Source organism: Mycobacterium sp. pUA109 (assembly GCF_041287095.1).
GTDB lineage: Bacteria > Actinomycetota > Actinomycetes > Mycobacteriales > Mycobacteriaceae > Mycobacterium.
On sequence record NZ_JBGGKS010000001.1, the window covers coordinates 57,412 to 166,934 of the forward strand.

The following is a 109,523-nucleotide window of genomic DNA, read 5'->3' on the forward strand; positions in this document are numbered from 1 at the left end:
CACCTGCTCCAGTGGCAGGTCGGCGAGCAACTCCAGCACGCTCAGGCGTTCGTAGGCGACCGCGCGCCGCCCGTAGTGGGTGGAGGAGGCGAACCGCAGTCCCCGTTGCGCCTGCCGCCAGGACGCCGCCGCCCCGAACGCGGTGGTCTTGGCGCCGATCCCGACCCACGGACCGCGGCCGACGTGTGCGGGCAGCGGCGGCGGGAACGCCGCGATGATCGCCGCGTCCAGCCGATCCGACAGGGTCCGGGCATCCTCGGAGCTGTAACACAGCAACGCCGTGTCGGCGCCGATCACGACCGAGCGGACCGGCTGGTCACCCAGTTCGCGCACGACGACGCGCAGCGCCTCGGCGGGCGAACCAGCCGACACCGCCAGCACCCGGACCTCGCGGCTCTCATCGAGGCCCAGCAGCCGGATCGCGCGTGCCCGTTCCGCGGGCGATTCGTTGTCGGACAGCACCACCTCCAGCAGCGCGGGATCCCCCAGCTGCAGCGACGCCGGACGCGTCGCGACCCGCCGCAGCGTGCGGCGCACCCGGTCCACCAGCACCGGGTCCATCCGCTGGGCGGCGCCGCCGCGTTCCAGCCACACCGTGGGGTCGTCGTGCAGCGGCGGCAGTTCGGTCGGGGTGTCCAGGGATCCGTTGGCGTCGCAGCGGATCACCGTGCCCGACGCCCAGCGCGCCCCGACCGCGCAGTCGGCCAGCGCCGCGGCCGACGCCAGCACCGTCTCGGCGCCGGCCGCCGACTCGTCGAGTTCGTCGAAGTAGGCGACGATCCGCAGCGCGGCCGCGGCCTCGGGGCCCAGCTCCGGGAAGCCACCAACACCCACCAGCGGAGGCTACCGCCGGGGCGTGGCGCTGCACGCAATTCAGTAGACGGATAGCCGATTCCGGGCCCGGGCAAACGTGAGATTACGCACGTGCCCGGCCGGCGGCCACCGGGTATCCAGTCAGCAAACACTAAGGAGTTGATCGAGATGATCGCCCGCACTCCGGCGATGCGGCGGTGGGTGCACCATCGGCACAGCCCCCAGTCGGTTGCGGTGGCGCTGGCCAGCCGGTTCGTGGTGAAGAACGCGGTGCGCGCGTGGGCGGTGCAACCGGACCTGCGGTGGCCGTTCGAGTCCGTCGACCGGTTTGCTGGGCTGCTGCCGTACCGCTCGTCAGCGAAGGTGGAAACCGTCCGGCTCGACGACTGCGCCGCCGAATGGATCCGGCCGGCAAAGCGGTCGTCGCGGCGCGCGATCCTCTACCTGCACGGCGGCGCGTTTTTGACCTGTGGACTCAACACCCACCGCGCGTTGGTGACCCGGCTGTCGCGGGCCGCCGACGCCGGCGTCCTCAATGTCGCCTACCGGATGTTGCCGTCGCATCGGATCGCCGACGCCATCGACGACGGCCTCGACGGGTTGCGCTGGTTGCTGCGGCGCGGCTACGCCGCCGACCAGATCGTCATCGGCGGCGACTCCGCCGGCGGCTACCTGGCCTTCATGACCACGCTCGCCGCGATCGAGCGCGGCCTGGCCACGCCGGCCGGGGTGGCGACGGTGTCGCCGCTGACCGACGCGGACCCGGACGCCAAGCTTGGTCACCGCAATGCCCGCCGGTGTGCGATGTTTCCCGGCGGGGCGCTGTCGGTGTTCGCCCGCTACCTGCGCCACCCGCAGGTGCCCTCCCCGGTGGACGCGGACCTGTCCCCGCTGCCGCCGGTGATGATCCACGCCAGCTCGGACGAATTGCTGCTGCCCGACGCCGAGCTGATGGCGCAGCGCCTGGACCGGGCCGGCGTCCGCTGCGAGCTGCACCTGTGGGATGGGCAGATTCACGACTTTCCGCTGGCCGCCGACGTGGTGCCCGAAGGCCGGCGCGCGATCCGCTACCTCGGCGATTTCGTCAAAGAGGTCACCGCCGCGGGCGCCGCCGCGGCTTAACCGCGCAGTTTGGCCAGCCGGTGGCGGGCGCGGCTCAGCGAGCGGGCATGTCGGCGCAGGTCTCCCCACGGATCGCTGCGTTCGGACATCCGCTTGGGGACGTCGCGCAGCGTGAACCGGTCGGCCCGCATGCCGCGGGCGCTGAGCTCCTCCCAGTCCAGCGGGGTGGCCACCGGTGCGCCGGGGCGGGCGCGCACCGCATACGGCGCCACCGCCGTCTGCCCGTAGGCGTTGCGCAGCACGTCCAGATACACCCGGTCGCCGCGCTTGTCCTTACGGATTTCCAGGGTGCGGTGCCCCGGGTCGTCGGCGACGACGAGTTCGGCGACGTCCCGGGCGAATTGCCGCACGGTGTCGAAGTCGGTGTGGCCGCGCAGCGGGGCCACCACGTGCAGGCCCCGCGAACCGGTGGTCTGCACATACGTCGCCAGGCCGAGGTCCTCGAGGATGTCGGCCACGGCACGCGCCGTCGCCCGCAGCACCGCGAACCCGCCGTCGGAGGGGTCCAGGTCGAACACCAACCGATCCGGGCTGTGCAACCGCGGCTGCCGGGACAACCACATGTGCGGGGTGATGCAGTCCTGGTTGGCCGCCCACACCAGCGCCTCGCGGCGCTGCGCGACCGGGTGCACCACGGTCGCGCCCTTGGTGCTCTTCTTGGCGACGTCGGCCCGCTTCATCCAGTCCGGCAGCGACGCGGCGAAGTTCTGCTGGACGAAGCCTTCCTCGTCGATGCCGCCGGGAAACCGGGTCAGCGTCAGCGGGCGGCCCTTCAGGTGCGGCAGCATCACCGGCGCCACCTCGGTGTAGTAGTCGACCAGGTCGCCCTTGGTGAGGCCGTCCGCGGGGAACAGCACCCGATCCGGGTGGGTGACCTCGACCTTGATGCTCATCGCAGCTCGTCCAGGGCGCGGTTGCGTACCGGCCGACCGCGCGGCTCGGGGCTGCGCCCGGCCGGTCGTTTGTGCCGGTATTCGCGAAGGCTCATAGTTGTCGCGTACCCGCGGGCGGTGGTGCGGCAAACCCGCGCCGCGCCTAGGCCCCACCCATTCTTGGCAATTCGGTAAGAGCCGCTAAGCTCGACACCCATGACGAGCGTTACCGAGCCCTCCGCACACTCTGCCGAGCCCGCCGCCGAGCACACCATCGACATCCACACCACCGCGGGCAAGTTGGCCGACCTGCGGCGACGCACCGAGGAGACCCTGCACCCGGTCGGTGAGGTCGCGGTGGAGAAGGTGCACGCCAAAGGGAAGCTGACCGCCCGGGAGCGTATCTACGCGCTGCTCGACGAGGGCTCGTTCGTCGAGCTCGACGCGCTGGCCAAGCACCGCAGCACCAACTTCGGCATGGGTGACAAGCGTCCCCTCGGCGACGGGGTGGTGACCGGCTACGGCACCATCGACGGCCGCGAGGTGTGCATCTTCAGCCAGGACGCCACGGTGTTCGGCGGCAGCCTCGGCGAGGTCTACGGCGAGAAGATCGTCAAGGTGCAGGAGCTGGCCATCAAGACCGGTCGGCCGCTGATCGGCATCAACGACGGCGCCGGGGCCCGCATCCAGGAGGGTGTGGTGTCGCTGGGCCTGTACAGCCAGATCTTCCACAACAACATCATCGCCTCGGGCGTGATCCCGCAGATTTCGCTGATCATGGGCGCCGCCGCCGGCGGGCACGTCTACTCCCCCGCACTGACCGACTTCGTCGTCATGGTCGACCAGACCAGCCAGATGTTCATCACCGGACCGGACGTCATCAAAACCGTCACCGGCGAGGACGTCACCATGGAGGAGTTGGGCGGCGCCCACACCCACATGGCCAAGTCGGGCACCTTGCACTACGTCGCCTCCGGCGAGCAGGACGCCTTCGACTGGGTGCGGGACCTGATGAGCTACCTGCCGCCCAACAACTACGCCGACCCGCCGCGCTACGCCGCGCCGGTCGCCGAGGGCCCGATCGAGGACAACCTGACCGACGAGGACCTCGAGCTCGACACGCTGATCCCCGACTCGCCGAATCAGCCCTACGACATGCACGAGGTGATCACCCGCATCCTCGACGACGACGAGTTCCTCGAGGTGCAGGCCGGCTACGCCGGCAACATCGTGGTCGGGTTCGGCCGCATCGAGGGCCGGCCGGTCGGCATCGTGGCCAACCAGCCCACCCAGTTCGCCGGCTGCCTGGACATCAACGCCTCGGAAAAGGCCGCCCGCTTCGTGCGGACCTGCGACTGCTTCAACATCCCGATCGTCATGCTGGTCGACGTGCCCGGGTTCCTGCCCGGCACCGACCAGGAGTACAACGGCATCATCCGCCGCGGCGCCAAGCTGCTCTACGCCTACGGCGAGGCCACCGTCGCCAAGATAACCGTGATCACCCGCAAGGCCTACGGCGGTGCGTACTGCGTGATGGGCTCCAAGGAGATGGGCGCCGACGTCAACGTGGCGTGGCCGACGGCGCAGATCGCGGTGATGGGAGCCTCCGGCGCGGTCGGCTTCGTCTACCGCTCGCAGCTGGCGCAGGCCGCCAAGAGCGGTGAGGACGTGGACGCGCTGCGGCTGCAGCTGCAGCAGGAGTACGAGGACACCCTGGTGAACCCGTATGTGGCCGCCGAGCGCGGTTACGTCGACGCGGTCATCCCGCCGTCGCACACCCGCGGATACGTCGCCAACGCGCTGCGGCTGCTGGAACGCAAGATCGTCCAGTTGCCGCCCAAGAAGCACGGGAACATTCCACTGTGAGCGAGGACGCCGTGAGTGACGAGCAGGCGGTGCACCAGCCGCACATCGAGGTGCTCAAGGGCAACCCCAGCGATGAGGAGCTGGCCGCGCTGATCGCCGTGGTCGGCAGCGCCGGCGGCGGCACCCCCGAGCCCGGACCCGTCGACCGCAACCTGTGGGGGCACCCGGTCGACAAGTTGCGGTACTCGATCTTCAGCTGGCAGCGCGTCACCTTGCTGGAGCGCACCCACATGCGCCGGTGACGATGCAGAGCGCAGCGATGCTGAGGAACGGCGCCATTCAGCGGCGCCGGTAGTGACCCGACTGGTACTCGGGTCGGCGTCCACCGGCCGGCTCAAGGTGCTGCGCCAGGCCGGCGTCGATCCGCTGGTCGTGGTGTCGGGCGTGGACGAGGACGCCGTCATGGCGGGCCTGGGTTCCGACATCGCGCCCGATGCCATCGTGGCGGCGCTGGCGTCGGCCAAGGCCGAGGCGGTGACGCGTCAGCTTCCGGTCGAGGTGGCCGCCGATTGCGTTGTGGTCGGCTGCGATTCGATGCTGCTGCTGGACGGGCAACTGCGCGGTAAGCCGGACACCGTCGCGACCGCTCGCGAGCAGTGGCGGTCGATGGCCGGCCGATCCGGCCACCTGCACACCGGCCATTGCCTGATCCGGCTGCAGGACGGCGAGGTCACCGATCGGCAGTGCGAAACCGTCGTGACCACAGTGCATTTCGGGACTCCGGCGGCGGTCGACCTGGACGCCTACCTGGGCAGCGGCGAACCGCTGCAGGTCGCCGGCGGGTTCACCCTGGACGGGCTGGGCGGCTGGTTCATCGACGGGGTCGACGGTGACCCGTCCAGCGTCATCGGGATCAGCCTGCCGCTGCTGCGGTCGCTGCTGGGGCGCGTCGGGCTGCCGATCGCGAAGCTGTGGGCAGCCAGCACGGGCCCCTGATGCGTCGAGATCGACGCTAACGTCACGCCTTCTCGCGATTCTTCACGCTCGCATCGATCTCGGCGCGCAAGACCGCGCACAAGGCGAGGCCGTGCTCCGTGACCCGATCGCAATCGAACTGCAACCCGGCACGCTGGACACGTTGCCCGGTTATGCCGTACCGCGCCGCACACTGGGGCGATGCCAGTCGAAGAAACCATGTGGGATGTGCGAGTGTCCCGGGACATCGACCGCTACGACACCGAGCGGCTGCGCGCCGAGTTGGCCAACGTGGTCCGCAAGCAACTGTCGCCGGGCAAACGGCTGCTGCGGGTGGTCACCTGGTGCCCCAACGGCGGCGCATTGTTCCGCCCGAAGGTCGACGCCCGACGCTTCGCGGTGGCCTACGAGGTCGCGCTCAGCGTCTGACCCCGGTCCAGCTTGGGCACCGCGTTGCCGGGCGCGGCGGGCAGCAACACCGTGCCGTCGCGGTCGACGATGCCGCCGCCGGTCAGAATCGTGGCGTCCATCGAGGCCTCGGCCAGGCGCATGGTGCCGACGTTCGGTGACCAGTCGCCGCTCAACCGGCACGCCTGTTCGGCGGCGGGCGTGCTAGAGCCGTACGGATTCGACCAGTACAGCCGCAAGTCGACGGTGAGCCGGTCGGTGCCGACACCACCGACCTTCGGGATGACCTCGCAGCCGCTCCTGGGCCGCGAATTCGGTTCGCCGGCAGCCGGATCGGCGCCGTCGGGCACCAGATAGGAGATGTCGATTTCGGCTCCGCCGAGATCGACGTTGTGCCGGCCGCCGCTCGCTCTTTTGCTGCGTAACGTCAGTCTCGACGCCACTACCGGCGGCGACATGGGTAGGCTCAATGACGTGCCCGTGCCCGCTGATCCCAGCCCAGTCCTGCAGTCCTACGCCCACCCCGAACGGTTGGTGACCGCCGACTGGCTGTCCGCCAATTTGGGTCGCCCCGGTTTGGCGGTGGTGGAGTCCGATGAGGATGTGCTGCTCTACGACGTCGGCCACATTCCCGGCGCGGTGAAAATCGACTGGGTCACCGACCTCAACGACCACCCGGTCCGCGATTACCTGGACGGCGCCAAGTTCGCCGAACTGATGGACCGCAAGGGCATCGCCCGCGACGACACCGTCGTCATCTACGGAGACAAATCCAACTGGTGGGCCGCCTACGCGCTGTGGGTGTTCACCCTGTTCGGTCACCCCGATGTGCGGTTGCTCGACGGCGGACGCGACCTGTGGATCTCGTCGGGCCGGGAAACCACGCTGGAGGTGCCGGCCCAGACCTCGACCGGCTACCCGGTGGTCGAGCGCGACGACGCCCCCATCCGCGCCTACAAGGAGGACGTGCTGGCGATCCTCGGCAAGCAGCCGCTGATCGACGTCCGCTCGCCGCAGGAGTACACCGGCGAACGCACCCACATGCCCGATTACCCCGAGGAAGGCACGCTGCGCGGCGGCCACATCCCGACCGCAGTGCACATCCCGTGGGCCAAAGCCGCCGACGACAGCGGGCGGTTCCGCCCCCGCAAGGAGCTGGAGGAGATCTACGGCTTCTTGACGCCGGACGACAAGACCGTCGTGTACTGCCGCATCGGGGAGCGCTCCAGCCACACCTGGTTCGTGCTCACCCACCTGCTCGGGATGGAGGGGGTGCGCAACTACGACGGCTCCTGGACCGAATGGGGCAACGCCGTGCGGGTGCCCATCGTCGACGGCCAAGATCCCGGAGGCGCACCGACCTGATGAGCATGCCCGCCCCGCTAGCCGAGGTGGTAGCGGACTTCGCCGAGGTCCAGGGCCAGGACAAGCTGGCGCTGCTGCTGGAGTTCGCCAACGATTTGCCGCCGATCCCCGCGGAGCTGGAGGAAGCGGCCATGGAGCCGGTGCCGGAATGCCAGTCACCGCTGTTTTTGCATGTCGACGCCGCCGATCGGCAGCGGGTGCGGCTGTTCTTCAGCGCGCCCGCCGAGGCCCCCACCACCCGCGGGTTCGCCTCGATTTTGGCGGCGGGCCTCGATGAGCAGCCGGCCGACGACATCTTGGCGGTGCCGGAGGATTTCTACGCCGACCTGGGCCTGGCCGCGCTGATCAGCCCGCTGCGGCTGCGCGGCATGTCGGCCATGCTGACCAGGATCAAACGGCGGTTGCGGGCCACCTAACCCACCCGGGTGCTCGCACCTTAAACTGCTGCGGGATACATTCTTAAAGACCTTTCTTAGAAACATTGCTTCAGGAGGCCCAGTGGCGACTCATGCCAGCTCAACGATCTCCAAGGTGCTCATCGCCAACCGCGGGGAGATTGCGGTCCGGGTGATCCGGGCCGCCCGGGATGCCGGACTGCAGAGTGTGGCGGTATACGCCGAACCCGACGCCGACGCGCCGCACGTGCGGCTGGCCGACGAGGCCTTCGCGCTGGGTGGTCAGACGTCGGCGGAGTCCTACCTCGACTTCGCCAAGCTGCTGGACGCCGCCGCGAAGTCGGGCGCCAACGCGATTCACCCCGGCTACGGTTTCCTCTCCGAGAACGCCGACTTCGCGCAGGCCGTCATCGACGCGGGGCTGATCTGGATCGGGCCGAGCCCGCAGTCGATCCGCGACCTGGGTGACAAGGTGACCGCCCGCCACATCGCCGCCCGCGCCCAGGCGCCGCTGGTGCCCGGCACCCCCGACCCGGTCAAGGACGCCGACGAGGTGGTGGCCTTCGCCAAGGAGTACGGGGTGCCGATCGCGATCAAGGCGGCGTTCGGCGGCGGCGGCAAGGGTATGAAGGTGGCCCGCACCATCGAGGAGATCCCCGAGCTGTTCGAGTCGGCGACCCGTGAGGCGGTCGCGGCGTTCGGCCGCGGCGAATGCTTCGTGGAGCGCTACCTGGACAAGCCCCGCCACGTCGAGGCCCAGGTCATCGCCGACCAGCACGGCAACGTCGTCGTCGCCGGCACCCGGGACTGCTCGCTGCAGCGCCGCTTCCAGAAGCTGGTGGAAGAAGCGCCGGCGCCGTTCCTGACCGACGCGCAGCGCAAAGAGATCCACGAGTCGGCCAAGCGGATCTGCAAAGAGGCCCACTACTACGGCGCCGGCACGGTGGAGTACCTGGTCGGGCAGGACGGCCTGATCTCGTTCCTGGAGGTCAACACCCGGCTGCAGGTGGAGCACCCGGTCACCGAGGAGACCGCCGGCATCGACCTGGTGCGCGAGCAGTTCCGCATCGCCAACGGCGAGAAGCTGGACCTCACCGAGGACCCGGAGCCCCGCGGCCACGCCTTCGAATTCCGGATCAACGGTGAGGACGCCGGCCGCGGTTTTTTGCCCGCGCCCGGCCCGGTGACCCGGTTCGACCCGCCCAGCGGGCCCGGGGTGCGGCTGGATTCCGGGGTGGAGTCCGGTTCGGTGATCGGCGGCCAGTTCGACTCGATGCTGGCCAAGCTGATCGTGTACGGCGCCTCCCGCACCGAGGCGCTGGAGCGCGCCCGTCGCGCCCTGCACGACTTCCACGTCGAAGGGCTGGCCACGGTCATCCCGTTCCACCGTGCGGTGGTGTCCGACCCGGCGTTCATCGGCGACGAGGACGGCTTCACGGTGCACACCCGCTGGATCGAGACCGAGTGGGACAACACCATCGAGCCGTTCACCGGGGGCGAGCCGATCGACATCGAGGACACCCTGCCGCGGCAGAAGGTGGTCGTCGAGGTCGGCGGCCGGCGGCTGGAGGTGTCGCTGCCCGGCGACCTGGCGCTCAACGGCGGCGGCGGTGGCGGCGTCAGCGGGGCTATCAGAAAGAAGCCCAAGCCCCGCAAACGCGGCGCGGCAGCCGGCGCGGCGGCCTCCGGGGACGCGGTCACCGCGCCGATGCAGGGCACGGTGGTGAAGGTGGCCGTCGAGGAGGGCCAAGAGGTGTCCTCCGGTGACCTGGTGGTCGTGCTGGAAGCCATGAAGATGGAGAACCCGGTCACCGCGCACAAGGACGGTGTCATCACCGGCCTGGCGGTGGAGCCCGGCGCGGCCGTCACCCAGGGCACCGTGCTCGCCGAGATCAAGTAGTTCCGGCTTAGCTGACGCCGCGAGCGTGCGCAGATGTACAGGAAAGACCCGCTGAGGCTGGCATTCTGCGCACGTTCGCGGTGAATTATGGACCCCGTCGAGATCAATGCCGGCGCCTGGTACCTGCGGGCGCTGCGCGCCGACGACCGAGTCGATGACCGGCCGGCCCTGGCCGACCTGGGCGAAACCGACCCCGACTACGTCGCGGGCAGCGCCGCCGGGTGGGCGGCCGACACCGGCTACAGCTGGGCGGTGTGTGAGCCGACGACCGGTGAGCTGCTGGCCGAAGTGACCCTCGACCCGGTGACCGGCCACACCGGCACCCGGGCGCGGGCCGGTCACGCGGATGCCGCCGCGGCGGCCGAAGCCTCGGTGCGCCGGTTCGCCGCCGCCTTGGGTGGTTAACGGCCGACGTGCGCCTCGGCCCGCAACCGGGCCACCATGTGCGGATAGTGCAGTTCGAACGCCGGGCGGGTGGAGCGGATCCGGGGCAGCTCGGTGAAGTTGTGCCGCGGCGGCGGGCAGCTGGTCGCCCACTCCAGCGAGTTGCCGTAGCCCCACGGGTCGTCGACGGTCACCGGTTCGCCGTAGCGGTAGCTGCGGAAGATGTTCCAGACGAACGGCAGCATGGACACCCCGAGGATCACCGCCCCGACGGTGGAGACGACGTTGAGCGGTTGGAAGCCGTCGGTGGGCAGATAGTCGGCGTAGCGGCGCGGCATCCCGGCGTCACCGAGCCAGTGCTGCACCAAGAAGGTGGTGTGAAACCCGATCAGCGTCAACCAGAAGTGCAGCTTGCCCAGCCGCTCGTCCAGCAGCCGGCCGGTCATCTTCGGAAACCACAGGTAGATGCCGGCGAAGGTGGCGAACACGATGGTGCCGAACAGCACGTAGTGGAAATGCGCGACGGCGAAATAGCTGTCGTGGACGTGGAAATCCAGCGAAGGGCTGGCCAGCAGCACCCCGGTCAACCCGCCCAACAGGAAGGTGACCAGGAAGCCGACGGAGAACAGCATCGGGGTCTCGAAGGTCAGCTGGCCCTTCCACATGGTGCCGATCCAGTTGAAGAACTTGATGCCGGTCGGAATGGCGATCAGATACGTCATGACCGAGAAGAACGGCAGCAGCACCGCGCCGGTGGCGAACATGTGATGCGCCCACACCGAGGCGGACAAAAACACGATCGCCCAGGTCGAATAGACCAGCGCGGTGTAGCCGAAGATCGGTTTGCGGCTGAACATCGGGATGATCTCGGTGACGATCCCGAAGAACGGCAACGCCACGATGTACACCTCGGGGTGCCCGAAGAACCAGAACAGGTGCTGCCACAGGATCGGCCCGCCGTTGGCGGCGTCATAGACGTGGGCGCCCAGGTGCCGGTCGGCGATCAGCGCGAACAGCGCCGCGGTCAGGATCGGGAAGGCCAAAAAGATCAGCACGCTGGTGCCCACAATGTTCCAGGTGAAGATCGGCAGCCGGAACATCGTCATCCCGGGGGCGCGCATGCACACCACGGTGGTGACCATGTTGACCCCACCCAGGATGGTGCCCAGCCCGGACACGATCAGACCCATCGCCCACAGGTCCGCGCCGGGGCCCGCCGAGTGCAGCGAGTCGCTCAGCGGGGTGTAGCCGGTCCAGCCGAAGTCCGCCGCCCCGCCGGGGGTGATGAACCCGCCCACCACCATCAGCCCGCCGAACAGAAACATCCAGTAGGAGAAGGCGTTGAGCCGCGGGAACGCCACATCCGGGGCACCGATCTGCAGCGGCAACACCAGGTTGGCGAACCCGAACACGATCGGGGTGGCATACAGCAGCAGCATCACCGTGCCGTGAATGGTGAACAGCTGGTTGTACTGCTCGTTGGACAGGAACTGCAGACCCGGGGCGGCCAGTTCGGCCCGCATCAGCAGCGCCATCAGCCCGGCGGTGAAAAAGAAACCGAACGCCGTCACCACGTACATCTGGCCGATCAGCTTGTGGTCGGTGGTGCTGATCAGCTGATACACCGCCGACCCGAACGGGCGGCGGCGCGCCGGGAACGGGCGCCGCGGCTGCACCGGGGTGGGGGTCGTCGCGGTCATGACGGCTACTTCGCGGCCGCCCGCAACTCCGCCAGCAGCGGCTCGGCCGCTTCCTTCAAGAATAGGTTCTGTGCGTCCCCACCGATCTGGACTAGCGCGATATCGGTGAAGCCGGCGTCCCAGTACGGGCGCACCGCGTCGACGATCGCCTCCAGGTCGGGTCCGCACGGAATGCTGTCCGCGACGTCCTCGGGCCGGACGAACTGGGTGGCGGCCGCGAAACTGGCCGGTGTCGGCAGGTCCGCGTTGACCTGCCAGCCGCCGCCGAACCAACGGAATTGGTCATGGGCGCGCTGCACGGCGGCGTCGCGGTCGGGATCCCAGCACACCGGCACCTGACCGACCACCCGGCCGCTGCCGGCCAGCCCGGCCGCCTGGCGCGCGGTGTGCCAACCATGCACCAGTTCCGGATCGGGTTGCACAGCGATCAGATGATCGGACAGGGTGGTGAATTTCGCGATGCCCTTCTCGCCGGCCATCGCGACGGCGACCCCGACCGGGACGTCGGGCAGGTCCCACAGCCGCGCCAAATCCACCTGGAAGTAGTCGCCGCGCCAGTTCACGGTGCCGCCGTCGAACAACGCCCGGATGATTTCGATCGCCTCGCGCAGCATGTCCTGGCGGCGCTGCACGGTGGGCCAGCCGTGGCCGACGACGTGCTCGTTGAGGTTCTCGCCGCTGCCCAACCCCAGGGTGAACCGGCCGTCGGACAGGATCTGCACGGTGGCGGCCTGCTGCGCGACGATCACCGGGTGATAGCGCACGGTCGGGCAGGTGACGTAGGAGTACAGGTCCGCCCGGTCGGTCGCCTGGGCGACCGCGCCCAGCACCGCCCAGGCGTTGGGCGCATGGCCTTGGGAGGTGAGCCAGGGACTGAAGTGGTCGCTGCACACCTCGAAGTCGAAGCCGCGTCGTTCGGCAGCAACGGCATAACGGACAAGGTCTTTGGGCCCGCTCTGTTCGGTCAGCAGGGTGTAACCAAATCGCGTCATACCAGCACGGGTACCCGAGCGGCGGCCGCCCAAACCGGGCCTCGGTCAGCATCGTGTCGCGGCGCGGATCCGACGCCGCTGCTCCTCGGTGTGGCCCCGGTCGGCTTTTCTGCGCAGCCGGGCGGTGACCTCTTTCCTATGTCGGCGGTCACGTGCTTCGTTCATGAGGATCCCCGAACTTCGTCGCATTGGGTGAGGGTCCCGGTGCCTATACCCGAGGACGCACGAAGTCATGCAGCGGTTCGCCGGGTTGCGGAGATTCGCTAGGTCGCCGAGATGGACGCTAGCGCGGCCGCTACTCGCGGTTTTGCGCGCTCACGTCAATCTCGGTGCGACAACGAGCCAGAACCATTAAGGGTCGCAGCGGTTTCCAGCATCAGTGCATGCACGCACGCCTGCGGCAGGTTGCCGCGCAGCTGGCGTTGGCTGACGTCGTACTCCTCGGAAAACAGGCCGGCCGGCCCGCACGCGGACCGGTTGCGTTCGAAGTAGCGGACCGCCGCCCAATCGTTGCCTTGTTGGTGTTCGGCCAGTGCCATCATGAACCCGCACAACAAGAACGCGCCTTCGGCTTCGCCGAGCTTGCGTTCATCGTGGCGGAACCGGTACACGTATTGCTCCACCGCGAGTTGCTCGCGGACCGCGGCCACCGTCGCGAGCGTGCGGGGATCATCGGCCGGCACGGCGCCGCGCACCGCCGGGAGCACCAGCGCAGCATCCACCCCGCCCAGCTCTGGGCTGCGACGCCAGTAGCCGTTCGGGTGCAGACCACCGCGCGCAGTCTCGGCGAGGATGGCGTCGGCCAGCACGGCATGTGTGGTCAGGCCCGTGACGCGGTCAGACAATCCCGCCACCGCACGCAATCCGGCGACGCAGGTCAGTCGCGAGTGAGTCCAGTTGCGGTTACCCAACTCCCAGATCCCTGCCTCCGCTTCGCGCCACCGCGCGTCGATCGCGGCCGCTGCCAGGTCAATGGCCCGCCAGCCGTCGGCGGGCAGTCGGTCCGTGCGTGCCGCGGTGGCCAGCAATTGCAGCGCGTCGCCGAGCGCGTCGAGCTGGAACTGGTTATTGACGCCGTTGCCGGTCTTGTCGGTGCCGCCGGGGTAGCCGGGCAGGTCGAGGGTCGACTCATCGGGGACCGGCCCGCCCGAAACGGTGTACGCGGGTTTGAGATGCGGCCCGTCGTCAAGGACCCGGGCGGTGACGAACTCGGTGGCCGCGTCGAACAGGTCGGAAGCGCCGGCGACGGCGGCCGCCAGCCCCGCGTAGCACTGGTCACGGATCCAGACATAGCGGTAGTCGTAATTCTTGTTGGTGTAAGCCCGCTCCGGCAGGCTGGTGGTCGCGGCGGCGACCATACCGCCGCTTGAACTGGTCAGCCCGCGCAGCACCGCCCACGCTTGCGTGGCGTCGTGGGGCGCAATGGTGTCGGCCAAGTTCGGTCGGTGTCGCGACCACGCATTTGCCGTTGCCTCCCACGCCAGATCCGGGTCGACCAAGCCTGCCGGCAGCTCCCGCTCGGAAACTTCGAAAACCAGGTCCTGATGGTCGCCTTCCGGGATGCACAGTTCAGCGACCAATACCGCACCGGCACTATCGGCGCTGGGTAGCGGGCGGGCCGCCGCACACCCGGCGAACCGCCAGCGGAGCGGACCGCTGCGGCCGGTCCACACCCCGTCGTGGCAGGCGAGATGCCCGCTGGCGTAGTGCCCGAAGCCGGCGCGGGGCTCCAGCATCACCGTGACGTCGGCGGTGCCGCGGACCGCGACGATGCGGCGCAGCACCACCACCCGGCTGGTGTCGGCGGGAAACGCTAAGGCCTCCCGGCATTCGATCTCGCCGTCGTTGGTGACCCAATGGCTGTGCCAGATCAGGCTGCCCGGTTCGTAATAGCCGCCCCACACATGCCGACCCTGTTTCGGGGTGACGGTGTAGCCGCCACCGCCGCCGATCAACGTGGCGAACACCGCGTCGGAATCCCAGCGCGGGGCGCACAGCCACGTCACCTCACCGTGCGGACCGATCAGGGCGCCGCGTTCGCCGTCGGCCAACAACGCGTATTGCCGCAGGACCTGCGGCGGGAATGCCGCAAGAAGGTCGACGCGATCATCGCGAGCCACATTCACCCCTTTCCGTCATCCGATTCCCCGGCACCGGCGTCTTCAAACGTCGGGTGGGTCGGGGCTACGCTGGAAGCGGTCTCGCCTCGTTGGGAGCAGCGGTATGACAACAACCACAACCAGTCCCGCCGGCGCCTTCGCGCACCCGGCGCTGTGCTACCGCTCGCAACAGGACTACCTGGATTGCCTGGTGCCGTTTATCCGCAGCGCGCTGGGGGCCGACTATCCCGTCCTGGTGGCGGTCCCGGAACCCAACCTTTCGGCACTGCGAGAGGCGCTGGGTGACGCCGCGGCCGCTATCACCCTGGTCGACATGGCGCGGGGCGGCCGCAACCCCGGCCATATCCTCGGCGGCGTGCTGGGCACCTTCGCCGCCAAGCACGCGCCCCGGCCGGTGCGGATGATCGGCGAGCCGATCTGGGCCGGCCGGTCTGCGGACGAATATGCGGCCTGCGTGCAACACGAGGCACTGATCAATAGGGCGTTCGCCGGCCAGGATGTGGCGATCGTGTGCCCGTACGATGTAACAGCGTTGCCGTCCAACGTGATTGCTGATGCTCACGGCACCCACCCGGTGCTCTGGGAAGTGGGTCTCCGCGAGCAGGACAGCCCCGCCTTCGCCCCGGAGGCGGTGTGGTCCCGGTATAACCAGCCGCTGCCGCGGAATCCCGCCGCGGTCAGCTACGCGATTAACCAGCTCGCGGATCTGAGTGAGGCGCGCGCGTTCGCCGCCAGGTACGCCCGCCGGTTCGGCCTGGGCGCGGACGGCATCGCCGATCTGCAGATGATCGTCACCGAATTGGCGGCCAACAGCGTGCAGTACACCCCCGGGCCGTGCACACTGGCGCTGTGGCGGCACGACGGCCATGTGGTGTGCGAGGTCCGCGATCCCGGATACCTCGACGATCCGCTGGCCGGACGCCGACCGATGGACCGCGACAGCGCGCGCGGGCGTGGGCTCTTCGTGGTCAACGCCGTCGCCGATCTGGTGCGTGCCCATATCACCCCGCACGGCACCACCGTGCAGGCTCAGCTTCGCCTGACCGACGAGACGTGCTGACCCGCCATCGCGGCCAGCAGTTCGGCCAGGTGCACGGCTTCCTTGTCGCCACCGCCGAATTCGTGGATCTGGGTGCGGCAACTGAAACCGTCGGCCAACACCACCGCCCGCGGGTCGGCGTCGCGGATCGTCGGCAACAGCACCCGTTCCGCGCAGGCCTTGCTGACCTCCAGGTGGCCCGGCTCGAAGCCGAAATTACCGGCCAGGCCGCAACATCCAGCGCCCAGCTGTTCGACCTCGACGCCCGCGTCGTGCAGCAGGTCGGCGTCGGCGTCCCAGCCCAGCACCGCGTGCTGGTGACAGTGCACCTGCGCCAACGCCGTCATCGGGCCGTCACCGCGCGGCGGCCGGTAGCCGGGGGTGTGCCGGGTCAGCAGTTCCGCCAGCGTCACGGTCTGGCCGCGTAACCGCAACACGTCTTGGTCGTCGGGGAACAACTCGGCAGCGTCGGAACGGAATACGGCCGTGCAACTGGGTTCGAGCCCCACCACCAGCCCGCCGGAGCGCAGGTGCGGGGCCAGCGCGGACACCGTGCGGGCCAGCACCGCCTTGCCGGTGCGCAACTGGCCGGTGGAGATCCAGGTGAGTCCGCAGCACAGCCGCGGCCGCGGCAACGTCACCCGCCACCCGGCGTCCTCCAGTACCGCGACCGCGGCCCGGCCCACCTGCGGATGGAAGCAGTCGGTGAAGGTGTCCGGCCACAGCAGCACGCTGCCGTGGCGGCCCCCGGGGCCGGGCTCCGGCCGGGCGGCGAACCATTGCCGCAGGGTTTGCGGCGCGAACCGCGGGATGTCCCGGTTTTCCAGGCCGGCGGCGGCCACCGCGGCGCGCCGCAACAGGGGCGCATGGGTGACGGCGTTGGCCAGGCGCCCCATCCGGGCCGCGGTCACCAGCCGAGCCGCGACCGGCAGCCACCCCATCGACAGGTCGGCGCGGGGGCGGCGCCACGGCCGACCCGCGTAGTAGTGCGCCAGGAATTCGGCCTTGTAGGTGGCCATGTCGACGTTCACCGGGCAGTCGGACTTACAGCCCTTGCACGCCAGGCACAGATCCAGCGCGTCTTTGACCGCCGTGGACCGCCATCCGTCGGTGATCGGTCCGTCGCCGTGCCCGTTGAGCATTTCGAACAACAGCCGCGCCCGGCCGCGGGTGGAGTGCCGTTCCTCCAATGTCACTTGGTAGGACGGGCACATCACCTGCCCGCCGCTGGTGTCGTGCTGGCGGCATTTGCCCACCCCGACGCATCGGTTGGCGGCCCGCACGAAGGAGCCGTCGTCGTCGGGGTAACCGAAGTGCAGGTCCTGCGGCGCCGCCGGGGCCCAGCTCGCGCCCAGGCGCAGGTTGGCGTCCAGCGGACGCGGGTCGACCACCTTGCCGGGGTTCATTCGGTTCTGCGGGTCGAAGATGTCTTTGAGTTCACCGAACGCGGCCATCAGCCGCGGCCCGTACATCCGGGGGAGCAGTTCCCCGCGGGTCTGCCCGTCACCGTGCTCGCCGGACAGCGACCCACCGAGCTCGGACACCAGATCGGCGGCGCGCTCCAGGAACCGGCGGTAGGCGGCCACCCCGTCGGCGGTGAACAGGTCGAACGGGATCCGGGTGTGGATACAGCCCTGCCCGAAATGCCCGTAGAGACTGGGCCCGGTGTCGCTGCTGTAGCCGAATTCCTCGTAGAGGGCTTGCAGCCGGCGCAGGTACTCCCCGAGCCGCTCCGGTGCGACCGCCGAATCCTCCCATCCCTCAAAGGTGTCCCGGTGTCCCGGGACGTGTGCGGTGGCGCCGAGCCCACCCTCCCGGACCTGCCACAGCTCGTCTTCGATCGCCGGGTCCTCCAGGAACGACACGTCGGGGGCGTGCTCGGTTTCATGCAGGCCGTCCAGCAGCCGCTGCCCCTGCGCGTCGGCCTCGTCCTGGTCGTGGGCGCCGAACTGCACCATCAAATACGCCGGGCCCTTGGGCAGCTTTTCCAGGGCCTGCGGGTTGAGGTGTTGAATCTTTTCGTCTTTGATCAGTTTGGCGTCCAAGCCTTCCAGGGCGGTCGGCTCGTACTTCAACACCGCCGGCACCGCGTCGCCGGCCTTATCCACGCTGGGGTAGCCCAGCACCACCAGGGTCCGCTTCTCCAGCACCTCCACCAGCTGCAGCTCGGCGCGCAGCACCGTCACCAAGGTGGATTCGCTGCCGACCAGCAGCCCGGCCACGTTGAAGCTGTTCTCCGGCAACAGCGAATCCAGGTTGTAGCCCGACACCCGCCGCGGGATCTGCGGAAAGCCGGACCGGATGTCGTCGGCGAACTCGTCGCGCAGCCGCCGCAACCGCCGATACACGGCGGCCCGCAGATCGCCGCGCGCCTCGATGCGGGCAAACTCCTCGTCGCTGGTTTCACCGCACCAAAACCGGGTGCCGTCATAGAGCAGCACCTCGAGCCGGGCGATGTTGTCGACCACCTTGCCGACGCGTTGCGCCGTTGAACCGCAGGCGTTGTTGCCGATCATGCCGCCCAGGGCGCAGTTGGCGTGGGTGGACGGCTCCGGACCGTAGCGCAGACCGGTGGGACCCAGTTGCCGGTTGAGTTCGTCGAGCACGATGCCGGGCTGCACCACGCAGCGCCGGGCGTCGGCGTCCACGGATTCCAACCGGTGGCAGTACTTGGAGAAGTCGAGCACCACCGCGGTGTTGGTGCATTGGCCGGCCAGGCTGGTGCCGCCGCCGCGCGCCAACACCGGTGCGCCGCACTGCCGGGCGACCGCGACCGCATCGACGGCCGCCTCCGGGGTGCGCGGCACCACCACACCGATCGGCACCTGGCGAAAGTTGGAGGCATCGGTGGCGTAGGCCGCGCGGCTGCCGTCGTCGAACCTGACCTCCCCGTCGACCCGGTCAACCAGCATGCTTTCCAATCGCGCCACGTCGACCTGCACCGCCCGCCGCTCCCTTCGTCGTCCCGGTGGGACTACCCCGCATCGGCCGCGGTTATGCGAACTGCACTCACCGGTTTGGTGAGCGGCCCCGCCGGGGTACCCGCCGGCGTGACCCTTGCACCGATTCGGAATGAACCGGCGTTGCCGGCCGCCTACGGACCGCTGTCGACGACGGTGCGCAATTGGCTGACCGGCCCCGCGCCCCATATCAGCGACTTCGACGGGCTGGCGAGCAACGCCGACCCCTACGGTCTGGATCTGCAGCTGGCGCTGTATCTGTGCTATGAGCTGCACTATCGCGGGTTCGCCGGGGTCGACCCGACCTGGGAGTGGAATCCGAGCCTGCTGCAGCTGCGCGGTCAACTCGAGCAGGTATTCCTCACCGGGGTGCGTCGTGACGTCGGACGGATCCCGCCGCGCGCCACCGCCGCCGACGAAATGGATGCGCTGAGCATCGAACCCGTCGACGGCACCGGGCTGTCCTGGTATCTGCGGGACAGCGGAACCTGGCAGCAGATGCGCGAATACTTCGTGCACCGGTCGCTGTATCACCTCAAGGAGGGCGATCCGCACGCGTGGACCATCCCCCGGCTGACCGGCCAGGCCAAGGCGTCGTTCGTGGCGGTCGAATTCGACGAATACGGCGCCGGGCGCGGCCCGCGACTTCATCAGCAGCTGTTCGCCGACCTGATGGCCGCGGCCGGGCTGGATCCGAACTACCTGGCCTATCTCGACGCGGCGCCGGCCGAGTCGCTGGCGGTGGTGAACCTGATGTCGTTGTTCGGGTTGCACCGCCGCTGGCGCGGCGCCGCGATCGGGCATTTCGCGGCCACGGAGATCACCTCCCCGCCCGGTTCGCGCCGGCTGGTCGCCGCCCTGACCCGGATGCGGGCGCCGGAACCGTGCGTCGCGTTCTACCGCGAGCACGTGGAAGCCGACGCGGTGCATGAACAGGTGGTGCGTACCGACGTGGTCGGCGACCTGATCGCCCGGGAGCCGCAGCTGGAAACCGATGTGGTGTTCGGGATCCGGGCCGCCGCGGCGGTCGAGGACCGCCTCGCCGAGAAGATGCTGACCTCGTGGCGGGAGGGGAACACCGCGTTACGGAGTCCCCTGAACTGACCGGCACCGCCGATGGCTGGTGTCGCACAGCGGGTAGTTCTTGCTGCGCCCGCAGGCGCAGATGGCCACCATGAAGCGGTCGGATTCGACGACGCCGTCGGGGGTCTCGATGTGCACCGGACCGGACACCAACACCGGGCCGTTACGCACCACCCGCACCTGCGTCATGTCCGTCATGGCTTGTCCGCCCGGATGACGACCAGCTGCTCTTCCCGGCAGCCGCGCTGGATGCGGCCGGTGCGCTCCAGCCACACCGCCCGCGCCGACAGTACCGGGCCGAACGGAATCACCTGCGATGCCGCAATTTCCGCCTCCAGGCCGGTCGACCGCAGTAACGCCAACGACCGGGGGACGTTGGCGAACACCGACTGCACCAGCAAAAGGGATCCCTGATCACGCAGCAGCCGGGTCGCCGAGACGCACAGCGGGTCGAGCACGGCGCGGCCGTCGACGCCGCCGTTCCACGACCACTCCGGGCCGCCGGCGGCCGGGACCGGTCCGGCGTCGGCGGGGGTGGGTACATACGGCGGGTTGGACACGATGACCTCATACGGCGGGTCGCCCAGCGCGCGGGTCCACGGCCCTTCCCGGACCTCGACGTCGACGCCGGCGTTGCGGGCATTGCTGCGCGAACACCGCACCGCCCGCGGGCAGATGTCGACGGCGGTGACGCTGGCCGCCCCCAGTTCGGCCGCCGCGATCGCGACGATCCCGCTGCCGGTACACAGGTCCAGCACGCGGCGCTGCCGAGCCAGGTCGGCATGCTCCATCGCGGCGATCAACAGCCGTGAATCTTGCTGCGGCGCATAAACACCGTCGACGGCCAGGATGTCGCACCAGCGGGGACCAGTGGTCAGCGTAGTCACCCGGCCGGATTACCCGGTGGCGATGCGAAGCAAACAGCGGCGGACGGTTTACCCGTCCCCCCAACGGGTAGAGAGCCCCTATGGGCAAACCGCAAGTGGTGGTGGTCACCGGTGCGAGCGCGGGAATCGGTCGGGCGGTGGTGCGGCTGCTGGCCCAACGCGGTGCCCGCATCGGCTTGCTGGCCCGTGGCGCCGCCGGCCTGAACGCCGCGGCCGGCGAGGTCCGTGCGGCCGGCGGCGAAGCGCTGCCGATCCCGACCGACGTGGCCGACTACGACCAGGTGGATGCGGCCGCAACTGAGGTGGAGGAACGGTTCGGCCCCATCGATGCCTGGATCAACGTCGCGTTTACGTCGTTGTTTGCGCCGTTCGCGGTGATCGGCCCCGACGAATACCGGCGCGTCACCGATGTGACGTATCTGGGGTTCGTGTACGGCACCATGGCCGCGCTGCAGCGGATGCGCCCGCGCGATGCCGGGGTGATCGTGCAAGTCGGCTCGGCGTTGGGGGTGCGGGCGATCCCGCTGCAATCGGCCTATTGCGGCGCCAAGCACGCGGTCAACGGGTTCACCGAATCGCTGCGGACCGAACTGCTGCACGACAAAAGCAAGGTCCGGATCACGGTGGTGCAGATGCCGGCGGTGAACACCCCGCAGTTCTCCTGGGTGCGTTCCCGGCTGGACCGCCATCCCCAGCCGGTGCCGCCGATCTATCAGCCCGAGGTCGCCGCCCGCGGTGTTCTGCATGCCCTCGACCATCCGCGGCGCAAACAGTACTGGGTCGGTGCCAGCACGGTCGGCACCATTGCGGGTCAGCGGCTGGCGCCGGCGCTGCTGGACCGCTACCTGGCCCGGACCGGGTACGACTCGCAGCAGACCGACCAACCGGTGAGCCCGGATCGGCCCGCCAACCTGTGGGAGCCGGTGGACGGCCGCGCCGACTACGGCGCGCACGGCGTCTTCGATGACCGGTCTCATTCGCGCTCCGCCCAGCTGTGGGCCAGCCGGCATCGGCGCTCGCTGCTGGGCGCTGGCCTGCTGACGACCGTGGCGGTGGCGGCGTCATACCGGGGAGCCCGTCACGCCACGTCCTGAGTGGTGAAGCGCGAGAGGTAGATCCCCTCCATGGCCGACAGCGGCAGCACGCGGGCAATCACCGCGGCGTTGGGCGCGAATGTCGGTATTGCCGTCGCGAAGTTCGTCGGCTACCTGTTAACCGGAAGCTCGGCCATGCTCGGCGAAGCGGTGCACTCGGTCGCCGACGCCGCCAACGAGCTGTTGCTCATGGTCGGCAAACGCCAAGCGCGCCGGCGTCCAGATGCGTTGCATCAGTTCGGTTACGGCAGAAGTCGATATTTCTATTCGTTTGTGGTGGCGTTGCTGCTGTTCACGCTCGGCTCGGCGTTCACCCTGTACGAGGGTTGCCGCAAGATCACCCATCCCGAGCCGTTGTCCACCCCACTGGCTGCCGTGGTGATCCTGGTGGTATCCGCGCTGTTCGAGGGCTACAGTCTGCGCACCGCGCGCACCCAGTCGCGTCCGTTGAAGGGTTCGAGTAGCTGGTGGGGCTTTGTCCGCACCACCCGTACCCCGGAACTGCCCGTCGTGCTGCTGGAGGACAGCGCGGCGCTGATCGGTCTGAGCCTCGCGTTCGGCGGGGTGGCGGTGACCGCGATCACCGGAAACGCGGTGTGGGACGGGGTCGGCACCGTGGGTATCGGTGTGCTGATCGGGGGTGTCGCAACGCTGTTGGTGATCGAGACGCACAGCCTGCTGATCGGCGAAGGCGCTACCCGTGCGCAGTACACGACGATCCGGTCCGCGCTGGAAACGGTCGATCAGGTCGACCGGGTGGTCGATATGCGAACCCAGTACCTGGGCCCGGAGGAACTGCTGGTGGCCGCCAAAGTCGTCTTCGACCCGCGGATGAGAATGGCGACCGTGACCGAGGCGATCGACGCCGCCGAAGTTGAGGTTCGCGCCGCCGTCCCGGCGGTGCGGGTGATTTACCTTCAGCCCGCTGCCGGACGCCGCTGACCGCGTTCTGACCGGCGTATCCGCTAGGTGCGGGCCTTGTGGCGCGGGATGAACTCCTGGATCTTGACCTTAATGCCTTCCTTGATGAGACCGAACGCGTCCTCATCACCCTTGAGCACCGCGGTGGCGGCGCTCTTCATCTGCTCGAAGGTGGCATGCGGCGGCACCGGCGGAATGTTGGGGTCACAATGCACGTCGAGCAGCGTGGGCCGGTCGGCGCTCAGCGCCCGGTCCCACGCCGGGGTGATCTGGGCCGGATCGGTCAGCGTCGCCGACGCCAAGCCCAGGCTGTCGGCGAACTTGGCGTAGTCCACGCTCGGAATAGTCTGCGACTCGGGGAATTTCGGGGCACCCGCCATCGCACGCATCTCCCAGGTCACCTGGTTGAGGTCGTTGTTGTGCAGCACCGCGACGATCAGCCTCGGATCGGCCCATTCCTGCCAGTAGTTCGCGATCGTGATCAGCTCGGCCATCCCGTTCATCTGCATCGCGCCGTCACCGCTGAACACGATCACCGGGCGGTCCGGGTGGGCGAACTTACCGCCGATGCCGTACGGCACGCCGGGGCCCATCGTGGCGAGGTTGCCCGACAACGAGCCACGCATATTGCCGCGAAACTTCAGATTGCGCGCGTACCAGTTCGCCGAGGACCCCGAATCGGCGGTGACGATCACGTCGTCGGGCAGCTTTGGGGACAGTTCGTGGAACAACCGCATGGGGTTGATCGGGTCGGCGGCCACCTCGGCTTCCATCGCCATCGTTTCCCACCAGCGCCGCACATTCTGCTCGACGGTGTCCCGCCAGGAGCGGTCAGACTTGCGTTGAATCAACGGGATCAGCGCGCGCGCCGTGGCCGCCGCGTCACCGACCAGGTTGACCTCGTTGGGGTAGCGCATCCCGATCAGCGCGGGGTCGATATCGATCTGCACGCCGCGGGCCTGGTCGTAGCCGGGCAGGAACTGGGTGTAGGGAAAGCTCGAGCCGATGGTGAGCAGCGTGTCGCAGTCGCGCATCATCTCGTAACTGGGACGGGTGCCCAGCAGCCCGATTCCGCCGGTCACCCACGGCAATTCGTCGGACAGCACGTCCTTGCCCAGCAGCGCCTTGGCCACCCCCGCACCCAGCAGCTCGGCCAGCTCGGTGACTTCCGCGACCGCCCCCTTGGCGCCGCAGCCGATCAGCATGGCAACCCGCTGGCCCGCGTTGAGCACCTCGGCGGCCCGCTGCAGCCCGTCGGGGGCCGGCCCGATGTCGGGCCACTCGAACCCGAGGCTGGACGGCACCATCTTGAACTCGTGCGTCGGCGGCGAATATTCGAGCTCCTGCACATCGGCGGGGATGATGACCGCCGTGACCGTGCGTTTGGTCAGCGCGGTGCGGATGGCGCGGTCCAGCACATTGGGGAGTTGCTCGGGGACCGTCACCATTTGCACGTACTCGCTGGCCACATCCTTGTACAGGCTCATCAGATCGACTTCTTGCTGATACGAGCCACCCATCGCGCTGCGGTTGGTCTGCCCGATGATGGCGAGCACCGGCACCCGGTCGAGCTTGGCGTCGTACAAACCGTTGAGCAGGTGGATCGCGCCCGGGCCCGACGTCGCGGCGCACACCCCGAGCCGACCGCTGAACTTCGCGTAACCGACCGCTTCGAACGCGCACATCTCCTCGTGCCGGGCCTGCACAAACTTCGGCTTGTTGTCGGCGCGTCCCCAGGCGGCCAGCAGACCGTTGATCCCGTCGCCCGCGTAGGCGAAAACCTTGTCGATCTCCCAATCGCGCAGCCGTTCCAATACGAAGTCGGAAACCAAAGCGCTGGCCATTACACACCTCTTTCCACAGCGGGCGGACGTTCAAGGGGGTATTACCCACAACGCGGTGGACTTAGACCAATTGCGTCCAACTCGGCGATACCGTCGCGCCCCTCAAACAGCCCGTCGGGCCACCCGACGGCCGGCGGTGCGCGCGGTATGCAGGTCGGCGACGAACCGCCGGAAAGCTTCCTCGCGCCGCTCGCTGCGGTCACGGACCACCGCCGACGGGTGCACGGTGGCCACCACCACCGGCCGGTGCCGCACCCGCAGCGCAACCTCCGCCGGCAGGTCGAGCACCTCGCCGCGACCGGTGGAGACCCGAAACGCCGTCCCCAGCAAGGCTTGGGCTGCCGTCGCGCCCAAGCACACGATCACCTGCGGCCGCACCGCCTCGATCTCGGCGATGAGCCAGGGCCGGCACGCGACGACCTCGGTGCGGCTGGGCTTCTGGTGGATCCGCCGCTTGGTCTCCTTGCGGGTGAACTTGAAGTGTTTGACGGCGTTGGTCTGATACGTGCGGTCCGGGTCGATACCGGCAGCGTCCAGGGCGCGGGCCAACAGCCGCCCGGCCGGACCCACAAAGGGGTGGCCCTGCCGGTCCTCCTGGTCGCCCGGCTCCTCGCCGACCAGCATCAGCGGCGCGTCGCGGGGCCCTTCCCCGAAGACGGTCTGGGAAGCGTTCTCATACAACGTGCAGCCCCGGCAGCCGCTGGCGGCGTGCCGCAGCGCCCCGAGCGTCCGCGTCTCCGGCAGGTAGCGGCCCGCCCCCGGCACTGTGCTGGTCGCCATCCTCAGACCTCGGCTTACGCGGCGAACTCGGGTGCGACTTCGGACTCCCAGAAGTCGAAGAACCGGTCCTGGTCGGGCCCGATCTGTTGGACGTACACCTCGTCGAAACCGGCGTCGGTGAAGTCGCGGATCCGGTCCAGGTAGCGCTTGGCGTCCGGACCGCACGGCACCGCCTGCTCCACCGCCGACGCCGGGACCAGGCTGGATGCCTGATCGAAATGCGTTGGGGTGGGCAGAATTTGGCCAAGCTCGCCGGGCAGTTGTTCGGTGCACCACAGGTCGTGCGCGGTGCGCACGCCGTCGTCCTTGCTGTCGGCGTAGCACACCTTGAAGCCGGCTTGGGTGGGTTTGTTGGCCCCGCCGCCGTCGCGAAACTGACCGACCAGCTCGGCCGAGGGCATGGTGCACACAAACCCGTCGCCGATCCGCCCGGCCAACTGGGCGGCGGCCGGTCCGTACCCGGAGATGTAGATCGGCGCCGGCTCGGGCGGCAAGGTGTACAGGCGGGCGTTTTCCACCGTGAAGTAGCGCCCGCGGTGGTTGACCTGCTCGCCGGTGAACAGTTCTTTGATCACCGACACCGCTTCCTCGAGCATGCTGCGTCGCACCGCCGAGGTCGGCCAGTGTTGACCGGTGATGTGCTCATTCAGCGCCTCCCCGGTGCCCACGCCCAGCGCGAAGCGGCCGCCGAGCTGGGCGGCGGCCGTCGCGGCCGCTTGGGCGATGATCGCGGGGTGGATCCGCATGATCGGGCAGGTGACGGCGGTGGTGACCGGCAACGAGCAGGCCTGGGACAGCGCCCCGATCACCGACCAGACGAACGGGCTGTGGCCCTGCCGGTCGGTCCAGGGGTGGAAGTGATCGGAAATCCACAGCCGTTGGAACCCGGCGGCCTCGGCCCGAACCGCTTGACGGACCAACTCGTTGGGATGGAATTCCTCGCAGGACAAAAAGTAGCCGAAAGTCGTCATGACCTCGGGCATACCCGGCGTGCGCGCGATTAATCGCCGCGGCCCGCGGGTAGCCCAGGGACGTCCGACAAACACCGCAACCGATGGGAGACGCGATGACCGCAGAAACCGGTCACGTCACCGGAACCAAGGACCGCGACTACGACCTGATCTGGTTCGTCGAGACCTGCCTGGACAACGCACTTCGGATGGACACCTACATCGCCGATGCGGACCGCACCGGCGACACCGCGTTGGCCGACCTGTTCCGGCGCGCCCAAAACGCCAGCCGCAAGGGCGCCGAAGAGGGCAAGTCGCTGCTGACCGAACGGCTGCGCGGCTGACCAGCATGCCGAACCGAAGACGGGAGCCCTGGCTGCGCGGCTGTGCCGCGTTTGCCGCGGCGGCCGCCGTGGGGGCCACCGGCTGTTCGTCGCCCGGCGCCACGCTGGAGCGCTCCCCCGAGGTGGTGGTGACCGCGCTCGACGCGCCGCTGCACGACCCGGTCTGGTCGTATCGCCGACATACCCTGGTGGGCCTCACCGATGATCACCGGGTGGCCGAGGTCGCCAACCCGGCCCGACCGGACGCGGTCCGCACCCGGGTGTCGGCGCCGATGCACGCCGGGCGCAACCTGCAGATCAGCCAGAAGGACGACGCGACGGTGTTCGTGCCGCAGCCCCAGCACGGCACCGTCGCCGTCGTCGACCTGGCCAGCCTGGCTGTCCTGGAGGAATTCGATGCCGGGCCGGCGCCGGCCTACCTCTCCGAGGACGCCGGGCAGCGGGTGCTGCTGGCGTTGGCCGCCGACGGATCGTCGGTGACGCCGGTGGATCAGTACGGCTGGAAGAAACTGCCGACCGCGACGATCGACGGCGCCCCCGCAGAGTTCGTCGACGGCGCCAACCGCGGCCGCGCCATCGACTACCACCTGTACGGGCCGGCGGGGATCCACTACTTCAAGGGGCCGTCGTCGCCGCCCGAGGAGCGCGGCAGCCTGGCGATGGACGTCGTCGCCGCCGCCGGTGACGGCACCAAGGTGACCCGCAGCTACGTCGCCGCCCGCGACCAGGGGGTGCTGTACGCCGTGGATTCGGGCCGGGGCGGGGAGGGCCTGGAGGTGGTGGGCACCGCCCGGTTGCCGTCGACGCCGATCCGGTATCTGGGCACCGATGACACCCGGGTGTACGCGGCCACCGACCACGATGTGGTGGTGTTCGAGGCGGCCAGCGTCACCGGCTACCGGCAGCACACCATCCCGATCATCTCGGTGATCGACTACCGCAGCGGGCTGCCGTCCGGGGCGAAGTCGGCGCCACTGTCCGGAATCGCAATTGGCCCGCACCGGGTGTACCTGACCCTGGCCGGGCAGCCGCATCTGGTCAGCGTGACCAAGCCACGGTTATGAGCGCCGCTCCCGAGCAGAACGAGGCCACGATCAGCATCGACGAGGACGTGGCGGTGCTCACCGAGCAGATCGCTGCGCTCCAACGCCTGGCGGATCAGGTCTCGGTGAGCGACGAGGAGATCTACGACATCAGCATCCGGTGGGGGACGGCGTTGGCCGGGCGGCTGCCGCGGCTGGTCTACTACAGCTCGCTCGGGGCGCTCGGCGATGCCGATCGGCGGCGGTTTCAGCAACTGTGCGACGAACTTTCGGCCCTGACGCCGCTGGTCACCAGGCTGGGGCTGGCTCGCCCCGCCCTGCCGGAGACGCCGAGCGCCTCCGCGGACTGAGCGAAGGGAGAAACACCGATGACACCACACGACGAGTCGTCTCCGTACCAGCCCGACCCCGGCGATGCGGTCAACCCGGATGTCGCCGCGGGCGTCGGCGCCGAGGACGTCGACGAGGAACGGATCGGGCTCGACCCGCTCGAAGACGGGATGGATCCCCCGGAACGCTGGACGGGCAGCGACCGGTTCGGGGTGAGCGCCGATGAGCAACACAACGGCGAAAGCCTGGAGCAGCGGTTGCAGCAGGAGGAGACCGACGTCTGGGTTGACGAACCCCAGCAGCCCGAGCCGGACCTGAGCCGTCAACACGCCGACGAGGCCGGCGGCTCGGTAGCGGAAGCGTGGCGTACACCGGATGCAGATGCCTGATGTCGGCGAAGTCGCCGACGCCACCGCGGTCGCCAGGTTGGGATAGCGGTGGCGTTAAAAACCGATATCCGCGGGATGGTCTGGCAGTACCCAGACCTCTACGTGGCCGGTCGAGAACAGATCCGCGAGTACGCACGTGCCGTCAAATCCGGCGACCCCGCCAGTTTCGACGAGCAGGCCGCCGCCGCCCTGGGGTACCACGCGGTGGTGGCGCCGTTGACCTTCGCTTGCAAGTTCGCCTTTTTGATCCAGCAGGACTTCTTGCGTCACGTCGACATCGGCATGGAAACCTTGCAAATCCTGCATGTCGACCAGAAATTCCTCTACCACCGACCGATCCTCGCCGGTGACGCCCTACGCGGAACGCTCTACATCCACTCCGTCGATGAACGATTCGGCGCCGACATCGTCGTCACCCGCAGCGAATGCACCGACAGCTCGGGAGCTCCGGTCCTCGAGGCATTCACGACAATGATCGGCCAGCAGGTCGACATGTCGGCTCACCTCCGATGGGACCCGGTCTCCGCCCAACACCTGCGAGCACCCGATTGACAGGCTACCGGCCTTTAGCTGGTCACTGCCCGAATTGCAACTGGCGATCGATCAACGATTGGTCCCCCGATTCCCGCGCGCAATGCGCACAGCAATAGACGGCGTCCGCGGTTTCCACGCCGTGGCCCAGAATCCGGCATCCACAGTGTGCGCACCGCGGCGCGACCTCGCTGGCCGCGCACTCGATGCTGTCGAACGTGGCGGTACGACCCTGCCACGTCACGGTGAACGCCTTGTCGTAGTCGTTTCCGCATACTGCACAGATGGTCATAGCCTCGAATTTCCCGGCACCGTCGGCCGGTAAACATCCGCTGTGCGCAGCGGTCGACAGTGAGCCGGTCACCCGGTTGTTTGGACTTGCGACGCCCCGATCTCCTGCACCAGGCCCGAACAAAACGCTGGCAGGTCATCGGGTTTGCGGCTGGACAGCAGTGTCGACGGGCCGGCGTCGCAGCGGACGAACTCCGCGTCGACCCAGTCCCCGCCGGCATTGCGGATGTCGGTCTGCAGACTGGGCCACGACGTGATCCGGCGGCCGGCAAGGACGTCCGCCTCCACCAGCGTCCACGGCCCATGGCAGATCACCGCCACGGGTTTACCCGCATTGAAGAACTCCTTGACGAAGGCCACCGCGCGCGGAGCGGTGCGCAACGCGTCGGGGTTGGCCACCCCGCCGGGCAACACCAGCGCGTCGAAATCGTCGGCGGACACGTCGTCGACGATCCGGTCGACGTCGAACTGGTCTCCGCGATCGAGGTGGTTAAACGCCTGGATGGTCCCGGTATCCGTCGACACCAGCGTCGCTTCCCCGCCGGCGGCGGTGACCGCCTGCCACGGATCGGTGAGCTCCACCTGTTCGGCGCCCTCGGGTGCCACCAGAAACGCGACCTTACGGCCCTGTAGCGGTGTGGACATTGCGTCCCCTTTCTGCGTGCGTCTCGCAGGGGGATACCCGACTATCGGAACAATCTAACCGCTGACGGCGGCGTCGCCGGGCTGACCGGTGCCCGGCTGACCGTAATTGCTATCACCGGCGGTATCAGGTTGCCGCAGTGCGGGTTTGGCGCTCATCCACAGTTGCCGATTCATCCACAAATTGGCCAAACCGAGCTGACATTCGCACATCTGTTCGGTAGGATCAGTGGTATGGCTCACACGGATCAGGTGCTCCTTCCCGCACCAGCGGCACGCGCCCAGATCCGTGCGGACCTCGACCTCATCGACGCCGCCCAGGCCCGGCTACGCGCCGCCGACACCGATCTGGTGGGCAACGCCTTTCGTGTCCAGGTCGCCGAACGCCTCGAAACCCAGGCGCGGGTCAACCGCGGCCTGTCCTACCGCATGTTCGGGGAAATCGCCGACCCACCCGAGGGATTCGAGGACCCCGCGCTGCCCGCCGACAAAAAAATCCGCGACCTGCTGTGGGAGCGGCTGCGCCTCACCAAGGGCGAAATCAACCGCCGTTTCCGCATCGCCGCCCGCGTCCGGCCCCGCCGCAATCTCACCGGGCCCCCGCTGCCCCCGCCGCTGCCCGCCGTCGCCGAAGCCGTTGAACAGGGCCGCCTCGGCGACGACCACCTCGCCGAAATCACCAAAGCCCTCGACCGCCTACCCGCCAACACCAGCCCCACCGACTACACGAACGCCGAGCGCACCCTGGTCGACTACGCCGGCGAACAGGACGCCAATTTCGTCACCGAAATCGGCCACTACATCAACGACTGTCTGAACCCCGACGGAAACTTCACCGACGACGACCGCGCCCGCCGCCGCAGCCTGACCCTGGGCCGGCAAGGCCCCGACGGCATGAGCCGCCTCACCGGCTGCGTGGACCCCGAAACCCGGGCCTACCTCGAAGCCATCTTCGCCGCCGTCCGCCCCGGCCACCACACCCCCGACCCCGAGGACACCGGCGCCCGCGACGTCCGCACCCGCCAGCAGCGCGACCATGACGCCCTCAAACTCGCGCTGCGCCATGCCATCGAATCCGGCAGGCTCGGCACCCACCGCGGCGTGCCGGTCACCGTCATCGCCATGGCCAAACTCGCCGACCTCGAACAAGCCCTCCGCGCCATGACCGATCCCAGCATCCCGATGCCGCCGCCCGCCCGCACCGGCGGCGGCTCCCGGCTGCCCATGCGCGACCTGATCCGGATGGCCGCCAACTCCGTGCACTACCTGGCTGTCTTCGACAACCACTCCGAACGGCCGTTATATCTCGGGCGCAGCCGACGCATCGCCACCCTCGACCACCGCATCATCTGCTACGCCCGCGACCGCGGCTGCACGCGACCCAACTGCACCCAACGCGGGTATCACTGTGAGGTTCACCATTCCGACCCGTGGGCCCGCGGCGGCCGCACCGACGCCGACAAACTCTACTTCGCCTGCGGCGACGACCACGCCGGCGAAACCAACGGCCACTACACCACCATCGTCACCACCGACTACCGCCTGGCCTGGACCGACGGCACCACACCACCCCAAATCAATCACATCCATCACCCCGAGGAACTGCTCGACAACGACAGCGACAAAAAAGACGACGCCGAGGATGACCCCTAGCCGGGCTACAACCTGCGGAACTCGTTTTCGTGCAAGACGACTCCGGTGCGTGGTTGGGCGCAGTCGCGGTTGCGGCAGGTCAGCGCGATCATGTAGGCGTCGGTGTCTTCGTCGAGGAACAGGAACCCGAGATATAGCGCGGCGCCGACATCGAATTCCGCGCCGCCGCAGCTGTCGCAGTGCCCGCCCTTCGCGGCGATCTGGTCGAGAACGCGGTGGCGCTCAGGCGAATCCAGTTCGATGAGTTCGGGGCGAACCATCACCTCGTCGTGCACGCGAGGCATCTCAGATCTCCACGTCCTTGTCGTAGTGAATGTTGTCCTCCCGCCAGCCGCCCAACCCGTGTCCGATGCCGGCGTAATCGTTGACCAACTCGATCTGGTTGATCCATTTCGCCATCTTGAAACCCACCTGGGTCTCCACCCGCAGCCGCAGCGGCGCGCCGTGTTTGATCGGCAGCGGCTGACCGTTCATCTGGTAGGCCAAAATGGTCTGCGGCTTGTAGGCGAGTTCGAGGTCCATCACCTCATAGAACTGGCCGGTCCCGTCCGCGCTGGGCTCGTCGCGGCCGGTGTCCTGCATGGTCAGAAAGCAGATGTAGCGTGCCTGCGGCAGCGGCCGCACCTCCGCCAACAGCCGACTCAGATGAATTCCGCTCCACTCACCGATGCTGCTCCAGCCCTGCACGCAGTTGTGCAGGACACGCTGAGTCTCCGGTTCGCCCAGCGCCCGCAGCGCCGAAAGATCCAGGGTCACCGGGTTTTCCACCAGGCCGCCAACCCGCAGCCGCCAGTCGACGAAGTTGTGCACCGCCATCACCTTGTACTCAGTGGTACACGGTGGTTTGCCGTTGACCCGGTGCTCCGCGGACAGCTTCTCGACCGGGTAGTTCTGCCGGGAGTCCAACGGCCGCAACAGTAATCGCCGCGCCCCGGTGACGACCGCGCCGAGGACGCGGTGCACCTGCACGGGTCGGCGCAGGCTCCACTGAGTGGCGGCCACGTGGATGGCGATCACCGCCCCGATGATCACGAACGACAGCGCCGTCGACCAGTAGATGTTGCGGACCGACCCGAAGATCATCAACGCGGTCAGCTGCCCCCAGCTCCAGAAGAAGATCATCGACAGGTGGATCACGATGAACACCAAGAACGCCACCAAGCCGACGAAATGCAGGCTGCGCGCCCACTGCCGGCCACCCCACAGCCGCACATACCAGGGGAATCGGGCCTCGATCGCCGGTGACTGCGCGGCCCCGGTCAAGATCATGAACGGCGCCAGCAGGAAGATCACCCCCGCGTAGGCCAGTTTCTGCACGGCGTCCAGGGGTTCCCCGGGCAGCAGCGGCGGCAGGTTGAACGTCATATAGGTGACGATGTCGTTCCACGCCTCAGCGAAGATGGACCACGAATACGGCCAGTACCGGTGCCACTGCCCGGTCGCGAATAACAAGATGTAGTAGGACAATCCGACCAGGATCCAGCCGATCACCGAGAAGAAATGCCAGTGCCGCCCCATGCCCAGTTTCTTGTGGCCGGGCAACGCGACCAGCGAGCTGTAGTGCTCCTCTTCATCGAGGGTGTCGTAGATCTTGTCGGTCGGCATCACCTTGGGGGTGAACCGGGCCCACTCGGTGCCCGGCTTGCTGTCCTCGTGCCAGTACAGCTTGGGATGCGTACCGAGGATCTCGATTCCGCTGCGGATGATCAACGTGACGAACAGCAGATTGAGCCAGTGATCCACCCGCAGCCACACCGGATAGTCCAGCGTTGTCATACCCGTGTTCTCCGATCAGTCCCGCCAGTGCTGCCGTTGCGGATAGGCCACATTGATGCCGGACAGCACGGTGGCGTGCACACCGATGAAGGCCGCCGCGAACGCCATCGCGAACGTCCCGGCGGCCACGTCCCAACGGCCGGTCAGCGCCTCGAGGCCCGGCAGTGTCACGAACCGACTGATCAGGTAGATGCCGAGAAAGATCAGGCAGACCAGGCTGCCCAGATACCAGCCCCCGGTCCTCCCCCACGCCGTCGCCGCGGCGGCCGCCAGGCAGCCGGCGGCCAATACCGCCGCGTAGACGGCGAAGTACATCGGTAGCGCCGGTTGGGCGGCCAGCAGGTAGCCGTGCAACGCGACGACGGCCACCAACAGCGTGGCCCCCACTGCGGTCACGGTCCGCGGCAGATTGAAGGCAACCCACCCGTTGAGTGTCAGCACGGGCGACGACCAAAGGCGCCGCCACGATCGGATGACCAATGTGCCCACCAGAGCTAGATACCCCGGCCCAGCTGGCAACAAACGCACCCCGGCCGCGGCCAGGTATACGTGGTGCGCTGGGCGGGTAGTCCGCGACCATGACGATCACCGCCGCCGCACCGGTTCCCGTCGACGCCGTCGAGGCGGCGGCCTACACGATTCCCACCGATGCCCCCGAATCTGACGGCACCCTGGCCTGGGATTCGACCACGCTGGTGCTGGCCACCGTTCGCGCCGGCGAGGCCACCGGGGTCGGCTACACCTATGCGGGTACCGCGGTGGCCGCGGTCATCCGCGACAAGTTGGCCGGCGTCGTCACCGGTCAGGACGCGCTGCAGCCCGCGGCCCGGTGGGCGCAGATGCTGCACGCGGTGCGCAACCTGGGTCGGCCGGGGCTGGCCGCCCAGGCGATCGCCGCGGTCGATATCGCGTTGTGGGACTTGCGGTCCCGGCTGCTCGGTGAGCCGTTGGTGGTGGCGCTGGGCGCGGTCCATGAGAGCACCCCGATCTACGGCAGCGGCGGATTCACCTCGTATGACAACGACGCGCTCCGGTCACAGCTGGGCGGCTGGGTGTCCGCCGGGATCCCCCGCGTCAAAATCAAAGTCGGCCGCCATCCCGACGTCGACACCGCCCGGCTGGGGGCCGCGCGGGCGGCCATCGGCTCGGGCACCGAGCTGTACGTCGACGCCAACGGTGCCTACAACCGCAAGCAGGCACGGCTGTGGGCGCAGCGCTTCACCGACCACGACGTCCGGTGGTTCGAGGAGCCGGTGAGCTCGGATGACCTGGAGGGTCTGCGCCAGCTGTGCGAGCACGGTCCCGCGGGGATGGATATCGCGGCCGGCGAGTACGGCTACGACCTGCCGTACTTTCAGCGGATGTTAGACGCGGGGGCGGTGGACTGCCTGCAGGTCGACGTCACCCGCTGCCTCGGCATCAGCGGTGTGCTGCGGGTGGCCGCGCTGTGCGACGCGCGCAGCATGGATGTGTCGTTGCACTGCGCCCCGCAGATCAGCGCGCACGTCGGCGCCGCGGTGTGGCACCTGCGGCACCTGGAGTACTTCCATGACCACGTTCGGATCGAGGGCATGGCGTTCGACGGCGTTCTTGATCCGCAGCCCGGCGGGGTGCTGCGCCCGGACCGCAGCGCGCCGGGCCACGGGTTGACCGTCAAGCGCGCCGATCTCGACCGGTTCCGGGTGAGCTAACGGGCAATTTACTCACTTCCGCTTGTTAAAACGCAGCAGCCCGGATGCTGTGCTTTACTTATCAGTGGTTAACGGCAGGCTCGGGCGTTCAGCAGCAAGCGCCGGTCTGGTAGGCCGCTTCCGGCATGACCCCGACAACGTCGATGTCAGGGTGTACCCGCTTGGCATCGTCAGACGATGGTGTTAACCGCTAGCTAACTGAATCCACGAAAGTCTCTGGGCGCGAGAAGGCGGGTACGCGGGTGGTCGGGGATGTCGATGCTCGATTCGCCGGGCAAACCGGTGACGACGCCGCGGGCCACAGCGGCCTGGATCTGGTCGTCGGCCAGGGTGAGCCGCAACGGGTCGGCCGGTTCCGCTTCTTTCTCGACGGTCAGCGCTGGGAGTGGTCGGACGCGGTAGCCCGCATGCACGGCTACCAGCCAGGAGCGGTGCAACCCACCACCGAGTTGTTGCTGCAGCACAAACACCCCGAGGACCGGCCCCAGGTGGCGGCCGTGTTGGACCGGGTACGGCAGGGCGAACCGTTCAGCAGCCGACACCGCATCATCGACACCAACGGCCGCACCCACTGGGTGATCGTGGTGGGTGACCGCATGCTCGATGACGCCGGCACGGTGATCGGCACCGCCGGCTTTTACACCGATGTCACCGACGTCTTACAGTCCGACGTCAGCACTGCCGTCTCCGACGCCGCCGAATCCCGGGCGGTCATCGAACAGGCCAAGGGTGTGCTGATGGTCGCCTACAGCATCTCCGCCGACCGGGCCTTCGACATCCTGGTGTGGCGCTCCCAGGAGACCAACGTCAAGGTTCGCGACCTGGCCGCCCGTTTCCTGTCCGCCCTGTCCGGCAAATTGCCGGCCAATGTGCTCTCCGACATCGACCACACCCTGCTCACCCTGGAATAAGGATTACCTGCCCCCTGCTTCGGGTACGCGCTGCATAGCGATGCAGGCATGGCCCGGCGGCCGGTCCGCAGCCCCAGCCGCCGCGTGAATCAAGGAGCAGCCCATGGGTTTTCCGAAGCAACAGCAAACCCCGCCCGGTGTTCAGGGACACATGCAGCCCGTTCCGGACTGCGGGGAAACCAGCTACCGCGGCACCGGAAAGCTGGCTGGCAAGCGCGCGGTGGTCACCGGCGGCGACAGCGGCATCGGTCGCGCCGTCGCGATCGCGTTTGCGCGGGAAGGCGCCGACGTCCTCGTCTCCTACCTCGACGAGGATGACGACGCTCGCGAGGTGGCCCGCTACGTCGAGGAAGCCGGCCGCAAATGCGTGCTGGTGCGCGGTGACCTGTCCAAGCCGGAGCACTGCCGCGCGGTGGTCGACCGGGCCGCGCAGGAGTTCGGCGGCATTGACGTGCTGGTCAACAACGCGGCCTTCCAGATGACGCATCACAGCCTCGAGGAGATCAGCGACGAGGAATGGGACTACACCTTCAACCTCAACATCGGGGCATACTTCTATCTGGTTAAGGCGGCGCTGCCGCACATGGGCGCCGGCGCATCGATCATCGGCAGTTCCTCGGTCAACTCCGATGCCCCCAATCCGACGCTAGCGCCCTATGCGGCCACCAAGGCGGCGATCGCGAACTTCTCGGCAAGCCTGGCTCAGCTGCTCGGCGACAAGGGAATCCGGGTCAACAGCGTGGCGCCGGGCCCGATCTGGACCCCGTTGATTCCGTCCACGCTGCCGCCGGACGGGGTGGCCTCGTTTGGCGACAATGTGCCGTTGGGGCGGGCCGGTCAGCCGGCCGAGTTGGCATCGACCTATGTGCTGTTGGCCTCCGACGACGCCAGCTACATCTCCGGGGCGCGGGTGGCCGTCACCGGCGGCCGGCCGATCCTGTGAGACCAGTGACCAGCCCAATCATGACTTCTCTGTGGCAGGACGGCCGGGCGGAAACGCCGCCAGCCTCGAACACCCTGGACGACGGGCGGTTAACCCCCGAAGTCATCGTGGCGGGAGCCGGGATCGTCGGGCTGATGACGGCCGTCCTGCTGGCCCGCGCCGGAAAAGAAGTGCTGGTGCTGGAAGCCCGCACCGTCGGCGCCTGTGCGACCGGCAACACCACCGGCAAGATCAGCCTGCTGCAGGCCAGCCACCTGTCCAAGATCGTGAGCAAGCACGGCGTGCGCGTAGCACGCGCCTATGCGGCCGGGAACCGGGAAGGCCAGCAGTGGCTGCTGCAGTACTGCGCGGAACGTGGTGTGGCGGTGCAACGCGAAGACGCCTACACCTACGCCCAATCCGCTACGGGCGTCGGGACGGCCCGGGCCGAGCTGGAGGCGTGCCAGGCGGTCGGGCTGGCCGCGGAGTGGCACGCCGAGGCCAACGTGCCCTTTCCCTACCACGGCGGCGTTCGGCTGCCGGACCAGGCCCAGTTCGACCCGATGAGGTTTCTGGACGCGTTGCTGGCCGAGCTGCTCGAGCGCGGCGGACGGCTGGTCGAGCACACCCGCGTGCGGCGGGTGTCCGGTGACAGCAAGGGCCTGCGGGTGCACGCCACCGACACCGCGGGGCACGAGATCACCGTGCACACTAGGCAGCTGGTGCTCGCCACCGGCATCCCGGTCCTGGACCGGGGCGGTTATTTCGCGCGGGTGAAACCCAACCGGTCCTACTGTTTGGCCTTCGACGTGCCCGGCGACATCACCCGAGCGATGATGATCTCCGCCGATTCACCGACCCGCTCGGTGCGCTACGCACCGTTCGGCGCGGGCGAGCGGCTGATCGTCGGCGGGGCCGGCCACACCGTGGGACGCGAGCCGCACCCGTCCGGGGCGTTGCAGGAGTTGTCGTCGTGGACGCGCACCCATTACCCCGGCGCGGTGCAGACCCACTTCTGGTCGGCGCAAGACTATGCCCCGATCGACGAACTGCCCTACGTCGGCTCTATCCTGCCGAACAACGACCAAGTCTTCGTCGCAACGGGTTTCAACAAATGGGGGATGACCAACGGCGCAGCCGCCGCGTTGGCATTGTCCAGTCGAATGCTGGGCGGGCGGATGGACTGGGCTGGCGCGTTCGCCAGCTGGAGTCCACACGAGGTGTCCGGGCTGCCCACCGCGGCGCAGGCCAATCTGGAGGTCGGCATCAACTTGGCCAAGGGCTGGATCACCCCCGCGCTGCGCACCGGCCGCGCCAACCCCGGCGATGACGGGGCGGGCGTGGTCAGTGGGCCGCCGTGGCATTTGCAGGCGCGGTGCCGGGTCGACGGTGCCGAGCACCGGGTGTCGCCGGTGTGCCCGCACCTTGGTGGCATCGTGAACTGGAACGATGCTGACCAGGCGTGGGAGTGCCCGCTCCACGGGTCGCGGTTCGCACCGGACGGGACGCTGCTGGAAGGGCCGGCCACCGACGGTCTGACCGCCGAACGCGGTTCTGGGGTGTGAAAGCAACGGGATCGGGTACGCGGAGTTCAACGGATTTGGCAGATACGCGATGAAGGACTCGCAGCAACCATGACCGCCTCACCCCCGGATCCCGATCCGGCGCAGACGCCCGACCTCGAGCCAGGCGGTGGCGTCGCGCCCGGCGCCACTCCCCCCGACTCGGCACAAACGTCGGGACTCTCGGAACCCGAACCCCGCCCCCGTGGCCGGCTCACGCCCACCACGGTCGCCGCTCTGATTGCCATTTCCGTCTTCGCACTCGTTTTCCTGGCAACGGCAGTGTTGCTGGTACTGCACCTATCCGGAGCGTTCGGCTAACGCACAGGGCCGAAAACACCACCGCACGCATCCCAAACATCGCGGTCACGCCCTGTCGGGTCACGGCGAAGAAGACTAGGCTGGGGAAATGTCCCAGAGGTCTCGGGACAGGTTGCCTGCGTACGCCGGTGGGTAATCACCAGAAGGTGGCGAGCGTAATGGCAGACGAAAACAACGCCCTCAACGTGGTCGCGGTCGGTGCCTCTGCCGGTGGGGTTGAAGCGCTCACCAGCTTTGCCGCCGGGCTGCCACCCGATTTGCCGTGCGCAATCCTGGTCGCCTTGCATATGCCGGCCGGTGCGCCCAGTGTGCTGGCCCGCATCATGGACCGCAACGGTCCACTTCCGGCGGTTACCGCCACACCGGGAAGGCGGCTAGAGCATGGCACCATCCATGTCTCGGTCCCCAACCACCATTTGCTGGTACACGACGGCCAGGTCGTCCTCTCTGAGGGGCCGACCGAGAACGGGCACCGACCGGCCATCAACGCGTTGTTTCGATCGGTGGCCTTAGCCCACGGCCAACGCGCGGTCGGCGTGCTGCTCTCCGGTGTGCTCGACGACGGGGTGCTGGGATCGGCCGCCATTCGGTCCCGCGGCGGCACCACGGTCGCTCAGGCACCCACGGATGCGTTGTTCCCGGCAATGCCACAGAACGCCATCGACGCCGAGGTGATCGACCACCAAGCGCCCGCAAGTCAGATGGGCGGTCTGCTCAAAGAGTTGACCGCCCGAGTGTTCAAGGAACATGAGATGGAACCCGACTCGCGCATGGAGCTGGAAAACCGCATCGCCATGGCGCGGCGGTTCTCAACGGAGTTTGATACCGAGGCGCTGGGGCCGCCGTCCGGCTATACCTGCCCGGACTGCAACGGCGCGCTGATCGCCGTGAGCGACGGCAACTACCGCTGTCACGTCGGTCACGCCTGGACCGCCGACGCGTTGCTGCGCGCCCGCGACGAGGAGGTCGAAGGGGCGCTGTGGGTCGCGGTGCGGAGCTTGCAAGAGAAAGCCAAACTGTCCCGCCGGCTGGCCGATGAAGTCGCGCCCGGGATGTTGAGCGAGCGCTACCATGCGCTCGCCGATGAAGCCGAGCATGCGATGTCGGTGCTGGGCAAGCGACTGGCGGTGGCGTACGGAAAGCAGGACCACCACCGTGACTAGGCCTGCTAGCCACCTGACGGTGTCCGCGGACACCGCCGGCCCAACGTGTCTGCTCACGGTGAACGGTGTGCTGGATAGCACCACCTATCTGCGATTGCGCGACGCCATCATCAAGGCCGCGCTGGACGAGCCGCCCGCTGTGCTCGTTGATATCGCCGCGCTGAAGGTCCCAGCGCTGTCCGCGTTGTCGGTGTTCACCAGCGCGCGCTGGCATGTCAGCACGTGGCCCGACATTCCGATCATCTTGGTGTGCCCGCCTAGTGCGGTATCCGACGCCATCGCCCGCAACGGTATCGCCCGCTATGTGCCAGTATTTCCGACGGTGCACGCCGCGCTGCAAGGCGTGGCAACGGGTGCTGCACCGGGGCGCCGCCGAGCGCGCGCGGAGTTGCCCCCCACGCTCAGCAGCCTGCGCCGTTCCCGCGAGCTGGTGGCCGAGTGGCTGCAGGCCTGGTCCGACGACCACCTGATCCCGGTGGCGAAGGTGATCGTCGACGTATTGGTGGAGAATGTGTTACACCACACCGACAGTTCACCGGTGGTGGTGGCGGAGACCGCCGGCTCGACGGTCACCATCGCCGTCCAGGACGCCAGTTCGACCGCGGCGGTACGCCGCGAGGTTCCCGCCGGCGGTGTCGCGCACGCATCCGGATTGGCGGTCGTCGCAGCGCTGTCATGCGCCTGGGGTAGCACCCCCACGCCGACCGGAAAGACCGTGTGGGCGGTCATCGGCCCGGAAAGCCCGCTTTAACCGGCGAGTAGTGTTTCGGTTCGCGACGTGTTGCCAGCGGACGGGACCAAATGGACGCGAAAATAGATGAATCATTCGAGGCCCTGTTGCGGTACATGCGGGACTCGCGGGGTTTCGATTTCACCGGTTACAAGCGCGCGTCGCTGATGCGGCGGGTGCGGCACCGGATGAGCCAGGCCGGCTACGAGACCTTCGAGCAGTATCTGGACGTACTCCAGGCTAGTTCGGATGAATTCTCGGCGCTGTTCAACACGATCCTGATCAACGTCACCGCGTTCTTCCGCGACCCCGAGTCCTGGGAGTACATCAGAACGGATGTCATCCCACGGATACTGGCCGACCGTGGCCCCGACGATCCGATCCGGGTGTGGAGCGCAGGCTGTGCATCCGGACAGGAGGCCTATACGCTGGCCATCCTGCTGGCCGAAGCACTCGGCGCGGACAGGTTTCGGCAGCGGGTGAAGATCTATGCCACCGACGTCGACGAGGACGCACTCACCGAGGCTCGTGCCGCCACCTACGACGCCAAAGCACTGGAGACGGTGCCGCCCGATTACCTGGACCTTTACTTCGACCAGCTCAACGGCCGATACGTATTTCACAAAGATCTGCGCCGCGGGGTGATCTTCGGCCGCAACGACCTGGTCAAAGACGCACCGATCTCGCGGGTGGATCTGTTGGTGTGCCGCAACACCCTGATGTACATGAACGCGGAAACGCAGCGAAACGTACTGGGCCGCTTGCACTTTGCTCTTGCCGGGCAAGGAACATTATTCCTCGGCCATGCCGAGATGTTGTTGAGCCACAGCGACCAGTTCACGCCGTTGAGCCTCAAACACCGGATCTTCCGCAAAGCGGCCGGCTCACACAGCGGTCTGGACCGCTACGACCCGGCAGCATCCATGTACGACCGGCATGGGGAGGTGCCCGGGTTGATGACGGTGCGTGAGATGGCATTTCGGGCCAGCCCGGTCGCCCAGATCGTTGTGACCGGTGAGGACACCGTCGCGATGATCAACCAACAGGCCGAAACCATGTTCGGGCTGTCGGCCCGCGACATCGGCCGCTTACTGCGCGACCTGGAGGTCTCCTACCGGCCAGTGGAATTACGCGCCTACCTCGAACAAGCCAAGGTGGAACGCCGCTCCGCCCGGATCCAAGACGTCAGCTGGCAGCGCCCCGGCGCGGAAACCGTCTGGTTCGAGATCCACGTCAACCCGCTGGTCGACGCGGAGAACGGATTGTTGGGCGTCTCGATCGTATTCTTCGACGTCACCGCCACCCGGGCGCTGCTGGACAAGGTGGTCCAAACCAATCGGCAACTCGAAGCGGCCTACGAGGAACTCCAGTCCACCAACGAAGAGCTGGAAACCACTAACGAGGAACTCCAGTCGACGGTGGAGGAACTCGAGACCACCAACGAAGAACTGCAGTCCACCAACGAAGAGCTCGAGACCATGAACGAGGAGCTGCAATCGACCAACGACGAACTGCACACCATCAACGACACCTTGCGGGAGCGCAGCGTCGAACTCGACGACGCACGCACTTTCCTCGATTCACTGGTCAACTCCGTGTACCTGGGCATGGTCGTGGTCGACCGGGAGATGCGGGTGGTGGTGTGGAACCGCGGCTGCGAGGAGCTGTGGGGTCTGCGCTCCGACGAGACGGTGGGCACCGTCTTGACCACGCTGGACATCGGGCTGCCGATGGACAATGTCCGACCGCTGATCGGCAACGCATTCGTCGACCCAGAAAACCCGGGTGAGGCGCTCGTCGAGGCGGTCAACCGGCGGGGCCGGCCCACCAAGGTCCGGGTGACCTGCACCGGCTTTCAGCCGCCCGCCGAGGGCGGGGTGCAAGGGGCGCTGCTGTTGATGGAGGCCCAGTAGTAGTCACTGGTTGCGGCGGTGGCGGCGCAGATCCTCGAATTCTGCCCGGATGATGTGGTAACACTCGCAGGCCGCCCGTTCCAATTCCGGTCGGTCGGTAACGGTGATCACGCCGCGGCGGTAACGGATAAGGCCGCGGGCCTGGATTTTTTGTGCGGTCTCCGAGACCGTCGGCCGATGCACGCCGAGCATCTGCGCGAGAAATTCCTGGGTGAGTGGGAATTCGTCGCGGCCGACCCGGTCCGCGGTGGTGGCTAACCAGCGTGCCATCCGGGTCTCGGTGGGATGGCTGCGGTTGCAGACCACGTTCTGCGCGACCTGCACCATCGTCGCCTGGGTGAATCGGTTCATCAGCGCATGCAACACGCCGTCGTGGCCCAGCGCCCGACGAAAATCGTCGACGCTGATCCGAACGGTGGCACCGGGCACCTGACAAAACGCCGCTTGCGGACTGCTGGTGGCGCCCAGGTACACCGGAAGGCCCACCATGCCCTCGTAGCCGATGGTGGCGACTTCCAACACGACCCTGCCGTCAGCGATCGCCACCAGGGAGTACACCGCGGTCAGCGGAAAGTAGATATCGGAAATCGGCTTTCCTGGCTCGTAGGCCGGGCGCTTGATCTCCGACTGTTCCAGGCACAGGTGGGGCCGAAGTGCGCCGAACTCGCGCTCCGGCAGCTGCGCCAGGATCACGTTGCGCCGAAAGTCGTCGTCGTTCATGGTTTTGCGGATACCCAGTGCACCGGCGTCTATGTCCGCAACCTGACATACGCGTATCGTTGGCACGTATGTTCCCGACCCGACATACGACCACCGTTCCGGTATTCGGACGCGTCGTGCTGGTCGCTTCGCTGGGCGGGATGCAGGCCATTACCACCGTGTTGACCGGTGTTCCGGCGGATTACCCGGTACCCATCGCGGTGGTACTGCACCGCCGTCGTACCTCCGATGGCCACGATCTGCTATCCGCCATCTTGTCCCGCCGAACGCCATTACCGGTACGTATCGCCGAGGCCGACGCACCGGCTGATCTTCGCGGAGTCACGGTGGTGCCCGCACAGATCTCGGCCACCATCGATGACGGCGGACAATGGCAACTCGCCGAGACCGCCGTCGGCGCGTGGCCCGGTAATGCGCTGCTGGCCAGTTCGGCGGGCCACACGCCGACGATTGCGGTCATCTTGACCGGCTCGCTCGCCGATGGCTCCGACGGCTGCCGGGCGGTCAAGCGGGGCGGCGGCCGTGTCCTGGTTCAAGATCCGGTCACCGCCCGCGCGTCGAGCATGCCCGCCAATGCGATCGCCACCGGCTGCACCGACTTTGTGCTGCCGGCCGAGCGGCTGGCAGCCGCGCTGCTGGCACTCACCACCGCGCCCGGTGCCGCGGATTTGCTCACCGTCCCGCTGCCGCCGTGGGCACGGCTCAGCTCCTAGCCGCGCCCTCACCGGCCTTCGCGACTCACCAGCCTGCGCGCGACGTCGATCAGCGGTGTATTCGAGTTCTGCGATAACCGCTTGAGCAGTTCGAATGCTTGCACCGCGTCAATGTCGAACCGTTCCATGACCATGCCCTTGGCTTGGCCGATGATGTCGCGGGAGGCCAGCGCGCTGCGAAACTGCGCATCCCGACGCACCATGTGCCAGACCAGCGCGGTATGGGTTGCCAAGATCAGGCCGAGTTCCACCGCGTCGTCGTCGAAAGCGTGCGGTTGTTCGGCGTGAAAGTTCAGCGCGCCGGTGGTTCCGTTGGCGGCGAATAACTGAAACGCCAAGACAGACCGGATCGGCGTGTGTTCGAGTACGTCGCGGCAGTAGTTCGGCCAGCGCCGCTCCTGGCCGACGTCGTTGACGCGAACGAACTGGTGCTCCGCGGCCGCCTCCAGACACGGTCCTTCCCGGTGACGCTCCTGAATCTTGTCGAGCAACACCGGGTAACCATCGGTCGTCGACACCGAGCGCACACTGCCATCCGGTGAGGCGACGGTGATGCCCGCATGCTGAGCAGTCGGCATCGAGCTGAGCGAACTGGCGGTCAGCTCATCGAGGATGGTGTCGGCTTCGGTTGCCGGGTGGTGTTCGAACGCCTGCACCAACTCGGCGACGTCCCACATGATGTCGTTGCGTTTCACCACCATGTCTTCACTCCGATCGTGGGCTTCCGATCGAGATGCTGACATTTTGCTCCGATCCGCGGTGGCTGACAACGGGCAGACCGCACGGCGCCGACCGCAGCAACCACCGGGTTTGCTGCGGTCGGACGCTATTGCGGGTTAGGCCCCGGGTGCCCCAGGCGGGCCTACCGGCCCTGGAGCGCCAGGGGCTCCAGGCATACCTGGTGCACCAGGCCCACCGGGCGGACCGGGGATCCCAGGCCCACCGGGCGGACCGGGAATGCCGGGGCCACCGGGCGGACCGACTTGGCCGGGTGCGCCGGGCCCACCGGGCGGGCCGAGCGGACCGGGAGCACCGGGGCCACCCGGCGGGCCCACCGGGCCCGGAACGCCAGGTGCGCCCACATCTCCGGGCGGTCCCGGGGGTCCAGGCGGTCCGGGCGGCCCAGGAGGTCCAGGCGGCGGCTCTTCGAACGGTGCAAAGCTCAGTCCTGGCGCGCCGGCGCTGGTTGTCGCCGCCGCCGGGGCGACACCTACCACAGCCATAGCCCCACTAACGGCCAGCGCAGCCATACCTGCGCCGATCATGCCTAACGGATTGCGGTGTGTGTTTTTGTCTTCGATCATGTCGGTTCCTAACTCGATTGATCTCCGGACCGAGTCCGCATACCCGTCGAAGCGGCGCTGAAACCTGAATCTTCTGCCTCATTTCGTCCCGATCGCGACACCCGTACATGCCCGTGTAGATCGACACCCGGTCGGGTAATGCAGTAACCATGCCCGCATCGATTCCACCCCGCGCGCTGACCGACCGCGTTGAGCACGCCGAGGCCCTAGACGCGCCGGCGCAAGCGATCGCGCAAAAGGCGCGTCAACTGCTGGCGCCGCAGGGTCTCAAAGAGGCGGTGAGCGGCACCCGGCTGGGTCACCCGACGCATCCGCCGCTCACCGACCTGGTCATCGGCACGTTCACGTCGGCGACGTTGCTGGACCTGGTCGCGCCGCGCGCCGGCGAGCGGGCGGCACGGCGGTTGATCGCCCTGGGCATCGGTGCCGCGATCCCCACCGCGGTAACCGGGGTCAACGACTGGGCCGACACGGAGTTGTCCGATGAGACCGTCCGCCGCGTCGGGTTGGTGCACGCCGGCGTCAACGATGTCGCGTTGCTGCTCTACAGCGCCTCATTGGTCGCCCGATGCCGAGGCAAACGCACCAAAGGCGTGCTGCTCGGGTTGGCCGGCGCCGCGGTGCTCCAAGCCGGTGGCTACCTCGGCGGTCACCTGTCCTTCGTGCGGGGGGTGGGCGTCAACCAAACCGTGTTCGACCCCGGACCCACCGAGTGGACGCCGGTGGCGGCGGCGGGCGAACTCACCGACGGACAATCGCAGTCGGTCCTGCCACGGCTCCCAATTCGACATCCGGGACGGGTCGGTGCGCCGGGGGCCGGCCATCACCGCCCAGCCGACCTTCCAGACCCGCGAGAACAACGGCCACGTCGAGGTGCGCAGGCTCAGTCGCGGCTAAGGCCACCCGGCAAACTGGCCGACCCGCCCGCTCGCCGCCGATTCTGAGCCTGTCCAGGCCAAACCCGGCTTCGCTGCGCGGCAGCCACCGGCGGTGGCATAAGGGGTTGGACAGAATCACAGAGGTCCGTTACCGAACTGTTGTGAACCGCGACCTAGAGGCGTAGCGTCAGCGAACAGGTTGAGTTCACAGCCACCCGGAAGAAGCGTCAAAGACGTGACCAGGGGGCCCACTCCCTGGCTTCTACCCGTGAGGGTTGTAATCACATTGACGTGAGTCCAACAGCACGATTTATCGACTGATGGAGCCACAAGAATGTCCGCTATCAGAGCCGCCGAGTCCGCACTTCCGCCTCCCCGGACGGACACGGCCTTCCCGCCTCAGACCTGGGAGAGCCACACCGCACATTCGACCGCCCGCTGGGGGCGTTCCGGCGCGGTGATCAGTGTCGGTGGTGAACTCGACGCCGCGAACGCCGGCCAGCTCGCCGACTATGTGCAGCGCTGCGCCGATTACTGCGAGTGGTTGGTGCTCGACTTACACGACTTGGAGTTCATCGGCACCGCCGGCTTTTCCACCCTGCAGACGATCAATACCCGCTGCACACACGGCAAGATCTACTGGGCGATGGTTCCCAGCTCCGCGGTGACCCGCCTGCTGCGAATCTGCGACCCGGACAGCGCATTGCCGACCACCGAGTCCGTTGCCGCCGCGCTGGCCACGGTGCAAAGCCGCAGCCGGCTACTGCAGCTGGTCACGGAGCCGAGCTAGCGATTTCGCGAGCAGTCGGGAGACGTGCATCTGCGAGATCCCGACCCGCTCGGCGATCTGCGTCTGCGTCATCGACTCGAAGAACCGCAACACCAGCACCGTGCGCTCCCGCTCGGGTAGCGCGTTGAGTAACGGGCGCAGCGCCTCCCGGTTCTCGATCCGCTCCAGGCCGGCGTCGACGGAGCCGAGCGTATCGGCGATGGCCCGCACTTCTTCGTCGCCGGAGCCGCCGCTGGTGGAGTCGATGGACAGGGTGTTATAGGAGCTACCGGCCACCAGCCCTTCGACGACCTCGCTGCGGCTGAGTTCGACTTCCTCGGCGAGCTCGGAGGCGGTGGGCGCCCGCCCCAGGCGTTGGGACAGCTCGGCGGTCGCCGAGCCGAGCCGCAAATGCAATTCCTTGAGCCGCCGGGGAACCTTCACCGACCAGCTGTTATCCCGGAAGTGCCGACGTACCTCACCCATGATGGTGGGCACCGCGAACGACACGAAGTCCGAGCCGGCATCGACATCGAACCGGATCACCGCGTTGACCAGACCCACCCGGGCGACCTGGACCAGGTCCTCGCGTGACTCGCCGCGGCCCTCGAAGCGGCGGCCGATGTGCTCGGCCAGCGGCAGGCACCGCTCCACGATCTTGTCGCGTTGGCGGCGGAACTCCGCCGACTCGGCCGGACAGCTGGCCAGTTGGCGAAACATCTCCGGTACGTCGGCATATTCAGAACTCGACCGCGATGCCGAACCCCCGGCGGCGCGTTCAGTCACTTAGCCCGCCCGCCGTGCCGTCAAGGTGACCCCGAAGACATCGCCGCTCCCGTCCGGCGCAACGAAGGTCTTCACGTCGTCGGTCAGCGAGGTCAGCACGTGCCAGCTGAAGCTGCCCGGGGTCAGCACGTCCGCGCTTTCGCAGGCCACGGACGCGTGCACCACGACTTCGTCGTCGCACGGGTCGACGACCACCACCAGGGTGGCGTCCGGGGTGGCCGACCGGATCAGCCGGGTACAGGCCTCGTCGACCGCCAACCGCAGATCCTCGACGGTATCCAGATCCAGGTCTTCTAGGGTGCCGACCGCGCCGACCAGGGTGCGCAGCACCGCCAGGTTCTCCAACCGGGGGGCGACCCGCAGCTCGACGGCGCGTTCGCCGTGCCGCTGCCCCGCCCTGTCGGCTCCTGTATCAGTCACGTGTCCTCCCGGCGATATCGGACCGAGACTACCGCTGCGCCCGAGCCGGTTGATCACGACAGCCACCGGGTGTCTACAGCGCTGCATTTATCATTCTCGCACCGAGGATGGCGAGGTAACGGCCGCCCGGCGCCACTGCAGGTTATCGGGATAGTGGTCATAACTTAGGGCGGGCTACCCAATTGTTCATCCGGATAACCCCTGGTTTTGTTCGGCTGACTCACGGGTAGGCGGTCTCGATGCCCACCGGTAAGAACCCCGATGAAATCCCGGTTGCCGACGCCGTCGAGCAGGACCAACAAACCGCGCCGGAGCCCGCTTCGCCCACCCGACCGGATCCGCCGATGGAGGCCGACGCGCCCGATTGGCAGGAGCAGCTCCACGAAGTCGTGGGCGTCGACGACGACGGCCGCGACGACTACCCGGGGTGATGTTGGCAGGTTTGACGGCCGACGGCGGCGGGAAGCCTGCGGAAGGGTCGGGCATTGCGCGCGGAAAGGAGACGGAGATGCCGAATCCGTCGATCAAAGACGAGCGTCTCTACGAAGACCTGCGCGACCGCGGCGAGTCGAAACAAAAGGCCGCCCGGATCTCCAACGCCGCGGCGGCCAGCGGTCGCTCACGCGTCGGAAAAAGCGGTGGCAAGTCAGGTTCGTACCAGGACTGGACTGTCCCGGAGCTCAAGAAGAGGGCGAAAGAGCTTGGTATATCCGGCTATTCGAAGCTGAACAAAAGCAAGCTCATCTCGAAGCTTCGTAACCACTAGAGCGAAAGGCAGGCTATGGCCGAGAACGAGAAGAACAGTGGACCCGAAGAAGCCATCAAAGGCGCCGTCGAGGGCGTCAAGGGCAAGGCCAAGGAGGCGGTCGGCACCGTCACCGGCCGCGACGACCTGATCCGCGAGGGCCAGGCCCAGCAGGACAAGGCCGAAGCCGAACGCGAGGCCGCGAAGAAGGAAGCCCAGGCCGAACAGGCCCGCGGTAACGCGGCGGTCGAAGAGCAGCGGCAGAAGTCCAATCAGACCGACAACTGACGGCGCGACACGCTTTTCTGATGAGGAAGGTCCAGCCGATCAACGGCTGGGCCTTCTTCGCCGCTGGCGTGGTCAGCCGGCGCTTCTTCACACCGCCACGGCCGAGACATACGCTTATTGCCATGATGCAAATTCTGCTGCGGGCCGTTGTGCTGCTGGCGTCGTGGGCAGTCGGCATGATTCTGGCGGCATGGGCGGTGCCCAATGTTTCGGTCTCGGCGTCGGGGGTGGTCGTCGCCGCGCTCTTGTTCTCGGTCGCGCAAGCGATCCCGGCGGCGTGGATCTTGAAGTTGCCCCACGGCTACGCGTCACTGCTGCTCGGGGGCACCGGCTTGGTGTTGACCCTGGTTGCGATGAGTCTCGCATCGGTCATCACGCATGAACTCAGCATTCACGGTGCGGCATCCTGGGCCGCCGCGACGATTGTGGTGTGGCTGGTGACCACAATCGGGGCGATTTTGCTGCCCGAGGTGTACGTCCGCCGCGAGCCCGCGTCGACCTGACCAAAGACGGCTTTCGCGCTACCGGTTCCGCCCCGGTGGGGTCGAAAATTGGCCGCACCGACCCGTTAAGTGAGTAGCATTGTGTCATCCGATGGCGGAGGTCAGCTCATGGGAGACACGCACCACGACCCGACAGATCATTCGCGGACCACGCAACCCCACGCTGGTATCACGATGAAGGACAACCTGTTCTGGCCCGGGTTGATTCTGTTCATAGTGGCATTCGCCGGAATGATCGGCACCGCGACGGTCGCCGCCTACCGGCACTACGAATGGCTCACCGCGACGGTGCTCATCGCCGTCCTCGGCACCATCGCCGGAGCGCTCTGGTTCGTCGTGGAGCTGCGCCGCGTCGGCCAGATGGACCGGCAGTGGATCCGCGCGCGCTCCGACGGTCGGCTGCACCAGCGGGCCGCCTGAACCGTCAACCGCCCAGCGTCAACCCGGAGATCGCCGGGGCGCCCAGCGTCATCGTCAGCATCATCAGCGTGAGCAGAAACCAGCCGGCCCCGTGCCAGCCCCACCAAGTGCCCTCGGCGCGCCACACCCGGTAGGTACGCACGAACGCCCACACGCCGCTACCGAACAAAATGGCCGGTCCCCCGAATGCCAATACCGTGCGCTGCGGGACGCCGCACGCCGCCGTGTCCACGGCCGCCTCCCCACCGCAGGTGCTGACCCACAGCGCCGCCAAGATGACGAAGCCGACACCGGCCGCGGCCGCCACCACCGCAAACCGACCGGCCGCACGCACCTCGTCGTCTTCCTGTCCCAGCCGGTCACCGTGAAAGCCCCGGTGTGGTCGTTGCATACCGAACCTCTACATCCCCGTCCTTATTCGGGTCCGGATTTCCCGGGATAGCTGCGGATAAACGTGGTCTGCGCCGTGCGCGGGGTGCCCGCTAACCCAGCTCTGCCAGGGCGCCGCGCACGGCGGCTACCGCGGCGTCAATTTCGGCCTCGGACACCGTCAATGCCGGTCGGAACCGCACCCCGTCCGCACCGCTGGGCAACAGCAGCACGCCGCGCCGCCACAGCCGATCGAGCAACTCGTCGCGGTCGGCGGTGGTCGGCAGGCTGACCGCGCACATCAGGCCGCGCCCGCGGACGTCGAGCAGCAGCCCCGGAAACGCGTGCGCCAACTCGTCGAGCCGGGTGTGCAAATAGCGGCCGAGCGCGGCGGCCCGTTCGAACAGCCCCTCGGCTTCGATGACCTCCAACACGCGGCGGGCGCGGACCATATCGGTGAGGTTGGCGCCCCATGTCGAGTTCAGCCGCGACGACACCGCGAACACGTTGTCGGCGATCTCATCGACCCGCCGCCCCGCCATCACCCCGCACACCTGGGTCTTCTTGCCGAACGCGACCACGTCCGGCGTCACACCCAATTGCTGGTAGGCCCAAGCGGTTCCGGTCAACCCGCACCCGGTCTGCACCTCGTCGACGATCAGCAACGCGTCGTGCTCGTCGCACAGGGCCCGCATGGCGGTGAAGAACTGCGGACGGAAGTGCCGGTCGCCGCCCTCGCCCTGAATGGGTTCGGCGATAAAGCAGGCGATGTCGTGCGGGTGCGCCGCAAACGTCGCCCGCGCCTGCCGCAGCGACTCGGCTTCCAGCGCGTCCATGTCGGCGCCGGGCCGCAGGTACGGCGCGTCGATGCGCGGCCAGTCGAACTTCGGGAACCGTGCCACCTTGACCGGTTCGGTGTTGGTCAGCGACATGGTGTAGCCGCTGCGGCCGTGAAACGCGCCGCGCAGGTGCAGCACCCGGGTGCCCAGCGCCGGGTCGCGGCCGTGGGCCTCGTTGTGCCGGCTCTTCCAGTCGAAGGCGACCTTAAGCGCGTTCTCCACCGCCAACGCGCCGCCGTCGATGAAGAAAAGGTGCGGCAACGCCGGGTCGCCGAGCACCCGGGTGAACGTTTGGACGAAGCGCGCCATCGGCACCGAGTAGATGTCGGAGTTACTTGGCTTGTTCAGGGCGGCTTGGGCGAGTTCGGCCCGAAACGCGTCGTCGGCGGCGAGGGCGGGGTGGTTCATGCCCAGCGCCGAGGAGGCGAAGAAGGTGAACATGTCCAGATAGCGCCGCCCGTCGCGGGCGTCCACCAGGTAGGAACCCGCCGAGCGGTCCAGGTCCAGCACCAGGTCGAAGCCGTCGACCAGCAGGTGGCGCGCCAGCGCCGGCCGGACCCGGTCGGGTGACAGCCGGGTGGGCGCTTCGGCGGGGCCTAGCACGGCAGTCATGGCACCAGAATAGCGTGAATCTACGCCCTATACCCGTATTGACCGCAATATTTACAGCACAAACTGCCTATCGGTGTAAAACGTCTGTAGGATGATGGTGCTGCGCGTCTGCACGTTGGCCGCCGTCCGGATCCGCTGCAGCAGGTCTTCCAGCGCCCGCGCGGACTCCACCCGCACCAGCAGGATGTAGCTGTCCTCGCCGGCCACCGAATGACACGACTCGATCGCCTCGATGTGTTCGAGCCGCGTGGGTGCATCATCGGGTTGTGACGGGTCGAGAGGGGTGATCGCGACGAACGCCGACAGCATGTTCCCGAGCGCCTCGGGGTTGATCCGCGCCGAGTACCCGGTCACCACCCCCCGAGATTCCAGCCGGCGCACCCGGGAGGCGACCGCCGACACCGACAGCCCGGCGGTGGCGGCCAATTCGGCCAGCGTGGCCCGCCCGTCGGCCACCAGCTCGCGCACCAGGATGCGGTCGATATTGTCCAGCGTCTCCACCATGGCCGGAGACTATCGCAGGTCCGTGAGACGGCCATCCGGATGAAAAAGTTGATGAGCTGGCAGCTGCGGGAACGCTTCGCCGCGGCGCTGTCCGCGATGTACGGCGCCGAGGTGCCGGCCTACACCACGCTGGTGCAGGTCACCACCGAGGTCAACCGCGACTACGTGGCGCACCGGCCGGACGCCGAACGGCTGGGCTCGCTGGGCCGGGTCACCGCCGAGCGGCACGGCGCGATCCGGGTCGGCACCCCGGCCGAGCTGGCCGCCGTCGCCGACCTGTTCGCGGCGTTCGGCATGTACCCGGTGGGCTACTACGATCTGCGCGACGCCGATCCGCCGGTTCCGGTGGTATCCACCGCGTTTCGGCCGATCGACGGCGACGAACTGGCCCGCAACCCGTTCCGGGTGTTCACCTCGATGCTGGCGCTGCGCGATCCGCGGTTCTTCGACCCGGAGCTGCGGCGACGGGTGCAGGCGTTTTTGGCGCGCCGGCAGCTGTTCGACCCGGCGCTGATCGAGGCCGCCCGGCGGATCGCCGCCGACGGCGGCTGCGCGGCGGCTGCGGGCGAGGACTTCGTGGCGCGGGCGGTGGCCGCGTTCGCGCTGTCCCCCGAACCGATCGACGGGGCCTGGTACGACGAGCTGTCCCGGGTGTCGGCGGTGGCCGCCGACATCGCCGGGCTGCAATCCACCCACCTCAACCACCTGACCCCGCGGGTGCTCGACATCGACGAGTTGTACCGGCGCATGTCCGCCCGGGGCATCACCATGATCGACAAGATCCAGGGCCCGCCCCGCTGGGACGGACCGGCGGTGCTGTTGCGCCAGACGTCGTTTCGCGCGCTGGCCGAGCCGCGCCGGTTCCGGCGCGCCGACGGCACCGTCACCGACGGCACCCTGCGGGTGCGGTTCGGGGAGGTCGAGGCCCGCGGGGTTGCGCTGACCCCCGCCGGGCGGGAACGCTACGACGCGGCGATGCGCACAGCCGACCCCGCCCGGGTGTGGGCCCAGCACTTCCCGGCCACCGACGCCGACATGGCAGCGGCGGGGCTGGCCTACTATTACGGCGGCGACCCGGCGAAACCGGTTGTCTACGAGGACTTCCTACCCGCCTCGGCGGCCGGTATCTTCGCTTCCAACCTGGACCGGGATGCGCAAGCCAGTGCTGTCGCCGACGATTCCGGCTACTCCAGCGACTGGATGGCCGGGGCGATCGACCATCTGATCCACGACCCGTACCGGCTCTACGCCGCCCTCGCCGAGGAGAGACCCGCATGAGTATCCCCACCACCACCCGCCTGCCCACCGCCGACGCGCTGCGGGAGCGGGTGCGCGCCGCGCTGCGCGCGATCGGCGCCGACGTCGACCTCGGCGAACCCGGCGGTCACGGCCTGGCCGCCAGCACCCCGATCACCGGCGAGGTGCTGTACACCGTCGCCGGCACCGAACCCGAACAAGCCGAGGCGACCATCGCCGCTGCCGCCCAGGTGTTCTCGGAATGGCGCGCCACCCCGGCGCCGGTGCGGGGTGCGCTGGTGGCCCGGCTGGGCGAGCTGCTGGCGCAGCATCAGGACGACCTGGCGGCGCTGGTGACGATCGAGGCCGGCAAGATCACCGCCGAGGCGCGCGGCGAGGTGCAGGAGATGATCGACATCTGCCAGTTCGCCGTCGGGCTGTCGCGGCAGCTGTACGGCCGCACCATCGCCTCCGAACGCCCCGGGCACCGGCTGATGGAGACCTGGCACCCGCTCGGTGTGGCGGGGGTGATCACCGCGTTCAACTTCCCGGTGGCGGTGTGGTCCTGGAACACCGCGGTGGCGTTGGTGTGCGGGGATCCGGTGGTGTGGAAGCCCTCGGAGCTGACCCCGCTGACCGCGCTGGCCTGCCAGACGCTGCTGTGCCGCGCCGCCGCCGACGTCGGGGCGCCCGCCGCGGTCAGCGGTCTGCTGCTGGGCGGCCCGGACCTCGGCGAGCGGCTGGTCGACGACCCGCGGGTGGCGCTGGTGTCGGCGACCGGCTCGGTGCGGATGGGCCGCGCGGTGGGCCCCCGGGTGGCCGGGCGGTTCGGTCGGGTGCTGCTGGAGCTGGGCGGCAACAACGCCGCGGTGGTGACGCCGTCGGCGGAGCTGGATCTGGCGGTGCGGGCCATCGTGTTCGCCGCGGCGGGCACCGCCGGGCAGCGCTGCACCAGTTTGCGCCGGCTGATCGTGCACCGCTCGGTGGCCGACGACGTGGTGGCGCGCATCGCGGCCGCCTACGCCCAGCTGCCCATCGGCGATCCGTTCACCGACGGCACGCTGATCGGCCCGTTGATCCACGAAACCGCCTACCGCGACATGGTGGGCGCGCTGCAGCAGGCGCAGGCCGACGGCGGCGAGGTGACCGGCGGTGCGCGCCAGGATGTCGGTGATGACAGCGCCTACTACGTGACGCCGGCGGTGGTGCGGATGCCGGCCCAGACCGACATCGTGGCCGCCGAGACGTTCGCGCCGATTCTCTACGTGCTGACCTACGAGCACCTCGACGAGGCGATCGCGTTGAACAATGCGGTGCCGCAGGGTCTTTCGTCGGCGATCTTCACCACCGACATGCGGGAGGCGGAGCGGTTCATCGACGGCTCGGATTGCGGCATCACCAATGTCAACATCGGCACGTCGGGGGCGGAGATCGGCGGCGCGTTCGGCGGGGAGAAGCAGACCGGTGGCGGCCGCGAGTCGGGGTCCGACGCGTGGAAGGCCTACATGCGTCGGGCCACCAACACCGTCAACTACTCCGACGAGCTACCCCTGGCCCAGGGCGTGGAGTTCGGCTAGCCGCCTCCGCGAAAACTGCGCCGACAGTGCGGTTTCATACGGTTTTGGGACGAAAAGCGTATGAATCTGCACAGTCACGAACGCTCTGGCTCGCCGAGCCGAACTCGGCGTAGCGGTGGTCAGGTGCGGGCCAGCCGCTGCTCAAGTTGCGCCTTGGTCATCTTGGACCGGCCCTTGATGCCGGCGCGTTTGGCGTCGGCGTACAGCTGCGCTTTGGTCCGGCCGCCTGGGCCGGTGCGCTTACCCGAACGAATCCCGCCTCGGCGCTGCGCGGAGATGTCGTTGGTGGAGGTCTTGCTCCGCTGTTTTGCCTCACCCGAACGGGCGCGCTGCTTGTTCACCGTGCGGGCCGCGATCTCTTCGGCGACGTCACGGCTGGCACCGCGTTCTTCCTGGGACTGTTCGATGTGCTCGTACTGACGGTTGGCCTTGGCATCCCACTCCTGCTCGCGGGGATTGCGGCGAGGATTGCGTTGCGATCGCTGCCGTGGCATCAGCTATACCTCCTTCGGCGTGGCCGTGTAAAAGGCCTTCCGGTTTCTGTACCCGCGGCTGGCTGCGCCTACACACGGCCGTCAGCCGGTGCTACCGAGCCGGAGCCCACGCTGTCGGTTTCGGATCACCGACCGCTCGTCGTCGACGCCGCGTAGGCGACGGCGACCTCGGCGGCCAGTGCGGCGTTGTCGGCGATCAGCTGTTGGTTGACCGCGACACTGGCGCCGCCGGTGAGTTCTTCGACCAGCGCCAGCACCGCGGGCGTCACCGCCGGGCCGGTCACCCCGGCGTGCCGCACCCGCTCGACCGCCGCGGCGAGGATCGGCTCGATGTCTAACCCCGGATCGGGCGCCCGGCCCAGCAGCAACCCCGATTCGCCGACCAGCTGCCAGTGGATCAGTCCCACCCGGGCGGCCTCGGCGGCGGTCTCGACGCGGGCGGCGACCGTCGGGCCGCCCGCCCCGCTGTAGAACACCGGCAGCGTCTCCGTTCGCCAGCCCAGCACCGGCACGTTGAGGGTTCCAGCAGCTCGGCGGTGGCGGGCACGTCCAGGATGGCTTTGGCGCCCGAGCACACCACCAGGGTCGGGGTGCGGGCCAGCTGAATCAGATCACCGGAGATGTCCAGGGTTTCGGCGAAACCGCGGTGCACCCCGCCGATCCCGCCGGTGGCCATAAAGCGGATGCCCAACACCCGGCAGATCGCCAACGTGCCACCGACGGTGGTGGCGCCCAGTGCCCGTTGCGCCACGCAGGCCGCGATGTCCCGCGCCCCGGCCTTGCGTGCGGTGGTGCCGGCTTGCGCGAAGCGGTCCAGGTCCGCGCCGCCCAACCCGGCGAGGACCCGACCGTCGACAATCCCGACGGTGCACGGCACCGCCCCGGCGGCCCGGACCCGCCGCTCGGCTTCCTGCGCGGCGAGCAGCCCGCGGCCGTGGGAAAAGCCGTGCGACACCAGGGTGGTCTCCAGCGCCACCACCGGCCGGCCGGCGTGCAGCGCGTCGCCGACTTCGTCGGCCACCCGCAGCACATCCACCCCGCCACTATGCCCGCGAGCAGTCGCAAAAGCACCACGAAACGGCGGTTTGACGGGGCCGGACCTACTACGCGGGCACGGCGTCGGTCTGCCGGTCCCAGACCCGGTGCTTGGCCAGCGCCGCGGCGAAGGCGTCGAAGAACTCATCGGACAGGTCACCGGCCGCCGCGGTCGTCGTCACCACCCCGTGGTCGTCGACAACGTCGGTGCCCTCGGCGATCCGTGCGCCGATCCCGGCTTTGGGTAACAACTTGATGCCGGCACCGAACGCCCCCACCGGCTTGAGGTGCTTGTAGGCCTCGGTGACAAAGTGCATCGCGTACCCGTCACCGGCGAGCGTCTTGACGGCGTCCGGGCCGCACGGCACCACCACCGCGTCGTAGAGCACCGACGCCATGGTGGTGACGGCCCGGTCGACGGCGAGTTCGCCGCCCGACCCGCCGGCCAGGGTGCCGCCCGCGGTGGGCGCCAGCACTTCGGCGATGGCTCCGCGCTGCCGCAGCGCCGCCACCAACGCTTCGGTGCCTTGCACGTCGACCCCGTCGGCGGCCAAGATCGCGATCTTGCGGCTTTCGATGCTGTCGGTGGCGGTGTTGAGCTGGGACAGCGCCGGGGAGGCCGCGAACTTGTCGTCGACGGGTTGCTCATCGGGCACCGGCAGCCCCAGTTTGCCGGCGACCCGGGCGGCCAGGTCGTGGTCGACCAGGTTCAGCTGATCGACCACCCGCGACCGGATTTCGGGCTCCTCCACCTTGCCCAACTCGAAGCCGTAGGCGGCGACGATGTGCTCGGCCTCCACCGGTGACATGCTCTTCCAAAACATCCGGGCCTGGCTGTAATGGTCGGCGAAGCTTTCGGCGCGCTGCCGGATTTTGTGGCCCTCCACCTTCTGGGTGTAGTGCCGGAAAACGCCCTCGTCGGCGAGGGCCGGGCAGCCGCCGCCGACCGAGTTCTTGTAGTAGCTGGACTTGCCTTGCGGGATCGTGGTCTGCCCGTAGCCGTCGTGCTGGTTGTTGCGGACCTCGGCGATGGGCCGGTTGATCGGCAGCTGGGCGAAGTTGGGGCCGCCAAGCCGGATCAACTGGGTGTCGAGGTAGGAGAAGTTGCGGAACTGCAGCAGTGGATCGTTGGTGAAATCGATGCCGGGCACCACGTTGGCGGTGCAAAACGCCACCTGCTCGGTTTCGGCAAAGAAGTTGTCCGGGTTGCGGTTGAGTACCATCTTGCCCACCGGCCGCACCGGGACCTGTTCCTCGGGGATGATTTTCGTCGCGTCGAGCAGGTCGAACGCGAAGCTGAACTCGTCGCTTTCCGGGACCAGTTGCACGCCGAGCTCCCATTCCGGGTACTGGCCGGCCTCGATGGCCTCCCACAGGTCGCGGCGGTTGAAGTCGGGGTCCTTGCCGGCGATCTTCTGGCATTCGTCCCAGATCAGCGAGTGCACGCCGAGTTTCGGCGTCCAGTGGAACTTCACGAAGGTGCCTTCACCGTTGGCGTTGACAAACCGGAAGGTGTGCACACCGAAGCCCTGCATCATCCGGTAGCTGCGCGGCAGCGACCGGTCCGACATCAGCCACATGATGGTGTGCAGGGTTTCCGGCTGCAGCGACACGAAGTCCCACAGGGTGTCGTGCGCGGACTGGGCTTGTGGGATCTCGTTGTGCGGTTCGGGTTTCACCGCGTGCACGAAGTCGGGGAATTTGATGCCGTCCTGGATGAAAAACACCGGGAAGTTGTTGCCCACCAGGTCGTAGTTGCCCTGATCGGTGTAGAACTTCGTCGCGAAGCCCCGCACGTCACGGACGGTGTCGGCGGAGCCGCGGAAACCGGCGACGGTGGAGAACCGCACGAACACCGGGGTTTGTTTGCCCGGGGTGGTGAGGAATTTCGCGGCGGTGTACGCCGCCAGCGAGTCGTCGTAGGGCTCGAAGTAGCCGTAGGCACCCGAACCGCGGGCGTGCACGACCCGTTCGGGGATCCGCTCGTGGTCGAAGTGGGTGATCTTTTCGCGGGCGTGGAAGTCCTCCAACAACGTCGGGCCCCGCTCCCCCACGGTCAGCGCGTCGTCGGTGTGGTCGACGCGCACCCCCTGCTGTGTCGTCAGGTACCCGCTGTCCCGGCTGAGCCGGTATTCGTCGAGCTGCTGCTGCTTTGCATCCCGGTCGTTGGTCGCCACCGTGACTCCTCTCGGCCTGGTCTGGGCATAGGAATTCCCTGCGTGGGTACCCATCCACAGCGCCCGGAAACGACCGGTTGCGGGAAGGAGCGGACCCATGCGGGCGGTGACATGGCACGGCAAACGCAAGGTCCAGGTCGACACCGTCGCCGATCCGGTGATCAGCGAGCCCACCGACGCGATCATCGAGGTGACCACCACCAACATCTGCGGATCCGACCTGCACCTGTATGAAGTGTTGGGCGCGTTCCTGGACGTCGGCGACATTCTCGGGCACGAGCCGATCGGTATCGTGCGCGAGGTTGGCCGCGAGGTCACCAACCTTGCGCCCGGCGACCGGGTGGTCATTCCGTTCCAGATCGCCTGCGGGCATTGCGTCATGTGCCGGCAGGGGCTGCCGACGCAGTGCGACACCACCCGGGTGCGTGACCAAGGGACCGGGGCCGCGCTGTTCGGCTACTCGAAGCTCTACGGTCAGGTTCCGGGCGCTCAGGCCCAGTATCTGCGGGTGCCGCAGGCGCAGTACACGCACATCAAGGTGCCGGACGGCCCGCCGGATGCCCGGTTTGTCTACCTGTCCGACGTGCTGCCCACGGCCTGGCAGGCGGTGCAATACGCCGCGGTGCCCGAGGGCGGGTCGGTGACCGTGCTGGGGCTCGGGCCAATCGGTGACATGGCCGCCCGGATCGCGCAGCATCGTGGATTCCGGGTCATCGGCGTCGATTTGGTGCCGGCTCGGCTGCGCCGGGCCGAAGCCCGCGGCGTTGAAACCCTCGATTTGCGCGGGGTGCCCGATGTCGGCGGTGCGGTCCGCGAGCTCACCGCCGGCCGGGGAACCGACGCGGTGATCGACGCGGTGGGCATGGAGGCACACGGCTCCGGCGGCGCCAAGGCCGTCCAGCAGCTGACCGCCCTGTTGCCCGACGCGGTGGCCGGGCCGCTGATCAGCAAAGCGGGGATCGATCGGCTCGCCGCACTGTATGCGGCCATCGATGCGGTGCGACGCGGTGGCACCGTGTCGGTGGTCGGTGTCTACGGCGGCAAACTGGATCCGCTGCCGATGTTCACCATGTTCGACAAACAAATTCAGCTGCGAATGGGCCAGGCCAATGTGAAACGGTGGGTCGACGATATATTTCCGCTGCTCACCGACGACGACCCGCTCGGCGTGGACACATTCGCCACCCATGAAATGCCGTTGGAGCACGCCCCGCAGGCCTACGCGATGTTCCAACAGAAACGGGACGGCGTGGTCAAAGTGCTGCTGAAACCGTAACGGTGCCGGTAAAAAGACGATTATTCTCGCCCCAGAAAGGGTAACCCCGGGTATTGTTTCAGGGAGGGAGCGCTGGAGATGTCGGTGAACGTGTTGTTGCTGACGGATCAGTCCGATCCGGACGTGGTCTTACCAACCTTGCCGTTGGTTGCTGAAACCGTGGCGCACGCTCGCCTTGGCAAACTCACACCGCACCAGTTCGACGGCCCGGACGTCGTAGTGGTGGACGCCCGCGCCGACCTTCCCGTCGCCCGGCAGACCTGCCGGAAAATCACCGTGGCCGCGCCGCATCTCGCCGTGGTCGCGGTGGTGTCGCCGGAGGACTTCGTGGCGGTGGATCTGGAGTGGCACGTCGACGATGTGGTGCTACCGACCGCCTGCACCGCCGAACTGCAGACCCGGCTGCGGCTGGCGATCGCCCGCCGGCGCAAGGCCATCGAAGACACCCTGCAGTTCGGTGACCTCGTCCTGCACCCGGCCAGCTATATCGCGTCGCTGGGCGGCCGCGAGCTGGAGCTGACCCTCACCGAGTTCAAGTTGTTGAGTTTCCTTGTGCAGCATGCCGGTCGCGCGTTCACCCGCACCCGGCTGATGCATGAAGTCTGGGGCCACGAATGCGGCCGACGCACCGTCGACGTGCACGTGCAGCGATTGCGCGCCAAGCTCGGCGCCGACCACGAATCCATCGTTGACACGGTTCGCGGCGTCGGCTACATGGCGCCCAGCCCGCCGCACCAGGTGACCACCAAATCCGCTTAGCCCACCGGCCGGCCCTCGGCCAGGTCGCGGGCCTGGCCTTCGTTTTCCACCGACGGCGCCGAGCCCGGTAGCCGCTTGCCGGCCACCTCGGGGGTGAACAGCAGCGCGACCATGCCGATTAGGCCCGCCGCCATCAGCAGGTAGGCCGGCACCATCAGGTTGCCGGTGCCCGAGATCAGCGCCTCGGCGATCAGCGGGGTGGTCCCGCCGAACGCCGACACCGAGATGTTGAACCCGACGGCCAGCGCGCCGTAGCGCACCGTGGTGGGGAACAGCGCCGGCAGCGTAGCGGGCAGGGTGCTGTCAAAGCACAGCAACATCACCCCGATCAGCAGCACCCCGGCGAACACCACCGGGTAGCCGCCGCCGGACCGGATCAGCAGGAACGCCGGCACCGAGCACGCGAGCAGCAGCGCGCAGCCGGTCCACAGCACCGGTTTGACGCCGATGCGGTCGGACAGCCGCGCCACGAACACCACCGCCGACATCACCACCAGCAGCGTCAGCACGATCATCGCCAGCCCGGCGGTGTGGCCGATACGCACGATCGCCTTCAAGTAGGTGGGCAGGTAGCCGGTCAGCATGTAGTCGGTGACGTTGTAGGTCAGCACCAAACCGATGCAGATCAACAGCGGCTTCCACTGCTCGATGATGGTGCGCCGGAACTGTTGTCCGCCGCCATCGCCTTTCGTGTCCTGGTCGCCGTTGGCGTCTTCGTAAGCCGGCGACTCTTCCAGCTGCAGGCGCAAATACACCGCGATCACCCCCAGTGGGGTGCTCAGCAGCAGCGGGAGGCGCCAGCCCCAGCTCAGCATCTGGTCGTCGGTCAGCCAGGTGTGCAGGCCGGTGACCAACGCCCCGGCGACCACATATCCGGCCTGGGAGCTCAGCGGCAGGAAGCTGGCCACCATGCCGCGCCGGCGGTCCGGCGCGTGCTCGTTGACGTAGGTCATGGTGCCGACGTATTCGCCGCCGGTGGAGAAGCCCTGAAAGATGCGGGTGACGACGAGCAGGATCGGCGCCCAGATCCCGATGCGGTGATAGCCGGGCAGCATTCCGGTGGCGGTGGTGCCCAACGTCATCAACAAGATGGTGGTCACCAGCACCTTTTTGCGGCCGATCCGGTCACCGAGCGGGCCGAAGATGAACCCGCCCACCGGGCGGACCGCAAAGGCTGCCGTCAGGGTGCCGAAGGTGGCCAGCAGGCTGCCGGCGCTGGCGCTGTCGCCGGGGTAAAACACCCGTGCGAGCGTGGTGGCGATGTAGCCGTAGACCCCGAAGTCGTACCACTCCATGAAGTTGCCGACGGCGGTGCCCTTGATGGAGCGCCGCAACTCCGCAGGATCGGAGACCCGGATCTCGGACAGCGACCAGCGTCTGCGGCGCCGGTGCCCGCGAGCGCCCGCGCGTCGTGTTGTGTTCATTGCCGATGAGGTACCCACAATGGCGCATCTCATGCACCGGCGCCGCGGGTGTGACCGGGGCGGCACTGCTGTGCGCAGCCAACGGAATGGCGGCGCAAGCCGCGGGCTTCGCCGCACGCCGCCTCTAACCGGCGACCTGCCGCAGCGTTTCGGGGGTGAGGTCAGCGCGCGACGGGTAGCCGTCGACGGCCATCAGCAAGTCGGCCTCGGCCAGCAGGGTGCGCAGCACGTGCACGATGCCGTCGACGCCACCCAGCGCCAGCCCGTAGGCGTAGGGCCGGCCGATGCCCACCGCCGTCGCGCCCAACGCGAGCGCCTTGATGATGTCGGCGCCGCTGCGGATTCCGGAGTCGAACAACACCGGCAGCCCGTCGGCGCCGTCGAGCACCCCGGGTAAGCAATCCAGCGCCGGCAGACCACAATTGGCTTGCCGGCCACCGTGGTTGGAGCAGTAGATGCCGTCGACGCCGGCGTCTTTGGCGCGCCGCGCGTCGTCGGGGTGGCAGATCCCCTTCAGCACCAACGGCAGCCGGGTTTCCGCGCGCAGCCAATCGAGGTCGTCCCACCGGAACGGGCCGCCGAAGATCGGCAGCTTGCGCACCGCGGCCTCCGTCGGGTCTTCGCCCGGTTGCAGGCTGGCCAGAAACACCGGGTCGGTGGTGTAGTTGGTCAGGCAGCGGCTCGGCACCTGCGGGTAGTTGCCGGCGCTCAGATCGCGGGGCCGCCACCCGGTCACCCAGGTGTCTAGGGTGACGACGATGCCCTTGAACCCGGCCGCCTCGGCGCGGTGCACCAGGCTGGCGGCCATGTCCCGGTCCGGCGGTGTGTAGAGCTGAAAGAATCCGGGGGTGTCGCCGCACGCGGGGGCGACGTCCTCCATCGGATCCGACGACAGCGTGCCCGCCATGAACGGGATTCCGGTGCGGGCCGCGGCCCGGGCGCTGGCGAGGTCGCCGTGCCCATCTTGGGCGCAGACCCCGATGACACCGATCGGGGCCAAAAACACCGGGGCCGGCAGCCGCACCCCGAACAGGTCGACGGCCAGCTCACGTTCGGTGGGGGCCAGCAGCATCCGCGGAATCAACCCCCAGCGCTCAAAGGCCCGACAGTTGGCCCGCTGGGTGTGCTCGTCGCCGGCGCCGCCGGCGACGTAGCCCCACACCGACTGCGGCATCGCCGCCGATGCATCGGCCTCCAGCTCGGCGAACGTGATTGGCAACGAGGGGTTTTCCCCGCGCTGCCCATTTTGATAAATCTCGTCTTGGTACTGTGCGAACGCCATAGCCAAGAGGTACCCGGCGGTCGGGCCACCAAACCGGTCCCGGGTATGGCGTCACGTCAGGTCAGGAACCGAACCCTTGGCGCGGGGCCACCACCGACACCGGGACGCCCGGCTGTGCCCGCAGGCTGTTGGCGGCGAAGTCCGCCCCCTGGTTGATCAGGTTCCCCTCGTCGACGTAGCTGTTGTGCGCGGCGAAGTTCATGCCGTCCGAGCAGACCGGGTCCTCGGGGACACACAGCTGCAGGGTCTTGGGCTGATAGGCCGAACCGATGGTCAGCGGCGGCTGGTTGAGGAAGCTCATGGCCCGGGCATTCGGGGTTCCGAACAGCACCACCGCGGCGACGTGGTCCGCCACACTGGGATCGAGCGGTTTCGGCACGGACGCCGGATCCACCCCGTCCGGGATGGTTGGCGAGGTGACGAAGCCCATCACCGCCGCGCCTTGCGAGTAACCGCCCAGCACCATCCTGGTCTGCGGGCAGTGGTTCGCCCTCGAAACGATATGGGCGCCCGCGTCTCTGACCCCGTTGACCCCGGTGGCCCACGCGTCGCTGGCCGGGTAGTTGACCGGGTACACCGCCAACGGTTGTCCGCCCAGGCGGGCGCCCAGGGCGTTGACGAACGCCTGCCCGGTGGGCCCGACCCCGGGTGGCTCACCGGTGCCGCGGGCGAACACCACCTCCGTGTCGGGGCAGGCCTCGGCGGAAGCGGATGGGATGGCGGAAGCAAGAACGGAAGCGCTGAGGCCCCACGCAGTGACCACCGCGGGGCCGAGAAGATGTGCGATGTGGTGTGCAGTCATGCGCAATAGGTGCCCACCTCCGCGCGGCCTCAAACAGCCAATTTTCGGCAATCGCCTGACAGGGTGAGCCATGTTTGCTAGGAAAGAAAACAGTCCGTGGTCTGTCTTCAGACAGCAGGGCGGGTATCACCACGGCGCGGGACTACCGCGCGACGGAGGAACCCTATGAGCCCTGCTATCGAACGCTCCCCCCCTTTCTCCGTGCCCAGAGCTGACTGGATTAGGTCGCAGCACTGAATGGATTCGGTCGCTCTTCGACGGGGTACTCCCGCCGGGTGAAAGGGGACAACCATGGATGAGAGTAGGAGTTGGCGACGCCGACTGACACGCGCGGCCGGCCTGGCCGCTGCACTGCCCGGATTAGTTGGCTTGGTGGGGACTTCACCACCCGCCCGGGCGGCGGCGCCGGAATTCCTGCAAGTCCCCTCGCCCTCGATGGGCCACAGCATCACCGTGGAGTTCCAAGGCGGCGGATCGTCCGCGGTCTACTTGCTCGACGGTTTGCGCGCCCGCGAGGACCGCAGCGGCTGGGATATCGAAACGCCGGCGTTCGACGAGTACGCCGGGTCGGGGATTTCGGTGGTGGCGCCGGTCGGCGGACGGTCCAGCTTCTACACCGACTGGTACGGGTCGGCGAACGGCCAAACCTACAAGTGGGAAACGTTCTTGACCAGCGAACTGCCCGGCTACCTGTCCGGCCGCGGGGTCCGCTCTGGCCGCAACGCGGTGGTGGGGGTGTCGATGTCGGGGTCCTCGGCACTGATCCTGGCGGCCTACCATCCCGGACAGTTCGCCTACGCCGCCTCGCTGTCGGCCTACCTCACCCCCTCCAGCGGTGACGGGCCGGGCCTGATCAAGCTGGCGATGAACGACGAGGGCGGCTTCAACCCCGAGGACATGTGGGGGCCGGCCGGCGGACCCGGATGGCAGCGCAATGACCCCACCGTTCAGGCCGGCAAGCTGGCCGGCAACAACACCCGGCTGTGGATCTACAGCGGCAACGGCAGCCCCTCGGAAATCGGCGAGGGCAGCCTGCCGGGCACGGTGATCGAACAGATCATCCTGCAAAGCAACGTCGCTTTCCAGAACGCCTACACCGGCGCCGGCGGACACAATGCCACATTCAATATCGACAGCAGCGGCGTGCACAGCTGGGGTTACTGGAATGCCCAACTGGTCGCGATGAAGCCGGACATGCAGAGCACGCTGGGCGCCGCGGCCAGCGAACAGAGCTGATGCCGGCGGCGAGACCGGCCGCGTTTCGCTGGCAGCGCTGAAATTCGGGTTATGACACAGCGGGAGGAACAAATGAGCAGTACCGAATTGAAACCCGATGTCGAACACGTTCGGTCGCACTATGATCGGTCTAACGATTTTTTCCGACTTTGGTTAGACCCGACGATGACGTACAGCTGCGCATATTTCGAACGCGACGATATGACGCTGGAAGAGGCGCAGATGGCCAAGGTGGATCTCGCGCTGGGCAAGCTGGGGCTGAAACCGGGCATGACGCTGCTCGACATCGGCTGCGGCTGGGGGTCCACCATGCGGCGCGCGATCGAGCGCTACGACGTCAACGTGATCGGGCTGACGCTGAGCGAAAACCAGCTGACCCACTGCCAGCAGAAGTTCGCCGAGATGGACAGCCCGCGCTCCAAACAGGTGCGACTGCAGGGCTGGGAACAGTACAGCGACCCGGTGGACCGCATCGTGTCGCTGGGGGCGTTTGAGCACTTCGCCGACGGGGCGCGGACCTACCAGCGCTACGACGACTTCTTCAAGATGTGCTATCACGTGCTCCCCGATGACGGTGTCATGCTGCTGCATTCGATCGTGGTGCCCACCGCCGAGGAGGGCGAGCGGATGGGGCTGAAAAAGACGATGTCGCTGCTGCGGTTCATCCATTTCATTCTGACCGAGATCTACCCCGGTGGCCGGTTGCCGCAGATTTCGATCGTCGACGAACACGCCACCAAGGCCGGCTTCGAGATCACCCGCCATCACCTGATCGGGTCGAACTACGTGCGCACCTTGGACACCTGGGCCAAAGGCCTGGAAGCGCATCGGGACGAGGCGATCGCGCTGAAGGGTGAGGAGACGTATCAGACCTTCATGAAATACCTGACCGGTTGCCGCGAACTGTTCCGCGACGGCTACACGAACGTCTGCCAATTCACGATGGTCAAACCCGCGGCGTAAAGGTGGCGACAAATGACCGATCTGAAACCGTACTACGACGAGTCCCAGGCGGCCTACGACATTTCCGATGAATTCTTCGGGTTGTTCTTGGATCCGACGATGGCCTACACCTGCGCGTACTTCGAGCGCGACGACATGAGTCTTGAAGAAGCGCAAAACGCGAAGTACGACCTGGCGTTGAGCAAACTGGACCTGCAGCCGGGGATGACGCTGCTCGACATCGGCTGCGGGTGGGGCGCGGGCCTGGTCCGGGCGGTCACCAAGTACGACGTCAACGTCATCGGGATCACGCTGAGCCGCAATCACTGCGACTACAGCGCGGCGACGCTCGCGGAGCTGCCCACCAAGCGTCATGCCGAGGCGCGCCTGCAGGGCTGGGAAGAATTCGACGAGAAGGTCGACCGCATCGTCACCATCGAGGCGTTCGACTCGTTCAAGAAGACCCGGTATGCGGCGTTCTTCGACCGCGCCTACGAGATCCTTCCCGACGACGGACGAATGTTGTTGCACAGCATCTTCACCCACACCCAGCGTTACCACCATGAACACGGCATCCCGATGACGATGAGCGACCTGCGGTTCATTCGCTTCCTGCGGACCGAGATCTTCCCCGGCGGGGAGATGGCCGGCGAGGACGACATCGTCGAGTTTTCCCGGGCCGCGAAGTTCTCCCTCGAGCAGGTCCAGCTGTTTCCGGAGCACTACGTGCGAACGTTGGAAGCCTGGGCGGCCAACCTGGCGGCCAACCGGGACCGTGCCATCGCGATCCAGTCCGAGGAGGTCTATGAGCGCTACATGCACTATCTGACCGGCTGCGCGGGCTTGTTCCGGAAAGGGATCAGCAACGTCGGGCAGTTCACTCTGACCAAGTAGTAGTGCACGAAACGAGGCGACACCATGGCTCGGTTCTCCACCGGAAACGGTTTCCCTGATGTCGTGGTCACCGGCGTCGCGATGACGACCGCGCTGGCCACCGATGTGGACAATACCTGGAAGATGCTGCTGGACGGGCAAAGCGGGATCCGCAAGCTGGAGGATCCCTTTGTCGAGGAGTACGACCTGCCGGTGCGCATCGGCGGGCATCTGCTCGAAGACTTCGACCACGAGTTGACCCGGATCGAACTGCGGCGACTGTCGTATCTGGGCAAGATGTCGACGGTGCTGGGCCGGCGGGTTTGGCAGAACGCCGGATCCCCCGAGGTGGACACCAACCGGTTGATGGTGTCGGTGGGCACCGGTTTGGGCTCGCCGGAGCAGCTGGTCTGGGGATACCAGGACATGGTGGCCCGCGGCATGAAAGGGGTGAACCCGCTGGGCGTGCAGATGTACATGCCCAACGCGTCGGCCGCCGCGATCGGGCTGGAGCGCGGCGCCAAGGCCGGGGTGTGCACCCCGGTGTCGGCCTGCGCGTCGGGGGCCGAAGCCATCGCCCAAGCCTGGCGGGACATCGTCTACGACGAGGCGGACATCGCGATCTGCGGTGGCGTCGAGAACCGGATCGAGGCGGTGCCGATCGCGGGATTCGCCGCGATGCGCATCGTGATGTCGACCACCAACGACGACCCGGCCGGGGCGTGCCGGCCGTTCGATGCCGACCGCAACGGCTTCGTGTTCGGCGAGGCGGCCGCGCTGATGGTCATCGAGACCGAGGAGCACGCCAAGGCGCGCGGCGCCACCATTTTGGGCCGGTTGATGGGTGCGGCCATCACCTCGGACGGCTACCACATCGTGGCGCCCGATCCCAACGGGGAGCGGGCGGGCTACGCGATGACCCGGGCGATCGAGCTGGCCGGGCTGACACCGGGCGACATCGATCATGTCAACGCCCACGCGACCGGCACCAAAATCGGGGACGTGGCCGAAGCGCACGCGATCAGGAATGCGTTGGGCGACCACAAGCCGGCGGTGTACGCCCCCAAGGCCGCGCTCGGCCATTCGGTCGGCGCGGTCGGCGCGGTGGAGGCGATCTTGACGGTGCTGGCGCTGCGCGACGGGGTCATCCCGCCGACGCTGAACCTGCACACCCTCGACCCCGAGATCGACCTGGACGTGGTGGCCGGGGATCCGCGATCGGGCGACTACCGCTACGCGATCAACAATTCGTTCGGCTTCGGCGGCCACAACGTCGCCCTGGCCTTCGGGAAGTATTAGGGCCGCGAGCAGACGCGAAAGTACCCCAAACCCGGTGGTTTTAGGGGCTTTTGCGTCTGTTCGCGGGACAACTGCTCACCGCAGCTGCCCGGCCAGGGCGCCGGCCAACACCGCCAACGCGACGAACAGCCAGGCGACGTAATCGCCGACGTGGCCGGAATGCACCCGGTGCAGCGCGGTAATCGCCGGCCGGGACACGCGGCTCAGCGGCGATCGCCCGCCCGGATGGCGCAGTGCGACCACGGCGACGCCCGCGGCCGCCAACGCCCCGAGCACCGACAGCACCACCCCGGTCGCCGACCAGCCGGGCACCGGGCCGGTCGGTGTCCCCGCCGACGGCTGCCCCAGCACGGCGGCCACATAGCCGCCGACGTCGACGAAGCGTCGGGCGGCGGTGTCGGCGGCGGCGCTCACCGCGGGCAGCACACCGACGGCCAGGCAACCCAGCAGCAGCGCGACGATCGGGGCGTAGATGCTCGGCGGGATCCGGCGCAGCACGGTGTCGGGTTCCTCCTCCCCCGTCGTCGACGGGCCGGCGTCGTCCACCGGCGCCGCCCCGGCCCCCCAGCGGGTGAAGCACCGCAGGCCGGCACGCAGCACCGCGCCGGCGGTCATCGCCGAGATGACCAGGAACAGCACCGATCCCCAGCTTGACCCCACCGCCTCCTCGGACAGCGCCTTACCCAGCGCGGTCCCAAACGGCGGTAACCCGGCCAACGCCAGCGCCGCCGCGAAATACAGCCCGCCCAGCAGCGGCTGCCCCCGCCCGCGGCCCGCCAGGTCCCACTCGTCGACGCTTTGATGGCGGTCCAGCAGCACCCCAACGATCAAGAACAGTGCCGCTTTCGCGGCGGCATGGCCGACCACGTAGACCGCCGCCCCGCCGACGGCCCGCGGGCTCAGCGTCGCGGTGGCCACCAGGAACAGCCCCAGATGCCCGATCGTGGAATAGGCCAGCAGCCGTTTGAGGTGGCGCTGCAGCAGACACATCACCGCGCCGAGGGCCGCGGTCACCACCCCGACGGCACCGAGGGTGCGGGCGACCGCGGGCCCCGGCAGCGGGTCGGCGAACACCGTCCAGTACACCCGCCACACCCCGTAGAGCCCGAGCTCGACCATCACGCCGGAAAACAGCACGCACACCCCGGCCGGTGCGACCGCGTGCGCGTCGGCCAGCCAGAAATGCAGCGGCACGACCGCGGCCTTCACCAGCAACGCGGCCAGCACCAGCACGAACGCGGCCACGGTGAGCGCGTCCGGTGCCGCGCTGCGCAGTCCGATCCCCAGCTGCGCCAAGCCCAACTGCCCCACCCGGGCGTACAGCATGGCGATGCCCACCAAGGTCAGGCAGGCGCTCAACGATTGGATGATCCCAAAGTTGAGCGCGCCCTGAATCGCCGACCGGTCTTCAATCTTGATGCCGGTCAACGCATACGCCACCGCCCCCATCAGTTCCAGGAACACAAACAAGTCGAACAGGTCCGCGGCCAACACAAAGCCGTTCATCGCCGCCAGGAACAGCAACACCAGCGCGTCGAAGCGGGGGCCGGCCTCGTCCAGGCCGCGGTAGCTGTACAGCGCCGCGCAGGCCGTCAACCCGCCGATCAGCAGCACCAACCCGACCGCCATCGGGTCGGCGAGCAGGGCGATGCCCACCGTGGTCGGCCCGTGCGGCGCCCATCCGCCGATCCAGGTCACCAGGCTGTGCTGCCCGACCGCCACGGCCAGCGGCCCGGCCGCCCCCGTCGAGGCCAGGGCGATCAGCACCGTCAACGCGCTGACCACCGCCCTGGGCAGCCAGCGGCCGGCGGCCAACAGCAGGCAAGCGGCCAGGATGGGCACCGCGATCAGCAGGGGAAGCAGCTGCGCCGCGGTGGGGTGCACGCTCGTCTCAGCCCTTGAGCGCCGACAGCTGGTCCGGGTCCAGGGTGTGGTGGCGTTTGTGGATCTGGATGGCCAACGCCAGTAACAACGCGGTGACGGTGGCCTGGATGACGATGTCGGTCAACGTCATTGCCTGCACCACCGGGTCCACCACACCGGTCGGCGACGGGCTGGTCCCGGCGAAGATCGGCGGCGCGGCGCCCCGCTGATACCCGATCGCCAGCAGCAGCAGGTAGGTGCTGGCCTGCGCCACCGACAGGCACACCGTAACGTGGATCAGGTTGTGGCTGCGGACGATTCCGAACGACCCGATCAGCAGCAGCCAGCCGGCGACACCGTAGATGTAGCCGCTCATCGGCCGCCGTCCCCGGCGATGGTGATCTCCTGGGCCAAAAACTGCGCCAACAACACCGTCATGCCGCAGGCGACCTCCAGGCCGACCGCGGCGTTGAGCAGGGCCACCGAACCCCCGGACAGCAGGTCGCCCAGCGTGCCGGTCGGCAACAGGTTGGCCAGGAAAGCCCCGCCGACCGCCAGGCCCGCCACCCCGATGCCGGCAAAAGCGGCCGCACCCAACGCCTCCCCCACATCGAACACGTTGACCGGTCGCAGCCGATCGAGGGCGCGGAAACTGCCGGTGATGTACAGCAGGTGTAAACCGGCGGCCACCACCACCCCGCCCTGAAAGCCGCCGCCCGGAGTCAGATGCCCGTGCACCACCAGATCCAGGCCCACCGTCAGGGTCACCGGCAGCGCCAGATAGCCGACGAAGCGGGTCGCGTCCAGCGTCGCCGCGCGGTTAGCCGGGTGGCGGTATTCCCGCTCCTCGACCGCCGGACGCAGCAGCGCCATCACCCCGATCACCGAACCGAACAGGATCGTCTCCTCCCCCAGCGTGTCCAGGGCCCGTTGGTCGAAGTTGACCGAGGCCACCGCGTTGGCGGTCGCGCGCGACAACGCGGCCCGCACCGCCAGATCCCGGTACAGGTGGTGGGTCTGCCCGAACGCGGGCAGCTCGCCGAAACCCCAACACAGCAGCAGCGCCAGCCCGGCCGCCCCGGCCAGAAACAACGTGGTGCGCGCCCGTCGGGTCACCGGGTCGACTCCTGCTCGTGGCGGCGCACCGCCCGGATCGTGAGCATGACCATCAGCGGCACCACCGCGCCGCCGATCACCAACTGCGACAACGCGACGTCGGGGGCCTGCAGCAGCACGAACAGCACGGTGAGCGCGAGCCCGAACACCGACAGCGCGATCGCCTGCCGATCCGGGCGGGCGGTCAGCGCGACGACGGTTCCGGTGACGCCCACCAGGGTCACCGCGGTCAGCAGCAGCGCGGTCACGACGGTGAGTCCCGTTCGACCACACCGGCGTACTGGCCGGTCAGCCGGGCCGTGGCCGCCGACATCACCGGGGCGGTGGCCAGCACCACGACGGTGATCAGGACGATCATCGCCGACGCCGCGGTCCAGCCTTGGCGCAGCACCAATCCCAGCCCGAGCAACGGGGCGCCCACCGACGTCGTCACGGTCAGCAGGTGCAGCCGATCGAACACCGCGGGCCGCGCGGCAGCGGCCAGCGCGGACACCACCATCGCGAGCACACCGGCGAAAACCAGGCCCCAGCCGACCCATGCCACCGGCCCGGTCATGGCTTGGGCACCAACAGCCGGGTGTAGACCAGGGTGCCCGGGAAGGTGATCAACGCCAGTACCAGCGGCACGATCAGACCCCAGTCCTGGTGCCAGCTGACCGCCAGCACGGTCAGCGCCATGATCACCGCGATGCTGGCGAATTCCAATCCGACCAGCCGATGCCGGGGCCGCCCGCGCGACGCCATCCACACGCCGGGAACGAACACCCCGAGCAGCAGGCACAGCGCCGCGGCCTCACCCGGGCTCACCGCCGCACCCCCGCCTCCAGGCCGGCGGGGTGGGGCCCGATCCGGTGCACCGCCAGCCGTCGGGTGCGCGGGTTCGCGTCCAACACCACGGTTGCGGGGGTGGTGGCCAACGCCAGCACCGCCGCCGCCCGGCGCGCCGCCGCCACCGGCTCCGGCCCGCCGGGCAGCGGCACCGGGCCGATCGTCGAGCGCCGGCGTTGGGCAGGCACCAGCGCGTAGCGCCACACCTGGGCGGCCTGCCCGGGCAGTTCGGCCAGCACCCGGGCCGCCCAGCGGAGCCAGCCGGCCCGGAACCGCCACTGCCCGCCGTTGTCGCGTCGCGCCGCGCGGGCCAGCACCGCGCACGGCGCCGTGCACACCGCCGCCAGCAGCACCTCCGGCGGGGTGACCGTGGTCAGCGTCGCCAGCCACACCGCGGTGGTCACCAGCCACCACAGCAACGTCTCGACGAGTGCGCCGGCGCGATCACCGGCCGGGTGCGGCATCGGACCTCCCAACTACCGGGTCAGCCTTCGGCGGACTGTTGCGCGATGGCGTACGCCAGCTGCAGAAAGTCGGCGCCGGTCAGCGCGGTAAAGGTGCCGGCGGTTAACCGGGTGAGCCGCGGCGCGAAGATCAACCCGATCACGAACGCGGTCGCCACCCACATGTCGAGGCAGAACGGGCAGGTCGCCAGCTCGCCCAGGCTGTGCCGCAGCTGGCTGTCGTGGCGGGTTTCTTCCTGCACCTCGGCGGGGCCGCCGGTTCCGGCGTACTGCGCGAACGGGGCCCGCAGCGGGCTGGTCACCGCGTCCTTGGTGAGCGTGCGGGACAGCTTGTGGGTGCCCAGGCTGACGATGAGCAGGTCCTGGACCCGCCAGCGGTCCGGCAGCCGGCGGCCGGTGACCGCCGCGAGCACCGTCGTCAGCGCCACCAGTGCGCTGTAGGCCGCCAACACCACCAGATAGCCGGCGAGCGGCCGCGGATTGTCGCCGCGGTAGGCGTCGGCTTCCCGCCGGGCCCGCTCGGTGACCTCCGTCGCTTCACCCACAGTCCCTCCTCGGTCGGCGCCTGTGCCCGGCGAGTACCCGGCCGGCGCGCCCGGCAATCACCGGGATCCGGTGTCATGTTTGTCGTGCTCGTCGGCGGGCAACCCAGACAGGCGTGGATGTCAAACGTTTCCGCCCGTTGATGACCGCGTGTTCGCCGTTTGCCTCGGTCTACTTCGAGGACTCGCACGACACCGAGGACGCGGCCGCCCAGCTTGACCTCAAGTGGCGTGAGGTGCGCGACCAGCTTGCCCGGCAGGGCGCCGACGATCCGGTGATCGCCGATATGGAGCGCGCCGTTTACGACCTGCAGCCACCGATCGGGCGCAGCGGCCGCGCGGTCATCGCCGACGCGGACGGCATTGTGCTCAACGAGCATCTGCTGCGCCCCACCGCCACGATCGTCCGGGTGTCGCCGTTGCCCTATCTGGTGCCCGTCGTCGAGCATGGCTTCGAGTTCGGCGACTACGTGCTGGTGGCGGTGGACCGCGCCGGCGCCGACATCACCGTCCACATCGACGGCGCGCTGCGCTCCGAGACCGTCGACGGCGGCGGATACCCGGTGCACAAGGCCGCCGGCGCGGAAACCGCCGGGTACGGAGATCCGCAGCCGCGCACCGAGGAAGCGGTCCACAAGAACCTCCGCGCGGTCGCGCAGCGGGTCACCGAACTCGCCGACGAGGTCGCGGCCGACGCGGTGTATGTGGTCGGCGAGGTGCAGGCCCGCTCGGAGCTGCTGTCCGCGCTGCCGCACCGGGTGGCCGAGCGGGCGGTGACGTTGCCCGTCGGCGCCCGCCACAGCGGACACGATTTCACCGAGGTGCAGCGCGCCATCGAAACCGACTGCCTCACCTACCGGCTCGCCGAACTCGACGCGGCCGCACAGCGCTTCGCCGCCGAAACGGGCCGACAATCCGGGTTGGCCGTCGAAGGTCTCGACGCGGTGTGCGCGGCGCTGAACCAGGGCGCCGTCGAGACGCTGATCATCGGCGATATGGGCGATGCCACGGTGGTCGCCGACGACGCCTTGACGGTCGCTGCGCCCAACGCCGATGTGCTGTCCGAGCACGGCGCGCCGCCGAGTCACACGTTGCGCGCCGACGAAGCGTTACCCATCGGCGCAATCTCGGTTGGCGCGTCGTTGGTCCGCACCGACGAACGCATCGATCCGGCCGACGGCGTCGGCGCGGTGCTGCGGTACGCACCCTGACCCGCGTTTAGGTAACGGCGGCGCCGGGTAGCCGGTGGTGGCCCGATGGCTTCGTCACTGGAGAGATTTGCGATGGACACCGAGCCCGGCGAGGTGACCGGCACCCGCAACAAGGATTACAACCTGCTGCGCTACACCCGCGAATGCCTCGACAACGTGCTGCGGATGCAGGAATACATTGCCGATGCGCAACGCGACGGCGACCCCGACGTGGTGGAACTGTTCCGAAAGGCCCAGGCGGACAGCCGCAAAGGCGCCGAAATAGGAAAACGTCTACTTGCCACCCGATTGTAGCGGCGGATCGGCGCCTCGCAGCGGTGTGAGGCTCAATACCAGTACCGGCGGCCGGCGACCGGGCGGCCGATCGACCCCAGGATCCAGAACACCGCGCCGACCACCAGCAAAATGATGCCGATCGTCCACAACACCGGAATGTTGAACACGAATCCCAGAATCAACAGGATGACTCCCAGGCCTATCATGACGCCTCCATCTCCATCGGGTTATTTACGATCGCCGGCATCGAACTGGGTTCGGGCAGACGGCAATCGGTGACTTTCGGGTTGACGCCGGCGTAGTTCAACGGACCCGCTACCACCGTCAGGGCCACCGATCCCGCCGTCGCGCAATTTGTGTCGTTGCGTTGAAAGTAGCCGCGCTGCCAGGTCGCCAGCACGCCGATGAGCAACCACACCAGAACAATTGCGCCGAGATACCCGCCGAATCGCATCACAATCTCCCTCAGCTGTAGCCCAGGATCGCGTCGCGGGCCCGGTCCATCATCGCGGCGAACGGACCGGCGACCAGGTTGGCGACCCGCGACTCCACACCGGCATGCGGCCGGGTGGGCGCGATCGACTCGGCGAGTTTGACGGTGCGGGTCAGCCGCTCCAGCTCGTCGTCGCTGAGGTCTTGGCGCAGCTTGGAAAACTCCTCTTGTTCTTCATGTTCGGCGTGATCGAGCACCGCGTCGCGTAGCTCGCTGAGCTGCTCGGTGAACTTCTTGGAGTCAATGTCGAGGTCTTCCAGCTCCGACAGGACCGTCTTGGCTTCATGCTCCTCTTCTAGCCGAGCCTCCACGATGTCGTGGCGATCACCGAGTTCGCGGCGCGCCCGCGGGTGCACGATCTCCTCTTCGGCGGTTTCGTGGACCGCCAGCAGCCGCCGCAACTCGAAGAAGGCCTCATCGCGCTCCGGTCCGGACTTCGACAGCGCCTCGTCGAACAGCCACTTAATCCGTTGATGCTGGCCGATGAGAAAATCGACCACATCGTTAGGTGACTTCACCGACGTCTCTGCCATCACGTTCTCCTCGGCTTGGTGCCGCGTTGGTAGGGATGAGCTACCCACTGTGGCCGTTCGCCAAACGTCGCGGGCCGGGTCAGGCGACCACGCGGATGGAGTTCAGCTGCGGGTCGGTCAGATCCGGCAACGCCATGCCGGCCCGCAGACCGGAGCGCAGGTACTCGATGACGGCGTCGTCGAGCAGTTCGCCGGGGACCACCGCCGGGATGCCGGGCGGGTACGGGGTGATTTGCTCGGCCGCGATCCGGCCGGCCGCCTGCTCGGCGGCGACCATCTCGGTGTCGCCGAAAAACGCTTCCCGCGGCAGCATCACGGTCTCCAGCTGCACTTCCTCCGGGGACGGCAGCCGCACCGCTGGCGGTGGCTGGAACGACTCGGCGGCGCGCCGCCAGGCCGTGACCGCGTCGACCAGTCGGTCGGCGGTGCCGCGGTCATCGGCGAACGACAGGGTGGCCAGGATGCGGCGGTGATCGGCGAGTCCCACGTCGAGGTGGGCCTGGTCGCGCAGCCAGTCGCGGGCTTGGTAACCCGAGGTGCCGGTCGCCGACACGTCCAGCAGGACCTGCAGCCGGTCCAACTCGTGCGACGCCTCGGCACCCAGCAACACGTCGTCGAGGACCTCGACGTCGGGCACCCGGTCCAGGCGCTCCCGCACGTCGTTGGCCAGATCCAGTGCGGCACCGAGCAACTCGTGGCCCCGTTCGACCATCTGCCGTCGCCACCCGTCCAGCGCGGCGTACACCAGCACGTTGGGGCTGGTCGTCATCAGCAGATCGGCGCACGCCGACAACCGGTCCCGGTCGATCAGATCCCCCTGCACGTGATACACCGACCCCTGCTCAAACCCGGCGCCCATCTTGTGCACGCTGACCACGCAGATGTCGGCCCCGGCGTTCATCGCCCAGGTCGGCAGACCCTCATGAAACGGCAGATGCGCACCCCACGCCTCGTCGACGATCAACGGCTTACCGCGGTCATGGCAGATGTCGGCGATCCGGGCCAAATCGGCGCAGGTGCCATACGGGGCGGGGCTGACGATCAGGGCACCGGCGGCGTCGGGGTTGTCCTCCCAGGCGCCGGCCACCCGCTCCGGTGACGGCGGATGCGAAAAGTGGCGGTCGGCGTCCCAGCGCGGGGTGATCCAGCGCGGCTGGATACCGGAGAAGATCAGCCCGCCGACAATCGACTTGTGGCTGTCCCGCGGCACCAGCAGCCCGCCCGGATCCCCGCCGGCCACCGCCATCATCGCCGCCCGCACCGACAACGAGCTGCCGCAGGTCGAGAAGAACGCGACGGAGGCGCCCACCGCGTCGGCCATCAACGCTTCGGCGTCGGCCAGGTACCCGCCGCGGGAGCACCAGTCATCCAAGCCGCCGTTGGCCAGCACGTCGGCGCGGAACGGGTCGCGACCGAGCACCTGCAGCACACGCTCGTCCGCGCCGCGGCCCAGCCGATGGCCCGGCGGACTGAATCCGTACCGGTCGTTGTCGCGATAACTGGCTAAGGCTTCCAGCAACGGCGCGCGGCGGTGATCCATCGCTGGGGGGCATACCCACGGCGAATAGCAATTAATCGACCGGGTCGGCGCGCGGTTTGCTCGCCCGGTGACCGGGGAATGCACCCGGGCCGGTCGTTGATTCTGCGTCCACCAGGCGAGCTACTCGAACTTTGTCGTGGTGGCCGCAGAGTGAATGCCGGTTAGGTGTTGAAGCTGACGGTGATCGCGATGACGTCGACCAGCAACAGCGCCCAGCCGCAAATCGGGACGATTAACCCGCGGCGCCGCGACGCGGTGAAGAACGAGAGCAAGATCGTCGCGGCGGCCACCGCCGGGGCGCCGTAGTACATCACGTTGAACATGAACCCGCTGGGCCCCAGGTTGGGGCATTCCGCGGTGCTGCACGCGGCCGTGCTCATCACCGCGCCGAGCCCGACGATCATCACCAGGGCCGCCGCCGGCGCGGTCAGCAGCGCCAGCGCCCAGTTCACCCAGGTCCAGACCCGGCGTTTGCGATCGTCCGGCGGTGCGGTGGTGGTGGTGTCAGCGGTCATAGGGGTGGCCTACCCGCGGCAGCCGGCGATGAAACCGCGGCGCGATGACCACCCGGTGTGCCGATTCATACGGCTGAGCGGCCTCTCGCGGATGAGTCTGCACACTCGGCGATGACGGTGCCGCGTGCCACCATGGCTAGGTGGCCGGTAAACCTGCGGATCCGCTGGCCCGGTTCGGCGCGGCGACCCGGGACTGGTTTGCGGGCACCTTCGCCGCCCCCACCCCGGCGCAGGCCCAGGCCTGGTCGGCCATCGCCGACCGGGACAACACACTGGTCATCGCGCCGACCGGGTCCGGGAAAACGCTGGCGGCGTTCCTGTGGGCGATCGATGACCTGGCCCAAAACCCCGCCACCGAGCGGGGTACCCGGGTGCTGTACGTGTCGCCGCTCAAGGCGCTGGCCGTCGACGTGGAACGCAACCTGCGCACGCCGCTGACCGGCATCTCCCGCATCGCCGAACGGCGCGGGCTGCCCGCACCGCAGATCAGCGTCGGGGTGCGTTCCGGGGACACCCCGCCGGCCCGGCGCCGCCAGCTGATCACCCGCCCGCCCGACATCCTGATCACCACCCCCGAGTCGCTGTTTTTGATGCTGACGTCGGCCGCGCGCGACACCCTGGCCGCGGTGCGGACCGTCATCGTCGACGAGGTGCACGCGGTGGCCGGCACCAAACGCGGCACCCACCTGGCGCTGTCGCTGGAACGCCTGGACGCGCTGCTACCCGCGCCGGCGCAGCGGATCGGGCTGTCGGCCACCGTCCGCCCGGCCGAGGAGGTGGCCCGGTTCTTGTCCGGGCAATCCCCGACCACCATCGTGGCTCCCCCGGCCAGCAAAACCTTCGAGCTCACCGTGCAGGTGCCGGTGCCGGATATGGCCAACCCGGACGGCAACACGGTCTGGCCGGAGGTCGAGACCCGCATCGTCGACCTGATCGAGGCGCACAGCTCGTCGATCGTGTTCGCCAACTCGCGGCGGCTGGCCGAGCGGCTCACCGCCCGGCTCAACGAGATTCACGCCGAACGCCGCGGGGTGGACCTGGAGGCGCAACCCAATCCGCAGGTGGCCGGCGGGGCGCCCGCCCACCTACTGGGCAGCGGCCAAAGCTACGGCGCCCCACCGGTGTTGGCCCGCGCCCACCACGGCTCGGTCAGCAAGGAGGCCCGCGCCGCCGTCGAAGACGACCTGAAGGCCGGGCGGCTCAAGGCGGTGGTGGCGACCTCCAGCCTGGAGCTGGGCATCGATATGGGCGCGGTTGACCTGGTGATCCAGATCGAGGCGCCGCCGTCGGTGGCCAGCGGCCTGCAGCGCATCGGGCGGGCCGGGCACCAGGTCGGCGAAATCTCTTCGGGGGTGCTGATTCCCAAACACCGCACCGATTTGATCGGCTGCGCGGTGACCACCCAACGGATGCGCGCCGGGCAGATCGAGGCGCTGCAGGTGCCGGCCAACCCGCTGGACATCCTGGCCCAGCACACGGTGGCGGCCGCCGCGCTGGAGCCGCTGGACGCCGACCGCTGGTTTGACACGGTGCGCCGCAGCGCCCCGTTCGCGACGCTGCCGCGCAGCGCGTTCGAGGCGACCTTGGACCTGCTGTCCGGTAAGTATCCGTCCACCGAGTTCGCCGAGCTGCGCCCGCGGCTGGTCTACGACCGCGACACCGGGACGTTGACCGGGCGTCCGGGCGCGCAGCGGCTGGCGGTCACCTCCGGCGGCGCCATCCCGGACCGCGGACTGTTCACCGTGTACCTGGCCGGCGACGCGGAAAAGCCGTCCCGGGTCGGGGAACTCGATGAAGAGATGGTCTACGAGTCGCGTCCCGGCGATGTCATCTCGCTGGGCGCGACCAGCTGGCGGATCACCGAGATCACCCACGACCGGGTGCTGGTGATCCCCGCACCCGGTCAGCCGGCCCGGCTGCCGTTCTGGCGCGGCGACAACGTCGGGCGGCCCGCCGAGCTCGGCGCCGCGGTCGGCGCGTTCACCGGGGAGCTGGCCGGCTTGCGTCGCGCGGCGTTCGACAAACGGTGCGCGGGCCTGGGTTTCGACGACTACGCGACCGAGAACCTGTGGCGGCTGCTCGACGATCAGCGCACCGCGACGGCCACGGTGCCCACCGACACCACCCTGCTGGTGGAACGGTTCCGCGACGAGCTCGGCGATTGGCGGGTGGTTTTGCACTCGCCGTACGGCCTGCGGGTGCACGGCCCGTTGGCGTTGGCGGTCAGCCGACGGTTGGCCGAGCGCTACGGCGTGGACGAGAAGCCGACCGCCTCCGACGACGGGATCGTGGTGCGGCTGCCCGACACCGATGTCGACACTGGGGCGGGGGCGCCCGGCGCGGAGCTGTTCGTGTTCGACGCCGACGAGATCGAGCCGATCGTGACGGCCGAAGTCGGCGGGTCGGCGCTGTTCGCCGCCCGGTTCCGGGAATGCGCGGCGCGGGCGCTGCTATTGCCGCGCCGACACCCCGGTCGCCGGTCACCGCTATGGCAGCAACGCCAGCGCGCCGCCCAATTGCTCGACGTCGCCCGCAACTACGCGGACTTTCCGATCGTGCTGGAGACGGTCCGGGAATGCCTGCAAGACGTCTACGACGTACCCGCCCTGACCTCCCTGATGACCCAGATCGCGCAGCGCCGGGTCCGGGTGGTCGAGGTGGAGACCGCCACCCCGTCGCCGTTCGCGGCGTCGCTGCTGTTCGGCTACGTCGGGGCGTTCATGTACGAGGGGGACAGCCCGCTGGCCGAGCGGCGCGCGGCCGCGCTGACGCTGGATGCCACCCTGCTGGCCGAGCTGCTGGGCCGGGTGGAGCTGCGCGAACTGCTCGACCCCGACGTCGTGGCCGCCACCGGCCGCCAACTGCAGCACCTGTCCCCCGACCGGGCCGCCCGCGACGCCGAGGGGGTGGCGGATCTGCTCCGGTTGCTGGGTCCGCTGACCGCCGACGAGGTGGCCGCCCGCTCCGGCGGCGCCGAGGTCGGCGGCTGGCTGGAGGGGCTGCGCGCCGCCAAACGCGCGGTCACGGTGTCCTTTGCCGGGCAGACCTGGTGGACGGCGATCGAGGACATCGGCCGGCTGCGCGACGGGATCGGGATCGCGGTGCCGATCGGGGTGCCGGTCAGCTTCACCGAGCCGGTCACCGACCCGCTGGCCGAGCTGCTGGGCCGCTACGCCCGCACCCGCGGGCCGTTCACCACCGCCGCGGCCGCCGCCCGGTTCGGGCTGGGGCCGCGGGTGGCCGCCGATGTGCTGGGCCGGCTGGCGGCCGACGGCCGGCTGGTACGCGGTGAATTCCTCGACGCGGTGGTCGGTGAACAGTGGTGCGACGCCGACGTGCTGCGGATTTTGCGGCGCCGGTCGCTGGCCGCGCTGCGAGCCCAGATCGAACCGGTCAGCACCGCCGCCTACGGCCGGTTCCTGCCGGCGTGGCAGCAGTTCGGCGCCGACGCGGGGACCGGGGTCGACGGCCTGGCCGGGGTGCTCGAGCAGCTGGCCGGGGTGCCGCTGCCCGCGTCGGCGGTCGAACCGCTGGTGCTGGCGCCGCGGGTGCGCGACTACTCCCCGGCCCTGCTCGACGAGCTGCTGGCCTCCGGGGAGGTGCTGTGGTCGGGTGCCGGCGCGATCTCCGGTGCCGACGGCTGGATCGTCTTTCACACCGCCGATTCCGCGCCGTTGACGTTGTCCCCTGCTGCCCCACTGGAATTCGGCGACACCCATCGCGCGATCCGGGACGCCCTGGCCGGTGGCGGCGCGTTCTTCTTCCGCCAACTCGGGGCCGGGGTCGCCGACAGCGAACTGAAAGCCGCGTTGTGGGAACTGATCTGGGCGGGCTGGGTCACCGGCGACACGTTCGCCCCGGTGCGCGCGATCCTCGGCGGCGCGGGGGCGCGGAAACGGTCCGCGCCCGCACATCGGCAACGGCGCCCGCCGCGGCTGAGCCGGTACAGCGTCGCGCATCCGGCGTCCCGCGCCGCGGACCCGACGGTGGCGGGCCGCTGGTCGGCGCTGCCCACCCCCGAACCGGATTCCACCGTGCGGGCGCATCACCAGGCCGAGCTGTTGCTGCATCGCCACGGCGTGCTGACCAAGGGCGCGGTGGCGGCCGAAGGGGTGCCCGGCGGCTTCGCCAACCTCTACAAGGTGTTGACCGCGTTCGAGGAGGCCGGGCGCTGCCAGCGCGGCTATTTCATCGAATCGTTGGGCGGGGCGCAGTTCGCGGTCGCGTCGACGGTGGACCGGCTGCGCGGCTATCTCGACGGCGTCGACCCGCAGCGACCCGATTACCACGCGGTGGTGCTGGCCGCCGCCGACCCAGCCAACCCGTACGGGGCGGCGCTGGGTTGGCCGACCCGCGACGGCACCGCCCGCCCGGGCCGCAAGGCGGGGGCGCTGGTGGTGTTGGTCGACGGCGTACTGGCCTGGTTTGTGGAGCGCGGCGGCCGGTCGCTGCTGAGCTTCACCGACGACCCCGAGGCGCACCGGGCCGCGGCCACCGGGCTGGCGGAGCTGGTGGCGGCCCGGCGGGTCGACGCGATCCTCGTCGAGCGGGTGGACGGCGTCCCGGTGCTGCAGATCCGGGAGTCACCGGTGCTGGCGGCGTTGGCCGGGGCCGGGTTTGCCCGCACCCCGCGCGGGCTGCGGCTGCGGCAATGACGCGCGGCTGATCGTCGCCGAGTGTGCATCCAGGGCGGAATTTCGGCCGATTTTCCGCCGTGGACGCACGTTCGGCGTCAGCTGGCCGGGGCGAGCGGCGTCGGCTGGCGGGGCAAGCGGCGGGTGTCGCACACTGTGACCATGCCCGAAGGTGACACCGTCTGGCACACCGCCGCCGTGCTGCGCGACGCGCTGATCGGCAAGACGTTGACCCGCTGCGATATTCGGGTGCCGCGCTATGCCACCGTCGACCTGTCCGGGCAGTCGGTCGATGAGGTGGCCAGTCGCGGCAAACACCTGTTCATCCGGGTGGGGCAGGTCAGCATCCACTCGCATCTGAAGATGGACGGCAGCTGGCGGGTGAGCCGGGGACCGCTCGATCATCGGGTGCGGATCCTGCTGGAAGCCGGGCAGGGCCGAGATGCGGTGCGGGTGCTCGGGATCGACCTCGGCGTGCTGGAGCTCCTCGACCGGCACCGCGACCAGGAGGCGGTGGCCCACCTCGGGCCGGATCTGCTGGGCGAGGACTGGGATCCCCGGGTCGCCGCCGCCAACCTGATGGCCGATCCGCGGCGCGGGCTGGCCGAGACCCTGCTCGATCAGCGGGTGATCGCCGGGATCGGCAACGTGTACTGCAATGAGCTGTGTTTCGTGATCGGCCGAGCCCCGTCGGCGCCGGTCGGGTCGGTGACCGATCCGCGGCGGTTGGCGGTACGGGCTCGGGAAATGTTGTGGGCCAACCGCTCCCGCTGGTCGCGGTGCACCACCGGCGACACCCGCCGCGGCCACCAGCTGTGGGTGTACGGCCGCGCCGGGCAACCCTGCCGGCGCTGCGGCACCCCGATCGAGTCGGATGAGGCCGCCGGTCGGGTCGCGTTCTGGTGCCCGTCGTGTCAGCCCGCGCCGGGCGTCGAAACCACAAGCTAGTTCCCCTTTGGTGCCCTGAGGCAGCGCAGCAGTTCCTCGCCGTAGGGCACCGCGATTGCCGCGACGACGCCGGCGCCGATGGTGGCGAGATAGCCGGCGGGCAGCGGCTCCTTTTTCAGCCGCAGCCGCCACGCATCGCGGGAGCGGGCGCCGGTGAGCAGTCGCCGGACCTGCCGCCAGCGCAGGCATCCTAGCGCCGAGGCCGCCATCATCGGCATCGCTTCCAGGAAGCTGTGCATGTGCTGCTCCCAGACGGTGACCCGCCGCCCGCTGTGCTCGGCGGCGGTAACGTCCCACAGCGCGGTGGCTTCGTGCGCGGCGATCGCGCCGAGGATGATGGTCAACAGCAGCGGGTTGATCTCGCACAGCAGCGCCAACGTGATCGGCACCCCGACCTCGGTCATCATCAGCAGGTGGATCAGCGACTCGCGGGTGCCGGCGGTGTGCTCGATGCGGCTGCGCCGGTGCTGATTCCAATCCAGCAGCCCGGGGATAAACCAGGCCGGCAGGATCCCGTACATCAGGTACCGCAGCAGCGCGGTTTCCGCGTCGCTGGCCCGCTCGGGGACCCGCATCCGCGGCCGGGTTCGGTCGGTCAGTCGACGCCGCATCGGCCGATCACGGCCAGCCGCCGCACCCCACACCGGGAATGCAGCCGCCCCCGCCGCCGGGCCCGCCCCAGCCGGTCGGGCCACCGGGGATCTGACCGCCGCCGCCACCGGGACCACCGCTACCGGTCGGCCCACCCGGAATCTGGCCGCCACCACCGCCGGGACCGCCACCGCCGGTCGGGCCACCCGGAATCTGGCCCCCGCCGCCGCCGGGGCCGCCACCGCCCGTGGGCCCACCCGGAATCTGACCGCCGCCACCGCCCGGGCCACCACCACCGGTCGGCCCACCCGGGGCTTCGCTGCCGGGTGGCGGTGCTGGCGGCGGGGTGGTTGACGTGTTCGTGGTGGTCGTCGTCGTGGTTGTCGTGGTTGTCGGCGCCTTCTCGCCGCCGCCACCGCAGCCGACCGCCAGCGTCAGCGCAGCGGCGCTGCCGAACACTGCCATCGCCATTCTGCCTTGCGGTTTCATGAGACCCTGAACCCCTCTCGTCTATGCCCTCTACTTGTACCCGAGATGGGTGACGGCAAAACGTCAGGGCCCTGACCAGCCACGATGCACCTGGCGGGTGCCGGTGGTCAGAACGTCCAGCTGCCCTGCGCGGATAACACGAACCCGTGACGCTCCGGGGCGGAGCCCATCACGCAGGCCGTCGTCGTGTCGTCGACCCCGCAGGTGCCCGAACTGTCCCAGCTCACCTTGCTGCCGGCGGGCAAGGGTTGATAGGCCTCCGGCCCGAACGTCGCGTCAACGACGTCGCGCTTGCCCATCGTCCGGTATTTGTCCATCTCGGCCAGATCGGCGGTGCCGAATGCCCCGGGTGTCAAGGCCGTTGGCCCGCGGGTCACCGTGACGACGTTGGCCGACGTGGCGGGCAGCGCGCCCCAGCATTGGGTCAGGCCGTAGTTGGCCTTCAGGGTGTAGGTGATGCGGCACCGGTAGCCGGCGGGGGCGACGAACTGCACGCCGCCCGATGTCGGGTAGTTGTAGTACGTCGCGTATTTGCTTGCGTCGACCGCGGTGTAACCGCTCAGGTCCGGAAATTGCCCAGGATCCGCCGCTGCCGCCGGCGGCAGAACTGCGCTCGCCCAGACGCATGCCGCCGCGCACAGCCCGCCGGGTAAAACCACCCTCTGCATCGCTCACCCCCGGCACCGAATATAGCGCCGCGCCGGGCCGGGTGCGGACACCATTTGGCCCGGTCACCCCAGTGAGCGGCGGCTGACGAACCGGCGCGGCAGCCCGGTGACCGGGTCCACGAATTCCAGGCTGTGCGCCAACAGCTGCAACGGCGTGCTGAAGTCGGCCGGGTCGGGGTCAACCACGTTGGGGTACAGCGGGTCTCCGTCGATCGGCACACCCAGCGAAGCCATGTGCACGCGCAGCTGATGGGTGCGCCCGGTGCGTGGGGTCAGCCGGTACAACCCGTCGCCAACGGCCTCGATCAACGTTGCGGCGTTCGGCTCACCGGGTTCCTCGACGGCCTGTAAGCAGCCGCGGCGCTTGATGATTCGGCTTTGCACCAGGGCCGGCAACGCCACCGCCGGGACACCGGCGGCGCGCGCGAAATACGTCTTGTGCACCGCACCGCGGGAAAACAGGGTCTGATACCGCCCCCGCAGCTCGCGACGCGCGGTGAACATCAGCACCCCGGCGGTCAACCGGTCCAGCCGGTGGGCGGGGCTGAGCTCGGGCAGGTCCAGCTCGCGGCGCAGCCGCACCAGCGCGCTTTGCGCGACGTGGCGCCCGCGCGGCATGGTGGCCACAAAATGCGGCTTGTCCACCACCACGAGGTCGTCGTCGCGATGCAGCACCGGGATGTCGAACGGCACCGGCACTTCCTCGGGAAGCTCACGGTAGAGGTACACGCAGGCGCCGGCCGGCAGCACCGTCGTCGCGTCGACCACCGTGCCGTCGGCGCAAACCACCTCCCCGGCCGCGACTTTGGCCCGTGCCGGCGCCCCGAACCGGGCGCCGAGTTCGTCGGCCGCCGGTCCGCCGCGCAGCCGCACCCGCGCCGGGCCGAGCCCGTCGCGCACCGGCAGCGGCGCCGACCGCACCCGGCTCAATCCAGCGGTACCGGTTCGAGGATCTCGGCGCGGGCCTCGGGCGCCGCCACCCGCAGCGCGTCGGCCGATTCGTCGTCGGGCTGGGTCTGGGAGAGCACCTCGGCCTCCACCCGCGCGAGGTACATCGCCACCTCGCGGTCGACGTCGGCGGCGGTCCAGCCCAGCACCGGTGCCACCACTTCGGCGACCTCGCGGGCGCAGTCGACGCCGCGGTGCGGGTATTCGATCGCGATCCGCATCCGGCGGGCCAAAATGTCCTCCAAATGCAGCGCGCCCTCGGCGGCGGCGGCGTAGGCGGCTTCCACCTTCAAATAGATCGGCGCCTCGGTGATCGGATCCAGCAGCTCGGGCTGGTCGGCGGCCAGCGCCAACACCTCGTCGATCAGCGCGCCGTAGCGGTCCAGCAGGTGCCGCACCCGGTAGGGGTGCAACCCCTGCTGGGTGCCGACGTGTTCGGTCTGGTTGATCAACGCGAAGTAGCCGTCGGCACCCAGCAGCGGCACCTTCTCGGTGATCGACGGCGCGACCCGGGTCGGGATGTACTCGGCGGCGGCGTCGATCGCGTCGGCGGCCATCACCCGGTAGGTGGTGTACTTGCCGCCGGCGATGGCCACCAACCCGGGTGCGGGCACCGCCACCGCATGCTCGCGGGACAGCTTGGAGGTGTCGTCGCTCTCCCCGGCCAGCAGCGGCCGCAGCCCGGCGTAGACGCCGTCGATGTCGTCGTGGGTCAGCGGGGTGGCCAGCACGGTGTTGACGTGGCCGAGGATGTAGTCGATGTCGGCCTTGGTGGCCGCCGGGTGGGCCAGGTCGAGGTTCCAGTCGGTGTCGGTGGTCCCGATGATCCAGTGTGTACCCCACGGGATGACGAACAGCACCGACCGCTCGGTGCGCAGGATGATCGCGGTCTCGGACACGATCCGGTCCCGGGGCACCACCACGTGCACCCCCTTGGAGGCGCGCACCTGGAACCGGCCGCGCTGCCGCGACAGCGCCTGAATCTCGTCGGTCCACACCCCGGTGGCGTTGACCACCACGTGGCCGCGGACCTCGGTGACCGCGCCGTCCTCGGAGTCGCGGACCTGCACCCCGGTCACCCGGTCGCCTTCCCGCAGCAGCGCCACCACCTGGGTCGACGACCGCACCACCGCGCCGTAATGCCCGGCGGTGCGGGCCACGGTCATGGTGTGCCGGGCGTCGTCGACGACGGTGTCGTAGTAGCGGATCCCGCCGATCAGCGAGCTGCGCTTGAGCCCCGGGCACAGCCGTAAAGCCCCCGCGCGGGTCAGATGTTTTTGCGCCGGAACGGATTTGGCGCCACCGAGCTGGTCGTACAAAAAGATGCCGGCGGCCACATAGGGGCGTTCCCACCACCGGCGGGTCAGCGGGTACAGAAACGGCAGCGGCTTGACCAGGTGCGGCGCCAGCGTGGTCAGCGACAGCTCCCGTTCGTGCAGTGCCTCGCGCACCAGCCCGAACTCCAGTTGCTCGAGGTAACGCAGCCCGCCGTGGAACATCTTCGAGGACCGGCTGGAGGTGCCGGCGGCCAGGTCGCGGGCCTCGACCAGCGCCACCTTGAGCCCGCGGGTGGCGGCGTCCAGGGCGCAGCCGGCGCCCACCACCCCGCCGCCGATGACCACCACGTCGAATTGTTCGGCGCCGAGCCGCTCCCAGGCCGCCGCCCGCTGGGCCGGTCCGAGCACGGCGCTGCCCCAGGTCCGGCCGCTGCCCGCTGCGAGAATCGGGTCGGTCAAGGACGTAACTCCTTTGGTTACTCGTCAGTACGACACTGCTCGCCCCAGGCTACGTGCCACGCCCGCGGCGTGCCCGACGAAACGGCGGCCCGGCGTTAGTCCAGGTCGTCGTGCGTCATCAACCGACGGGCCGCCTCGGTGAGCGACCCCGACAGCGACGGGTAGACCGCCAGCGTCTGGGCCAGGTCGGTGACCGTGATGCGGTTCTGCACCGCCAGCGCGATCGGCAGGATCAGCTCCGAGGCGATCGGGGCGACCACCACCCCGCCGATCACCACCCCGGTCGCCGGCCGGCAAAACAGCTTGAGCAGGCCGTGGCGCATCTCCGACATTTTCGCCCGGGCGTTGGTCCGCAGCGGCAACATGATGGTGCGGGCCGGCACCGACCCGTTGTCGATCGCCGCCTGCGGCACCCCGACCGCCGCGATCTCGGGCCGGGTGAACACCGCGGCGGCCACGGTCCGCAACCGGATCGGGCTGACCGCCTCCCCCAACGCGTGATAGATCGCGATCCGGCCCTGCATGGCCGCCACCGACGCCAACGGCAGCAGGCCGGTGCAGTCGCCGGCGGCGTAGATGCCGGCCACCGAGGTGCGCGACACCCGGTCCACGCTCAGGTAGTTGCCGGGTCCCAGCTCGATGCCGACCCGTTCCAGGCCCAGACCGGAGGTGTTGGGCACCGACCCGACGGTCATCAGGGCATGACTGCCCTCGACCGTGCGTCCGTCGGTCATCGTGACCAACACCCCGCCGTCGGTGCGGGTGACCGAGTCGGCGCGGGCGTTTTTGACCAGCGTGACCCCGCGCTCGGCGAACGAATCCTCCAGCACCCGCGCCGCGTCGGAGTCCTCGTGCGGCAGCACCCGGTCGCGGCTGGCGACCACGGTGACCGGCACCCCCAGCTCGGTGTAGGCGTTGACGAACTCGGCGCCGGTGACCCCGGAGCCGACCACGATCAGGTGCTCGGGCAGCGTGTCCAGGTCGTAGAGCTGACGCCAGGTCAGGATGCGCTCATCGTCGGGCTCGGCGTTGGGCAGCACCCGCGGGCTGGCGCCGGTGGCGATCAGCACCACGTCGGCGTCGCGCACGCTGGTGGTGCCGTCGGGTTCGGTCACCTGGATGCGGTGGTGTGCCATCCCGGGGATGTCGTCGACCAACTCGCCGCGTCCGGCGATCACCTCGACGCCCACGCTGCGCAGCTGGGCGCCGATATCGGCGGATTGGGCGGCGGCCAGCGTCTTGACCCGGTCGTGGATTTGGCCCAGCGAGATCTTGGCGTCGTCGGCGTCGATCGCGAAGCCCAGATGCGGGGCCCGACGCAGTTCGGTGCGCACCCCGGTGGAGGCGATGAACGTTTTGGACGGCACACAGTCCCACAGCACGCAGGCGCCGCCGATGCCGTCGGAGTCGACCAGGGTGATTTGGGCGACGTCCGGGCCCCGCGCCGCGGCCACCAGGGCCGCCTCGTAACCGGCCGGCCCTCCGCCGAGGATCAGGATGCGGGTCACCACAGGCCCTAACCTAGCTAACGCACCGGTTAACCGCCCAGCGAGCGCCTGCCGTCTAAGCTTTCCCCCGTGCCGCTCTACGCCGCCTACGGGTCGAACATGCACCCCGAACAGATGCTGCAGCGGGCACCGCACTCTCCGATGGCCGGGACCGGCTGGCTGCACGGGTGGCGGCTGACGTTCGGCGGTGAGGACATCGGTTGGGAAGGGGCGCTGGCCACCGTCGTGCAGGATCCGGGCTCTCGGGTGTTCGTCGTGCTCTACGACATGACGGTGGCCGACGAGACGAACCTGGACCGGTGGGAGGGGTCAGAGTTCGGCATCCACAAGAAGATCCGCTGTCGGGTCGAGCGCATCTCGTCGGACACCACCACCGACCCGGTGCTGGCGTGGCTGTATGTGGTGGACGCCTGGGAGGGTGGGCTGCCCTCGGCGCGCTATCTCGGGGTGATGGCCGACGCCGCCGAAATCGCCGGCGCGCCAGCCGAATACGTGCACGATCTGCGCACCCGCCCGGCCCGCAACATCGGCCCCGGCACGTAGGTTCCTTGTGCCCCTTTTGCCCCTTTTCCCGCGAGCGTGCGCAGTTGTACGCCTGCGGGCCGAAAAATGTGGCATTCTGCGCACGCTCGCGGGCTGAAAGTTACGCTGCGCGGCGAACCAATTGGGCGTCGATGCGGCGGACCATGTCCTGCGGGCGCCGCCGCACATCGTCGAAGATGATCGCCAGCACCTCCCATCCCACCTCCTGCAGGGCGGCGCGGCGCATCCGATCGTAGACGAGCGCTTGCGGTCCGCTGTGCCAGTCCAGGCCGTCGTATTCGACCGCGAGGCGGTGTTCCGGCCAGGCGAAGTCGACCCGCCAGACCCGTGACGTGGCATCCATGATCCGGTACTGCAACGCCGTGGGCGGGACGCCGCCGTCGATCATGACCAGCCGCGCCTCACTCTCCATCGGCGACTCCGCCAGCGGATTGGCCAACGGCAGTAGCTCGCGCACGGCCACGATGCCCCGCCGGCCCGCTTGCTGGTTGACAGCCCAGTTCAACTCCTGACGGGTGCAGGTGCCGCTGCGCAGTGCGGCGTCGAGGGTGGCCAGCGCGCGCGGACGCCGCAATCCGCGGGCCACCTCGATGGCGGTCCACGCCGGGGCGGTGGCTGGGCGACCGGCGACCATCCTCAGCGGCGCACCCTCCCGTCGGTGCACCACCAGGCCGGGGACCGGCCGCAACTGGGCGCCGCCCGGATTGACCACGTGCAGCTGGGCGGGCTGTTCGGTGTCGAAACCATACGCCGCGGCCGCGGTGCCCAGGCACGCCGCGACCGTCGTGCCGGCGGCCAAATCCAGCCCGCGCAGTTGCAAACCGACGGTCATTTGGCCGCGCCCGTAGATGCCGTACCACACCTTGTGCAGCGCTCCCCGCTTCACCGCCGCTTCCAGTTCCCGGCGACGCAGGAAGGTCAACGCCTGGCCCGCGGTGACCACGCCTCCCTGCTCGTCGAGCAGTCGGTGTAGGCGCTCGTCCATGCCGTTATCGTGGGCGCACGCACGCAACGGGGTAAGTCAGCTGCGGCCCACCTGTGGATAACTTCCCGGCCCGGCCCGGCCTGGCCCGCGAACGTGCGCAGAATGCCAATTTTCTCGGGTCTGGGCGTACAACTGCGCACGCTCGCGGCACAAAAAGGCCGGCCAAAAAGGCCGGCCGAAGAGGGCGGCCCTACACCGCGGCGGATTGTTCGACGATGTTGACCATCACCCGGACCCCGACCGCCAGCGCCCGCTCGTCGAGGTCGAAGGTGGGTTGATGCAGGTCCAGCTGCGGGCCGCTGCCCGACCACACCCCGAGGCGGGCCATCGCGCCGGGCACTTCCTCCAGATACCAGGAGAAGTCCTCACCACCGCCGGACTGCCGGGTTTCGGCCAGCACGTCGGGGCCGACGGCCTCGATGGCGTGGGTCAGGATGCGGGTGGAGATCTCCTCGTTGACCACCGGCGGCACCCCGCGCCGGTAGTGCAGGGTGTGCTCGATGCCCAGCGGCGCCAGCAGCGCCGACACCGTTTCCCCGACGATGCCCTCCAGCTGCACCCAGGTGTCGCGGCTGGCGGTGCGCACGGTGCCGGCCAACACGCCGGTCTGCGGGATGGCGTTGGCGGCCACCCCCGCATTGACCGCGCCCCACACCATGACGGTGGAGTTGCGCGGGTCGATGCGCCGCGACAGCACCCCGGGCAGCCCGGTGATCAGCGTGCCCAGGCCGTAGACCAGGTCGGCGGTCAGATGCGGCCGCGAGGTGTGCCCGCCCGGCGAACACAGGGTGATCTCGATGGTGTCGGCTGCGCTGGTGATCGGTCCGGGCGTGGTGGCGACCCGGCCCACCGCCAGCCGCGGGTCGCAGTGCAACGCGAAGATCCGGCTCACCCCGGTCAGCGCCCCGGCCGCGATCGCGTCGATCGCGCCGCCGGGCATCAGCTCCTCGGCGGCCTGGAAGATCAGCCGCACCGACACGGGCAGGTCGGGCACCGCGGCCAGCGCCTGCGCGGTGCCCAGCAGGATGGCGGTGTGGGCGTCGTGCCCGCAGGCGTGCGCGACCCCGGCCACCGTCGAGGTGTACGGCGCCCCGGTCCGCTCGGCCATCGGCAACGCGTCGATGTCGGCGCGCAGCGCGATCCGGGGCCGATGCTCGGGGCCGAAGTCGCAGGTCAGGCCGGTTCCCCCGGGCAGCACCTTGGGGTTGAGCCCGACATCGGCCAGCCGTTCGGCGACGAACTGGGTGGTGGCGTATTCCTGGCGGCTCAGCTCCGGATGGCGGTGCAGGTGGCGCCGCCAGGCGACCAGATCGTCACAGTTGGCGGCCAGCCACGACTCGGCGGTATCGACCAGGCTCATGTGGGCCGCACCTCGATCCCGGCGGCCCCGGAATCATCGCCCCCGCCCGGCCCTGGCGTCACCGCACCCTCGGCGCGATCCGATGCGGCGATGATGGGCATGCTGGCAGTATCTCACCGCCGCGGGACACCGCTGACAACGGATAAGCTCGGCGCTGTGGACGACGGGCCCGACGCGCTGGCACAGCAGGCGGCGCAAGTCATCAGCGAGCGCACCGGAGTCGGGCAGCACGACGTCGCGATCGTGCTGGGCTCCGGCTGGGTTCCCGCGGTGGAGGCGCTCGGTGCCGCGACCGCGGTGATCCCGATGGCCGAGGTGCCCGGCTTCCGGGTACCGACGGTGGCCGGGCAGGGCCACCAGGTGCTGTCGGTGCCGATCGGCGCGCACCGGGTGCTGGTGCTGGCCGGTCGGGTGCACGCCTACGAGGGACACGACCTGCGCCACGTCGTGCACCCGGTACGCACCGCGGTCGCGGCCGGCGCGCACACCGTGGTGCTGACCAACGCGGCCGGCGGGCTGCGCAGCGACTTTGCGACCGGCCAGCCGGTGCTGATCCGCGACCACCTCAACCTGACCGCGCGCTCACCGCTGGTGGGGGCGCAGTTCGTCGACATGGTCGACGCGTACGCGCCGCGGCTGCGGGCGCTGGCCCGCGAGGTCGACCCCACCCTGACCGACGGCGTGTACGCCGGCCTGCCGGGCCCGCATTACGAGACCCCGGCCGAGATCGCGATGCTGCGCGTGTTGGGCGCCGATTTGGTCGGGATGTCGACCGTGCACGAGACGATCGCGGCCCGGGCGGCCGGCGCGCAGGTGCTGGCGGTGTCGCTGGTGACCAACCTGGCCGCCGGTATCACCGGGGAGCCGCTCAGCCACGCCGAGGTGGTGGAGGCCGGCCGTCGCTCGGCGACCCGGATGGGCTCGCTGCTGGCCGATGTCGTCGCCCGGTTGTGACGGTGACACCCGAGGAGTGGATCGCCCACGACCCCGACCCGGTGACGGCCGCCGAACTCGCCGCCTGCGACGCCGACGAGTTGACCGCCCGGTTCGCCCGGCCGCTCAGGTTCGGCACCGCCGGGCTGCGCGGACCGGTGCGCGGCGGCCCGGACGCGATGAACCTCGCCGTGGTGCTGCGGGCCAGTTGGGCGGTGGCCCAAGTCCTGCACCGGCACCGGTCGGGCGCAACGGTGATCGTCGGACGCGACGCCCGGCACGGGTCAGCCGAATTCGCCATCGCGGCCGCCGAGGTGCTTGCCGCGGCCGGGTTTTCGGTGCTGCTGCTGCCCGGACCGGTGCCGACACCGGTGGTGGCGTTCGCGGTGCGGCACACGGGTGCGGTGGCCGGAATTCAGATCACCGCGTCGCACAACCCGCCGACCGACAACGGCTACAAGGTGTACTGCGAGGGCGGGATGCAGATCATCTCCCCCACCGACACCCAGATCGAGGCGGCGATGGCCGCCGCGCCCTTCGCCGACCAAATCCCCCGGCAGGCCGTCCCACCCACCGGACGCGACCTGATCGACCGCTACATCGCGCGGGCCGCGGCGGTGCGCCGCGGATCCGGCTCGGTGCGGGTGGCGCTGACCGCGCTGCACGGGGTGGGTGGTGACGTCGCCGTGCACACGCTGCACCGGGCCGGCATCGTCGACGTGCACGCGGTGGGCGCCCAGTTCGCGCCGGATCCCGACTTCCCCACCGTGGCGTTCCCGAATCCGGAAGAACCCGGGGCCGCCGACGCGTTGCTGGCGCTGGCCGCCGACGTCGACGCCGAGGTCGCCATCGCGCTGGATCCCGACGCCGACCGGTGCGCGGTTGGCATTCCCACGTCGTCCGGGTGGCGGATGCTGTCGGGCGACGAAACCGGTTGGCTGCTGGGCGATTACCTGCTGTCCCAGGTCGAGACACCTGAATCCAGCGTGGTGGCGTCCACGGTGGTGTCGTCGCGGATGCTGGCCGCGATCGCCGCGCACCACGGGGCCCGGCATGCGGAAACCCTGACCGGGTTCAAATGGTTGGCCCGCGCCGACGCCGACCTGCCCGACGCCACCCTGCTCTACGCCTACGAGGAGGCGATCGGGCACTGCGTCGACCCGGCCGCCGTCCGGGATAAGGACGGCATCAGCGCGGCGGTGCTGGTCTGCGATGTGGTGGCAACGCTGCGCGACCGGGGCCGCTCGGTGCCCGACGCGTTGGACGAGTTGGCCCGCCGCCACGGCGTGCACGTCGGTGCGGCGGTGTCGCGCCGAGTCGCCGACATCGACGAGGCGGCCGCAATGATGACCCGGCTGCGGGCCGACCCGCCGAAGCAACTGACCGGGCTGCCCGTGACCGTTACCGATCTGGAGCCCCGCACCGACGCGCTGATCTTTATCGCCGAGGACACCGACACACTGGCTCGGGTGGTGGCACGGCCGTCCGGCACCGAGCCGAAACTCAAGTTCTACCTTGAGGTTCGGTGCGCGGCGGCCGACGGCCTGGATACCGCCAAAGAACACGCGACACGGTTGTGCGACGAGCTGGTGGGGGTTGTGGGCGCCTGGTGAGGACGACGTTCGCGGGCTACGGCGAGCCGGCTGAAATCTCCAGCCGCTCAGCGCGGCCCGAACTGGCGGTCACCGGCATCGCCCAGGCCGGGCACGATGTAGGCGTCCTCGTTGAGCCGCTCGTCGATCGCCGCGGTGAACAGCCGCACACCGGGGGCGGTTTTCTTTAGGGCGGCAAGGCCTTCCGGGGCGACCACCACGCACAGCACGGTGACGTCGGTGGCACCGCGGTCGAGCAGTACCCCCAGGGTGTGCGTCATCGAGCCGCCGGTGGCCAGCATCGGGTCGAGCACCATCACCGGCTGGCCGGTCAGGTCGGTGGGCAGCGACGCCAGATACGGCACCGGCAGATGGGTGTCCTCGTCGCGGACCACCCCGACAAACCCGACCCGGGCTTCCGGCAGCAGCGCATGCGCCTGGTCGACCATGCCCAGGCCGGCGCGCAGCACCGGCACCAGCAGCGGCGGCGCGGCCAGCACCGCCCCGACCGTCTCGACCAGCGGGGTGCGCACCGTCATCGACTCACACCGCAAATCGCGGGTGGCCTCGTAGACCAGCATCAGCGTCAGATCGCGCAGCGCGGCGCGGAACGCCGCGTTGTCGGTGCGGTGATCGCGCAGCGTGGTCAGCCGGGCCGCCGCCAGCGGGTGGTCGAGCACGCGCACATCCACGGCCACTGAGCCTACGGGGGTGCCCGACAGCGGGCGGGTCAGGCGCCGAAGAAGTTGAAGATGTCGAAGCCCAGGCCCACCAGGTCGATGAGCGGTTGCCCGGCGATCAGCGGCCCGTCCAAGATGGCGTCCGGACCGATGATGCTGCCCAGGTCCAACAGGTTCGCCAAATCATTCCAGCCGGTGAGCAGCGCGCCGTCAACCAAGTTGACCAGGTCGTAGCCGGTGATGTTCTGCAGCAACACGGTGATGTCGTTGATGATGCCGAGTTCGCCGGCCGACAGCGTGCCGCCGTTGGCCGCGACGTCGGCCCACGGCCCGATGACGCTTTGAATGAAGGCGTTCTGCAGCCCGGCCAGCATCTGCAGCGGATCCATCTTCTCGAAAAGCCCGGCGACACCGGAGCCGTCGTACAGGGTGCCCAGCGGGGTCTCGGCCCACGGGCCGCCGGCCACCCCGATCGCCTGCTCATACGCGCTGCCTTCGATGTACGTGCCGCCGGGGATGGTGTAGAGCCCGTCGACCGCGGGATCGCCGGCGTTGCCGTAACCCCAGTCGATGAACAGCCGGGCCCACGGCGAGAAGAAATCCCCGAAGAACTGCCCGGCGGTCCCGCCGTTGAACATGAACTGCAGGATCGGCAGATTCTGCGGGAGGTAGTAGAAGTCGGTGTCCCCGATGGTCCCGACGTTGATGGCACTGGCCACCTGATCGGCGGTGAGGTCCGGGTAGTACGGGTGCACGGTCTCGATGCCGATGATGGCGTTGATGTCGGCCAGCAGGTTGGTGGGGTCCTGCGGGAAGTTCGCCCAACCGTCGTACTCGCCGGTGTAAATGTCGCTCGCGCCGATCCCGGCGGTCGGGGTCGGGTCCATGCTCAGCGGCACGTTGAGGAACGGCAGGTGCTGCCCGACCGGCGTCAGGCTGAAAGCCTTGATGCCGTCCGGGAATTGGAAGCGGTCCAGGATGCCGCCCAGCGGGTTGTTGGGGTCGCCGATCAGCACGTAGTGCAGGTTGCTGGCGTCGACGCCGTCCTTGATCAGGTTGTTGAGCTCCTGGGTGGCGATGGTGGCGCTTTGCGAGTAGCCGAATATCACGCCCGCGTCGCCGTTGCCGCCGAGGACGGTGTTCAGCTGTTGCGCGCCGACGTTCACCGAGTTACCAAAATTCAGGTTGTCCCAGGCCGGGTTGCCCGCGGGGTTGGTCAGGCACACGATCGGACAGAACTGCTCCGGCGTGTCCAGCGGAGTGAACGGGCCGGTGAACCCGTTGGGCTGCAGGTAGAGCGCTTCGACTTGGCTCATGTAGTCGTCGACGGTGGGGTCGGGAACCGCGGTGCCGCCCATGATCCAGGCCTCGTCGGCCAGCAGCGCGATGTTGGCGATCACCACCGACGTCAACGCCGACGTCGCCCCGACGACGGCGGCACCGACGGCCGCCGACAGCACCGCACCCAGCGAACGCAACCGCGTAGCGGCCATTGCGACCTCCCGACCCAGCACCGTCCGGTGGTCGCCTGTTGCTCCCCGCGGGCGGCAATCTGCGCCTATGATCGCGCCCACCCGAACCCGGTGTGGGGAAATTCACAATTATTTTTCATCTGATTTTCAGGAACGGACACGCGTGGCGGCTGCGCGGCGGCGGGCCGCAACCTTCCTATACTTCGGCCATGCGACGCCCGCGCCGGCGGAGAAGCATCCCGCTGAGGGCCACCGGACTGATGGTGCTGCTGGCGACGGCCCTGCTGGGGCCGGTGCCCGCCGGGCGCATCACATCACCGCCGGGCTTCACCGCCGCCGCGGTGCCGGCCTTCGCCCACATCGTCGTCGTGGTGGAGGAGAACCGCTCCCAGGCCAACATCATCGGCAACAAGGCGGCGCCCTACATCAACCAGCTGGCCGCCGGCGGCGCGATGATGGCGCAATCGTTCGCCGAAGTGCATCCCAGCGAACCGAACTATTTCGCGCTGTTCGCCGGCAGCACGCTCGGCGTGACGGAGAACGTCTGCCCGGTCAACGCGGGCAACGCCGCAAACCTGGGCACGCAGCTGCTGGCCGCCGGGTACAGCTTCGCCGGGTTCGCCGAAAGCCTGCCGGCCGTCGGCTCGACGGTCTGCAGCGCCGGCAAGTACGCGCGCAAACATGTGCCGTGGGCCAGCTTCACCAACATCCCGCCGAACTCTTCGCTGCCGTTTTCCGCCTTCCCGGCGCCGGCCAACTACGCGGGGCTGCCGACGGTGTCGTTCGTCATTCCCAACCTCGACAACGACATGCACGACGGGTCCATCACCCGCGGCGACACCTGGCTGTACCAGAACCTGTCGGCGTACGCGCAGTGGGCGAAGGCCAACAACAGCCTGCTGATCTTGACCTGGGATGAGGACGACAACGCCTCGCGTAACCAGATTCCGACGGTCTTCTACGGCGCCAACGTGAAACCGGGAACCTACGCGGAGCCGATCAGCCACTACAACGTGCTGTCCACGTGCGAGCAGATGTACGGGTTGCCCAAACTCGGCTTGGCGGCGCGCGCCCCGGCCATCGCCGATATCTGGGGCGGCTAGCCCGCTCCGACCCCCGCGACACCGGCGTCGTTATTCTGTGCCGCATGGCTGCTGACCTCGTGCCCATTCGATTGGGCCTGACCGCTGGTGACCGCTACACGCTGTGGGCGCCGCGCTGGCGTGATTCAGGCGATGAGTGGGAGGCGTTCCTCGGCAAGGAGGAGGACCTCTACGTCTTCGAGACGGCGGCCGACCTGGTGGCGTTCGTGCGCACCAACACCGACCACGACCTGGCCGACCACCCCGGCTGGGCGGGCCTGACCGAGGCCAACGCGCACAAACTGGATCCGGCCGAGCGCAACCAATTCGACCTCGTCACCGTCGAGGAGTTGGTGGCCGACAACCCCACCAAGAAGTCGGTGCGGACCCTGGCGAACACGCTGGCGGTGGTCGCGTCGATCGGGTCGGTGTGCGAGCTGTCCGCGGTGACAAAGTTCTTCAACGGCAACCCCACGCTGGGCACCGTGACCGGCGGCATCGAGCACTTCAAGGGCAAGGCCGGTCGCAAGCGCTGGTATGTGATCGGCGAGATCATCGCGCGCAACTGGGACAACGTGCTCAGCGCCCTCGACGACGTCATCACCACCCCCGACGTCGACGAGGCGGCGTCGCGCCGCGCCGCCGACGAGCTGGCCGAAGAGCCCCCCGAAGAGGACGAGGCGATCGAGGAGTCGGCCGCCGAGGACGGCGACGAGGCGGCGGCCGACGCCGAGGAGTCCGACGAGCCGGCCGAGGACTCCGACGCCGCACCCGCCCGCGCCACCAGCGTGGTGCTCGGCAGCGACGCGGATTTCTGGGCGAAGGTGGGCATCGACCCGATCCGGATCATGACCGGCGCCGGGACCCTCTACACGCTGCGGTGCTACTTCGACGACCAGCCGATCTTCCTGGGCCGCAACGGCCGGATCAGCGTGTTCAGCTCCGAACGCACGCTGGCGCGATACCTGGCCGACGAGCATGACCATGACCTGTCCGACCTGAGCACCTACGACGACATCCGCACCGCGGCCACTGACGGTTCGCTGGCGGTGGACATCACCGACGACAACGTCTACGTGCTGACCGGGCTGGCCGATGACCTCGCCGACGGGCCGGACGCGGTGGACCGCGATCAGCTTGAGCTGGCCGTCGAACTGCTCCGCGATGTCGGTACCTACGCCGAGGACGACATTGTCGATAAAGCGCTGGATCCCGACCGTCCGCTGGGCAACCTGGTCGCCCACGTGCTGGACCCCGAAGCGCCCGGCACGGTGAAGGCGCCGTTTGCCTCGGCGGTCAAGGCGTGGGAGGAACTCGAGCGGTTCGTGGAGTCGCGGCTGCGGCGCGAATAACACCGCCTATTCGGTGGAATCCTCCAGCGGCAGGGTGAACTGCGCGGCCGCGGCGACCAGCGGCGCGTGGTCGCGTCGGTAGCCGCGCAACCGGTCCAACCTCGCCGCGCTCCAGCCGCCGGGCAGCGCGGCCGCTGCGACCAGCGCCGCCAGCGCCAGCCGACGCATCCGATCGTCGGCGTGCGACGCCAGCCGCGTTTCAAGGGCCTCCAGGTCGGCGCGATCCGACCGCCGCGTCCACGATCCGACCGCGGCGATGCCCGCCGCCACCGCGTCGGCGTGCCACTCACCGGAGGCGGCCAAATCGTCGAGCAGGCCAGCGAACTGGTGCCAGGCCAACACCTGCCCGGCCAGCTGCAGGCGGAGGTGGACCGCCATCGGATCGTCGGCCAGCACGCCGAGTATCGCGTGCGCGATCGGCCGCAGCCGGGCGTGCTGACCGGGTAGGGCGGTGAGCAGGGCCTGCACAGTCGCCACCAGCGCGCGGCGGTTGGGCAGCGCGTCCCGGATGCCGGCCGCGATGCGGGCGGCATCCGGTGGGCGGCAGATGGTGAACAATGCGACGGCGGCCGCGTGCTGTTCGGCCGGCGCGTCGGCGGTCAGCGACGACAGCAGGCCGGGCAGCAGGGCCTGCTCGCGATCCGGTGGCGGCAGGTCAATGCAGCGCTGCAAAACCGGCATCCGCACCGCCGGGTCGGGGTGGGCCAGTACCCGAGCCAGCAGCGCGGCCAGGCGCCGCTGCGCCGGGTCCGACAGCCGGTCGGCGGGAATCCGCACCACGGCGGCCATCAGCACCGGGTCGGCGGAGTCGACGGCGCGATCCACGATCTCCCACGCGTGCGGGCGATCCAGATGGCGCCACAGCGCGCGCAGCAGGGCCACCCGCACATCGCGCGGCAGCGAGCGCCCGTCGAGCCGCTGTAGGACCCGGAACGCGTCCTCGCCCGGGAGGTCGCCGAGCAGCCGGGCGCACTCCTTGGCGACCGTGATCTTGTCCAGCGGCACCGTCTGCAGCAGCCGCAGGGCGCGGGTCACCGGCAGGGCCAACACGGTACGGCGCAGTGCGTAGATGGCGATGCGGGACCGCTCGTCGGCCAGCGCCTCCAGCAATGCCGGGACCCCTTGCCCGGCGTCCAGCTTGCCCAGCGCGCGCAGCGCCGCCTCTTGAACCCCGGGTCGCGCATCGCGTGCCAGCTCGCTCAGCCGCGTCGGCGCCACCGCCGGCAGCGCCGCCAGTTGCGTCATCGCGCGCAGCACGGTGGGGATGTCGCGGGGGTCCGCGGTGACCTGGGTGAGCTCATCCAGCGTGGCGGCGAATTCCCGCTGCTGCGTCGGCGTCCACCGGAAAAACCCGCGGCTCAGCGGCAGAACGTAGCGGGTGTGGCCGGTGGCGAACCGGCCCTGGTAGGCGCGGCGGCCCAGCAACGGCGTCAGCAGGTCCTGCCGGCGGCGGTGCAGGAATTCCAGCACCGGGGTTTGGGTGACCCAGCTGGGGTCGTCGCGGATCAGCGCCGGGATCAGCGTGGTGAACTCGACGCGGTGGTGCTGGGCCAGCAGCGACAGGATCGCCGCGGCGACCCACTGCCGCTTCGTGTCTTGCAGCAGCCGCACCAGCATCGCGATCAGCTCCGGGAAGCGGCTCAGGCGCCGGCCCAGGGTTCGCGCCAGGGCCAGCAGTTGCGGTTCGCGTTCCCGCGCTTGCCATGTCGCGAGCACCGGGGTCAGGGCCGGGGCGAGACGGCGCAGCTGAGCATCGGTCAGTTCGTGTTCCGGCAACACGAGTTGGCCGTATTCGCCGGCGAACGTCACCAACCAGCCGAGGCTCCAGTCCAGGTGGAAGGGCAGCAGGGCCCGGACCAGCGTCTGCGCGTAACTCGCCGTGCCGTGGGACAGATCCGCGGCCGACAATGCGTCGCGCAGGATCTGGGCCAGATCCGGCAGGTGCTCGGGTTTCCAACTGCTGGGCGGAAGTTGAGCCAACCCCGCAAATACCGCGCAGCGCACCGGATCCTGTTCGTACCGCCGGTCGCGCAGCGCGGTCAGCAGCTCGCCCAGCCGCGCCCGCTGGAAGCGGACCGCCCCGATCAGCGCCTGCAGGGCCGCCGACCGCAGCTCGGCGTCCGGGTGGTTGAGGAAGGGATCCGCGACGCGGCGCGCCTGCGCCCAGGGCACGAACGCGGCATAGCTCAACCGGAACGCGGGATGCGTTGCCAGGGCGGGTAAATCCAGGTGGCGGCGCCCCTCGGCCTCCCGCAGGTCCCGCGGCAGGGCTGCGACCAGTTTCGGGTCCGCGCAGCCGTCCTCACCACGCCACAGCCGACCGCAGTACCGATAGATTTCGCTGCGCCGTTCGGCGGGCAGCCGGGGAAACCAGAAGGTCGGCCACGGCAGCGTGCCCGGTTGCTGCTCCAGCAGCGCCAGCAGCCGCGGGTTGTCGAGACGGTGAGCGCGCGCGGCAAGGCTGATCGACGCTGGCTCCTCCAATCCCAGCAGGAGGTCGGCCACCTCGACCGGTCGGCGCAGCGCCAGCATCGTCCAGCCGGGTGAGCGGACCGACCCGTGGCGGATCAGCCACTGCGCGAGCTGAACGCCCCGATCCGGGGACCACTTGGCCAGGATCGGCAATGCGGTGTTGGCCTCCCACAGCAGCTGCAGGTCCGGCTGCTCGGAGGTCTCCGTCAGCCGCTGAACGGTCAGATCCGGGTGGCGGCGGGCCAGCCGCTCCCAGAATGTCGCGCCGCCGCCGCGTCGGGCGGTCTCGAAGTGTTCGGCCACCACCGCCGGGGAGCCGAACGGGAGCAACGGCCCGAGCGCGTGCGGGTCGGCGCCCGCCAGCGCGTCCAAGAACCCGTCGATGACGGTCAGCCGACCCCGTCGGCGCAGCCCGCGCAGCAACGCTAGGCGTAGGTCAGCCCGAAGCCCCTGCAGCACTTCGATGATTGGCTCGTCGTCGCTGTAGGCGGCGACCAGCTTGACCGCGCGGCCGCTGATCGTGCGCGACGGATCGTGGAGCGCTGCCAGCGCCTGGCTGCCGTCTTTGCTGCCGTAGCAGCTGTGCAGGGCGAGCAGCCTCTCGAAGAAGCCGCCGGCGCTAAGGGCGGCGATCAGGCCGGCGGCGTGTGGGCTGCTCGTCGCCTCGCGCCCCAACTCGACCATGCGGCGCATCCGCTCATCGTGGTTGAGCGGTTCCAGCGTCTCGAGTAGGTGGTCGACGTCGGTCAAGGTGTTTGCTCCCCCGCTAGCCCCAGTCGCAATATTCTCTCAGGGCGACCGCCGCCCACTGGGCAGTAATTCGGTTCCACGCCCGGCAACGAAGGTCTCACTGATGGAGCAGGCTCATTACGACCGGACCGGGCGGACCTACGCGCGGACCAGGCAACCGGATCCCCGCATTGCCGCGGCGATCCACCACGCGTTGCACGGGATGGGATCGGTGGCCAACATTGGCGCCGGAGCGGGTGCCTACGAACCGCCGCAAACGGTGCTCGCCATCGAACCCAGCCGCGTGATGATCGCCCAGCGCCCACCGCATGCGGCGCCCGCGGTGCAAGCGACGGCCGAACAGTTGCCGATCCGAATGAACGCGGTGGATGCGGCGCTCGCGGTTTTGACCATTCACCACTGGGCCGACCTCAATCGGGGTATTGCCGAACTGATCCGGGTCGCCCGCCGCCGCATCGTGATCCTCACCTGGGACCACACCGTCATTCGGGAATTCTGGCTGCTGCGTGAATACCTGCCGGCCGCCGCGGAAACCGATGCACGGCTGGCCGTGCCCCTGGACCGGCTGCGCTCGCTGCTTCCCGTCGAACATGCGGTCCACCCGATCCCGGTCCCGCATGACTGCGTCGACGGCTTCGGCGGCGCCTACTGGCGTCGACCGCACGCCTACCTTGACGAGACCGTGCAAGCCGGCATGTCGATGCTGGCCCTCACGCCGCAACACCAACTGCGGCCGGGACTCACCCGACTGCGCGACGACCTGGTCTCCGGTGCGTGGGTGGCCCAGCACGCTGACCTGCTCGATGAGGCGGCACTCGACCTCGGGTATCGCCTGGTGACCGCGGCACCAACCACCGAGCCCGGCCAATAGGCGCAAATTACTGCGCCGATATGCATCACCAAAACAGCAGTTCGGCCGGTCGCAACCGGCCCAAACGGGGGAACGGAAGCCAAGTTGGGTTTTTGAAAAACCCGGCCCAGCGCCGACCGGCCGGGGTTAAGCTGCGGGCTGCCTGTGAATTTGAAAGGGGGTGTCAACGCGGCGGCGGGACATACCGCTGCCGAGCAGGTGAGCATCCCCCTTAGCCGGTGTAGCCAGTCGCGCACCGAGCTCAATCCCCATCGATTTCGACCACTGCCGTGCCCCCGGCATGAGAAAGGAATCACTATGGTAGCGACCAGTTTTCGTAGACGCGTCATGATCCCTGCGGCCGTCGGCGCCGCCGCGGCAGCAATGGCTGTCGTCATTGCTCCCACCGCGTACGCCGACGAGGACTGGGGAGCGATTGCGGTCTCGCCCGACGGCCAGGCCGTCGGCGTAGCCACCGATAAGCCGAACCAGTATCTTGCCGACCAGGCTGCGACCAACGACTGTCAGCAAAACACCCCCAGCTGTAACGTGTTGATTTCCTTCAAGTCCCCGGACTGCGGTGCGGTCGTCAAAAACGGCGATCACTACTTCGGAGACAGCGGCGCCACGCAGCAGGAGGCGGAACAAAATGCGACGAACCAGAGTCCCGGCGCCACCGTGCTGAAGTCCGCCTGCAACGGGGCGGCACCCGAGAATGAAGGCTCGTCGACCGCCACCACACCGACGACAGCCACGACCACGACGGCTCCGGCGCCCGGCGGCTGAGCCGTCCGCCTCGCCCAACCACCCGGCGTGACCGGCGTCGGATATAGCAGAACTGTTATATTGGACGGGTGAGTTCCTACGGCGGGGACCTGGTCCGGGAGGCCCGCCGTCGCGCCGGGCTTAGCCAAGCCGAACTGGCGGCGCGGGCGGACACCGCCCAGCCCGCGATCGCGCGGTGGGAAGCCGGTCGCACCGCGATCAGCCTCGATGATGTGTTCCGCCTGGTTCGCCTGTGCGGTTTCGACCTGGACCTGATGCTGGTACCGCGCGACGACAGCGACTGGGCGCAGGCGGCGCGGCTCGCCGGCCTTACCGGCCAGGAGCGGCTGGATCGGCACGCGCGGCTGGCGCGGCAGTTGCGCGGGCTGCGACAAGCCCGGCGAGCCTGAGGTGGAACTCGATCTCCCCCGCCTCTTTGCGGCGCTCGACCGCCACCGGGTCGCCTACGTTCTCATCGGCGGCCTGGCGGCGGTGTACCACGGATCGCCGTTCCCGACCGAAGACGCCGATATCACTCCGCAGAGCGGACGAGCCAACCTCGTTCGCGTGGCGGCGGCACTCGATGAGCTCAACGCACGCAGCCGGACCGAATCCGCGTCCGGCGGACTTCCGTTCGCGTGCAACGCCGATGCGCTGGCGAGCGCCACCACCTGGAATCTGACCACCGACGCCGGGGACCTCGACGTGGCCTTCGAGCCAGCCGGCACCCGCGGCTATGCGGATCTGCGCCGCGATGCGAGACCTGTTGCGCTGTACGGCGTCACCGTGCGAGTGGCCGCGCTGGCCGATGTCATCCGCTCCAAGCAGGCGGCGAACCGACCCAAGGACCGGCGGGTGCTTCCCACGCTGCGCGAGATCCTGACGCGGCAGCGCCCGACGACCGAGTCGGAACGCTAGTTCAGCCCCCCGGCGCGCTCGTGCGCCGGTGCAACAGTCCGCGCACCGCATCGTCCATGCGCATCTCGATGAGGCATAGCGCGAGCGCCTCGTGGCCATTAATTGACTAAACGTTTAATCAACGTTATGGTGGCGTGATGACTACCCGGCAAGAGCAGGCCCAACGGCGTCGCGCGCAGCTCATCGACGCTGCGTTGGTCGTGTTTGCCCGCAAGGGTGTTGACGGGACCTCGGTCAAAGACATTGCCCAGGCCGCGGCCGTGACGCCCGGGCTGCTGTACCACTACTTCGACAGCAAAGAAGACCTGGTCGCGGCCGTGCTTGAAGAGCGCGGCTTCCTTCCGCAGTTGCGCGCGTTGCTGAGTGAGCGCGCCGATCAACCGGCGAGTGTGGTCTTGCCCCAGCTGATTCGGGCATTCGACGAAACCCTTGCCGCCAACGCCGATGTGGTGTCGGTGTTCTTCTCGGCTAGCCACGCCGACGCGGCGTTGCGCGACTTCGTCGCAACCGGGCAAAACGTACTGCAGTCCTATCTGAAATCACGTGCCAAGGCCGGTGAACTCCGGCCCGAGCTGATCGAGGCCGCCGCCAACACACTTTTCGCGGCGGTGGCGATCGGACACAAGACCGGCCGGCGGGTCAACGTCGACGAGCTCATTCAACTCGTCCTGAACGGGTTGGCTACGCAATCACCTTTGGAGGCTCACCATGTCGTATCTGTATAGCGATCACCAGCGCGCCCTCGGGCCCTTGCTGTATGGCGATCGCGGGGCTGGGCTCGACGCGCCGCGCCAGGCTGCCGCGTTGCCCCGCTTCGATGCACCGCGCATGGTGCCGCTGCACAAGCCGGTGGCTGAACTGACCGTCGGGCTGCTGGTCAGCCTGGGGGCACGGGCCCCCGGACAGGAACCACTGCAGCGCACCAATGACCTGTCCTACCGCCTCATCCCACGCACCGTGCCCAGCGACCAGATCGTGTTCGACCACGCCACCCCGGCACGCTTCTGGGCCGACGAGGACCTCAACGTGGCCTTCCCCCGCGACCGCCTGGCCGAACTGGAAGCCGACGGCACCATCGGTGCGCTAGCGCCCGAGGCGGTCAGCATCCTGGGCTCCATCACCAAATGGGACCAGCTGGCCACCGACACCGCGCCTCGCATCCACGACGAATTCCGCCGCCAGAACGTCGATCTGGTGCTCGTGGTGCCGTTCTGCCCGCAATGCCACCAGGCCACCGCGGTACTGGCGCGCGCGTTGGAAGCCGGCGGACTGCCCACCTTGATGCTGTCCACCCTGCGCGATATCTCCGAGGCCTACCAGCCGCCCCGCACCGCACTGGTCGACTACCCCATCGGCGCACCTTGCGGACGCGTCGGCGACCCCGACCACCAGCGCGCCACGCTGCGCGCCGCGCTGGGCTGTCCACTGGATACCACCACACCCGTGCTGCACACCGTCGATCTGCCCTATCAGGCCGACGGCGGGCGAGACTGGATCGAAGCCACCCAGGCGGCCTATCGCGCCGACATCGGCAACGTTCAACAGAACCTGAGACTGCACGCCGGCTCCGCATCCCTGGCGGGACAGGAAAAAGACTTCACCATCCGATGCAACTGCTAACCGGCCGGGCCGCAGACTCCACAGTCCGCTGCCCTGGACAGCTACCGCCGATGAGAAGGGAAGTAATTATGACCACCGACACCCAAGCACCGCTGGTGACCCGGCTCAAAGAACCAGACGTGGCCCTGCCCAGGCTCGCGGGCACCCCAAATACCGTGGAGAACAAGAAGAAGCCGGTCTTTCACTTCCCGGTCAAGGTTTCGCTGAAAACCGACGAGGGACTGCGCAAGTACGCGGACGTCAAGCCGGGGGTCAAGGGTTACGGTGCCTACCAGCTCTGGTCCGATGAGGGCACCGGCCTTCCGCCCGGCGCCGACAGCGCTCCCGCACCGCTGGTGTACTTCGCCGCGGGAGCGGCATTCTGTCTCGTCAGTCATCTGACGAACCTCGCCGATGACCGCAAGCTCGACGTGCGCAACATCGAAGTGGAAAGCGAACTGTCCTTCGGCTACGTCAAGGGCGAAGCAGGTCAGCGAGGAGTCTGCCTAGGCCTGCGCTACCTGGTCGACATCGACTCCGATGCACCGCAGGAACAGCTGCGTCAACTCATTCAGGAAGCCAAGGGGATGTGTCTGGCCGAGGCCGCCCTGGCAGAGCCCGTCAAAATCCAGACGCTGCTCGCCGTCAAGGGAGACGTGGTCGATCCCGACGTCGCAGTCCAGGGCGGCGAGATGAAACACGCCTTCCCCACAGCGTCAAGCTAGCGAGTGAGCACGCTTTAGCCCGCCGGCACGCTGGTGCGCCGGGCCAGCAGCCGGCGCACCGCGTCGTCCATGTGCTCCTCGATGAGGCGCAGCGCGCGCACTTCGTCGCCGGCGCCGATAGCATCGCGCAGCGCGCGGTGCTCGGCCACCTGCTCGTGCAGGTCGCCGTAGGCGTGGTGCAGTTCACCGAGCAGCATCCGGGTTTCCAGCAGCAGGGTCCGCATCGCCCGGGACAGCCGCGGACTGTCGGCGCAGTCGATCAGCACCTCGTGGAACTGCTGATCGGCGTCGGCGACCGCGGCGGCGTCCCCGCGTTGCGCGGCGGCGGCCATCGCAGCGATGGGCGCCTGCAGCCGGGCCCCGGCGACCCGGGCGTCGCCGCCCAGGATCTCGCCGATCGCGGCCCGTTCGATGGCCTTGCGGGCCCGGTACACGTCGTGCACATCGGTTTCGGTGAGCTCGATGACGAAGATGCCGCGGTGCCGTTCGCTGCGCAGCAACCCCTCGGCCACCAAGCGTTGCATCGCCTCCCGCAACGGGCCGCGGGACACGGCGAACTGCGCGGCCAGGCTGGCCTCGCCGAGCTGGTCACCGGGGGCGAGTTGACCGCGGGTGATCGCCTCGCGCAGCCGGTCGGCGATCAACTCGGCGGTCGACTGCCTACGGAGCGGCTCGAACGCCGCCGGCTGCGATAGCGTCATCGTTCATCCCGAAAGAGCGCACCCAACCCGGCGGCCCGGCGGGGCAGCCCAGCGATGCGCAAACCTTCCCACACCGTGACCGCGTTCGCGGTCAGCACCGGCTTACCCAGCACCCGCTCCAGCGTCTCGACCTGGGCCACGGTGTGCATCGCGGTGTCGGGGATCAGCAGCGCATCGGCGCCGGGGTCGTCGTTGGCGGCCGCCAGCGCGGCCACCTGCTCCGGGCTCAGGCGCCCGACCTCCGCGGCGGTGTCGATCCCGGCGTTACCCATCGACGTGACGTTGACGTCGTGTGCGGCAAGGAAGTTCACGAACAGCTCGGCGATGTCGTGCGGGTAGCTGGCCGCCACGGCGACCCGCGCGCAACCCAACTCCGCCAACGCGTGCACGAACGCGAACGAGGTGCTCGAGGCGGGCACCCCGGCGGTGGCGGCCAGCCGCGCCACCTGATCGGCGGCACCGTCGGGCCCGTAGACGAAGCTGCCCGACGTGCACGCCCACACCACCGCGGCCGGCCGCTGCGGCGCCAGCAGCGCCGCCCCCTCGGCCAGCCGGGCCGGGCTGCCCAGATCCAGCAGTTCGGGCACCGCGTGCAGATCCGTGCCGTAGATGTGCACCACCGCCAGCTCCACCCCGAGCCGCGCGGCCGCCCACGGGTAGTCGGACTCCGCGGCGTGGTCGGGGTAGATAAAACCAACGCGGCCGACGGTCATCGCTTGGCTCCGGCGAACACGTCGCGCAGCCAGCGGCCCGGACCCATCATCGGCAGATCCATCCGGCCCAGGCACGCCCACATGGTCAGTTGATTGGCGGTCAGAATCGGTTTGCCGAGCATGTTCTCCAGGGGGTCGACGATATCGTAGGTGCGCAGGTTGGTGCAGCTGACGAAGATGGCCTGGGCGTCGGGGTGATCGGCGGCCACGATCCGTTCCGCCAC

At 68.8% G+C, this 109,523-nt stretch carries 116 protein-coding genes and 1 pseudogene (2 of these 117 only partly in view); 60 read left to right on the forward strand and 57 right to left on the reverse strand.

Going from position 1 to position 109,523, the window contains the following annotated elements:
• Nucleotides 1-834, reverse strand: the 5' portion of a protein-coding gene (locus ACAG26_RS00270; protein WP_370477921.1) for a PucR family transcriptional regulator. Its footprint begins 303 nt before the window's first position; 834 of the gene's 1,137 nt are visible here — the first part of the coding sequence; the start codon lies at nt 832-834; its stop codon lies beyond the left edge, outside the window.
• 147 nt (nt 835-981) lie between these two features.
• Between ACAG26_RS00270 and ACAG26_RS00275 the strand changes: the two genes are divergently transcribed.
• Nucleotides 982-1,935 carry an alpha/beta hydrolase gene (locus ACAG26_RS00275; protein ID WP_370477923.1) on the forward strand — a complete coding sequence of 318 codons (954 nt, stop codon included), beginning with the start codon at nt 982-984 and terminating at the stop codon, nt 1,933-1,935.
• Here the strand turns inward: ACAG26_RS00275 and ligD are convergent.
• Nucleotides 1,932-2,828, reverse strand: coding sequence for a non-homologous end-joining DNA ligase (gene ligD / locus ACAG26_RS00280; RefSeq protein ID WP_370477925.1), 897 nt, complete (start codon nt 2,826-2,828; stop codon nt 1,932-1,934). The two genes, ACAG26_RS00275 and ligD, sit on opposite strands and share 4 nt — an antisense overlap.
• A gap of 195 nt (nt 2,829-3,023) precedes the next feature.
• On the opposite strand from ligD, the gene ACAG26_RS00285 reads away from it, so the two are divergent.
• The 4 genes from ACAG26_RS00285 (at nt 3,024) to ACAG26_RS00300 (ending at nt 6,017) form a co-directional block, all read left to right on the forward strand.
• Nucleotides 3,024-4,673 (forward strand): acyl-CoA carboxylase subunit beta, encoded by a 1,650-nt coding sequence (locus ACAG26_RS00285; protein ID WP_370477927.1) that lies wholly within the window; start codon nt 3,024-3,026, stop codon nt 4,671-4,673.
• Nucleotides 4,670-4,915, forward strand: coding sequence for an acyl-CoA carboxylase subunit epsilon (locus ACAG26_RS00290; protein WP_370477929.1), 246 nt, complete (start codon nt 4,670-4,672; stop codon nt 4,913-4,915). The genes ACAG26_RS00285 and ACAG26_RS00290 overlap by 4 nt, the downstream gene beginning before the upstream one ends.
• A gap of 52 nt (nt 4,916-4,967) precedes the next feature.
• The gene (locus ACAG26_RS00295) at nt 4,968-5,609 is read left to right on the forward strand and encodes a nucleoside triphosphate pyrophosphatase (protein ID WP_370477931.1); all 642 of its coding nucleotides are present in this window, start codon (nt 4,968-4,970) and stop codon (nt 5,607-5,609) included.
• Nucleotides 5,610-5,789: 180 nt separating this feature from the next.
• Entirely contained in the window at nt 5,790-6,017 is a 228-nt protein-coding gene (locus ACAG26_RS00300; RefSeq protein WP_318276456.1) for a hypothetical protein, read from the forward strand.
• Here the strand turns inward: ACAG26_RS00300 and ACAG26_RS00305 are convergent.
• The gene (locus ACAG26_RS00305) at nt 5,993-6,454 is read right to left on the reverse strand and encodes a hypothetical protein (protein ID WP_370477934.1); all 462 of its coding nucleotides are present in this window, start codon (nt 6,452-6,454) and stop codon (nt 5,993-5,995) included. The two genes, ACAG26_RS00300 and ACAG26_RS00305, sit on opposite strands and share 25 nt — an antisense overlap.
• A gap of 16 nt (nt 6,455-6,470) precedes the next feature.
• Between ACAG26_RS00305 and ACAG26_RS00310 the strand changes: the two genes are divergently transcribed.
• From ACAG26_RS00310 to ACAG26_RS00325, 4 genes are all read left to right on the forward strand, one after another.
• Nucleotides 6,471-7,361 carry a sulfurtransferase gene (locus tag ACAG26_RS00310; protein ID WP_370477936.1) on the forward strand — a complete coding sequence of 297 codons (891 nt, stop codon included), beginning with the start codon at nt 6,471-6,473 and terminating at the stop codon, nt 7,359-7,361.
• Nucleotides 7,361-7,777, forward strand: a complete 417-nt coding sequence (locus ACAG26_RS00315) for a SufE family protein (RefSeq protein ID WP_071027274.1) — start codon at nt 7,361-7,363, stop codon at nt 7,775-7,777. Before ACAG26_RS00310 ends, ACAG26_RS00315 begins: the two co-directional genes overlap by 1 nt.
• Nucleotides 7,778-7,859: 82 nt before the next feature.
• Complete coding sequence (locus ACAG26_RS00320; RefSeq protein WP_370477939.1) at nt 7,860-9,656, forward strand: biotin carboxylase N-terminal domain-containing protein; 1,797 nt, start codon at nt 7,860-7,862, stop codon at nt 9,654-9,656.
• 87 nt (nt 9,657-9,743) lie between these two features.
• Nucleotides 9,744-10,061 (forward strand): hypothetical protein, encoded by a 318-nt coding sequence (locus tag ACAG26_RS00325; protein WP_370477942.1) that lies wholly within the window; start codon nt 9,744-9,746, stop codon nt 10,059-10,061.
• Here the strand turns inward: ACAG26_RS00325 and ctaD are convergent.
• The 3 genes from ctaD to ACAG26_RS00340 all read right to left on the reverse strand — a co-directional run bounded on the left by ctaD (nt 10,058) and on the right by ACAG26_RS00340 (nt 14,852).
• A complete protein-coding gene (gene ctaD / locus ACAG26_RS00330) occupies nt 10,058-11,740 on the reverse strand; it encodes a cytochrome c oxidase subunit I (protein ID WP_370477944.1) in 1,683 nt (560 codons plus the stop codon). The genes ACAG26_RS00325 and ctaD overlap by 4 nt on opposite strands.
• 5 nt (nt 11,741-11,745) lie before the next feature.
• A complete protein-coding gene (locus ACAG26_RS00335) occupies nt 11,746-12,732 on the reverse strand; it encodes an LLM class F420-dependent oxidoreductase (protein ID WP_370477947.1) in 987 nt (328 codons plus the stop codon).
• A gap of 320 nt (nt 12,733-13,052) precedes the next feature.
• Nucleotides 13,053-14,852, reverse strand: coding sequence for a glycoside hydrolase family 15 protein (locus ACAG26_RS00340; protein WP_370477950.1), 1,800 nt, complete (start codon nt 14,850-14,852; stop codon nt 13,053-13,055).
• Between the two features lie 103 nt (nt 14,853-14,955).
• On the opposite strand from ACAG26_RS00340, the gene ACAG26_RS00345 reads away from it, so the two are divergent.
• A complete protein-coding gene (locus tag ACAG26_RS00345) occupies nt 14,956-15,912 on the forward strand; it encodes an anti-sigma factor RsbA family regulatory protein (RefSeq protein ID WP_370477952.1) in 957 nt (318 codons plus the stop codon).
• Here the strand turns inward: ACAG26_RS00345 and ACAG26_RS00350 are convergent.
• Nucleotides 15,882-18,833 (reverse strand): FAD-binding and (Fe-S)-binding domain-containing protein, encoded by a 2,952-nt coding sequence (locus tag ACAG26_RS00350; protein WP_370477954.1) that lies wholly within the window; start codon nt 18,831-18,833, stop codon nt 15,882-15,884. The genes ACAG26_RS00345 and ACAG26_RS00350 overlap by 31 nt on opposite strands.
• 108 nt (nt 18,834-18,941) lie before the next feature.
• Here ACAG26_RS00350 and ACAG26_RS00355 point away from each other — a divergent pair, with 108 nt between their 5' ends.
• The gene (locus ACAG26_RS00355; protein WP_370478777.1) at nt 18,942-19,955 is read left to right on the forward strand and encodes an iron-containing redox enzyme family protein; all 1,014 of its coding nucleotides are present in this window, start codon (nt 18,942-18,944) and stop codon (nt 19,953-19,955) included.
• Here ACAG26_RS00355 and ACAG26_RS00360 read toward each other — a convergent pair.
• Together ACAG26_RS00360 and ACAG26_RS00365 are read right to left on the reverse strand one after the other, a co-directional pair.
• The gene (locus ACAG26_RS00360) at nt 19,935-20,132 is read right to left on the reverse strand and encodes a CDGSH iron-sulfur domain-containing protein (RefSeq protein ID WP_370477956.1); all 198 of its coding nucleotides are present in this window, start codon (nt 20,130-20,132) and stop codon (nt 19,935-19,937) included. The two genes, ACAG26_RS00355 and ACAG26_RS00360, sit on opposite strands and share 21 nt — an antisense overlap.
• Nucleotides 20,129-20,821 (reverse strand): HemK2/MTQ2 family protein methyltransferase, encoded by a 693-nt coding sequence (locus tag ACAG26_RS00365; RefSeq protein WP_370477959.1) that lies wholly within the window; start codon nt 20,819-20,821, stop codon nt 20,129-20,131. Before ACAG26_RS00365 ends, ACAG26_RS00360 begins: the two co-directional genes overlap by 4 nt.
• An 80-nt stretch (nt 20,822-20,901) precedes the next feature.
• Here ACAG26_RS00365 and ACAG26_RS00370 point away from each other — a divergent pair, with 80 nt between their 5' ends.
• Together ACAG26_RS00370 and ACAG26_RS00375 are read left to right on the forward strand one after the other, a co-directional pair.
• Complete coding sequence (locus tag ACAG26_RS00370; RefSeq protein ID WP_370477961.1) at nt 20,902-21,915, forward strand: SDR family oxidoreductase; 1,014 nt, start codon at nt 20,902-20,904, stop codon at nt 21,913-21,915.
• A gap of 30 nt (nt 21,916-21,945) precedes the next feature.
• Nucleotides 21,946-22,857, forward strand: coding sequence for a cation diffusion facilitator family transporter (locus tag ACAG26_RS00375; RefSeq protein ID WP_370477964.1), 912 nt, complete (start codon nt 21,946-21,948; stop codon nt 22,855-22,857).
• Nucleotides 22,858-22,880: 23 nt separating this feature from the next.
• Here ACAG26_RS00375 and ACAG26_RS00380 read toward each other — a convergent pair whose 3' ends face one another.
• The 3 genes from ACAG26_RS00380 to ACAG26_RS00390 all read right to left on the reverse strand — a co-directional run bounded on the left by ACAG26_RS00380 (nt 22,881) and on the right by ACAG26_RS00390 (nt 26,431).
• On the reverse strand, nt 22,881-24,680 hold the full coding sequence (locus tag ACAG26_RS00380) for a thiamine pyrophosphate-requiring protein (RefSeq protein WP_370477966.1): 1,800 nt from the start codon (nt 24,678-24,680) through the stop codon (nt 22,881-22,883).
• Nucleotides 24,681-24,782: 102 nt separating this feature from the next.
• Nucleotides 24,783-25,460, reverse strand: a complete 678-nt coding sequence (locus ACAG26_RS00385) for a UdgX family uracil-DNA binding protein (protein ID WP_370477969.1) — start codon at nt 25,458-25,460, stop codon at nt 24,783-24,785.
• Between the two features lie 14 nt (nt 25,461-25,474).
• Nucleotides 25,475-26,431, reverse strand: coding sequence for a TIGR03557 family F420-dependent LLM class oxidoreductase (locus ACAG26_RS00390; RefSeq protein ID WP_370477971.1), 957 nt, complete (start codon nt 26,429-26,431; stop codon nt 25,475-25,477).
• Nucleotides 26,432-26,526: 95 nt separating this feature from the next.
• On the opposite strand from ACAG26_RS00390, the gene ACAG26_RS00395 reads away from it, so the two are divergent.
• From ACAG26_RS00395 to hadC, 5 genes are read left to right on the forward strand one after another with little or no spacing between them, the layout of a single operon-like run.
• Nucleotides 26,527-26,754, forward strand: a complete 228-nt coding sequence (locus ACAG26_RS00395) for a hypothetical protein (protein ID WP_370477974.1) — start codon at nt 26,527-26,529, stop codon at nt 26,752-26,754.
• A gap of 5 nt (nt 26,755-26,759) precedes the next feature.
• Nucleotides 26,760-27,818 (forward strand): hypothetical protein, encoded by a 1,059-nt coding sequence (locus tag ACAG26_RS00400; RefSeq protein ID WP_370477976.1) that lies wholly within the window; start codon nt 26,760-26,762, stop codon nt 27,816-27,818.
• Nucleotides 27,815-28,147 carry a hypothetical protein gene (locus tag ACAG26_RS00405; RefSeq protein ID WP_370477979.1) on the forward strand — a complete coding sequence of 111 codons (333 nt, stop codon included), beginning with the start codon at nt 27,815-27,817 and terminating at the stop codon, nt 28,145-28,147. Before ACAG26_RS00400 ends, ACAG26_RS00405 begins: the two co-directional genes overlap by 4 nt.
• A gap of 18 nt (nt 28,148-28,165) precedes the next feature.
• Nucleotides 28,166-28,516 carry a hypothetical protein gene (locus ACAG26_RS00410; protein WP_370477981.1) on the forward strand — a complete coding sequence of 117 codons (351 nt, stop codon included), beginning with the start codon at nt 28,166-28,168 and terminating at the stop codon, nt 28,514-28,516.
• A gap of 48 nt (nt 28,517-28,564) precedes the next feature.
• Nucleotides 28,565-29,068, forward strand: coding sequence for a (3R)-hydroxyacyl-ACP dehydratase subunit HadC (gene hadC, locus ACAG26_RS00415; protein WP_370477984.1), 504 nt, complete (start codon nt 28,565-28,567; stop codon nt 29,066-29,068).
• Nucleotides 29,069-29,090: 22 nt separating this feature from the next.
• On the opposite strand, the gene ACAG26_RS00420 is transcribed toward hadC, so the two are convergent.
• A complete protein-coding gene (locus ACAG26_RS00420; protein ID WP_370478780.1) occupies nt 29,091-29,339 on the reverse strand; it encodes a hypothetical protein in 249 nt (82 codons plus the stop codon).
• 68 nt (nt 29,340-29,407) lie between these two features.
• On the reverse strand, nt 29,408-29,983 hold the full coding sequence (locus tag ACAG26_RS00425; protein ID WP_370477986.1) for a type 1 glutamine amidotransferase domain-containing protein: 576 nt from the start codon (nt 29,981-29,983) through the stop codon (nt 29,408-29,410).
• A gap of 231 nt (nt 29,984-30,214) precedes the next feature.
• Here ACAG26_RS00425 and ACAG26_RS00430 point away from each other — a divergent pair, with 231 nt between their 5' ends.
• Nucleotides 30,215-31,633 carry an HNH endonuclease signature motif containing protein gene (locus ACAG26_RS00430; protein ID WP_370477989.1) on the forward strand — a complete coding sequence of 473 codons (1,419 nt, stop codon included), beginning with the start codon at nt 30,215-30,217 and terminating at the stop codon, nt 31,631-31,633.
• A 5-nt stretch (nt 31,634-31,638) separates the two neighbouring features.
• Here the strand turns inward: ACAG26_RS00430 and ACAG26_RS00435 are convergent, their stop codons facing one another.
• From ACAG26_RS00435 to ACAG26_RS00445, 3 genes are read right to left on the reverse strand one after another with little or no spacing between them, the layout of a single operon-like run.
• Nucleotides 31,639-31,917 (reverse strand): hypothetical protein, encoded by a 279-nt coding sequence (locus tag ACAG26_RS00435; RefSeq protein ID WP_370477991.1) that lies wholly within the window; start codon nt 31,915-31,917, stop codon nt 31,639-31,641.
• Nucleotide 31,918: 1 nt separating this feature from the next.
• The gene (locus tag ACAG26_RS00440) at nt 31,919-33,409 is read right to left on the reverse strand and encodes a molybdopterin-dependent oxidoreductase (protein ID WP_370477993.1); all 1,491 of its coding nucleotides are present in this window, start codon (nt 33,407-33,409) and stop codon (nt 31,919-31,921) included.
• 15 nt (nt 33,410-33,424) lie between these two features.
• On the reverse strand, nt 33,425-33,901 hold the full coding sequence (locus ACAG26_RS00445; protein WP_370478782.1) for an oxidoreductase: 477 nt from the start codon (nt 33,899-33,901) through the stop codon (nt 33,425-33,427).
• Between the two features lie 86 nt (nt 33,902-33,987).
• Between ACAG26_RS00445 and ACAG26_RS00450 the strand changes: the two genes are divergently transcribed.
• From ACAG26_RS00450 to ACAG26_RS00485, 8 genes are all read left to right on the forward strand, one after another.
• Complete coding sequence (locus ACAG26_RS00450; protein WP_370477995.1) at nt 33,988-35,100, forward strand: enolase C-terminal domain-like protein; 1,113 nt, start codon at nt 33,988-33,990, stop codon at nt 35,098-35,100.
• A 308-nt stretch (nt 35,101-35,408) separates the two neighbouring features.
• The gene (locus ACAG26_RS00455) at nt 35,409-36,011 is read left to right on the forward strand and encodes a PAS and ANTAR domain-containing protein (RefSeq protein WP_370478784.1); all 603 of its coding nucleotides are present in this window, start codon (nt 35,409-35,411) and stop codon (nt 36,009-36,011) included.
• 103 nt (nt 36,012-36,114) lie between these two features.
• Nucleotides 36,115-36,954, forward strand: coding sequence for an SDR family oxidoreductase (locus ACAG26_RS00460; protein WP_370477998.1), 840 nt, complete (start codon nt 36,115-36,117; stop codon nt 36,952-36,954).
• A 20-nt stretch (nt 36,955-36,974) separates the two neighbouring features.
• Nucleotides 36,975-38,498, forward strand: coding sequence for an FAD-dependent oxidoreductase (locus tag ACAG26_RS00465; RefSeq protein ID WP_370478002.1), 1,524 nt, complete (start codon nt 36,975-36,977; stop codon nt 38,496-38,498).
• 69 nt (nt 38,499-38,567) lie between these two features.
• Nucleotides 38,568-38,816, forward strand: coding sequence for a DUF6480 family protein (locus ACAG26_RS00470; RefSeq protein ID WP_370478005.1), 249 nt, complete (start codon nt 38,568-38,570; stop codon nt 38,814-38,816).
• Nucleotides 38,817-38,974: 158 nt separating this feature from the next.
• Nucleotides 38,975-39,979 carry a chemotaxis protein CheB gene (locus ACAG26_RS00475; protein ID WP_370478008.1) on the forward strand — a complete coding sequence of 335 codons (1,005 nt, stop codon included), beginning with the start codon at nt 38,975-38,977 and terminating at the stop codon, nt 39,977-39,979.
• The gene (locus ACAG26_RS00480; RefSeq protein ID WP_370478011.1) at nt 39,972-40,730 is read left to right on the forward strand and encodes an STAS domain-containing protein; all 759 of its coding nucleotides are present in this window, start codon (nt 39,972-39,974) and stop codon (nt 40,728-40,730) included. The genes ACAG26_RS00475 and ACAG26_RS00480 overlap by 8 nt, the downstream gene beginning before the upstream one ends.
• Before the next feature lie 50 nt (nt 40,731-40,780).
• Nucleotides 40,781-42,622 (forward strand): CheR family methyltransferase, encoded by a 1,842-nt coding sequence (locus ACAG26_RS00485; protein ID WP_370478014.1) that lies wholly within the window; start codon nt 40,781-40,783, stop codon nt 42,620-42,622.
• A 3-nt stretch (nt 42,623-42,625) separates the two neighbouring features.
• On the opposite strand, the gene ACAG26_RS00490 is transcribed toward ACAG26_RS00485, so the two are convergent.
• Complete coding sequence (locus tag ACAG26_RS00490; protein ID WP_370478017.1) at nt 42,626-43,342, reverse strand: Crp/Fnr family transcriptional regulator; 717 nt, start codon at nt 43,340-43,342, stop codon at nt 42,626-42,628.
• A 68-nt stretch (nt 43,343-43,410) separates the two neighbouring features.
• Here ACAG26_RS00490 and ACAG26_RS00495 point away from each other — a divergent pair, with 68 nt between their 5' ends.
• Nucleotides 43,411-44,055, forward strand: coding sequence for a chemotaxis protein CheB (locus ACAG26_RS00495; protein ID WP_370478020.1), 645 nt, complete (start codon nt 43,411-43,413; stop codon nt 44,053-44,055).
• A gap of 8 nt (nt 44,056-44,063) precedes the next feature.
• On the opposite strand, the gene ACAG26_RS00500 is transcribed toward ACAG26_RS00495, so the two are convergent.
• Both ACAG26_RS00500 and ACAG26_RS00505 read right to left on the reverse strand, forming a co-directional pair.
• Nucleotides 44,064-44,756: a GAF and ANTAR domain-containing protein gene (locus ACAG26_RS00500; protein ID WP_370478023.1), complete on the reverse strand. Its 693-nt coding sequence runs from the start codon at nt 44,754-44,756 to the stop codon at nt 44,064-44,066.
• 161 nt (nt 44,757-44,917) lie between these two features.
• Nucleotides 44,918-45,214, reverse strand: a complete 297-nt coding sequence (locus tag ACAG26_RS00505) for a hypothetical protein (protein ID WP_370478025.1) — start codon at nt 45,212-45,214, stop codon at nt 44,918-44,920.
• A 294-nt stretch (nt 45,215-45,508) separates the two neighbouring features.
• Here ACAG26_RS00505 and ACAG26_RS00510 point away from each other — a divergent pair, with 294 nt between their 5' ends.
• Complete coding sequence (locus ACAG26_RS00510; RefSeq protein WP_370478027.1) at nt 45,509-46,303, forward strand: DUF2231 domain-containing protein; 795 nt, start codon at nt 45,509-45,511, stop codon at nt 46,301-46,303.
• A 268-nt stretch (nt 46,304-46,571) separates the two neighbouring features.
• The gene (locus ACAG26_RS00515; RefSeq protein ID WP_370478030.1) at nt 46,572-47,027 is read left to right on the forward strand and encodes an STAS domain-containing protein; all 456 of its coding nucleotides are present in this window, start codon (nt 46,572-46,574) and stop codon (nt 47,025-47,027) included.
• Here the strand turns inward: ACAG26_RS00515 and ACAG26_RS00520 are convergent.
• The gene (locus ACAG26_RS00520) at nt 46,998-47,792 is read right to left on the reverse strand and encodes an RNA polymerase sigma factor SigF (protein ID WP_370478032.1); all 795 of its coding nucleotides are present in this window, start codon (nt 47,790-47,792) and stop codon (nt 46,998-47,000) included. The genes ACAG26_RS00515 and ACAG26_RS00520 overlap by 30 nt on opposite strands.
• Nucleotides 47,793-48,212 carry an ATP-binding protein gene (locus tag ACAG26_RS00525; RefSeq protein WP_370478034.1) on the reverse strand — a complete coding sequence of 140 codons (420 nt, stop codon included), beginning with the start codon at nt 48,210-48,212 and terminating at the stop codon, nt 47,793-47,795. It abuts the gene before it with no gap.
• A 239-nt stretch (nt 48,213-48,451) separates the two neighbouring features.
• Here ACAG26_RS00525 and ACAG26_RS00530 point away from each other — a divergent pair, with 239 nt between their 5' ends.
• The 5 genes from ACAG26_RS00530 to usfY all read left to right on the forward strand — a co-directional run bounded on the left by ACAG26_RS00530 (nt 48,452) and on the right by usfY (nt 50,168).
• Nucleotides 48,452-48,643 (forward strand): hypothetical protein, encoded by a 192-nt coding sequence (locus ACAG26_RS00530; RefSeq protein WP_370478037.1) that lies wholly within the window; start codon nt 48,452-48,454, stop codon nt 48,641-48,643.
• Between the two features lie 77 nt (nt 48,644-48,720).
• Nucleotides 48,721-48,978 carry a Rho termination factor N-terminal domain-containing protein gene (locus tag ACAG26_RS00535; protein ID WP_370478039.1) on the forward strand — a complete coding sequence of 86 codons (258 nt, stop codon included), beginning with the start codon at nt 48,721-48,723 and terminating at the stop codon, nt 48,976-48,978.
• A 15-nt stretch (nt 48,979-48,993) separates the two neighbouring features.
• Nucleotides 48,994-49,245 (forward strand): CsbD family protein, encoded by a 252-nt coding sequence (locus ACAG26_RS00540; RefSeq protein ID WP_370478042.1) that lies wholly within the window; start codon nt 48,994-48,996, stop codon nt 49,243-49,245.
• A 122-nt stretch (nt 49,246-49,367) separates the two neighbouring features.
• Nucleotides 49,368-49,748 carry a hypothetical protein gene (locus ACAG26_RS00545; protein WP_370478044.1) on the forward strand — a complete coding sequence of 127 codons (381 nt, stop codon included), beginning with the start codon at nt 49,368-49,370 and terminating at the stop codon, nt 49,746-49,748.
• A gap of 108 nt (nt 49,749-49,856) precedes the next feature.
• Complete coding sequence (usfY, locus tag ACAG26_RS00550; RefSeq protein ID WP_370478047.1) at nt 49,857-50,168, forward strand: protein UsfY; 312 nt, start codon at nt 49,857-49,859, stop codon at nt 50,166-50,168.
• 4 nt (nt 50,169-50,172) lie between these two features.
• Here usfY and ACAG26_RS00555 read toward each other — a convergent pair whose 3' ends face one another.
• From ACAG26_RS00555 to ACAG26_RS00565, 3 genes are all read right to left on the reverse strand, one after another.
• Complete coding sequence (locus tag ACAG26_RS00555) at nt 50,173-50,559, reverse strand: hypothetical protein (protein WP_370478049.1); 387 nt, start codon at nt 50,557-50,559, stop codon at nt 50,173-50,175.
• A gap of 91 nt (nt 50,560-50,650) precedes the next feature.
• Nucleotides 50,651-51,988 (reverse strand): L-lysine 6-transaminase, encoded by a 1,338-nt coding sequence (gene lat, locus ACAG26_RS00560; RefSeq protein ID WP_370478052.1) that lies wholly within the window; start codon nt 51,986-51,988, stop codon nt 50,651-50,653.
• A 51-nt stretch (nt 51,989-52,039) separates the two neighbouring features.
• Nucleotides 52,040-52,492, reverse strand: a complete 453-nt coding sequence (locus ACAG26_RS00565) for an Lrp/AsnC family transcriptional regulator (RefSeq protein ID WP_370478055.1) — start codon at nt 52,490-52,492, stop codon at nt 52,040-52,042.
• Nucleotides 52,493-52,531: 39 nt separating this feature from the next.
• Between ACAG26_RS00565 and ACAG26_RS00570 the strand changes: the two genes are divergently transcribed.
• Nucleotides 52,532-53,770 (forward strand): 2-oxoadipate dioxygenase/decarboxylase family protein, encoded by a 1,239-nt coding sequence (locus ACAG26_RS00570; protein ID WP_370478058.1) that lies wholly within the window; start codon nt 52,532-52,534, stop codon nt 53,768-53,770.
• Nucleotides 53,767-55,305, forward strand: coding sequence for an aldehyde dehydrogenase family protein (locus tag ACAG26_RS00575; protein ID WP_370478060.1), 1,539 nt, complete (start codon nt 53,767-53,769; stop codon nt 55,303-55,305). The genes ACAG26_RS00570 and ACAG26_RS00575 overlap by 4 nt, the downstream gene beginning before the upstream one ends.
• A gap of 119 nt (nt 55,306-55,424) precedes the next feature.
• Here the strand turns inward: ACAG26_RS00575 and ACAG26_RS00580 are convergent, their stop codons facing one another.
• The 3 genes and pseudogenes from ACAG26_RS00580 to ACAG26_RS00590 all read right to left on the reverse strand — a co-directional run bounded on the left by ACAG26_RS00580 (nt 55,425) and on the right by ACAG26_RS00590 (nt 59,011).
• Complete coding sequence (locus ACAG26_RS00580) at nt 55,425-55,799, reverse strand: plasmid stabilization protein (protein ID WP_370478063.1); 375 nt, start codon at nt 55,797-55,799, stop codon at nt 55,425-55,427.
• 125 nt (nt 55,800-55,924) lie between these two features.
• Nucleotides 55,925-56,982 (reverse strand): annotated as a pseudogene (locus ACAG26_RS00585) (pseudouridine-5'-phosphate glycosidase).
• A complete protein-coding gene (locus tag ACAG26_RS00590) occupies nt 56,903-59,011 on the reverse strand; it encodes a catalase (protein ID WP_370478066.1) in 2,109 nt (702 codons plus the stop codon). Before ACAG26_RS00590 ends, ACAG26_RS00585 begins: the two are co-directional and overlap by 80 nt.
• Nucleotides 59,012-59,108: 97 nt before the next feature.
• Between ACAG26_RS00590 and ACAG26_RS00595 the strand changes: the two genes are divergently transcribed.
• Nucleotides 59,109-60,287, forward strand: coding sequence for an alcohol dehydrogenase catalytic domain-containing protein (locus ACAG26_RS00595; RefSeq protein WP_370478068.1), 1,179 nt, complete (start codon nt 59,109-59,111; stop codon nt 60,285-60,287).
• Nucleotides 60,288-60,365: 78 nt separating this feature from the next.
• Nucleotides 60,366-61,046 carry a winged-helix domain-containing protein gene (locus ACAG26_RS00600; RefSeq protein WP_370478071.1) on the forward strand — a complete coding sequence of 227 codons (681 nt, stop codon included), beginning with the start codon at nt 60,366-60,368 and terminating at the stop codon, nt 61,044-61,046.
• Here the strand turns inward: ACAG26_RS00600 and ACAG26_RS00605 are convergent.
• The 3 genes from ACAG26_RS00605 to ACAG26_RS00615 all read right to left on the reverse strand — a co-directional run bounded on the left by ACAG26_RS00605 (nt 61,043) and on the right by ACAG26_RS00615 (nt 64,554).
• Nucleotides 61,043-62,380, reverse strand: coding sequence for an MFS transporter (locus ACAG26_RS00605; protein WP_370478787.1), 1,338 nt, complete (start codon nt 62,378-62,380; stop codon nt 61,043-61,045). The two genes, ACAG26_RS00600 and ACAG26_RS00605, sit on opposite strands and share 4 nt — an antisense overlap.
• A 214-nt stretch (nt 62,381-62,594) precedes the next feature.
• Nucleotides 62,595-63,752 carry an alpha-hydroxy-acid oxidizing protein gene (locus tag ACAG26_RS00610; RefSeq protein ID WP_370478074.1) on the reverse strand — a complete coding sequence of 386 codons (1,158 nt, stop codon included), beginning with the start codon at nt 63,750-63,752 and terminating at the stop codon, nt 62,595-62,597.
• Between the two features lie 61 nt (nt 63,753-63,813).
• Nucleotides 63,814-64,554 (reverse strand): cutinase family protein, encoded by a 741-nt coding sequence (locus tag ACAG26_RS00615; protein WP_370478077.1) that lies wholly within the window; start codon nt 64,552-64,554, stop codon nt 63,814-63,816.
• A 291-nt stretch (nt 64,555-64,845) separates the two neighbouring features.
• Between ACAG26_RS00615 and ACAG26_RS00620 the strand changes: the two genes are divergently transcribed.
• From ACAG26_RS00620 to kasB, 4 genes are read left to right on the forward strand one after another with little or no spacing between them, the layout of a single operon-like run.
• A complete protein-coding gene (locus ACAG26_RS00620) occupies nt 64,846-65,790 on the forward strand; it encodes an esterase family protein (RefSeq protein ID WP_370478080.1) in 945 nt (314 codons plus the stop codon).
• Nucleotides 65,791-65,841: 51 nt separating this feature from the next.
• Entirely contained in the window at nt 65,842-66,753 is a 912-nt protein-coding gene (locus tag ACAG26_RS00625; RefSeq protein WP_370478081.1) for a cyclopropane mycolic acid synthase family methyltransferase, read from the forward strand.
• A gap of 12 nt (nt 66,754-66,765) precedes the next feature.
• Complete coding sequence (locus tag ACAG26_RS00630; protein WP_370478082.1) at nt 66,766-67,626, forward strand: cyclopropane mycolic acid synthase family methyltransferase; 861 nt, start codon at nt 66,766-66,768, stop codon at nt 67,624-67,626.
• Between the two features lie 24 nt (nt 67,627-67,650).
• Nucleotides 67,651-68,904: a 3-oxoacyl-ACP synthase KasB gene (kasB, locus tag ACAG26_RS00635; protein ID WP_370478083.1), complete on the forward strand. Its 1,254-nt coding sequence runs from the start codon at nt 67,651-67,653 to the stop codon at nt 68,902-68,904.
• Nucleotides 68,905-68,979: 75 nt separating this feature from the next.
• On the opposite strand, the gene ACAG26_RS00640 is transcribed toward kasB, so the two are convergent.
• From ACAG26_RS00640 to ACAG26_RS00675, 8 genes are read right to left on the reverse strand one after another with little or no spacing between them, the layout of a single operon-like run.
• A complete protein-coding gene (locus tag ACAG26_RS00640) occupies nt 68,980-70,788 on the reverse strand; it encodes a complex I subunit 5 family protein (protein WP_370478087.1) in 1,809 nt (602 codons plus the stop codon).
• Nucleotides 70,789-70,795: 7 nt separating this feature from the next.
• A complete protein-coding gene (locus tag ACAG26_RS00645; RefSeq protein ID WP_370478089.1) occupies nt 70,796-71,143 on the reverse strand; it encodes a sodium:proton antiporter in 348 nt (115 codons plus the stop codon).
• Nucleotides 71,140-71,883, reverse strand: coding sequence for an MnhB domain-containing protein (locus tag ACAG26_RS00650; protein WP_370478091.1), 744 nt, complete (start codon nt 71,881-71,883; stop codon nt 71,140-71,142). Before ACAG26_RS00650 ends, ACAG26_RS00645 begins: the two co-directional genes overlap by 4 nt.
• A complete protein-coding gene (locus ACAG26_RS00655) occupies nt 71,880-72,131 on the reverse strand; it encodes a Na(+)/H(+) antiporter subunit B (RefSeq protein WP_370478094.1) in 252 nt (83 codons plus the stop codon). Before ACAG26_RS00655 ends, ACAG26_RS00650 begins: the two co-directional genes overlap by 4 nt.
• Nucleotides 72,128-72,439 (reverse strand): monovalent cation/H(+) antiporter subunit G, encoded by a 312-nt coding sequence (locus ACAG26_RS00660; RefSeq protein ID WP_370478096.1) that lies wholly within the window; start codon nt 72,437-72,439, stop codon nt 72,128-72,130. The genes ACAG26_RS00655 and ACAG26_RS00660 overlap by 4 nt, the downstream gene beginning before the upstream one ends.
• Nucleotides 72,436-72,690: an MrpF/PhaF family protein gene (locus ACAG26_RS00665; RefSeq protein ID WP_370478099.1), complete on the reverse strand. Its 255-nt coding sequence runs from the start codon at nt 72,688-72,690 to the stop codon at nt 72,436-72,438. The genes ACAG26_RS00660 and ACAG26_RS00665 overlap by 4 nt, the downstream gene beginning before the upstream one ends.
• A complete protein-coding gene (locus ACAG26_RS00670) occupies nt 72,687-73,175 on the reverse strand; it encodes a hypothetical protein (RefSeq protein ID WP_370478101.1) in 489 nt (162 codons plus the stop codon). The genes ACAG26_RS00665 and ACAG26_RS00670 overlap by 4 nt, the downstream gene beginning before the upstream one ends.
• 20 nt (nt 73,176-73,195) lie before the next feature.
• Nucleotides 73,196-73,720, reverse strand: coding sequence for a DUF1360 domain-containing protein (locus tag ACAG26_RS00675; RefSeq protein ID WP_370478103.1), 525 nt, complete (start codon nt 73,718-73,720; stop codon nt 73,196-73,198).
• 113 nt (nt 73,721-73,833) lie between these two features.
• On the opposite strand from ACAG26_RS00675, the gene ACAG26_RS00680 reads away from it, so the two are divergent.
• Together ACAG26_RS00680 and ACAG26_RS00685 are read left to right on the forward strand one after the other, a co-directional pair.
• Nucleotides 73,834-74,928, forward strand: coding sequence for a hypothetical protein (locus tag ACAG26_RS00680; RefSeq protein WP_370478105.1), 1,095 nt, complete (start codon nt 73,834-73,836; stop codon nt 74,926-74,928).
• Nucleotides 74,929-75,000: 72 nt separating this feature from the next.
• Nucleotides 75,001-75,222 carry a hypothetical protein gene (locus ACAG26_RS00685; protein WP_370478789.1) on the forward strand — a complete coding sequence of 74 codons (222 nt, stop codon included), beginning with the start codon at nt 75,001-75,003 and terminating at the stop codon, nt 75,220-75,222.
• A 32-nt stretch (nt 75,223-75,254) separates the two neighbouring features.
• Here ACAG26_RS00685 and ACAG26_RS00690 read toward each other — a convergent pair whose 3' ends face one another.
• The 5 genes from ACAG26_RS00690 to ACAG26_RS00710 form a co-directional block, all read right to left on the reverse strand.
• A complete protein-coding gene (locus ACAG26_RS00690; RefSeq protein ID WP_095407188.1) occupies nt 75,255-75,410 on the reverse strand; it encodes a DUF6131 family protein in 156 nt (51 codons plus the stop codon).
• Nucleotides 75,407-75,658, reverse strand: a complete 252-nt coding sequence (locus tag ACAG26_RS00695; RefSeq protein WP_370478108.1) for a hypothetical protein — start codon at nt 75,656-75,658, stop codon at nt 75,407-75,409. The genes ACAG26_RS00690 and ACAG26_RS00695 overlap by 4 nt, the downstream gene beginning before the upstream one ends.
• An 11-nt stretch (nt 75,659-75,669) precedes the next feature.
• Complete coding sequence (locus ACAG26_RS00700) at nt 75,670-76,230, reverse strand: hemerythrin domain-containing protein (protein ID WP_370478111.1); 561 nt, start codon at nt 76,228-76,230, stop codon at nt 75,670-75,672.
• Between the two features lie 79 nt (nt 76,231-76,309).
• The gene (locus tag ACAG26_RS00705) at nt 76,310-77,770 is read right to left on the reverse strand and encodes an aminotransferase class I/II-fold pyridoxal phosphate-dependent enzyme (protein ID WP_370478113.1); all 1,461 of its coding nucleotides are present in this window, start codon (nt 77,768-77,770) and stop codon (nt 76,310-76,312) included.
• Between the two features lie 161 nt (nt 77,771-77,931).
• Nucleotides 77,932-78,285, reverse strand: a complete 354-nt coding sequence (locus ACAG26_RS00710; RefSeq protein ID WP_370478118.1) for a hypothetical protein — start codon at nt 78,283-78,285, stop codon at nt 77,932-77,934.
• Nucleotides 78,286-78,425: 140 nt separating this feature from the next.
• Here ACAG26_RS00710 and ACAG26_RS00715 point away from each other — a divergent pair, with 140 nt between their 5' ends.
• Both ACAG26_RS00715 and nei2 read left to right on the forward strand, forming a co-directional pair.
• Nucleotides 78,426-82,940 (forward strand): ATP-dependent helicase, encoded by a 4,515-nt coding sequence (locus tag ACAG26_RS00715; RefSeq protein ID WP_370478121.1) that lies wholly within the window; start codon nt 78,426-78,428, stop codon nt 82,938-82,940.
• 141 nt (nt 82,941-83,081) lie between these two features.
• A complete protein-coding gene (gene nei2, locus ACAG26_RS00720) occupies nt 83,082-83,867 on the forward strand; it encodes an endonuclease VIII Nei2 (RefSeq protein WP_370478123.1) in 786 nt (261 codons plus the stop codon).
• On the opposite strand, the gene ACAG26_RS00725 is transcribed toward nei2, so the two are convergent.
• The gene (locus ACAG26_RS00725) at nt 83,864-84,766 is read right to left on the reverse strand and encodes a hypothetical protein (RefSeq protein WP_370478127.1); all 903 of its coding nucleotides are present in this window, start codon (nt 84,764-84,766) and stop codon (nt 83,864-83,866) included. The genes nei2 and ACAG26_RS00725 overlap by 4 nt on opposite strands.
• Before the next feature lie 38 nt (nt 84,767-84,804).
• On the opposite strand from ACAG26_RS00725, the gene ACAG26_RS00730 reads away from it, so the two are divergent.
• Nucleotides 84,805-84,957: a hypothetical protein gene (locus ACAG26_RS00730; RefSeq protein ID WP_370478130.1), complete on the forward strand. Its 153-nt coding sequence runs from the start codon at nt 84,805-84,807 to the stop codon at nt 84,955-84,957.
• A 97-nt stretch (nt 84,958-85,054) separates the two neighbouring features.
• Here the strand turns inward: ACAG26_RS00730 and ACAG26_RS00735 are convergent, their stop codons facing one another.
• From ACAG26_RS00735 to ACAG26_RS00750, 4 genes are all read right to left on the reverse strand, one after another.
• Entirely contained in the window at nt 85,055-85,615 is a 561-nt protein-coding gene (locus ACAG26_RS00735) for a hypothetical protein (protein WP_370478132.1), read from the reverse strand.
• A gap of 63 nt (nt 85,616-85,678) precedes the next feature.
• A complete protein-coding gene (locus ACAG26_RS00740) occupies nt 85,679-86,536 on the reverse strand; it encodes a pseudouridine synthase (RefSeq protein WP_370478135.1) in 858 nt (285 codons plus the stop codon).
• Nucleotides 86,537-86,541: 5 nt separating this feature from the next.
• The gene (locus tag ACAG26_RS00745; RefSeq protein WP_370478138.1) at nt 86,542-88,299 is read right to left on the reverse strand and encodes a glycerol-3-phosphate dehydrogenase/oxidase; all 1,758 of its coding nucleotides are present in this window, start codon (nt 88,297-88,299) and stop codon (nt 86,542-86,544) included.
• A 95-nt stretch (nt 88,300-88,394) separates the two neighbouring features.
• On the reverse strand, nt 88,395-89,810 hold the full coding sequence (locus tag ACAG26_RS00750) for an NAD(P)H-quinone dehydrogenase (protein ID WP_370478141.1): 1,416 nt from the start codon (nt 89,808-89,810) through the stop codon (nt 88,395-88,397).
• A gap of 66 nt (nt 89,811-89,876) precedes the next feature.
• Between ACAG26_RS00750 and ACAG26_RS00755 the strand changes: the two genes are divergently transcribed.
• On the forward strand, nt 89,877-90,350 hold the full coding sequence (locus tag ACAG26_RS00755) for a gamma-glutamylcyclotransferase (protein ID WP_370478143.1): 474 nt from the start codon (nt 89,877-89,879) through the stop codon (nt 90,348-90,350).
• A 100-nt stretch (nt 90,351-90,450) separates the two neighbouring features.
• Here the strand turns inward: ACAG26_RS00755 and ACAG26_RS00760 are convergent, their stop codons facing one another.
• Nucleotides 90,451-91,335, reverse strand: a complete 885-nt coding sequence (locus ACAG26_RS00760) for an endonuclease domain-containing protein (RefSeq protein WP_370478146.1) — start codon at nt 91,333-91,335, stop codon at nt 90,451-90,453.
• Nucleotides 91,336-91,525: 190 nt separating this feature from the next.
• Nucleotides 91,526-92,695 carry an amidohydrolase gene (locus ACAG26_RS00765; RefSeq protein ID WP_071024438.1) on the reverse strand — a complete coding sequence of 390 codons (1,170 nt, stop codon included), beginning with the start codon at nt 92,693-92,695 and terminating at the stop codon, nt 91,526-91,528.
• 99 nt (nt 92,696-92,794) lie between these two features.
• On the opposite strand from ACAG26_RS00765, the gene ACAG26_RS00770 reads away from it, so the two are divergent.
• A complete protein-coding gene (locus ACAG26_RS00770; RefSeq protein WP_370478149.1) occupies nt 92,795-93,649 on the forward strand; it encodes a purine-nucleoside phosphorylase in 855 nt (284 codons plus the stop codon).
• 2 nt (nt 93,650-93,651) lie between these two features.
• Nucleotides 93,652-95,241 carry a phospho-sugar mutase gene (locus tag ACAG26_RS00775; RefSeq protein WP_370478792.1) on the forward strand — a complete coding sequence of 530 codons (1,590 nt, stop codon included), beginning with the start codon at nt 93,652-93,654 and terminating at the stop codon, nt 95,239-95,241.
• Between the two features lie 47 nt (nt 95,242-95,288).
• Here ACAG26_RS00775 and upp read toward each other — a convergent pair whose 3' ends face one another.
• Complete coding sequence (gene upp / locus ACAG26_RS00780; RefSeq protein WP_370478151.1) at nt 95,289-95,912, reverse strand: uracil phosphoribosyltransferase; 624 nt, start codon at nt 95,910-95,912, stop codon at nt 95,289-95,291.
• Nucleotides 95,913-95,950: 38 nt separating this feature from the next.
• On the reverse strand, nt 95,951-97,393 hold the full coding sequence (locus ACAG26_RS00785; RefSeq protein ID WP_370478154.1) for a PE-PPE domain-containing protein: 1,443 nt from the start codon (nt 97,391-97,393) through the stop codon (nt 95,951-95,953).
• A gap of 188 nt (nt 97,394-97,581) precedes the next feature.
• Here ACAG26_RS00785 and ACAG26_RS00790 point away from each other — a divergent pair, with 188 nt between their 5' ends.
• Both ACAG26_RS00790 and ACAG26_RS00795 read left to right on the forward strand, forming a co-directional pair.
• On the forward strand, nt 97,582-98,475 hold the full coding sequence (locus tag ACAG26_RS00790; protein ID WP_370478156.1) for an alkaline phosphatase family protein: 894 nt from the start codon (nt 97,582-97,584) through the stop codon (nt 98,473-98,475).
• Nucleotides 98,476-98,519: 44 nt separating this feature from the next.
• Nucleotides 98,520-99,806 (forward strand): primosomal protein, encoded by a 1,287-nt coding sequence (locus ACAG26_RS00795; RefSeq protein ID WP_370478159.1) that lies wholly within the window; start codon nt 98,520-98,522, stop codon nt 99,804-99,806.
• A 6-nt stretch (nt 99,807-99,812) separates the two neighbouring features.
• On the opposite strand, the gene ACAG26_RS00800 is transcribed toward ACAG26_RS00795, so the two are convergent.
• Nucleotides 99,813-103,028, reverse strand: a complete 3,216-nt coding sequence (locus tag ACAG26_RS00800; protein WP_370478161.1) for a HEAT repeat domain-containing protein — start codon at nt 103,026-103,028, stop codon at nt 99,813-99,815.
• A gap of 103 nt (nt 103,029-103,131) precedes the next feature.
• Between ACAG26_RS00800 and ACAG26_RS00805 the strand changes: the two genes are divergently transcribed.
• From ACAG26_RS00805 to ACAG26_RS00835, 7 genes are all read left to right on the forward strand, one after another.
• Nucleotides 103,132-103,899: a class I SAM-dependent methyltransferase gene (locus tag ACAG26_RS00805; protein ID WP_370478163.1), complete on the forward strand. Its 768-nt coding sequence runs from the start codon at nt 103,132-103,134 to the stop codon at nt 103,897-103,899.
• Nucleotides 103,900-104,226: 327 nt separating this feature from the next.
• Nucleotides 104,227-104,664 (forward strand): DUF4189 domain-containing protein, encoded by a 438-nt coding sequence (locus ACAG26_RS00810; RefSeq protein WP_370478166.1) that lies wholly within the window; start codon nt 104,227-104,229, stop codon nt 104,662-104,664.
• Between the two features lie 68 nt (nt 104,665-104,732).
• On the forward strand, nt 104,733-105,053 hold the full coding sequence (locus ACAG26_RS00815) for a helix-turn-helix transcriptional regulator (protein WP_370478168.1): 321 nt from the start codon (nt 104,733-104,735) through the stop codon (nt 105,051-105,053).
• Nucleotide 105,054: 1 nt separating this feature from the next.
• Complete coding sequence (locus ACAG26_RS00820) at nt 105,055-105,561, forward strand: hypothetical protein (protein ID WP_370478170.1); 507 nt, start codon at nt 105,055-105,057, stop codon at nt 105,559-105,561.
• A 137-nt stretch (nt 105,562-105,698) separates the two neighbouring features.
• Nucleotides 105,699-106,286, forward strand: coding sequence for a TetR/AcrR family transcriptional regulator (locus ACAG26_RS00825; RefSeq protein ID WP_370478173.1), 588 nt, complete (start codon nt 105,699-105,701; stop codon nt 106,284-106,286).
• Nucleotides 106,270-107,181, forward strand: a complete 912-nt coding sequence (locus ACAG26_RS00830; RefSeq protein ID WP_370478175.1) for a hypothetical protein — start codon at nt 106,270-106,272, stop codon at nt 107,179-107,181. The genes ACAG26_RS00825 and ACAG26_RS00830 overlap by 17 nt, the downstream gene beginning before the upstream one ends.
• 68 nt (nt 107,182-107,249) lie before the next feature.
• Nucleotides 107,250-107,885: an OsmC-related (seleno)protein gene (locus ACAG26_RS00835; RefSeq protein WP_370478177.1), complete on the forward strand. Its 636-nt coding sequence runs from the start codon at nt 107,250-107,252 to the stop codon at nt 107,883-107,885.
• A 14-nt stretch (nt 107,886-107,899) separates the two neighbouring features.
• On the opposite strand, the gene ACAG26_RS00840 is transcribed toward ACAG26_RS00835, so the two are convergent.
• The 3 genes in view from ACAG26_RS00840 to ACAG26_RS00850 are tightly spaced (each overlapping or abutting the next) and all read right to left on the reverse strand, a layout consistent with a single transcriptional unit that may run on beyond the window.
• Nucleotides 107,900-108,586, reverse strand: a complete 687-nt coding sequence (locus ACAG26_RS00840) for a GntR family transcriptional regulator (RefSeq protein WP_370478180.1) — start codon at nt 108,584-108,586, stop codon at nt 107,900-107,902.
• On the reverse strand, nt 108,583-109,299 hold the full coding sequence (locus ACAG26_RS00845) for a maleate cis-trans isomerase (protein ID WP_370478182.1): 717 nt from the start codon (nt 109,297-109,299) through the stop codon (nt 108,583-108,585). Before ACAG26_RS00845 ends, ACAG26_RS00840 begins: the two co-directional genes overlap by 4 nt.
• On the reverse strand, nt 109,296-109,523 hold the end of the coding sequence (locus tag ACAG26_RS00850) for an Asp/Glu/hydantoin racemase (protein WP_370478794.1). The gene runs 531 nt beyond the window's last position; the window shows 228 of its 759 coding nt (coding positions 532-759); the start codon falls outside the window, past its right edge — the gene reads right to left on this strand; the stop codon is at nt 109,296-109,298. The genes ACAG26_RS00845 and ACAG26_RS00850 overlap by 4 nt, the downstream gene beginning before the upstream one ends.

Excerpts from the sequence above, each read along its gene's own strand:
- ACAG26_RS00275 (WP_370477923.1), top strand. The coding sequence starts at position 982 with ATGATCGCCCGCACTCCGGCGATGCGGCGGTGGGTGCACCATCGGCAC.
- ligD (WP_370477925.1), bottom strand. The coding sequence starts at position 2,828 with ATGAGCATCAAGGTCGAGGTCACCCACCCGGATCGGGTGCTGTTCCCC.
- ACAG26_RS00285 (WP_370477927.1), top strand. The coding sequence starts at position 3,024 with ATGACGAGCGTTACCGAGCCCTCCGCACACTCTGCCGAGCCCGCCGCC.
- ACAG26_RS00300 (WP_318276456.1), top strand. The coding sequence starts at position 5,790 with ATGCCAGTCGAAGAAACCATGTGGGATGTGCGAGTGTCCCGGGACATC.
- ACAG26_RS00305 (WP_370477934.1), bottom strand. The coding sequence starts at position 6,454 with ATGTCGCCGCCGGTAGTGGCGTCGAGACTGACGTTACGCAGCAAAAGA.
- ACAG26_RS00315 (WP_071027274.1), top strand. The coding sequence starts at position 7,361 with ATGAGCATGCCCGCCCCGCTAGCCGAGGTGGTAGCGGACTTCGCCGAG.
- ACAG26_RS00325 (WP_370477942.1), top strand. The coding sequence starts at position 9,744 with ATGGACCCCGTCGAGATCAATGCCGGCGCCTGGTACCTGCGGGCGCTG.
- ctaD (WP_370477944.1), bottom strand. The coding sequence starts at position 11,740 with ATGACCGCGACGACCCCCACCCCGGTGCAGCCGCGGCGCCCGTTCCCG.
- ACAG26_RS00335 (WP_370477947.1), bottom strand. The coding sequence starts at position 12,732 with ATGACGCGATTTGGTTACACCCTGCTGACCGAACAGAGCGGGCCCAAA.
- ACAG26_RS00345 (WP_370477952.1), top strand. The coding sequence starts at position 14,956 with ATGACAACAACCACAACCAGTCCCGCCGGCGCCTTCGCGCACCCGGCG.
- ACAG26_RS00360 (WP_370477956.1), bottom strand. The coding sequence starts at position 20,132 with ATGACGGACATGACGCAGGTGCGGGTGGTGCGTAACGGCCCGGTGTTG.
- ACAG26_RS00370 (WP_370477961.1), top strand. The coding sequence starts at position 20,902 with ATGGGCAAACCGCAAGTGGTGGTGGTCACCGGTGCGAGCGCGGGAATC.
- ACAG26_RS00375 (WP_370477964.1), top strand. The coding sequence starts at position 21,946 with ATGGCCGACAGCGGCAGCACGCGGGCAATCACCGCGGCGTTGGGCGCG.
- ACAG26_RS00380 (WP_370477966.1), bottom strand. The coding sequence starts at position 24,680 with ATGGCCAGCGCTTTGGTTTCCGACTTCGTATTGGAACGGCTGCGCGAT.
- ACAG26_RS00385 (WP_370477969.1), bottom strand. The coding sequence starts at position 25,460 with ATGGCGACCAGCACAGTGCCGGGGGCGGGCCGCTACCTGCCGGAGACG.
- ACAG26_RS00390 (WP_370477971.1), bottom strand. The coding sequence starts at position 26,431 with ATGACGACTTTCGGCTACTTTTTGTCCTGCGAGGAATTCCATCCCAAC.
- ACAG26_RS00395 (WP_370477974.1), top strand. The coding sequence starts at position 26,527 with ATGACCGCAGAAACCGGTCACGTCACCGGAACCAAGGACCGCGACTAC.
- ACAG26_RS00400 (WP_370477976.1), top strand. The coding sequence starts at position 26,760 with ATGCCGAACCGAAGACGGGAGCCCTGGCTGCGCGGCTGTGCCGCGTTT.
- ACAG26_RS00405 (WP_370477979.1), top strand. The coding sequence starts at position 27,815 with ATGAGCGCCGCTCCCGAGCAGAACGAGGCCACGATCAGCATCGACGAG.
- ACAG26_RS00410 (WP_370477981.1), top strand. The coding sequence starts at position 28,166 with ATGACACCACACGACGAGTCGTCTCCGTACCAGCCCGACCCCGGCGAT.
- ACAG26_RS00420 (WP_370478780.1), bottom strand. The coding sequence starts at position 29,339 with ATGACCATCTGTGCAGTATGCGGAAACGACTACGACAAGGCGTTCACC.
- ACAG26_RS00425 (WP_370477986.1), bottom strand. The coding sequence starts at position 29,983 with ATGTCCACACCGCTACAGGGCCGTAAGGTCGCGTTTCTGGTGGCACCC.
- ACAG26_RS00430 (WP_370477989.1), top strand. The coding sequence starts at position 30,215 with ATGGCTCACACGGATCAGGTGCTCCTTCCCGCACCAGCGGCACGCGCC.
- ACAG26_RS00435 (WP_370477991.1), bottom strand. The coding sequence starts at position 31,917 with ATGCCTCGCGTGCACGACGAGGTGATGGTTCGCCCCGAACTCATCGAA.
- ACAG26_RS00440 (WP_370477993.1), bottom strand. The coding sequence starts at position 33,409 with ATGACAACGCTGGACTATCCGGTGTGGCTGCGGGTGGATCACTGGCTC.
- ACAG26_RS00450 (WP_370477995.1), top strand. The coding sequence starts at position 33,988 with ATGACGATCACCGCCGCCGCACCGGTTCCCGTCGACGCCGTCGAGGCG.
- ACAG26_RS00460 (WP_370477998.1), top strand. The coding sequence starts at position 36,115 with ATGGGTTTTCCGAAGCAACAGCAAACCCCGCCCGGTGTTCAGGGACAC.
- ACAG26_RS00465 (WP_370478002.1), top strand. The coding sequence starts at position 36,975 with ATGACTTCTCTGTGGCAGGACGGCCGGGCGGAAACGCCGCCAGCCTCG.
- ACAG26_RS00470 (WP_370478005.1), top strand. The coding sequence starts at position 38,568 with ATGACCGCCTCACCCCCGGATCCCGATCCGGCGCAGACGCCCGACCTC.
- ACAG26_RS00475 (WP_370478008.1), top strand. The coding sequence starts at position 38,975 with ATGGCAGACGAAAACAACGCCCTCAACGTGGTCGCGGTCGGTGCCTCT.
- ACAG26_RS00485 (WP_370478014.1), top strand. The coding sequence starts at position 40,781 with ATGGACGCGAAAATAGATGAATCATTCGAGGCCCTGTTGCGGTACATG.
- ACAG26_RS00490 (WP_370478017.1), bottom strand. The coding sequence starts at position 43,342 with ATGAACGACGACGACTTTCGGCGCAACGTGATCCTGGCGCAGCTGCCG.
- ACAG26_RS00495 (WP_370478020.1), top strand. The coding sequence starts at position 43,411 with ATGTTCCCGACCCGACATACGACCACCGTTCCGGTATTCGGACGCGTC.
- ACAG26_RS00500 (WP_370478023.1), bottom strand. The coding sequence starts at position 44,756 with ATGGTGGTGAAACGCAACGACATCATGTGGGACGTCGCCGAGTTGGTG.
- ACAG26_RS00510 (WP_370478027.1), top strand. The coding sequence starts at position 45,509 with ATGCCCGCATCGATTCCACCCCGCGCGCTGACCGACCGCGTTGAGCAC.
- ACAG26_RS00515 (WP_370478030.1), top strand. The coding sequence starts at position 46,572 with ATGTCCGCTATCAGAGCCGCCGAGTCCGCACTTCCGCCTCCCCGGACG.
- ACAG26_RS00530 (WP_370478037.1), top strand. The coding sequence starts at position 48,452 with ATGCCCACCGGTAAGAACCCCGATGAAATCCCGGTTGCCGACGCCGTC.
- ACAG26_RS00535 (WP_370478039.1), top strand. The coding sequence starts at position 48,721 with ATGCCGAATCCGTCGATCAAAGACGAGCGTCTCTACGAAGACCTGCGC.
- ACAG26_RS00540 (WP_370478042.1), top strand. The coding sequence starts at position 48,994 with ATGGCCGAGAACGAGAAGAACAGTGGACCCGAAGAAGCCATCAAAGGC.
- ACAG26_RS00545 (WP_370478044.1), top strand. The coding sequence starts at position 49,368 with ATGATGCAAATTCTGCTGCGGGCCGTTGTGCTGCTGGCGTCGTGGGCA.
- usfY (WP_370478047.1), top strand. The coding sequence starts at position 49,857 with ATGGGAGACACGCACCACGACCCGACAGATCATTCGCGGACCACGCAA.
- ACAG26_RS00555 (WP_370478049.1), bottom strand. The coding sequence starts at position 50,559 with ATGCAACGACCACACCGGGGCTTTCACGGTGACCGGCTGGGACAGGAA.
- lat (WP_370478052.1), bottom strand. The coding sequence starts at position 51,988 with ATGACTGCCGTGCTAGGCCCCGCCGAAGCGCCCACCCGGCTGTCACCC.
- ACAG26_RS00565 (WP_370478055.1), bottom strand. The coding sequence starts at position 52,492 with ATGGTGGAGACGCTGGACAATATCGACCGCATCCTGGTGCGCGAGCTG.
- ACAG26_RS00570 (WP_370478058.1), top strand. The coding sequence starts at position 52,532 with ATGAAAAAGTTGATGAGCTGGCAGCTGCGGGAACGCTTCGCCGCGGCG.
- ACAG26_RS00575 (WP_370478060.1), top strand. The coding sequence starts at position 53,767 with ATGAGTATCCCCACCACCACCCGCCTGCCCACCGCCGACGCGCTGCGG.
- ACAG26_RS00580 (WP_370478063.1), bottom strand. The coding sequence starts at position 55,799 with ATGCCACGGCAGCGATCGCAACGCAATCCTCGCCGCAATCCCCGCGAG.
- ACAG26_RS00595 (WP_370478068.1), top strand. The coding sequence starts at position 59,109 with ATGCGGGCGGTGACATGGCACGGCAAACGCAAGGTCCAGGTCGACACC.
- ACAG26_RS00600 (WP_370478071.1), top strand. The coding sequence starts at position 60,366 with ATGTCGGTGAACGTGTTGTTGCTGACGGATCAGTCCGATCCGGACGTG.
- ACAG26_RS00610 (WP_370478074.1), bottom strand. The coding sequence starts at position 63,752 with ATGGCGTTCGCACAGTACCAAGACGAGATTTATCAAAATGGGCAGCGC.
- ACAG26_RS00615 (WP_370478077.1), bottom strand. The coding sequence starts at position 64,554 with ATGACTGCACACCACATCGCACATCTTCTCGGCCCCGCGGTGGTCACT.
- ACAG26_RS00620 (WP_370478080.1), top strand. The coding sequence starts at position 64,846 with ATGGATGAGAGTAGGAGTTGGCGACGCCGACTGACACGCGCGGCCGGC.
- ACAG26_RS00625 (WP_370478081.1), top strand. The coding sequence starts at position 65,842 with ATGACACAGCGGGAGGAACAAATGAGCAGTACCGAATTGAAACCCGAT.
- ACAG26_RS00630 (WP_370478082.1), top strand. The coding sequence starts at position 66,766 with ATGACCGATCTGAAACCGTACTACGACGAGTCCCAGGCGGCCTACGAC.
- kasB (WP_370478083.1), top strand. The coding sequence starts at position 67,651 with ATGGCTCGGTTCTCCACCGGAAACGGTTTCCCTGATGTCGTGGTCACC.
- ACAG26_RS00645 (WP_370478089.1), bottom strand. The coding sequence starts at position 71,143 with ATGAGCGGCTACATCTACGGTGTCGCCGGCTGGCTGCTGCTGATCGGG.
- ACAG26_RS00660 (WP_370478096.1), bottom strand. The coding sequence starts at position 72,439 with ATGACCGGGCCGGTGGCATGGGTCGGCTGGGGCCTGGTTTTCGCCGGT.
- ACAG26_RS00670 (WP_370478101.1), bottom strand. The coding sequence starts at position 73,175 with ATGCCGCACCCGGCCGGTGATCGCGCCGGCGCACTCGTCGAGACGTTG.
- ACAG26_RS00685 (WP_370478789.1), top strand. The coding sequence starts at position 75,001 with ATGGACACCGAGCCCGGCGAGGTGACCGGCACCCGCAACAAGGATTAC.
- ACAG26_RS00690 (WP_095407188.1), bottom strand. The coding sequence starts at position 75,410 with ATGATAGGCCTGGGAGTCATCCTGTTGATTCTGGGATTCGTGTTCAAC.
- ACAG26_RS00695 (WP_370478108.1), bottom strand. The coding sequence starts at position 75,658 with ATGCGATTCGGCGGGTATCTCGGCGCAATTGTTCTGGTGTGGTTGCTC.
- ACAG26_RS00700 (WP_370478111.1), bottom strand. The coding sequence starts at position 76,230 with ATGGCAGAGACGTCGGTGAAGTCACCTAACGATGTGGTCGATTTTCTC.
- ACAG26_RS00705 (WP_370478113.1), bottom strand. The coding sequence starts at position 77,770 with ATGGATCACCGCCGCGCGCCGTTGCTGGAAGCCTTAGCCAGTTATCGC.
- ACAG26_RS00710 (WP_370478118.1), bottom strand. The coding sequence starts at position 78,285 with ATGACCGCTGACACCACCACCACCGCACCGCCGGACGATCGCAAACGC.
- nei2 (WP_370478123.1), top strand. The coding sequence starts at position 83,082 with ATGCCCGAAGGTGACACCGTCTGGCACACCGCCGCCGTGCTGCGCGAC.
- ACAG26_RS00735 (WP_370478132.1), bottom strand. The coding sequence starts at position 85,615 with ATGCAGAGGGTGGTTTTACCCGGCGGGCTGTGCGCGGCGGCATGCGTC.
- ACAG26_RS00760 (WP_370478146.1), bottom strand. The coding sequence starts at position 91,335 with ATGGACGAGCGCCTACACCGACTGCTCGACGAGCAGGGAGGCGTGGTC.
- ACAG26_RS00765 (WP_071024438.1), bottom strand. The coding sequence starts at position 92,695 with ATGAGCCTGGTCGATACCGCCGAGTCGTGGCTGGCCGCCAACTGTGAC.
- ACAG26_RS00770 (WP_370478149.1), top strand. The coding sequence starts at position 92,795 with ATGCTGGCAGTATCTCACCGCCGCGGGACACCGCTGACAACGGATAAG.
- ACAG26_RS00785 (WP_370478154.1), bottom strand. The coding sequence starts at position 97,393 with ATGGCCGCTACGCGGTTGCGTTCGCTGGGTGCGGTGCTGTCGGCGGCC.
- ACAG26_RS00790 (WP_370478156.1), top strand. The coding sequence starts at position 97,582 with ATGCGACGCCCGCGCCGGCGGAGAAGCATCCCGCTGAGGGCCACCGGA.
- ACAG26_RS00795 (WP_370478159.1), top strand. The coding sequence starts at position 98,520 with ATGGCTGCTGACCTCGTGCCCATTCGATTGGGCCTGACCGCTGGTGAC.
- ACAG26_RS00805 (WP_370478163.1), top strand. The coding sequence starts at position 103,132 with ATGGAGCAGGCTCATTACGACCGGACCGGGCGGACCTACGCGCGGACC.
- ACAG26_RS00810 (WP_370478166.1), top strand. The coding sequence starts at position 104,227 with ATGATCCCTGCGGCCGTCGGCGCCGCCGCGGCAGCAATGGCTGTCGTC.
- ACAG26_RS00825 (WP_370478173.1), top strand. The coding sequence starts at position 105,699 with ATGACTACCCGGCAAGAGCAGGCCCAACGGCGTCGCGCGCAGCTCATC.
- ACAG26_RS00830 (WP_370478175.1), top strand. The coding sequence starts at position 106,270 with ATGTCGTATCTGTATAGCGATCACCAGCGCGCCCTCGGGCCCTTGCTG.
- ACAG26_RS00835 (WP_370478177.1), top strand. The coding sequence starts at position 107,250 with ATGACCACCGACACCCAAGCACCGCTGGTGACCCGGCTCAAAGAACCA.
- ACAG26_RS00840 (WP_370478180.1), bottom strand. The coding sequence starts at position 108,586 with ATGACGCTATCGCAGCCGGCGGCGTTCGAGCCGCTCCGTAGGCAGTCG.
- ACAG26_RS00845 (WP_370478182.1), bottom strand. The coding sequence starts at position 109,299 with ATGACCGTCGGCCGCGTTGGTTTTATCTACCCCGACCACGCCGCGGAG.